General features: G+C 40.1%; 93 protein-coding genes, 1 tRNA gene and 1 pseudogene. 45 read left to right on the top strand and 50 right to left on the bottom strand.

Annotated features, from left to right (window positions below; genetic code table 11):
- Positions 1-397: 397 nt before the first annotated feature.
- The 3 genes from HMJ38_RS00465 to HMJ38_RS00455 all read left to right on the top strand — a co-directional run bounded on the left by HMJ38_RS00465 (position 398) and on the right by HMJ38_RS00455 (position 3890).
- Positions 398-1447, top strand: coding sequence for a ThuA domain-containing protein (locus HMJ38_RS00465; protein WP_194972409.1), 1050 nt, complete (start codon positions 398-400; stop codon positions 1445-1447).
- Positions 1448-1602: 155 nt separating this feature from the next.
- Complete coding sequence (locus HMJ38_RS00460; RefSeq protein WP_194972408.1) at positions 1603-2454, top strand: sugar phosphate isomerase/epimerase family protein; 852 nt, start codon at positions 1603-1605, stop codon at positions 2452-2454.
- Positions 2455-2513: 59 nt separating this feature from the next.
- A complete protein-coding gene (locus HMJ38_RS00455; protein ID WP_194972407.1) occupies positions 2514-3890 on the top strand; it encodes a sulfatase family protein in 1377 nt (458 codons plus the stop codon).
- A gap of 22 nt (positions 3891-3912) precedes the next feature.
- Here HMJ38_RS00455 and HMJ38_RS00450 read toward each other — a convergent pair whose 3' ends face one another.
- The 8 genes from HMJ38_RS00450 to HMJ38_RS00415 all read right to left on the bottom strand — a co-directional run bounded on the left by HMJ38_RS00450 (position 3913) and on the right by HMJ38_RS00415 (position 18160).
- Positions 3913-4719 carry an alpha/beta fold hydrolase gene (locus tag HMJ38_RS00450; RefSeq protein ID WP_194972406.1) on the bottom strand — a complete coding sequence of 269 codons (807 nt, stop codon included), beginning with the start codon at positions 4717-4719 and terminating at the stop codon, positions 3913-3915.
- 266 nt (positions 4720-4985) lie between these two features.
- Positions 4986-5810: a sugar phosphate isomerase/epimerase family protein gene (locus HMJ38_RS00445; protein WP_228779809.1), complete on the bottom strand. Its 825-nt coding sequence runs from the start codon at positions 5808-5810 to the stop codon at positions 4986-4988.
- Between the two features lie 11 nt (positions 5811-5821).
- Entirely contained in the window at positions 5822-7225 is a 1404-nt protein-coding gene (locus tag HMJ38_RS00440; RefSeq protein ID WP_194972405.1) for an aminopeptidase P family protein, read from the bottom strand.
- 169 nt (positions 7226-7394) lie between these two features.
- On the bottom strand, positions 7395-9620 hold the full coding sequence (locus tag HMJ38_RS00435) for a S9 family peptidase (protein ID WP_194972404.1): 2226 nt from the start codon (positions 9618-9620) through the stop codon (positions 7395-7397).
- A 207-nt stretch (positions 9621-9827) separates the two neighbouring features.
- On the bottom strand, positions 9828-11405 hold the full coding sequence (locus HMJ38_RS00430) for a sulfatase family protein (RefSeq protein ID WP_194972403.1): 1578 nt from the start codon (positions 11403-11405) through the stop codon (positions 9828-9830).
- Positions 11406-11557: 152 nt separating this feature from the next.
- Positions 11558-14284: a DUF6797 domain-containing protein gene (locus HMJ38_RS00425; protein WP_194972402.1), complete on the bottom strand. Its 2727-nt coding sequence runs from the start codon at positions 14282-14284 to the stop codon at positions 11558-11560.
- Between the two features lie 25 nt (positions 14285-14309).
- Positions 14310-14765 (bottom strand): nuclear transport factor 2 family protein, encoded by a 456-nt coding sequence (locus tag HMJ38_RS00420; protein WP_194972401.1) that lies wholly within the window; start codon positions 14763-14765, stop codon positions 14310-14312.
- 221 nt (positions 14766-14986) lie between these two features.
- Positions 14987-18160, bottom strand: coding sequence for a PVC-type heme-binding CxxCH protein (locus HMJ38_RS00415; RefSeq protein ID WP_194972400.1), 3174 nt, complete (start codon positions 18158-18160; stop codon positions 14987-14989).
- A 276-nt stretch (positions 18161-18436) separates the two neighbouring features.
- On the opposite strand from HMJ38_RS00415, the gene HMJ38_RS00410 reads away from it, so the two are divergent.
- The 4 genes from HMJ38_RS00410 (at position 18437) to HMJ38_RS00395 (ending at position 26191) form a co-directional block, all read left to right on the top strand.
- Positions 18437-20812 carry a DUF1549 domain-containing protein gene (locus HMJ38_RS00410; protein ID WP_194972399.1) on the top strand — a complete coding sequence of 792 codons (2376 nt, stop codon included), beginning with the start codon at positions 18437-18439 and terminating at the stop codon, positions 20810-20812.
- A gap of 3 nt (positions 20813-20815) precedes the next feature.
- A complete protein-coding gene (locus HMJ38_RS00405; RefSeq protein WP_194972398.1) occupies positions 20816-22243 on the top strand; it encodes a DUF1501 domain-containing protein in 1428 nt (475 codons plus the stop codon).
- A gap of 138 nt (positions 22244-22381) precedes the next feature.
- A complete protein-coding gene (locus tag HMJ38_RS00400) occupies positions 22382-25024 on the top strand; it encodes a c-type cytochrome (RefSeq protein ID WP_194972397.1) in 2643 nt (880 codons plus the stop codon).
- Positions 25025-25405: 381 nt separating this feature from the next.
- Positions 25406-26191, top strand: coding sequence for a 3-keto-disaccharide hydrolase (locus tag HMJ38_RS00395; protein WP_194972396.1), 786 nt, complete (start codon positions 25406-25408; stop codon positions 26189-26191).
- Between the two features lie 160 nt (positions 26192-26351).
- On the opposite strand, the gene HMJ38_RS00390 is transcribed toward HMJ38_RS00395, so the two are convergent.
- Positions 26352-27137 carry an NIPSNAP family protein gene (locus tag HMJ38_RS00390; protein WP_194972395.1) on the bottom strand — a complete coding sequence of 262 codons (786 nt, stop codon included), beginning with the start codon at positions 27135-27137 and terminating at the stop codon, positions 26352-26354.
- A gap of 383 nt (positions 27138-27520) precedes the next feature.
- Between HMJ38_RS00390 and HMJ38_RS00385 the strand changes: the two genes are divergently transcribed.
- The 4 genes from HMJ38_RS00385 to HMJ38_RS00370 all read left to right on the top strand — a co-directional run bounded on the left by HMJ38_RS00385 (position 27521) and on the right by HMJ38_RS00370 (position 32274).
- Positions 27521-28582, top strand: coding sequence for an aldose 1-epimerase family protein (locus tag HMJ38_RS00385; RefSeq protein ID WP_194972394.1), 1062 nt, complete (start codon positions 27521-27523; stop codon positions 28580-28582).
- 30 nt (positions 28583-28612) lie between these two features.
- Positions 28613-29818 carry a cupin domain-containing protein gene (locus tag HMJ38_RS00380; protein ID WP_194972393.1) on the top strand — a complete coding sequence of 402 codons (1206 nt, stop codon included), beginning with the start codon at positions 28613-28615 and terminating at the stop codon, positions 29816-29818.
- Between the two features lie 114 nt (positions 29819-29932).
- The gene (locus tag HMJ38_RS00375) at positions 29933-30964 is read left to right on the top strand and encodes a sugar phosphate isomerase/epimerase family protein (protein WP_194972392.1); all 1032 of its coding nucleotides are present in this window, start codon (positions 29933-29935) and stop codon (positions 30962-30964) included.
- Positions 30965-31113: 149 nt separating this feature from the next.
- The gene (locus tag HMJ38_RS00370) at positions 31114-32274 is read left to right on the top strand and encodes a Gfo/Idh/MocA family protein (RefSeq protein ID WP_194972391.1); all 1161 of its coding nucleotides are present in this window, start codon (positions 31114-31116) and stop codon (positions 32272-32274) included.
- A 295-nt stretch (positions 32275-32569) separates the two neighbouring features.
- Here the strand turns inward: HMJ38_RS00370 and HMJ38_RS00365 are convergent, their stop codons facing one another.
- Positions 32570-33172 (bottom strand): DUF2911 domain-containing protein, encoded by a 603-nt coding sequence (locus tag HMJ38_RS00365; protein ID WP_194972696.1) that lies wholly within the window; start codon positions 33170-33172, stop codon positions 32570-32572.
- A 208-nt stretch (positions 33173-33380) separates the two neighbouring features.
- Between HMJ38_RS00365 and HMJ38_RS00360 the strand changes: the two genes are divergently transcribed.
- The 9 genes from HMJ38_RS00360 (at position 33381) to HMJ38_RS00320 (ending at position 57599) form a co-directional block, all read left to right on the top strand.
- A complete protein-coding gene (locus tag HMJ38_RS00360; protein WP_194972390.1) occupies positions 33381-43070 on the top strand; it encodes a non-ribosomal peptide synthetase in 9690 nt (3229 codons plus the stop codon).
- A 168-nt stretch (positions 43071-43238) separates the two neighbouring features.
- Complete coding sequence (locus HMJ38_RS00355) at positions 43239-49766, top strand: non-ribosomal peptide synthetase (protein ID WP_194972389.1); 6528 nt, start codon at positions 43239-43241, stop codon at positions 49764-49766.
- Positions 49767-50480 carry a 4'-phosphopantetheinyl transferase family protein gene (locus tag HMJ38_RS00350; protein ID WP_194972388.1) on the top strand — a complete coding sequence of 238 codons (714 nt, stop codon included), beginning with the start codon at positions 49767-49769 and terminating at the stop codon, positions 50478-50480.
- Between the two features lie 304 nt (positions 50481-50784).
- Positions 50785-51681 carry an EboA domain-containing protein gene (locus HMJ38_RS00345; RefSeq protein ID WP_194972387.1) on the top strand — a complete coding sequence of 299 codons (897 nt, stop codon included), beginning with the start codon at positions 50785-50787 and terminating at the stop codon, positions 51679-51681.
- Between the two features lie 217 nt (positions 51682-51898).
- The gene (locus tag HMJ38_RS00340; protein ID WP_194972386.1) at positions 51899-52807 is read left to right on the top strand and encodes a TatD family hydrolase; all 909 of its coding nucleotides are present in this window, start codon (positions 51899-51901) and stop codon (positions 52805-52807) included.
- Positions 52808-52816: 9 nt separating this feature from the next.
- On the top strand, positions 52817-53728 hold the full coding sequence (gene eboC, locus HMJ38_RS00335; RefSeq protein WP_194972385.1) for a UbiA-like protein EboC: 912 nt from the start codon (positions 52817-52819) through the stop codon (positions 53726-53728).
- An 86-nt stretch (positions 53729-53814) separates the two neighbouring features.
- Entirely contained in the window at positions 53815-54969 is a 1155-nt protein-coding gene (locus HMJ38_RS00330) for a 3-dehydroquinate synthase (protein WP_194972384.1), read from the top strand.
- Between the two features lie 42 nt (positions 54970-55011).
- Complete coding sequence (eboE, locus tag HMJ38_RS00325; protein WP_194972383.1) at positions 55012-56226, top strand: metabolite traffic protein EboE; 1215 nt, start codon at positions 55012-55014, stop codon at positions 56224-56226.
- Positions 56223-57599, top strand: coding sequence for an alkaline phosphatase family protein (locus tag HMJ38_RS00320; RefSeq protein WP_194972382.1), 1377 nt, complete (start codon positions 56223-56225; stop codon positions 57597-57599). The genes eboE and HMJ38_RS00320 overlap by 4 nt, the downstream gene beginning before the upstream one ends.
- Before the next feature lie 54 nt (positions 57600-57653).
- On the opposite strand, the gene HMJ38_RS00315 is transcribed toward HMJ38_RS00320, so the two are convergent.
- The 6 genes and pseudogenes from HMJ38_RS00315 to HMJ38_RS00300 all read right to left on the bottom strand — a co-directional run bounded on the left by HMJ38_RS00315 (position 57654) and on the right by HMJ38_RS00300 (position 60849).
- Positions 57654-57890, bottom strand: coding sequence for a hypothetical protein (locus tag HMJ38_RS00315; RefSeq protein WP_194972381.1), 237 nt, complete (start codon positions 57888-57890; stop codon positions 57654-57656).
- A gap of 199 nt (positions 57891-58089) precedes the next feature.
- Positions 58090-58812: an IS21-like element helper ATPase IstB gene (gene istB, locus HMJ38_RS00310; RefSeq protein WP_194972380.1), complete on the bottom strand. Its 723-nt coding sequence runs from the start codon at positions 58810-58812 to the stop codon at positions 58090-58092.
- 2 nt (positions 58813-58814) lie between these two features.
- Positions 58815-59426 carry a Mu transposase domain-containing protein gene (locus HMJ38_RS25710; protein ID WP_394355046.1) on the bottom strand — a complete coding sequence of 204 codons (612 nt, stop codon included), beginning with the start codon at positions 59424-59426 and terminating at the stop codon, positions 58815-58817.
- Positions 59421-60152, bottom strand: a pseudogene (gene istA, locus HMJ38_RS25705) (IS21 family transposase); the annotation flags it as partial. The pseudogene istA and the gene HMJ38_RS25710, both read right to left, overlap by 6 nt.
- Positions 60153-60227: 75 nt before the next feature.
- Positions 60228-60386 (bottom strand): LuxR C-terminal-related transcriptional regulator, encoded by a 159-nt coding sequence (locus tag HMJ38_RS25235; RefSeq protein ID WP_228779807.1) that lies wholly within the window; start codon positions 60384-60386, stop codon positions 60228-60230.
- A gap of 208 nt (positions 60387-60594) precedes the next feature.
- On the bottom strand, positions 60595-60849 hold the full coding sequence (locus tag HMJ38_RS00300; protein WP_194972379.1) for a hypothetical protein: 255 nt from the start codon (positions 60847-60849) through the stop codon (positions 60595-60597).
- Between the two features lie 450 nt (positions 60850-61299).
- Here HMJ38_RS00300 and HMJ38_RS00295 point away from each other — a divergent pair, with 450 nt between their 5' ends.
- Positions 61300-61527 (top strand): hypothetical protein, encoded by a 228-nt coding sequence (locus tag HMJ38_RS00295; protein WP_194972378.1) that lies wholly within the window; start codon positions 61300-61302, stop codon positions 61525-61527.
- A gap of 54 nt (positions 61528-61581) precedes the next feature.
- Here HMJ38_RS00295 and HMJ38_RS00290 read toward each other — a convergent pair whose 3' ends face one another.
- From HMJ38_RS00290 to HMJ38_RS00275, 4 genes are all read right to left on the bottom strand, one after another.
- The gene (locus tag HMJ38_RS00290) at positions 61582-61797 is read right to left on the bottom strand and encodes a hypothetical protein (RefSeq protein ID WP_228779806.1); all 216 of its coding nucleotides are present in this window, start codon (positions 61795-61797) and stop codon (positions 61582-61584) included.
- Positions 61798-62027: 230 nt separating this feature from the next.
- Positions 62028-62693, bottom strand: coding sequence for a hypothetical protein (locus HMJ38_RS00285; protein ID WP_194972376.1), 666 nt, complete (start codon positions 62691-62693; stop codon positions 62028-62030).
- Positions 62694-63322: 629 nt separating this feature from the next.
- Entirely contained in the window at positions 63323-64723 is a 1401-nt protein-coding gene (locus tag HMJ38_RS00280) for a purine-cytosine permease family protein (protein WP_194972375.1), read from the bottom strand.
- A 69-nt stretch (positions 64724-64792) separates the two neighbouring features.
- Complete coding sequence (locus HMJ38_RS00275; RefSeq protein WP_194972374.1) at positions 64793-65827, bottom strand: GntR family transcriptional regulator; 1035 nt, start codon at positions 65825-65827, stop codon at positions 64793-64795.
- A 163-nt stretch (positions 65828-65990) separates the two neighbouring features.
- Here HMJ38_RS00275 and HMJ38_RS00270 point away from each other — a divergent pair, with 163 nt between their 5' ends.
- From HMJ38_RS00270 to HMJ38_RS00250, 5 genes are all read left to right on the top strand, one after another.
- Positions 65991-68099: a bifunctional aldolase/short-chain dehydrogenase gene (locus tag HMJ38_RS00270; RefSeq protein ID WP_194972373.1), complete on the top strand. Its 2109-nt coding sequence runs from the start codon at positions 65991-65993 to the stop codon at positions 68097-68099.
- 269 nt (positions 68100-68368) lie between these two features.
- Positions 68369-69646 carry a sugar isomerase gene (locus tag HMJ38_RS00265; RefSeq protein ID WP_194972372.1) on the top strand — a complete coding sequence of 426 codons (1278 nt, stop codon included), beginning with the start codon at positions 68369-68371 and terminating at the stop codon, positions 69644-69646.
- A 1-nt stretch (position 69647) separates the two neighbouring features.
- Complete coding sequence (locus tag HMJ38_RS00260; protein WP_194972371.1) at positions 69648-70967, top strand: FGGY-family carbohydrate kinase; 1320 nt, start codon at positions 69648-69650, stop codon at positions 70965-70967.
- 148 nt (positions 70968-71115) lie between these two features.
- On the top strand, positions 71116-71331 hold the full coding sequence (locus HMJ38_RS00255; protein ID WP_194972370.1) for a hypothetical protein: 216 nt from the start codon (positions 71116-71118) through the stop codon (positions 71329-71331).
- Positions 71332-72188: 857 nt separating this feature from the next.
- On the top strand, positions 72189-73196 hold the full coding sequence (locus HMJ38_RS00250; RefSeq protein ID WP_194972369.1) for an NHL repeat-containing protein: 1008 nt from the start codon (positions 72189-72191) through the stop codon (positions 73194-73196).
- Between the two features lie 348 nt (positions 73197-73544).
- On the opposite strand, the gene HMJ38_RS00245 is transcribed toward HMJ38_RS00250, so the two are convergent.
- On the bottom strand, positions 73545-73841 hold the full coding sequence (locus HMJ38_RS00245; protein ID WP_194972368.1) for a DUF3784 domain-containing protein: 297 nt from the start codon (positions 73839-73841) through the stop codon (positions 73545-73547).
- 78 nt (positions 73842-73919) lie between these two features.
- On the opposite strand from HMJ38_RS00245, the gene HMJ38_RS00240 reads away from it, so the two are divergent.
- The 3 genes from HMJ38_RS00240 (at position 73920) to HMJ38_RS00230 (ending at position 76405) form a co-directional block, all read left to right on the top strand.
- On the top strand, positions 73920-74483 hold the full coding sequence (locus tag HMJ38_RS00240; protein WP_194972367.1) for a hypothetical protein: 564 nt from the start codon (positions 73920-73922) through the stop codon (positions 74481-74483).
- Positions 74484-74501: 18 nt separating this feature from the next.
- Entirely contained in the window at positions 74502-74987 is a 486-nt protein-coding gene (locus HMJ38_RS00235) for a GNAT family N-acetyltransferase (protein ID WP_194972366.1), read from the top strand.
- 284 nt (positions 74988-75271) lie between these two features.
- Positions 75272-76405 carry an ATP-binding protein gene (locus tag HMJ38_RS00230; protein WP_194972365.1) on the top strand — a complete coding sequence of 378 codons (1134 nt, stop codon included), beginning with the start codon at positions 75272-75274 and terminating at the stop codon, positions 76403-76405.
- 8 nt (positions 76406-76413) lie between these two features.
- Here the strand turns inward: HMJ38_RS00230 and HMJ38_RS00225 are convergent, their stop codons facing one another.
- Together HMJ38_RS00225 and HMJ38_RS00220 are read right to left on the bottom strand one after the other, a co-directional pair.
- Positions 76414-77031 (bottom strand): 6-bladed beta-propeller, encoded by a 618-nt coding sequence (locus HMJ38_RS00225; RefSeq protein WP_194972364.1) that lies wholly within the window; start codon positions 77029-77031, stop codon positions 76414-76416.
- Between the two features lie 224 nt (positions 77032-77255).
- Positions 77256-78257 carry a DUF4221 family protein gene (locus tag HMJ38_RS00220; RefSeq protein WP_317174482.1) on the bottom strand — a complete coding sequence of 334 codons (1002 nt, stop codon included), beginning with the start codon at positions 78255-78257 and terminating at the stop codon, positions 77256-77258.
- 480 nt (positions 78258-78737) lie between these two features.
- Between HMJ38_RS00220 and HMJ38_RS00215 the strand changes: the two genes are divergently transcribed.
- The 4 genes from HMJ38_RS00215 to HMJ38_RS00200 all read left to right on the top strand — a co-directional run bounded on the left by HMJ38_RS00215 (position 78738) and on the right by HMJ38_RS00200 (position 82193).
- Positions 78738-79493, top strand: coding sequence for a (Fe-S)-binding protein (locus HMJ38_RS00215; RefSeq protein WP_194972362.1), 756 nt, complete (start codon positions 78738-78740; stop codon positions 79491-79493).
- Positions 79490-80848 (top strand): lactate utilization protein B, encoded by a 1359-nt coding sequence (locus HMJ38_RS00210; RefSeq protein WP_194972361.1) that lies wholly within the window; start codon positions 79490-79492, stop codon positions 80846-80848. The genes HMJ38_RS00215 and HMJ38_RS00210 overlap by 4 nt, the downstream gene beginning before the upstream one ends.
- Complete coding sequence (locus HMJ38_RS00205; RefSeq protein ID WP_194972360.1) at positions 80845-81411, top strand: LutC/YkgG family protein; 567 nt, start codon at positions 80845-80847, stop codon at positions 81409-81411. The genes HMJ38_RS00210 and HMJ38_RS00205 overlap by 4 nt, the downstream gene beginning before the upstream one ends.
- A gap of 500 nt (positions 81412-81911) precedes the next feature.
- Positions 81912-82193 carry a hypothetical protein gene (locus HMJ38_RS00200; protein WP_194972359.1) on the top strand — a complete coding sequence of 94 codons (282 nt, stop codon included), beginning with the start codon at positions 81912-81914 and terminating at the stop codon, positions 82191-82193.
- A gap of 157 nt (positions 82194-82350) precedes the next feature.
- Here the strand turns inward: HMJ38_RS00200 and HMJ38_RS00195 are convergent, their stop codons facing one another.
- Entirely contained in the window at positions 82351-83751 is a 1401-nt protein-coding gene (locus HMJ38_RS00195) for a sugar porter family MFS transporter (protein WP_194972358.1), read from the bottom strand.
- A gap of 387 nt (positions 83752-84138) precedes the next feature.
- Here HMJ38_RS00195 and HMJ38_RS00190 point away from each other — a divergent pair, with 387 nt between their 5' ends.
- Together HMJ38_RS00190 and HMJ38_RS00185 are read left to right on the top strand one after the other, a co-directional pair.
- Positions 84139-84510, top strand: a complete 372-nt coding sequence (locus tag HMJ38_RS00190) for a transmembrane 220 family protein (RefSeq protein ID WP_194972357.1) — start codon at positions 84139-84141, stop codon at positions 84508-84510.
- A gap of 32 nt (positions 84511-84542) precedes the next feature.
- On the top strand, positions 84543-85292 hold the full coding sequence (locus HMJ38_RS00185; RefSeq protein ID WP_194972356.1) for an NIPSNAP family protein: 750 nt from the start codon (positions 84543-84545) through the stop codon (positions 85290-85292).
- Between the two features lie 190 nt (positions 85293-85482).
- Here HMJ38_RS00185 and HMJ38_RS00180 read toward each other — a convergent pair whose 3' ends face one another.
- From HMJ38_RS00180 to HMJ38_RS00110, 15 genes are all read right to left on the bottom strand, one after another.
- Positions 85483-88938 carry a ThuA domain-containing protein gene (locus tag HMJ38_RS00180; protein WP_194972355.1) on the bottom strand — a complete coding sequence of 1152 codons (3456 nt, stop codon included), beginning with the start codon at positions 88936-88938 and terminating at the stop codon, positions 85483-85485.
- Positions 88939-89036: 98 nt separating this feature from the next.
- Positions 89037-89267, bottom strand: coding sequence for a hypothetical protein (locus tag HMJ38_RS00175; RefSeq protein ID WP_194972354.1), 231 nt, complete (start codon positions 89265-89267; stop codon positions 89037-89039).
- A 157-nt stretch (positions 89268-89424) separates the two neighbouring features.
- Positions 89425-90624 (bottom strand): phosphoglycerate kinase, encoded by a 1200-nt coding sequence (locus HMJ38_RS00170; protein WP_194972353.1) that lies wholly within the window; start codon positions 90622-90624, stop codon positions 89425-89427.
- 12 nt (positions 90625-90636) lie between these two features.
- Positions 90637-90813: a hypothetical protein gene (locus tag HMJ38_RS00165; RefSeq protein ID WP_194972352.1), complete on the bottom strand. Its 177-nt coding sequence runs from the start codon at positions 90811-90813 to the stop codon at positions 90637-90639.
- Positions 90814-90915: 102 nt separating this feature from the next.
- A complete protein-coding gene (locus HMJ38_RS00160; RefSeq protein WP_194972695.1) occupies positions 90916-91878 on the bottom strand; it encodes an L-threonylcarbamoyladenylate synthase in 963 nt (320 codons plus the stop codon).
- Positions 91878-92549, bottom strand: a complete 672-nt coding sequence (locus HMJ38_RS00155) for a tetratricopeptide repeat protein (RefSeq protein ID WP_194972694.1) — start codon at positions 92547-92549, stop codon at positions 91878-91880. The genes HMJ38_RS00160 and HMJ38_RS00155 overlap by 1 nt, the downstream gene beginning before the upstream one ends.
- 88 nt (positions 92550-92637) lie before the next feature.
- A complete protein-coding gene (locus HMJ38_RS00150) occupies positions 92638-93069 on the bottom strand; it encodes an acyl-CoA thioesterase (protein WP_194972351.1) in 432 nt (143 codons plus the stop codon).
- Between the two features lie 22 nt (positions 93070-93091).
- Entirely contained in the window at positions 93092-93643 is a 552-nt protein-coding gene (locus tag HMJ38_RS00145; RefSeq protein WP_194972350.1) for an NUDIX hydrolase, read from the bottom strand.
- 4 nt (positions 93644-93647) lie between these two features.
- Positions 93648-94238: a hypothetical protein gene (locus tag HMJ38_RS00140; RefSeq protein WP_194972349.1), complete on the bottom strand. Its 591-nt coding sequence runs from the start codon at positions 94236-94238 to the stop codon at positions 93648-93650.
- On the bottom strand, positions 94238-96148 hold the full coding sequence (locus HMJ38_RS00135) for a RecQ family ATP-dependent DNA helicase (RefSeq protein ID WP_194972348.1): 1911 nt from the start codon (positions 96146-96148) through the stop codon (positions 94238-94240). Before HMJ38_RS00135 ends, HMJ38_RS00140 begins: the two co-directional genes overlap by 1 nt.
- A gap of 1 nt (position 96149) precedes the next feature.
- Complete coding sequence (locus HMJ38_RS00130; protein WP_194972347.1) at positions 96150-96926, bottom strand: enoyl-CoA hydratase/isomerase family protein; 777 nt, start codon at positions 96924-96926, stop codon at positions 96150-96152.
- 80 nt (positions 96927-97006) lie between these two features.
- A complete protein-coding gene (locus HMJ38_RS00125; RefSeq protein ID WP_194972346.1) occupies positions 97007-98971 on the bottom strand; it encodes a ComEC/Rec2 family competence protein in 1965 nt (654 codons plus the stop codon).
- Positions 98972-99057: 86 nt separating this feature from the next.
- Positions 99058-99594: a DUF3575 domain-containing protein gene (locus HMJ38_RS00120; RefSeq protein ID WP_194972345.1), complete on the bottom strand. Its 537-nt coding sequence runs from the start codon at positions 99592-99594 to the stop codon at positions 99058-99060.
- Positions 99595-99633: 39 nt separating this feature from the next.
- Complete coding sequence (locus HMJ38_RS00115; protein ID WP_194972344.1) at positions 99634-100098, bottom strand: GNAT family N-acetyltransferase; 465 nt, start codon at positions 100096-100098, stop codon at positions 99634-99636.
- Complete coding sequence (locus HMJ38_RS00110; protein ID WP_194972343.1) at positions 100028-101029, bottom strand: PhoH family protein; 1002 nt, start codon at positions 101027-101029, stop codon at positions 100028-100030. Before HMJ38_RS00110 ends, HMJ38_RS00115 begins: the two co-directional genes overlap by 71 nt.
- 103 nt (positions 101030-101132) lie before the next feature.
- Here HMJ38_RS00110 and HMJ38_RS00105 point away from each other — a divergent pair, with 103 nt between their 5' ends.
- From HMJ38_RS00105 to HMJ38_RS00095, 3 genes are all read left to right on the top strand, one after another.
- Entirely contained in the window at positions 101133-101909 is a 777-nt protein-coding gene (locus HMJ38_RS00105; protein WP_194972342.1) for an SAM hydrolase/SAM-dependent halogenase family protein, read from the top strand.
- On the top strand, positions 101909-102205 hold the full coding sequence (locus HMJ38_RS00100; protein ID WP_194972341.1) for a putative quinol monooxygenase: 297 nt from the start codon (positions 101909-101911) through the stop codon (positions 102203-102205). Before HMJ38_RS00105 ends, HMJ38_RS00100 begins: the two co-directional genes overlap by 1 nt.
- 72 nt (positions 102206-102277) lie before the next feature.
- A tRNA-Leu gene (locus HMJ38_RS00095) sits at positions 102278-102361 on the top strand.
- Between the two features lie 318 nt (positions 102362-102679).
- Here HMJ38_RS00095 and HMJ38_RS00090 read toward each other — a convergent pair.
- Both HMJ38_RS00090 and HMJ38_RS00085 read right to left on the bottom strand, forming a co-directional pair.
- A complete protein-coding gene (locus HMJ38_RS00090) occupies positions 102680-103117 on the bottom strand; it encodes a type II toxin-antitoxin system HicB family antitoxin (RefSeq protein ID WP_194972340.1) in 438 nt (145 codons plus the stop codon).
- A 7-nt stretch (positions 103118-103124) separates the two neighbouring features.
- The gene (locus HMJ38_RS00085) at positions 103125-103613 is read right to left on the bottom strand and encodes a hypothetical protein (protein WP_194972339.1); all 489 of its coding nucleotides are present in this window, start codon (positions 103611-103613) and stop codon (positions 103125-103127) included.
- A 91-nt stretch (positions 103614-103704) separates the two neighbouring features.
- Here HMJ38_RS00085 and HMJ38_RS00080 point away from each other — a divergent pair, with 91 nt between their 5' ends.
- Positions 103705-103956: a type II toxin-antitoxin system Phd/YefM family antitoxin gene (locus HMJ38_RS00080; RefSeq protein ID WP_194972338.1), complete on the top strand. Its 252-nt coding sequence runs from the start codon at positions 103705-103707 to the stop codon at positions 103954-103956.
- A gap of 95 nt (positions 103957-104051) precedes the next feature.
- Here the strand turns inward: HMJ38_RS00080 and HMJ38_RS00075 are convergent, their stop codons facing one another.
- From HMJ38_RS00075 to lpdA, 8 genes are all read right to left on the bottom strand, one after another.
- Positions 104052-104345 (bottom strand): type II toxin-antitoxin system RelE/ParE family toxin, encoded by a 294-nt coding sequence (locus tag HMJ38_RS00075; protein WP_317174481.1) that lies wholly within the window; start codon positions 104343-104345, stop codon positions 104052-104054.
- A 5-nt stretch (positions 104346-104350) separates the two neighbouring features.
- On the bottom strand, positions 104351-104524 hold the full coding sequence (locus HMJ38_RS00070) for a hypothetical protein (protein WP_194972337.1): 174 nt from the start codon (positions 104522-104524) through the stop codon (positions 104351-104353).
- A 55-nt stretch (positions 104525-104579) separates the two neighbouring features.
- Positions 104580-105593: a threonine aldolase family protein gene (locus tag HMJ38_RS00065; RefSeq protein ID WP_194972336.1), complete on the bottom strand. Its 1014-nt coding sequence runs from the start codon at positions 105591-105593 to the stop codon at positions 104580-104582.
- A 72-nt stretch (positions 105594-105665) separates the two neighbouring features.
- Positions 105666-106667, bottom strand: a complete 1002-nt coding sequence (locus HMJ38_RS00060) for a glycerophosphodiester phosphodiesterase family protein (RefSeq protein ID WP_194972335.1) — start codon at positions 106665-106667, stop codon at positions 105666-105668.
- A gap of 219 nt (positions 106668-106886) precedes the next feature.
- Positions 106887-107333 (bottom strand): DUF2721 domain-containing protein, encoded by a 447-nt coding sequence (locus HMJ38_RS00055; protein WP_194972334.1) that lies wholly within the window; start codon positions 107331-107333, stop codon positions 106887-106889.
- 103 nt (positions 107334-107436) lie between these two features.
- A complete protein-coding gene (locus HMJ38_RS00050) occupies positions 107437-108264 on the bottom strand; it encodes an anti-sigma factor (protein ID WP_194972333.1) in 828 nt (275 codons plus the stop codon).
- Positions 108264-108797, bottom strand: coding sequence for an RNA polymerase sigma factor (locus HMJ38_RS00045; RefSeq protein ID WP_194972332.1), 534 nt, complete (start codon positions 108795-108797; stop codon positions 108264-108266). Before HMJ38_RS00045 ends, HMJ38_RS00050 begins: the two co-directional genes overlap by 1 nt.
- Before the next feature lie 93 nt (positions 108798-108890).
- Positions 108891-110291, bottom strand: coding sequence for a dihydrolipoyl dehydrogenase (gene lpdA / locus HMJ38_RS00040; RefSeq protein WP_194972331.1), 1401 nt, complete (start codon positions 110289-110291; stop codon positions 108891-108893).
- Between the two features lie 178 nt (positions 110292-110469).
- Between lpdA and HMJ38_RS00035 the strand changes: the two genes are divergently transcribed.
- Both HMJ38_RS00035 and fabG read left to right on the top strand, forming a co-directional pair.
- The gene (locus HMJ38_RS00035; protein WP_194972330.1) at positions 110470-110853 is read left to right on the top strand and encodes a GxxExxY protein; all 384 of its coding nucleotides are present in this window, start codon (positions 110470-110472) and stop codon (positions 110851-110853) included.
- 113 nt (positions 110854-110966) lie between these two features.
- Positions 110967-111713, top strand: a complete 747-nt coding sequence (fabG, locus tag HMJ38_RS00030; RefSeq protein WP_194972329.1) for a 3-oxoacyl-[acyl-carrier-protein] reductase — start codon at positions 110967-110969, stop codon at positions 111711-111713.
- Positions 111714-112188: 475 nt separating this feature from the next.
- On the opposite strand, the gene HMJ38_RS00025 is transcribed toward fabG, so the two are convergent.
- On the bottom strand, positions 112189-112551 hold the full coding sequence (locus HMJ38_RS00025) for a hypothetical protein (RefSeq protein WP_194972328.1): 363 nt from the start codon (positions 112549-112551) through the stop codon (positions 112189-112191).
- A gap of 423 nt (positions 112552-112974) precedes the next feature.
- Between HMJ38_RS00025 and HMJ38_RS00020 the strand changes: the two genes are divergently transcribed.
- Genes HMJ38_RS00020 through HMJ38_RS00005 form a run of 4 tightly spaced genes read left to right on the top strand, consistent with a single transcriptional unit; the run spans position 112975 to position 114964 of the window.
- Complete coding sequence (locus HMJ38_RS00020) at positions 112975-113823, top strand: SPFH domain-containing protein (protein ID WP_194972327.1); 849 nt, start codon at positions 112975-112977, stop codon at positions 113821-113823.
- Between the two features lie 6 nt (positions 113824-113829).
- The gene (locus HMJ38_RS00015) at positions 113830-114321 is read left to right on the top strand and encodes a hypothetical protein (RefSeq protein ID WP_194972326.1); all 492 of its coding nucleotides are present in this window, start codon (positions 113830-113832) and stop codon (positions 114319-114321) included.
- Between the two features lie 2 nt (positions 114322-114323).
- Positions 114324-114794, top strand: coding sequence for a hypothetical protein (locus HMJ38_RS00010; protein WP_194972325.1), 471 nt, complete (start codon positions 114324-114326; stop codon positions 114792-114794).
- 2 nt (positions 114795-114796) lie between these two features.
- A complete protein-coding gene (locus HMJ38_RS00005) occupies positions 114797-114964 on the top strand; it encodes an Arc family DNA-binding protein (RefSeq protein ID WP_194972324.1) in 168 nt (55 codons plus the stop codon).
- The last annotated feature ends 379 nt before the right edge of the window (positions 114965-115343 follow it).

Below are 115343 nucleotides of genomic sequence, written 5' to 3'. Positions count from 1 at the left end.
TTGAAGATTGATCGCGAGCCCTAAAACTACTTAGGATTGTTCCATCACTTTGAAAAATGGCTACATCATAAGTACAACATGCCTGAAATTAAAATACTACAATCCCAAAACCATTTTAGCACTAAAGATAAGTGTGCATACCATGAGTCGGAAATATAATTCCCTCAAAAAATTAATTCAAATCTCACTTATTTCATCAATTCAATTTAAAACTCAAAACTTTTAATCGCTTTTTAACCTAATATTTTTGATAGGTTTTACATAAAAAAATTTCATTTCAGTCCTCGAATTCCATTTTTTACAAATCTTATCAAAAATCCCTTTTTTCAAATCCACTTTCAAAGTATCTTTTGGATGAATGAAAAAATGAGTGAATTTTCTCTTAACAAATAAACCTATGCACAAACACTTTCGACAAGTCATCAAAACCACCATTCCGTTTTTCAAATTTTCTCTTACATGTTTATTTTTGGTTTTTTTCATTTCCCTAACAAACGCCCAGGAAGGAAAAACATGGTTGCGTTTTGAGGGGTCATCGGGCCCCGGCAAAGGCAAGCATATTGTCTTGGTCAGCGGCGATGACGAATACCGTTCCGAAGAAGGCATGCCCATGCTGGGGAAATTACTCGCTCAGCATTACGGTTTTACCTGCACAGTACTTTTTCCGATCGAACCTGAAACAGGAAATATTGTACCCTCATTCCAAAACAACATCCCCGGTTTGGAACATTTGACCAAAGCTGACCTGATGATCATGTTGACCCGCTTTCGGGAATTACCTGATGAGCAGACCAAGCATTTTCATGATTACATATTGGCCGGAAAACCAATCATTGGATTGAGAACTGCCACCCATGGATTTCATTATGAAAAAAACAAAAACAGTCCCTACGCCAAATATGATTGGAGAAACAAAACCCAAGGATGGGAAGGAGGATTCGGAAGGCAAATCTTGGGGGAAACCTGGGTTGCCCATCATGGCGACCATGGCAAAGAAGGGGCAAGGGGACTTATCAGCGGAATACCCCAACAAGAAGACCATCCTATCTTAAAAGGAGTGAAAGACATTTGGGTAGCCTCAGATGTATATACTGTAAAAAATCTTGTTCCAGAAGCGCATGTGCTGGTGTACGGGGTTCCTACCTCAGGAATGACCGCTGATGCCCCTGTAAATTGGGAAAAATCCGTGATGCCCATGGCCTGGACAAAAGACTATCAGGTTGAGGGAGGTAAAAAAGGCAAAGTATTCACGACTACGATGGGCGCTTCTGTGGATTTGCAAAGCGCAGATCTGAGAAGACTTATCGTAAATGCGGTATTCTGGGGCCTTGATATGCCTGATAAAATTACACCTGACATGGATGTCTCCATTGTAGGAAAATACGAACCATCTATGTTTGGGTTTGGGACATTTAGGAAAGGGATGAAGGTGGGGGATTTCAGGTAAAATAGATTTAAGACGTGAGACATGAGACGTGAGACGACTTGTCCGCCGAGGCGGATGAGACAAGTTATCCGAAGTTTGTAACTTCGGATTCCTGAGTATTGAGTTTTTAACTCAATTCTCCAATCAATTGTATGTGATTAAAAACAAAAACAACCATGAACAAAATCGGATTTAATGTATTAGCTTGGTCGGCAAATATGTCGGATGAACTCAAACCTATTCTGGACAGATTGAAGAAAATCGGCTATGATGGAGCTGAGTTTTTTGTCGGCTCGGATGATGTTCCGGCTTACAAGCGAATCGGAGAACATTGCAAGAATATAGGTCTTGAAGTCACCACTGTTTGTGTGCTAAGCCCGGAAGAAAATCTAGTCAGCTCAGACCAAGCCATCCGGCAAAAAGGTTTGGAAAAAATCAAATGGATCATAGACCGGTCCCATGACTTGGGTTCCCAAGTGCTTTGTGGGCCTTTTCATTCTGCCTTTGCTACTTTTTCGAAAGCTGCCCCACAGGAAATCGAATATGCCCGCAGTGCCGAAATCCTCCATCAGGCAGGAGATTATGCCGCAGAGGCAGGCATCCTGTTGACTCCAGAAGCCTTGAACCGATTTGAATGCTACCTCTGCAATACCATGGAGCAGCTTTCCCATTTATTGAAAATCGTCAATCACCCAAATGTCAAAGCCATGTTTGACACCCACCATGCCAATATGGAAGAGAAGAAATTGGGCGACGCGATCCGAAGCATTGGTCCACGCTTGGCACATTTTCATATCAGCGAAAATGATCGGGGAACTCCTGGTTCAGGCCATGTCCCATGGGATGAAACTTTTGCCGCTTTGGCTGCCATCAAGTACAAAGGTTGGCTGACCATTGAGGGCTTCACCCGAAATGATCCTGATTTTGCCAATGCGATCGGGGTTTGGAGACAGTTTTCTGAACCTTGGGAAATGGCAGAAAGTGGGTATAAGTTGATAAGGGAAATGGGAGAAAAGCATGGGCTTTAGGTGTTACTCGTTAGTCATGCCATGATCAACATTTACAAATTCAAAAATTTCTAAAAAATATGGGCAAAATCCTTGTGTTATCCATCGCTTTCATCGCAAGCTTAAGTTTCCCCGGTTTTTCTCAGGAAAACCGGCCCAATATCATTTTCATCCTGACAGATGATCAAAGGTGGGATGCTTTGGGATTTGCAGGGAACAATTTAATCCATACTCCTGAAATGGACCGACTTGCCTCAGAAGGGGTGTTTTTTGAAAACGCCTTTGTAACCACACCCATCTGTGCAGCGAGTAGGGCCAGTATTTTAACGGGAACTTATGAGAGGACACATGGCCATACTTTTGGACAAGGGGAAATCAAACAGCAATTTATTGATCAATCCTATCCTGCTTTGATGAGAAATAGTGGTTACAACACCGGCTTTTTCGGGAAATTCGGTATCAATTATTCCGGTTTTGAGGGGCTTTTTGATATTGGTGAGAATTACGACAGGTTGGACCGCTACAAAGATAGAAGGGGTTATTTCTATAAAACCCTCGGGATGGATACAGTTCATTTGACCCGCTATACGGGCCAAAAAGCCATTGAATTTATTCGCCAAGCTCCCAAAGAAAAGCCATTTATGCTTTCTTTGAGTTTCAGTGCCCCGCATGCCCATGATCCGGCAGAGGAGCAATATTTTTGGGAGAAGGAATTTGATTCATTGTATGCATCACAATATTTTCCCGAACCTCTTTTAAGTGATCAGAAATATTTTGATGCGCAACCCGCCTATGTTCGGGAAGGTGAAAACCGTAACCGTTGGCATTGGAGATTCGACACCGAGGAAAAATACCAAAGGAGTTTGAAGGGATACTTCAGGATGATTTCGGAAATTGATCATGAAATCGGATTGATAAGGGAAGAGTTAAGAAAACAGGGAAAGGATAAAAATACGGTTATCATTTTCATGAGTGACAACGGCTATTTTTTAGGAGAACGTCAACTGGCCGGAAAGTGGTTGATGTATGATAATTCCCTGCGGGTTCCTATGATTATTTATGATCCAAGATCGACACAAAGCCGAAAAGTAAATGACATGGTTTTGAATATTGATATAGCGCCGACACTTTTAGATCTTGCCGGTCTGGAAATTCCAAAATCCTGGCAAGGTTTAAGCCTGACTGGATTTTTAGAGGAAAACAGTCCTGATTTGGAACGGGAAGATTTTATATGCGAACATCTTTGGCAGGTGGATATTATAGCACCAAGCGAAGGCCTTAGAACCAAAGACTGGAAATATTTCCGTTACATCAATGATCCCCAGCATGAGGAATTATATGATTTGAAATCAGATCCTTTAGAAAAGAATAACCTTGCCTTGAATCCTGCATTTCAGGACCGATTAACAGAAATGAGAGGAAAGTTTGAGGATAAAGAAAAGCAATTGAGAAAATAATCCATTTCAATACTTACCAACTTCATTTAAGATTCTTCAACCACTGATCAACCCTCTCATTAAAATCCTCCAGATTCTCCCAATGAAAAGCATGGCCGCTTTTCGGATAAATATGCAATATGGAATTGGGGATGGCTGCGGCAACTTCCTTGGTCATCCACTGAGGTGTAAATACATCTTCCTCACCTCCTAAAACAAAAGTCGGACAAGTCACTTTTTCCAAATCATCCAAAACAGAATGCGAAACACACGCTGCAGCCTGCCCTTCCAGCCCGATCAATGGTTGGGGATTGGGATCCAAAGCTGCATTTTTCCGGTCTTCCAACAAGCCTTTATGAAAATCCTCATCATCCCAAGACTTCTTGGAAAAAATCAACAACTGAATATACACACTGAATTCCTCGGGTTTGAGTCTTGCCTTACAATCTATCATATGCTGAAAAATGGCCTTGGCCGTATTGTCACATCTGGCCCAAGGACACATCAGCACCAAAGCTTTGACCCTTGTTGGGAAGTGAATGGCCAATTGCTGGGCGATGATACTACCCATAGATACGCCGACCACCTTTACAACCCCCAAACCCAAATAATCCAAAACCCCAATGCAATCCTGGGTCATTTGAAAGGAAGTGTAGGGTCCTGCAGGTTTGTCGGATTTGCCGACTCCTCTGTTGTCCACTAGGATACAGCGAAAGGATTTTGCCCAATGAGCTACATGTTTTTCCCAGACCGATCCCGGTGCAGTGATTCCCATGATCAAAAGCAAAGGTTCTCCCGAACCTCTTTCTTCGAAGTAGATATTGATTCCGTTGGTGTTTATTGTAGGCATGTTTTTCAATTTTTTTTAGAATGGCTACAGATATTTTCAGCCTATTCTACCACTATACAAATCCGAGATAGGGAAAATAAGATCGTAATCATTCCAGTTAAGGTTACCTTCTAATTGTACATCAGGGGATTCCTCCTTGCGTCGGAATGACGTCCCCTTTTTATCTTGGCTCCCATAAATTCTTCGGGGCAGGCATTGTCTCTTGGTTCTTGTTTCTTGGATCTTGTTCAAACTCAAAGCAATCTAACGTCTCAAATCTCACGTCTCTATTTCAACCCCGGCACCAATACCTCATTCACCCACTTCCCATCATGCAGCGTAACAAAATCCGGATCTTCAAGTGCCTCTTGTCCTTCATCCTCACAGATAATCCATCCGGCATATCCGGTATCTTTTAACCATTGGGTAATGCCTAACAGATCCACTTTCCCATTTCCCATCAGGGCAAACTCAGGATTTCCGTCCCAGTCCTTGTAATGTACATGGTTGATGATGGATTGGTATTCTTTCATTTTGGCTAGGGGATCCATGCCGCCGTTGATGATATGCCCCACGTCAGGGCACCAACCTGTAGCCGAGAGATCCAAGCCTTCCAAAATCACTTTATAATCTTCCTCAGTTCTGGTAATGGAGGTATGCGGTGAATTGGGATGAAAACTGCTTTCCACTCCTTTTTCCTTTGCCCTTCGGGAAACTGTATTCACTATATCCGTCAGGCTTTTTCTTCTTTGAACAAGGTCATGACGACCCGTCGGGATCTGAACGGTACAAAGAAGTGAACCTGGAAATCTCTTCAACAGCTCTATGGCATTGTCAGCTACTTTCCGCTCTTCTTCTGTCTCTTCTTTCCCGTTCCAGTCCAATGCTAAAGCAACAGCAGCCAATTCGATCCCCTGTTCTTTGAGTTTTTCCTCCAGCAAAACCGGATCTGAAAGTTTACCCATCCAAGAAAAAATAGGCTGGATTCCTGTAAAACCCGCTTTGGAAATGATCTCGATCATGTGACCCAATTGATCCCTGTAAGTTTCTCCGTTGTTGTTCATATACCAGGTATAAACCTCAGCGCCGAATTTGAATGGTAGTTTTTTCATTTTATTGATTATTATAGGTTTGATTGTTTTTCTCTAAGCTGCTCCACGTCTTTAATTTCAATTTCCAAAGGCTCCCCCAGTAACTTTGAACCGGTCTCAATAATTAAATAAGCATCCTCTACCCGAATACCTCCAAAATACCTGTATTGGGCTAATTTTTTGTAGTCTATGAAATCACTGTGCCGATTTTCTGCCTGCCACTGTTCGATCAGTTTTGGGATAAAATAAATCCCGGGTTCGATGGTAATTACAAATCCTTTTTCAAGTTCTTTCCCCAATCGGAGTGATTTCAGGCCAAACTGACTGCTTTTTTTAAGCTCTTCTGTGTATCCTACATATTCCTCCCCCAAATCTTCCATATCGTGGACATCCAATCCCATCATATGACCCAAACCACACTGAAAAAACAAAGCATGGGCTCCCTGATCCACTGCTTCATCCAGATTGCCTTTCATGATTCCCAGATCATTCAATCCCTCTGCCAGTTTTCTGCATGCCAAGAGATGAACCTCTTTGAATCTAATCCCGGGCCTTAATGCCGCAACAGCAGCTTGGTAGGCATTGAGTACGATTTGATAGATTTCTTTTTGGCTATCGGAAAACCTGGATCCAACCGGAATTGTCCGCGTAATATCACCTGCATAATGCATATCCGACTCAGCACCAAAATCCCCCAAAAGCATTTTTCCCTCCTTAAGGGTATTTGAATAATTATGGTTATGTAGAATCTGTCCCTCAATGGTAATGATTGGAGGGAAGGAAACATTACCGCCATGGGAAAGTGCTTCTCCGGTCACAAGGCCAAGAAGTTCATATTCTTTCATTCCGGGTTTGGCTTGTTGCATCAATTTTTTGTGCATGCTTACGCTGATATTCACCGCCTTGGTTATTTCCAGGATTTCCTCATCCGATTTGATTGACCTTAAAGAGACTACTGACTTAATAAAATCCACAGAAACCAGGGAAGGGATTTCCTGTGGAGATTTATTGAGCCAACTAGCGAGCTTTTGTAAATTTTCCGGTCGATAGGGAGGTAGATAATGGATTGGCCGATCGGACAGGGAAGCCAAAAACTTAGTGATTTCACTTTTCGGTTTGGTTTTTTCTACTCCTACCTTTATTGCCAAATCAGAAAGCGGAGGATGAGGCCCTTGCCAAATCGTTTCTTCAGTGGTCAAATTGTCTCCAAATAAAATCTCCACATCCTGATCAATATCTATGACCGCTGTAAGCCCCGGCATATCCAACCCAAAAAAATAAAGAAAGGTACTGTCCTGCCTAAAGGGATACCAGTTGTCCTTGAAGTTGCTGCTGCTTTCTTCATTCCCCAAGAAAAGCAGGACCCCTGAGCCCATTTTTTTCTTTAATTGAGCCCTGCGTTCTTGATAGGTAGCTGTTGAAAAGATTTTATTCATGTTTTAATAATTGGTTGGATACTTAGGTTAAAATCGCAATTCATTTCTTTTAATTTATCTGTCAAATAAATAAAACGGTTGAATCCATTGCCTTTTCTTCCGTCTTCCGTCTTCCGTCCCATTTAAACAGCTTTTGGCCTAACCAGAAAGATAGCGTCTATTCATAAGTTTACCTCCCCCCCGCTGGTAAACTTCTTAACCAGAAAGTCTTCATCGTTTCCCTGAGATGTAGAGAGGTGTTTTCCCTTTCATTGATCCCGTGGGCCCGCATCGGATAGGACATCATGGAGAATTGTTTGTTGAATTTGATCAATTTGTTCACCAGCATTTCGAAACTCTGGTAATGCACATTATCGTCTGCCGTGCCATGGATGACCATCAGGTCTCCTTGTAGGTTTTCAGCATAAGTGATAGGGGAACCATCAATGTATCCTTTTTCATTGTCTTCCAGTAATCCCATGTACCGCTCCTGATAGGTAGCATCATAAAGCCTTTGGTCGGACACAAAGGCCAAGGCCAAACCTGCTTTATAAAATTCCGGAAAGCGGAACATTAAATTAAGCGTCATCTGTCCTCCTCCACTCCATCCCCAGGAACCTACCCTAGAAGGATCGATAAAATCATAGGTTTTGAGAATCTTTTCAACCGCAGCTTTTTGATCATAGGATGCCAAAATGCCGATCTGCCCATAAATGGATTTGCGCCAATCTCTTCCTCTTGGTGTTTTGGTACCGCGATTATCAATGCTGATGACTACATATCCTAATTTTGCCAAGTAGTGATGCCATAAGTCACCATCCATCCAAGCATCCTGAACGGTAGAACTTGCAGGTTCCCCATAGACAAAAGCGATCAGTGGATACTTTTTGCCAGGATCAAAGCCCTTCGGCTTGATCATCCATCCATCCAGAACCACATCTCCGATATCCACCTTGAAAAATTCCTTAGGATTCAGACCCAAATCGGAATACTTCTGCTTTAATTCCTGATTTTCTTCCAAGACCCTGATATTTTTATGGTTTGGTAAGCTGACCAAGGAATAAACCGGAGGAGTGGTGGTATTTTGGAAGGTATGAATGGCAAATCTGGAATCAGTCGAAATTTGATATGCATTTTGTCCTGAAAGATCTAAGGGGGTAATCCGCTCTGCTTTTCCTCTTTTCTTAAGCGAACTGCGATAAAGGTAACGTTGTGTGAAATTGTCTGGAGAAGCGATGTAATACACATAACCGCTGGCAGGATCTATATGACTGATGCGTTCTACATCAAATTCCCCCGCAGTTACTAATTCGGCTGATTTGCCATCTCTGGAAACTTTATACAAATGCAACCAACCATCTCTTTCGCTGGTCCATGTAAAATATTTCTCCCCATCCAACCAACGGATATTGTCATGAATATCCAGAAAAGCATCGTCCTCTTCGACCAAGATTTTTGACAAATCCATGGTCTGGATATTTGCAGTCCAAACTGTATTGGTATTTTGGCGGCGGTTAAGCTGTTGCACCATCACTTCCTGAGAATTAGGGATAAAATCCATTCTTGCCAGGTAGTTGTTTCTGGGATCTCCCGGAAAATCAAACCACCTGGTCTCTCCTCCTGAGGCGGAGACTACCCCGACTTTAACCGCTGACAAGGTGTGCCCAACCTTTGGATAAGGTAAAGGGATGGGCTTTGAATAAATGGAATCAATATTATTGATCAAATAAAAAGTACCTACCCCTTTGGTATCAGAACGCCAATAAGCAATGTTCTCCCCATCGGGGCTCCATCTGAATCCGTCTCTGCAATTTAATTCTTCCTCGTATACCCAATCAAAAGTCCCGTTGATGATGTCTTTATCTCCATCTGCGGTAATTTGGGTTATTTGCCCTGATCCGAGAGATTCCACAAAGATGTTGTTTTGACTAACGTACCCTACTCTGGTAGCATCGGGTGAAAATTTGGCGAACATCAGCGTGGTAGCTGGGATTCCTTTGCCCAATTGACTCAGTTTGCGGGTTTGCAAATCCAGAACCCAATAATCACCTCGGGTATGATACCGCCAAACTTTCCTGGTATTGGTAAAAATAAGCAGTTTGCTGTTGTCTTCTGACCAATGATAATCTGCCACAGTCAGCGGTTTACTAAGCCCGGAAGGAATTAACTCTTCAGCAGAAATCAAGATTGATCTATCGCCTGAGCGCGCATCGTACCGAACAATATCATCCCCTTCAATTCTATTGCTTTTTTCTATGCTGGAATATCCTGAGCCGTCTTTCATCCAGCGTATTGGACCAAATCGATTCTGCCTGTAAATACCGTTTTTGTAGATATCAGGTAAGGTGAGTTCTGATTGAGAAAATACTTCTCCCCCTAAAAAAAACATAAATAAAATTACTATATACCTCATCATAATATGGTTTAAATCATCAAAGCATTATTAAATATTACCAAAAGAGTTAAAGTCTGTAATATACCTTGTGTTGATCAAACCAACAACCTTGAATCGCATAAGCAGCAGTAAATTATTTCAAAGAATTTGAGCGTAAAACAGTACAAAAGCATTTTTAAAAGTTTATAAAGAGCTGATTTCAAGTTTTTGAATTTTGACTAGTTACTTCTAATCATTATTAGAAATACTTTTTTCAATAAACTGCCGGTTTAATTCATCCGAATCACCGAATTCAACCCTCAGTTCTTCCAATCTGGTATGCAGGCTTTTTTTGATATCAGCGTAGTTAGGGTCATTGTATACACTGTTCATTTCATCGGGATCATTTTTCAAATCATACATTTCCCATTCGTCTACATCATAATAAAAATGAATCAGTTTATACCTGTCGGTTCTCACCCCATAGTGCCTTTTGACCATATGGGGGCCCGGATATTCATAATAATGATAATAAATGGCATCCCTCCAGGGAAGAGTACCTCCGGAAGCCAAAGTTCGCCATGATTTTCCCTGCATATCTGATGGAATGGACAATCCGGCATAATCCAAAATTGTAGGAGCATGGTCTAAATTCAAAACCATTTCATTCACCACGGTGCCTGGTTTGATTTCCTTGGGATACCTGACCAACAGCGGTGTACTGAGTGATTGTTCGTACATGAAGCGCTTATCATACCAACCATGCTCACCCAAATAAAATCCTTGATCAGAAGTGTAAATAATAAGGGTTTTATCCAAAAGGCCCTTAGCCTCCAAATAATCTAGTACCTTTCCGATACCATCATCTACCGATTTCACTACTTTCAAATAATCCCTCAAATAACGGTGAAACATGAATTTTGCAAGTTCTTCTTTAGGGGGCATTTCTTTTAAGAATGCTTCATTGGTAGGGCTGTAAACGGCATTCCAAGCTTGCATTTGCTCTTTTGTCATCCTCCCGAAAGGTGCCACTAAACGGCTGGGTTCACCGGTAAAAGGATTTTTCTCAAACTTCATGTCCCAGCCCCAGAACATATCATTGACTATCTCCATTTCCTGTTCCTTTGCTGCACGCCCTCTCCCTGCATACGCATCAAAAAAGTTATGGGGAAATTCAAACGCTATATCCTCATAAAGATCCAGGTATTTTTCTTCAGGCATCCAATTCCGATGGGGGGCTTTGGTATGGTAATTAATGGCAAATGGTTTTTCCCTATCCCAATCATTTTCAAGCCAATCAACTACAAACTCTGGGATAAGGGCTTCACAATGGCCTTCAAACTTCAACTCTTCCACACCATTCCTTATAAATTCCGGGTTATAATAATTGCCTTGATCGGGCAGGGTCAGTGAATAATCATATCCCTGAGGCTTGCCGGAAAGGTGAATTTTCCCAATCAGGGCGGTTTCGTATCCTGCTTCCCTTAACAATTTCGGGTAAGTCATCTGACTCCAATCAAATGGCGCAACATTGTCCACTTTTCCGTTCAAATGACTGTACTTACCAGTAAGCAAAACAGCGCGGCTTGGAGCACAAATGGAATTGGTCACAAAACTATTTCTAAAAAGGGCTCCTTCTTTAGCCAATCGGTTCATATTTGGGAAATACACAGTGTCCAAAAGCCCCAGCCCATAAGTGTGCAAAGCTTTTTGGGTATGGTCATCCGTCATGATGAACAGAATATTCGGCCTATCCTGTGCCATGGCTGTTCCGAAATGAAGTATAAACAAGACGAATATTAAAAACAGTATCCCTTTGTTTTTCATTTTTGTTATTTTCTAGAATTGATCATTATTAGCCTCTATGCATTTTCCAAACAATTCAACAAACCATCCACGCCAAAAAACTTTGAAAAGACAAATCCCTGTATCTAACTTATTATCATCCCCATATTATAAGAATTGATTTCAAAGCAAGTCTATGGATTTCCCCCTAATTGATGGATGGTATTCTGAATCAATCCATCTACTTTTTCGCCTTTCTCACTCTTTAGATGGAAATCAATCTCCATTACCCAAGTAGGTTTTATATTCGGGATGGTTAGTATGATTGATTTTTTGTCCATGCTCAAGGTCACATTAGTAACTTCCAATGTTTGTTCATTATAATGTTTTGATCCGTACTTTCTGGACCTTAATAAATCCCAGGTTTTGACAGTATAGTTATTGATATCCTCCACACTGTTTGTTTCCAATTTATCTGTAAAGGCCAATTCAATACCGTCTTTTCTGATCTTCAATCCTTTTGGGATATGCATTGGTTTTTCGGTAACCCTGATCCTGTATAGACCTCCCAATTGTGGCTGTGTAGATCCCCAAGCAGATAAACCACACAAATACAATTGCTCATCACCTGGATTGAAACGTCCGCGCATGACTCCTGTTGAAAATCTCGGTATAGGAAGTTCAAATATCCCGCCCTGTACTTGTTCTCCAATTTTTTCAAATGGCACTACAAAAACTTTTCCGTAACCGTAAGAAAAATTCAACAGTTGCCCGTTCAATGCTCCCCATTTTTTACTGTCCACCCACAAGAGTTCGGAAGGAGATTGGTCTCTTTCCCTTTCCACCCATACCAAGGGCTGCTCCATGCCTGTGTCAGTACTGTCTGAAGGAGGGTTAAACCCGAACATATTTCCATAGAATCCGCCTTCCTTGACCCAATTGATGCGGTTCATTGGATTCCAATGTCCCTCTTGGTCTGTCACTATAAAAGTACCATCGGGATTGATACAAACTCCATTTGCAGCCCTGAATCCTTTGGCAATAATTTCAGACTTCGAACCATCCTTGCTGACCTTCATTAAGGTCCCATGTTGTGGCACCAATGCCTCTCTGGCATGCCTTGCGCTTTTGGCATAATAAAAATTACCCGCTTTATCCGTTTGAAGCCCCATGGCAAATTCATGAAAGTGATCCGTGACCTGATGGTCATTGTTGAAGCTTTCATAAAAATCAGTTTCCATGTCTCCATTGAAATCATGTAATCGGACAAGCTGATCTCTACAAGTGACAAAAATTTCCTCATTGACAACTTTGATTCCCAAAGGTTGAAACAAACCTGAGGCTATCCGCTGCCAAGTGAGCTTCCCAGAATTTTTCATGAAGCCCTCCACCAGCCAAACGTCTCCATCGGTAGAACAGATCACTCCCTTGTTGGGGTCTTTGAAAAAGTCAAGACCACTCAATCTGAACTGATTTTTCCATGGACTGTCAAAAGGCGGATTCATGATATCCACCTGAAAAGGACCTTCCTGCTCCCCAATTTGGATTTCGGTGGTTAATTTTTGAGGATATCTTGCAGGACCTCCTTTGATGAATGGGTTCAAATCTTCCGGCGGGCTGGATGATTTTGTATATTGCGCTAACCCTTCAAGCCCTTGTTTAGCGATCAATAATTTGATTTTTATGGATTGAGAGGAAACAAGTTCCATGACGGTAAACCCATTCTGATCTTTTAATATAGCTCCCTCCCCCAATAAAGCAACAGCTGTTCCGGAAGGGGCGATTCTCATTTTCAAAGGTTTATCAGAAGCTGAAATGTTGAAAGTCCGTGTGAATACCGGCTGATTTTGTACTGTCTCCAAACCGAATGTTTCCAAGATTTTTGCATTGCCCACCGTGTAGGAAATAATCACCTTATCGTCATATTGATAAAGCCCCTTGTAATGAGCCCATTCTCTAGGTAATGGCCCAAACTTCCTTTTATCCCTGGCTGTAAACCTCGGATCATCAAAACTGCCTGTATTGGGGTTAGCCCAAGCAGGTACCACAGGATTTTCAAAATGGAGATCACCTATTGTCCTTGGGGAAATATTGTGTTTTTCATTAAACAGAATTGCTTCCCAGTCTATAAAGCCTTCGCCTGTCCATGCTCCTGCCACTCGCATAAGGTCATGGTCAAACATCATCCAAGCATTGCCTGCTGCCACTCCTCCATTCCCCTGATCCAATCTTACTGCGATTCCTTTGTAGGCATAATTGGCCTTGGTCAAATTTTCATCGGGTAAAGGTGAAGGTCCGGAAGACCTTTCTCTAGGCGGAGCGTTCAAACCCACCAATTCATAGGTATTGATCAAAAAATTACCATAATCCATTTCTGCCCAAGGCTTGAATTCCTTAGGGGCAGGGCCAATACTCCCTCCACTCGGCAAGCTGACCAAATAAGCTGAATCTAGATTGAAATATTGATCAGGATTCTTTTCCAATAAAAAGGTCTCACGGATATAATGAATGAGATCGTATTTTTCCACAGGAGTCAGATTGACCTGCGGAGGCATGGAACCATAGCCTCTTGTCAAAGTTTGGTAGATAGAAAAAGGATCACTGCCTACTTTAAATGAATCTTTCCAGAATTTAAAAGCCGTGGGAAGAGAGCCCTCCTGTTCATGATTCCCGTGACAATTGAAGCAAATATTGTTGTAGATATGTTCTCCTGTCCTAATGGATTCTCCATGTCTATCTCCCCATGCCTCCAACAATCCTCTATGGTCCAGGTTTTTTTCAAAATCCGGAAGGTCTGATTCTGACAAAATAAATCCTGCAATAGCATGGGATTCAGTATTCTCACTTTTATCAGCTTGATTACAACCTATCATCAAAATGAAAACAAGTAGTAAATACATCCTGGATCTAATGCTGTTCATTTTTTTATTTTTTGAGAAGAAAATTTTATTTCCCCTTTAATTCCTCATCCGGTACCGCCATGGTATGATTAGCCAAGAGCACATACTTACCCTTCACTTTGGCGTAGGTTCTCATGAAATGATAGGTTGTTGGGCTTGGGCCCCTGTCCACTATGGTAAACCCGCTTACCACGCCTGTTTTTCCCAAAATCACCACAGTTTGGTCACGGGAAACCCTCCCCTTGGTATTGTCAGCCTGACCATTTTGAATCCGATTTGCCTTAGAAATTACTGCTTCCTTACCATCAATCAAGCTGGCATGATTGTGTACCCAAACAAAATCTTCAGCCAACAGACTATTCAAAAACTCCACATTTGACTCCAAAAGGGCTTTTTCCCAGCCTAGGTCCAGTTTCAATAGTTTCTGATGGTCTTGGGTTTGTGCTACAGATATGAATGCCAAACAGCAAAGGATAAAAGACGTTATTATTATTTTTTTCATGGTATTTTAAAGCTCGTTCAGAAATACGGAAATCATATTTTCTTTTTAATGTCTTTCTTGATTCTAGATTCTTATCCATCGTCAATGAGTCTTTACCTTAATTCCAGAGTAATAGACTTCTCCTAACGTCGAAGTGACAAGGAGAGGCCTTCTCTCAACTCATTCCTCTTCTTGTTTCTTGGCTCTTGATTCTTGGCTCTAATAAACCTCCTCCTTCAAACTCACTTCTCCATCGGATGTTCCTTCAGCAACTCAGCAGGTGAATAGAAACCCTTCCTATCTGCCACTGAGGCCCGGACCTCTTTTACTTTTTCGGGCCGGATGGGAGAAGCTTGGTTGCCGAAGGAATTTCTCACATAAGTCAGGACTGCGGCAATTTCATTGTCATTCAACATGCCTTCATAAGGAGTCATCGGAACTTGTCCCGGATATTCTCTTCCCAATACTTCTATCGGACCTAATAAACCTTTAAGAACCAGTTTGATCAACCGTTCCTCACTACCCAATACCCAAGGCGTACCTACTATCGGTGGAAACAACGAAGCAGAAAGCCCCCTTCCATCGGGCTGATGACAGGTGCTGCAATAACCATCCCTGCTATAGATCTCTTTCCCCATGTTGAACAGTTCCAGATCACCTCCAGAGAGATTGGATTTGATGTCTTCTTCTTTTTTCTCCCGGACGGTCAAGTCATTAATATGAGCAACTGCCGCTTCATGGGCATGTACCATCCAATCGTCCAATGGCATTTTCTCCGCTTCAGCCAAAATCGGCAATCCTTTTTCTCGAGGCAACCAAGATGCCGCTACTATGGCTTCCAATCTTACCCTGCCATGTTCATCTTTCACCGCTTCCATCAATAGTTTATCCTGGTCCTTGACCTGATGCCCTGTATACCTCAAGACCCTTACTGCTGCTGCCCTTGCCTGGTAATCTTTGGCTTTCAGCAATTGTCTAAGAATATCCTGGTCAACTTTATTCACTCCCCAAGTCACCCATAATGCCTCGGTTAAATAATGCTCATACTTGGAATTATTTTTATCCAAACTTGCTGCCCAGGTTTTGATAGCTGAAGTGACTTCATCCGCATTCCGTCCTCTCAATTCTCTCCTGGTTCTATATCGTGCCCTGAATTCAGGAAGTTTCAAGTTATCCAATAACTCAGGGATACTGGCCCCATCTATTTTGGGAGGGGTCACCAAAGGTCTGGAAGGATAGGTAATCCTATAAACCCGTCCATGAACATGGTCACGAAGCGGATCCCTTGCATTATGCTGCATGTGACCTATCAGGACATTGTGCCAATCTATAAAATACAGAGATCCATCTGGTGCAAATTCCATGTCCACAGGCCTGAAATTCCTGTCCGTTCCTTTTACAATGTCCTGTCTGAATTTGGTGGTAAAACCTGTTCCCTGATCGATCATCTGATGTTGTTTCATACCCAAAAATCCAATCGTATTGGCAATCAACATGTCGCCTTGTACCTCATCTGGAAAATGTCTGCTGGAAACAAATTCCAAACCGGAAGTTGGCCGGACTCTTTGGGATTCTTCTATCAGATTTTGGGATTTGTGGGTGGCTTCGCCATACCGTGGAAATACAGATCCCGGCATCATCCACCTCACGTCCGGGCCTGAAGTTTCGGCAAAGAAATTCTGTCCCCAATCATCAAAAGCTATACCCCATGGATTGGGAATGGCCAATTGTGCGGTTCTTTCCAAATGACTCCTGGAAGGATTGAATCTGTAAAAACCGCCGTTGGTGGCCCTGACCGGGCCATAGGATGTTTCCACATTGGTATGCAGGAATACACCCTCTCCCATATAAATCGCCCCGGAAGGATCTGCTGCAAAAGCAGAAATCACATGGTGTGTATCATGGTCATCAAAGCCGCTCAAAAGAATTTCAACTTTATCTGCTTTGTCATCTCCATTGGTGTCAATCAGGATTTTCAGGTTTGTACCTTGGGATACATACACCCCTTCCGGAGCAATTTCAAAGCCCATGGGCAAATGAAGCCCATCTGCAAAAATCGTCTGCTTGTCTGCCTTTCCATCTCCATTGGTATCTTCCAAAATAATGATTTTATCATTTGGTTTACTGTCACCCGGTTTGTAATGCGGGTAACTTGGACAGGTAGCAACCCAAAGCCTTCCTTTGTTGTCAAAACTCATCTGAACAGGATTTGCCAAATCGGGAAATTCTACTTCAGAAGCAAAAAGATCAATTTTGTAACCTTCAGGAACCGTCAATGTATTTAAGGCATCTTCTCCATAAAGGTATTCCAAACTACCATTTTGTTGGGGATTGAAATTGGTCTGAACGGGTGGAAGATCCCTGGTGTTTTGATCTGCCGCAACCAAATCCATTTTTTCACCATTGGATGCCTTCCAAATGGCCTCATCCCTTATGGCCGTCATTTGTCGGATTTTCTCCAATTCCGCCGGATAGTTGTCCGGCCCAAAAGGCTTGTAGCGTCTTCCATAAACATGGACTCCATTGGGGGATTTGTAATCACTGTGCCACATCCAGTTTTTTTCCATAACCATTTCTTGGATCAATTCCCGATGTTGTTCAGTTTTTGGTTTTACTTTCCCAAAAACTTTATCCGCCAACAACACCGCTAATTTTTTATAACCTTCCTCATTCAATTGGGAACCATCAATGGTCAAAGGCTCATCGGAGGAATCATACCATTTTTTGAAAGGTTCAAAAGCATCCACAAAAAGCACTTGGTTTTTTTCCGAAACCTCTTTCATCGCCTTGGTGTACAACAAAAGGTTTTCATTTTCCTTTTTACCATTCGGCAAATCCCTTAAAGTAGAAAGGTCCTCAAATGCTATAGGTGAAATAATCGCAAGCTTGGGTGAATATGTTCCATTATATTGTTGGCGAAGGGTATGTTTGATAAATGCATCCAACTCGGCCTTATAATTATCCAGCCCCTCTTTTCCCTGAAAAGACTCATTATAACCAAAAAATGCCAAAATAATATCTGCTTCATGTCTGCTTAACCATTCATCCGGAGTTTCATAATGACCTTGGGAGTCAGAATAATTAGCCAATTCGGTCTGAAAATCCTCAGCCCCGGGAAATGCCCATGGAGATACCCTTCCTGAATGCGGTCTGAAACCGGGAGTATTACCTGCATCAGCCATATTTCGGATATACAACAGACTATCTGGAAACCTGACATGCATTTCTGTTTCAAATGTCCCATATTCCATCATCCGCGAGCCCAGATTATTTCCGACGAGCATGATGTGTGCTCCTTTTTGGAATTCCAAGGACTCATCTTGGCTACATTGGAATGCAGTCATCGAAATCAAAAATAAAACAGCTATCCTGATGAGGCCATTGAGTCTGATTCCTGAGGGATTTATTTTTTTCATAAGGTATTTTTAGAAAGAACAGTGGGAATCTGTCCAATTTGGTTCAAAATTCTAATGTCGAAGATTCCTAATAAATAAGTATATGCTATCCTGCATTATCCTGTTTGGAAATCCATAAAAGGTATAAATAGAAAAATAAATAAGCAAATCAGAAAATGCCTATCGGTAAATAGATTATTTGTTAAACAAACCACCCTACAGTACAGGATACTTTTTTGATAGAAACAAAGGATAATTATTATTGGACAATTCAATTAAATTCACTTAAATTTTAAAATGGTTTCAGACACTTTATGGATTTGGCAGTTTTTGGGAAGACTTCATCCTATGATAGTCCATTTCCCTATTAGCCTGATACTTTTTGCGGCATTTCTTGAGTTATTGACCATAGGTAAGCCTAATTCAAAATTAAGACCCGGCATAAATCTTATGCTCAAAGCAGGGATTATCAGTGCTTTTCTTTCTGTATTGTTGGGATTGTTGCTGGCTGGCAATGAAGGGGTTTCGGGAGATTTGTTGGATCGGCACAGGTTGACAGGGATTTTAACAGGAATTGGAAGTGTGCTGATCCTTGTATTCCTGCAACTTTCTATCAAGCAGCAAGGGTTTATCAGATGGTTTAGGGTTTCCCTATTCCTGACTTCTTTATCAGTAATAATTACGGGCCATCTTGGTGCTGCTTTGACCCATGGAGAAAATTATCTGACTGAAACATTCCCTTGGGAATCATCCAATAATTATCAGACCCCTAGTTTTGAATTGACCAGATATGGAGATATCTCTGCAGGATTAAGCCTTGAAAAGGAAATCCAACTGATCGGTGAGGTCAGGACCATTTTGGCACATAACTGCTACAAATGCCATAGCGGTGCCAAAGTAGAGGCAGATTTAAGACTGGATTCCAAAGAAGCTGTTTTCAAAGGAGGTGAATCGGGAGCAATCCTTAAGGCAGGGAACGCATCTTCCAGTGAGATCATCAGGAGAATAAGTCTTGCTAAAAGCCATAAAGATGTAATGCCTTCTAAAGGAAACCTTTTGAACAAAGATGAAATTGCTCTTTTAGGTTTTTGGATTGATCAAGGCGCACCTTGGCCCGATGAAGCAGAAAATCCAAGCATATACCGAGTTGCCAAAATGGAGCCCCGTAAACCCGTTCCTCCGAAATCCAGTGAAGGTTTAGACAACCCTATTGACTTATGGGTGGACTTGTATTTCAAAGAAAACGGGATTTCGTGGCAGCAAACTGTGGATGACAGGACCTATCTTCGAAGGATATACCTCGATGTGATAGGTTTGGTGCCTTCCCCTTCAGAATTGGAGCGTTTCTATCTGGATGAAAGACCCGACAAAAGATCTGTTTGGCTTAGAAATCTCTTGGACCGCCAAGATGACTATGCCCAGCATTGGTTGACTTTTTGGAATGATAACCTGAGGAATGACTACACAGGCACAGGCTATATCACCAATGGCCGGTACAACATCACCGATTGGCTTTATAAGTCACTCCAAGAAAACAAACCTTACCACCAATTTGTCAAGGAACTATTGAATCCTACTGAGGAATCCAAAGGCTTTATTGAAGGTATCAAATGGAGGGGAACAGTCAATGCCAGTCAAAGGACAGAAATGCAGGCTGCCCAAAATGTCGGACAGGTGATTTTAGGACTGAACCTCAAATGTGCTTCCTGCCATGACAGTTTTATCTCAGATTGGAAATTGGAGGAAGCTTATGCTTTCGCCAATATTTTTGCGGACAGTACTTTGGAAGTCAGCCGTTGTGAAATTCCCACCGGAAAAATGGCAGGAACCAAGATCCTCTGGGAAGAATTGGGAGAAATTGACAGTACTGCCACACGTTCCGAAAAATTACAGCAATTATCCGAATACCTGGTGCAACCTGCCAACGGCCGTATGTACCGGACAATAGTCAACAGGGTTTGGAAACAAATGATGGGTAGGGGCATGGTGGAACCCGTGGATGAGATGGACAATGAACCATGGAGTCAGGATTTGTTGGATTGGCTGGCCTCAGAATTTGTGGACAGAAATTACGACCTCAAAGAGCTGATCTATTTGATAGCCTCATCCAGAATATACCAGTCCGGTTCCATTGGCGTAAAAAGTCCGGAGCTTCTTCTTTCAGAAGATTATAAATTCACCGGTATGGTCAGGCGGAGGTTGACAGCGGAACAGTTTTCAGATGCCATCAGCTGGATTTTCTATCCTGTGTTTGATGAAAAAGAATTTAAATATAAGCCTAACCAGCTGTTGACGGAACAAAAGCCAACAACCGAATTCCCCAGAGCATCTTTGGTAGCCAACAACAGTTTTCTGACCGCCATGGGCAGACCCAATAGGGAGATTGTCTCCACAAGCAGGGACTCCCAGGCCAATCTGCTGCAATCCCTTGAACTGACTAACGGAGAAAAACTCAATGATGTCCTTCATCAAGGGGCGGAGTTATGGAAAGAAAAATACCCATCTAGCGATGAGATTATCCAAGAGGTTTTTGTCCAAACCTTAAACAGAAAACCAAGCCAAAAAGAATTTCAGATAGCCAAAGCGGCATTGGGGGATCAACCGGAAACAGATAAAATACAGGATTTATTTTGGGCGGTTTTATTACTTCCTGAATTCCAGTTAATTTACTGAACCATGAAAAACAACCTGAACAGAAGGGATTTTCTTAAAAAAACAAGTGCAGCCACCATTGCAACGATGGGATTGGGATCACCGATCGCAGGTCTGTTTTCTTCCTGCAATACCAGAATATCCATCCCCGCTTCTACAGATACAGTTATATTATTGTTTATGGCCGGTGGAATGGCCCATACCGAAACCTTTGACCCCAAAAAATCTACCCCTTTCAGAAAAGGGATGGAATCAAAAGAGGTATTGAGTACTTTTCCTTCATTCCCTACAGCTTTGGATGGCATTCATTTTTCTGAAGGATTGGAATCCATAGGGAAAATCATGGACAAAGGCACCTTGATCAGATCTTATGTTGCCGCAGACTTGGGGCATATCCTGCATACCCGGCACCAATATCACTGGCACACCTGCTATGAACCTCCACAATCAGTGGTAGTTCCACATATCGGTTCTTGGATAGCCAAGGAATTGGGACCTCTTAATCCGGTCATTCCTCCATTCATTAATATTGGCCAAAGGTTTACAGTTGGTGAAGGTGAGGAACTGAAAGCCTTCCATAGTGCAGGATTTTTGGGAAGTGAATTTGGACCATTTTTAATTCCTGACCCCAGTACGGGGCTGGAAAGTGTCAGACCTCCTGTGGGAATGTCCACCAGCAGGTTTGAGGCAAGGAACCAACTCTATGAAAATCTGGTCAAAGAAAGCGCCATGGGAGAATTTGGCAGCGACTATCAAAAAGAGTCCCTTAAAAGATCCATGGAACAAGCCTACATGTTGCTGAATTCTCCGGAAGCCACGGCCTTCGACCTCAGTTTGGAACCCAAGGAAAGCTATGATATGTACAATACCGGGAAATTTGGCCTTGGCTGTCTTTTGGCCAAAAGGCTGGTGGATCAAGGAGCAAGATTTATCAGCGTGACTACCGAATACGAACCTTTCTTTGGCTGGGATACCCATGACAATGGCCATACCCGATTGAAGGACATGAAAAAAATGATCGATGCCCCGATAGCCCGCCTGATACAGGACCTGGATGAAAACGGAAGATTAGACCGTACCTTGGTCATTGTTGCCAGTGAATTCAGCAGAGACATGCTGACAGAGGGAAGGCCTGAACTCAAAGTACTGGATCAGGTAGAGGTTCCTGACATTATCGAGGATATGAAAAATTATGGCATGCACCGGCATTTTACCGATGGCTGTTCCATTTTAATGTTTGGTGGCGGGGTAAAAAGAGGCCATGTTTATGGCAGAACAGCAGATGAAAGACCCTGCAAAACAGTGGAAAAGCCCATTAAAATTGATAGTATTCACCAAACGATTTACCATGCCTTGGGCATCTCACCCGACACGAACTATGAAATCGAAAAAAGACCGTTTTATACAACTCCTGATGGACACGGCAAAGCAGAATTAGATTTGCTGACTTAAAGCTAAAATCCCATAATTGGGCAATATAGCCTATGAATGGTTTTCTAATCAATGCTATTTAACTTAACTTGAAAATCCTTTCGTCTAAGAATATTTCTCAAACCATTTCAATCAATTAACCCGATAAATCCAGAATATATGTTCACAAAACTTTCAATTGGCAAGCCTCTGATTTTGATACTTTCGGTTTGCTTGGTCCTTTCTTGCGGAAAAAGTGAGGAAACAAAAGAACCCCTTCATCCAAAATTGGAAAAATTAAAATTGATTTCCGGGTTTAAAGCCGAACATATCTATAGCCCCGGTGAAAACGAGCAGGGATCTTGGGTGGGAATAACCTTCGATGACAAAGGCAGAATGATTGCTACGGATCAGTATGGGGCACTTTACAGACTGGAAATACCTGCAATAGGTTTCGAAGACCTTACTCCTAAAGTTGAAAAACTCATGATAGGATCTGAAGGTGAAATCGGGATGGGCTATGCGCAAGGGGTATTGTACGCTTTCAACAGTCTTTATGTGATGGTGAACCATAACCCGAATGATGCTTTTGACAAAGGAACCGGATTATACAGAATTCAGGACACTACGGGAGACGACCAATATGATAAAATCACTTTAATCAAATCTTTGAAAGGAGATCCGGGGGAACATGGACCTCACAGCATGATTTTATCTCCTGACAAACAATCCATTTATATTGTGGTAGGTAATCATATAGATGTTCCAGAAATGGATGCATACAGGCTGCCCCGTGTTTGGGATGAGGATAATCTTTTTCCTGTCATAAAAGACCCAAGAGGTCATGCCAACAACAGGATGTCTCCGGGAGGATGGATTGCCAAAATTGATCCTGAAGGGAAAAACTGGGAATTGATCAGTGCCGGATTCAGGAATGCCTATGACATCGCTTTCAATGATGCCGGCGATCTATTCACTTATGATTCTGATATGGAATGGGATTTTGGTATGCCTTGGTACCGGCCAACCAGAATTTGTCATGTCACCAGTGGCAGTGAATTTGGCTGGAGAACAGGAAATCAAAAATGGTCACCTGTATATCCTGATAATTTACCGGCGACTTTGAATATAGGCCAAGGTTCTCCCACCAATGTCATGTTCGGTACAGGATCTAATTTTCCTGAAAAATACAGAAAAGCACTTTTTGCTTTTGACTGGAGTTTTGGGATTATTTATGCCGTGTTTTTGGAACCTTCAGGAGCAACTTATTCAGCCACCGCAGAGGAATTTATTTCAGGTTCTCCCCTCCCACTTACTGATGGGGCCATAGGTCCTGATGGTGCTATGTATTTTATGACAGGAGGAAGAAGACTTCAATCTGATGTCTATAGAATTTATTACGATGGAGATGTTGACCAAAAAAACACTCAAACAGAACTACCGGAAGAAAATCAGATCAGAAGAAAATTGGAAGAGTTTCATACTGGTGGACCAAAGGCAGGGGCTGTGGATTTCCTATGGCCTTATCTGAAACATGAAGATAGATTTGTCCAATATGCTGCTAGAATTGCATTGGAACATCAGCCCGTCAGTGAATGGCAGGAAAAAGCATTGAATGAATCAGACGCAAAAATCCTGACCCAGTCAATGATTGCTTTGTCCAGGCATGGAGATAAATATTTACAGCCAAAGATTCTTGGGGCAATGATGTCCATTGATTTCAAACAATTGAACACAACAGATAAAGTGAATTTGGTAAGAGCGATTGAACTGAGTCTTTTCAGACAGGGAATGCCTTCCAATAATCTGAGAACCGAACTCGTCAATTACCTAAATCCAAATTTCCCTGCTAATGAAAACAATACAGACAGGCTATTAAGTAAGGTTTTGGTTCATCTGGATGCACCCGAAGCGGTGGAAAAAACGCTTGCCTTATTGAAGACAGCCAAAGATGATGCTGATTTCCAAAAGACTTTCACCTCCTCCTCGGATTTGATTTTGAGAAATCCACAATATGGACTGGATATCGCGGACATGTTGGCCAATGTACCACCGGCCCAGCAATCCTATTATGCGACAGTCCTTGGAAATGCCAAAGTCGGTTGGACACCGGAATTCAGAGAAGAGTATTTTAAATGGATACATGGGGCATTCCAATATAAGGGCGGTAGAAGTTATGTAGGCTTTATAGACAGGGCTAGAAAAATGGCCTTGTCTCATGTAAGTGCAGATAAATTTGATCATTATAACGAACTCTCAGGTGCATCTCTCTTGACAGGAAGTGGGAATGATCTGATGGTTTCAACTATTCAACCGCAAGGGCCAGGTAAAAACTGGAAGGTGGATGAAGCATTGGCATTAATGGATGATTTGAAGGGAAGGGATTTGGTAAAAGGCAAAGGCATGTATGCAGCCACGCTATGCCTATCCTGTCATACCATGCAGGGAGAGGGCGGAATTGTCGGACCCGACTTGACCCAATTGGGGACCCGATTTTCTCCGAAAGATATCCTGGAATCCACTATCCACCCCAATGCAGTCATCAGCGATCAATATGCAGCGACTATATTCTATCTGGCTGACGGCAGTTCGGTCTTGGGCAAACTGACCAATGAAGACAAGGAAAAATATTACATTTCCCAAAATCCATTTGATCCGCAGACCATCAGGGAAATCCCGAAGAAGGATGTGACAAGCAAGAAATTATCCGATATATCTGTCATGATGCCCGGTTTGATCAATAGGCTGAACGAGGTAGAATTGAAAGATTTGATGGCTTATTTGATCTCAGGAGGTAATCCAAGTCATGAGGTTTATCAATGATTTGTGATTGGGGGTGATAAAAATTGGTGTTTACAGAAAGGGAATGGTATTTAAGGGTAGTGGGCATCAATAGGAATCAGCCCATTCATAAATAAATGCAAAATACCAATAGGCTTTAGCCAAAAAAGAAATGTAGGATAAAGTATCGGGTAATATGTTTGGCTAAAGCCGAGGGAGATTATTCTTCTTTTTTCCTCCAGCTAAAGCAGGAGGCAATTGATTGGTGAGCTAAGCATAAAATTTATGCCTTCAGCTGCATTACGGCCGCTCCGATTACGTATTTGGTAGACACAAGGCATTGCCTGTCCCGTTGACAAGCGAGAAGGAAGGTTTGTATCTGAAATTCAATTATTGTTTACATTTCACGGTTTAAAAAAAGACATGAAGATCATACAGCTAAATCTAATCATATCATCAATTATCCTAATTGCTTCCTTAGGTTGTTCTACAAACTCATCTAAAGAAGGAAACATTGAAATCATTGAAGTTGATGAAAATGAAGGGTTCATTTCAATATTTGATGGCCAAAGTCTTGATGGCTGGGAAGGCGATTCTGTTTATTGGCGGGTGGAAAACGGCATCCTCACCGGAGAAATTAGCCCTGAAACAGTGTTGAAAAACAATACCTTTTTGATCTGGAAAGGTGGTGAACCTGCTGACTTTGAACTGAAACTTGAATTCAAAATCAGTGAAAACGGAAATTCCGGTATCAACTACAGAAGTGAAAAATTGGAGGAATTGCCCTTTGCCCTTAGAGGCTATCAGGCGGATATAGATGGGAAAAATACCTATACCGGTCAAAATTATGAGGAAAGGAAGCGAACCACGTTGGCCTACCGTGGCCAAAAGACAAACATCCAACCACAAGACCCTCCGGGAGTGTTGAGGGATTATGTAGAAAAAAATGCCTGGAAAGGCTTGGAACTTGTAGAAAATCTCGGTGATCGGGATTCTTTGAAGACCTTGATCCATGCAGAGGACTGGAACAGCATGCACCTCATCATCAAAGAGAATGTACTGCAACATTTTGTAAATGGAGTATTGATGAGTGAAGTAGTGGACAATGACCCAATCAATCGAAGTTCAAAGGGTCTTTTGGGTGTTCAGGTTCACGTGGGACCTCCGATGAAGGTGGAATTCAGAGATATTTACCTGAAGGAAAATTAAGTCTACTTGTGAAATTTATAAAAGAAGGTAGACCTGACAGGTTTATTTACAGGAAAGCATTTAAAACACAACTTTTGCTGTAAATACCTGTCAGGTTTCGATCCTTAGGAATTAAATTGACAAGATGGATTTAGGCCAGATTCCTTAATTTCCAGGATTTTTATAAATCGGAATAGTCTGTTGGATAAAGCAACCTAGTATCATTCCTTGATACGGTATTCTGGTATTCTTCCATTACTTTCATTCTGTCCCAATCAGGGTCAGACCCGAATGCTTTCCAATGGGCATCCCTTGATTCCATATTGGGGAAAGAAGTCATATACATTAGATTTGGCATTTGTGCACCAGCCAAAGTCTCCGCAAAAAACACGGGATTGAAATCCAGTTTGAAGAAAATGTCAGTTTCACCTTCGTTGAACATTTTCACCTTTTGCCTATAAAGTCTTTCTGTCGCAGCTTCATAACTGCGCAATTCATACACCTGATCTTTTTTGGGGCCTGTTACACTGGATTCTTTAAATCTCGGCATCCCACTGAAAGCTTGAAGTAATGCTGTTTCAATTCTTTTATAAGGGGGATTTTTATGGGAAGCATAGATGTATGGATTTCCCGCCTCCAAATAGGTATTATCCTTTTCAAGTTTTGAGGGTAATGCCAAATATTGCTTCATGGATTTGTAGGGAATGAAAACATATATTTTTTTACCTGCGTCAGGCTGTGACGAGATAGGTTTGAAAACGCCAACTTTACCTACGCCATTTCTATGTAATGCGGGAAGTAGTGCATTCCTCAGGTAGTTGTCAACTTGGTTTTCCTGATCTTTATTTTCAATATGGTAAGTCCTTAGTTCATAAATGTCCCGTTTGGAACTTTGGGCATAAAGATCGAACACCAAAAAAAAGGTTATCAATAGCGTTAAAATCGAAAGTAATTTGCTTGATTTCATTATTTCATAGGTTTAGGGTTATTGTGATTCAAATTATACAAATAGAAAAGAATGGCTTGCCATTAAGTGATAACTTGAAAAGTTATTTTATGGGTGGGCAATTTTGAACTTGCTGACATCTGTTTCCACTTTTTATCCATCTTTGCTCTGATTCAACTTTCCATTTAAACCACATTTCTTGCATTGGCAAAAATCAGATTTAACTGAAAGATATTTGATCCATAAATTATGTATTTTACCTGATATTTAAAGTGCTGTATTATCTCCAAGTCCAGTTCATTTAAATTGTTTTACCAATAAACTGAAAAAGCAAGATAGAACAGGACAGAGGATCAATTTATTGATGATAACTTAATTTTTGTTTACTCATAGAATTTGCACTCATGAAAAAACCCTTGTGGAAGGACAAGATTTCGAACGCTCAACAACTTGGCGGAATAGAAACTTCCATTCTGGACAATGGTCCGGGAAAAGGTGTCAGGATTGCGTGGATCAGTACAGGGACAGGATTGAGGTATAAGGTTGTTTTGGACAGAGGTATGGATATCGCTGATGCTTTTTTCAATGCCGGCAGTTTGGCTTGGATCAGCCATGCAGGGGTAGTGGCACCTCAACCCTTTTCCAATAAAGGAATTGATTGGTTAAGAACTTTTGCAGGGGGATTGCTGACGACATGCGGTTTATCACATATAGGAGGTCCGGAATCCGATGAGTTCGGTTCAAGAGGACTACATGGGAATTTCAGCAATATTCCCGCAGAGATTATTTCCATACAACAACCTGATCCTAATAATGGCATCATGGAAATGAGTATCACCGGCCTCATCAGCGAGACAACTACTTTTGGGCCAAGCCTTGAATTGAGAAGGACAATTTCTGGAGTACTCGGGCAATCTTCGATTAGCATTCGGGATGAGGTTACCAATAAAGGAAACACATTAGCACCACATATGCTATTGTATCATATCAACTGTGGGTATCCTCTGATTGATGAAGGCACAGATATCATTTGGCAAGGCAGTTGGCATTCTATGGACAATAACCTGCAAAACAGGATATTCAATACCAACAATAATTTCAAAAAGTGTCCCGCACCAATGGATAAACATGCCGGATTTGGTGAGGATGTTGCATTTATCACCCCTCAATCAGATCAGGATGGAAATTGTACCTGTGGATTTGTCAATCAAAATCTAGGAATAGGCCTATCCATTAAGTTCAATAGCCATCAACTCCCATGGCTGATCAATTGGCAACATTGGGGGAAAGGAGAATATGTTACTGCACTGGAACCTGCCACCAATCCACCAATTGGACAGAACAAAGCCCGAAAAGAAGGCTCTTTGATTCAATTGGCTCCAGGTGAGAGAAAAGTTTATGACCTTGAAATCAGTGTCGTAAATCAACCCGATGAATTAAAAAATCTATTGAAAATAAATGACTAATAACAATTAACCCAATAAAAAAACAAGCACATGAGTTTGGCAAAAAAAGCATTAGAACAAGGTGAAGGAATTCTCAGATTGGCACCTACTTGGGTACCCAGGTCTTTTTGTGTACCTGGACGTAGAATCAAATTGCATCCCGATGACTATTATGTTCTTGGTGGAGCAAGAGGCGGTATAGATGAAAGGTGGCTTTCTTCCACTACCCCGGCCCAAAATGGCCCCTTGACCGGAAAAAATGAAGGTTTGAGTCCTGTGGTTTTTCAGGATGGTAAGGAAGAAAAGCAGTTTTTGCTCAAAGATGCCATAGAGGAACTTGGCAGTGAAATCATCGGTCCCCGTATTTGGGAAAAGTATAAAAGCTGGCCCATGTACTCCAAATTTTTTGACAATATGGGACCACTCCCCCACCACATCCATCATAATGATGAATATGCCGCCATGACAGGTCAGAAGGGGAAACCCGAAGCCTATTATTTCCCACCACAACTCAATAACCATGGAGGGGATTTTCCTTATACCTTTTTTGGCATCGCACCGGGCACCACCAAAGAGCAGATTAAAGAATGCCTGATAAATTTCAATAAGGGTGACAATAAGATCACCAACTATTCCCAAGCGTTCAAATTGGAGCCGGGAACAGGTTGGGATGTACCTCCGGGAATGTTGCATGCCCCGGGCAGTTTGTGCACCTATGAGCCGCAAAAGGCTTCGGACATATTTGCCATGTACCAATCCTTGGTCAATGAAGCGATCATACCGGAAGAATTACTTTGGAACGGAACTCCCAAAGACAGAATTGGCGATTTTGACCTATTAGTGGAGGTGATCGATTGGGAACTGAATACCAATCCAAATATTCTGGAAACCCGCTTTATGTTACCAAAACCAGTCTCTGAACTGGAAAATATGAAATCCAATGGCTATATTGAAAACTGGATCTGCTATTTATCCCATGATTACAGCGCTAAGGAACTGACAGTATTTCCCGGTCAGACTGTAACCATTAATGATAATGCCGCTTATGGGCTGATCATGATGCAAGGTCATGGAAAAATGGGTGTTTGGGATATTGAGACTCCTGCTTTGATAAGATACGGTCAATTGACCCACGACGAATATTTCGTCTCTGAAAAAGCTGCATCGGCAGGAGTGAAAATTACCAACCACTCTAAAACTGACCCTATTGTGATGCTGAAGCATTTCGGACCTAGGAACCCTGATTTGAAAGTGTGATCCAGTATTCAGTGATCAGTGGGCAGTGTCTCAGTGTCCAAATAAAGAACATTTGTCTCTAACAATTCGGTAATTCAAAAACGAATAATCAATAACCAATAAACAAAAATAACCATGTCCCAAAATAACTTTCCCAAACTTCACAATGCCACTTGGCCGGGTATTGTGGGAAAAGGGCCTGATTCTGAGCCTGTCATTTCTTTTGATGAAATGCTAAAGCATACTGCCGCCGCAGAAGTTGGCGGTGTAAAATTTGACGGTATCGATATAGGTCTTTTCGATCCGCATATCGACTTGGATATGTCAGATGATGGCATCAAGAAATTGGCTGAAAAAGTTCAAAACCTCAATCTCAATATCGGTAGCCTTGTCGCTCCGATTTGGGGAGGACCCGCAATGGGCAGTAAAGAAGACCGAACACTTTTCGTAGAAATGGTTAGAAAATCATGTGTTTTCGGTCAGAAACTGAAAGAACTTGGGGTAAGGCCTTATGGTGTGGTTCGGATTGACTCTGCCAGCAGCGTGGAAAACTGGGCCAAAGACCCGATTAACAACACCAAACTGATAGCCCAAACTTTTAGAGAGGCCTGCGATGTAGCCGCTGATTTTGGAGAGAAATTGGCTGCAGAAGGAGAGATTTGTTGGGGTGGAATGCATAGCTGGAGAGCTATGATAGACACCCTTGACCAGACAAACCGTCCCAATATCGGTTTTCAGGCAGATATGTCGCATACCTTTTTGTACATGTTGGGATACAATAGCCCTGATGACAGAATCCTTCCCAAGGATTTTGACTGGAACGATCGGGAAACTTTGGATGAAGCTTTCAAAAAACTCACCAAAGCTTTACGCCCTTGGACCATTGATTTCCATGTAGCCCAAAATGACGGGACAGTTTTTGGTTCCGGGTCTCATGACAAAACAGGAAGACACTGCTTGGCCACTGATCCAAATGGAAAATTGGATATTACCCATGATGCCGGGCATTGGTTAAGAAATGCGGACGGTCAACTTACCAAAGCCTTCAACCATATTTGTTGGGATGGCTGTATGTTCCCCAATGCTGTCATGGGCAAAGAGAATACCTGGAATGATATCCTCGCCGCCATGATCAAAGTCAGGGAAGCGCATGGATGGAAGGGTTAAGTAGGAAGCTGGAAGTTGGAAGTAAGGGAGACAAGAATCAAAGTCTGTCCCGATGAATATCGGGGAACCAGGACTTTTGAAACCACTAAATCCTTTACTCTCGTGTCTCAAATCTTATATCTTAAGTCTTAAGTCTAAAATCTTAAAAAATGAGTAACAAAAAACAAATCCGAATAGGCCTGATAGGGACAGGTCTAATGGGCCGAATCCATACCAATGCCTACAAAAGAATACCCGATTTCTTTCCTGAATATGAATATCAACCAGTCCTTCAGGCAGTATGTGCCAGAAGGGAAGATAAGGTAAAAGCATTTGCAGCTCAATGGGGTTTTGCCTACTATGAAACTGATTGGAAGAAATTAATTGCGCGGGAAGATATCGATGCAGTGGACATTTGCACCCCCAATTCTTCCCATGCAGAAATAGCCATTGCAGCTGCAGCCGCAGGAAAAATGATCCTTTGTGAAAAACCACTTTCCAAAACCGTGGAAGAAGGAGAAGCAATGGTCAAAGCTGTAGAAAAAGCAGGAGTTAAAAATACAGTTTGGTACAATTACAGGAAAGTTCCTGCCGTGACTTTGGCCAAAGAGATTGTGGCTTCCGGAAAGCTTGGGAAAATATTTCATTACCGCGCCAACTTCCTACAGGACTGGACGATCAATCCCGAACTCCCACAAGGAGGAGATGGACTCTGGAGATTGGATGTGGATGCAGCAGGTTCAGGCGTGACGGGAGACCTCTTGGCACATTGTATAGATACAGCCATGTGGCTCAATGGCGGCATCTCCGATGTGTCAGCCATGACTGAAACTTTCGTCAAAGAGCGGGTCCATCAGGAAAGTGGAAATGTCCAAAAAGTAGGAATTGACGATGCCTGTTTATTCCATTGCCATTTTGATAACGGTTCATTGGGTCTGTTCGAAGCTACACGCTATGCAAGAGGCCACAAAGCATTGTACACTTTTGAAATTAACGGAGAACATGCCTCTATTCGTTGGGATTTGCATGACATGAACTGGCTGGAATATTTTGACCATAAGGATGAAGCTCATGTCCGCGGATGGAGAAAAATCCATATCACAGAAGGCGAGCAACCTTATATGAAAAGGTGGTGGATTCCAGGAACTTCCATTGGATATGAACATTCCTTTATCCATCATGCCGCTGATTTCTTTCATGCACTCGAAACCGGAAAGCCTTGTCATCCTACATTTCAGGACGCATTGGAAACACAGAAAGTATGTCAGGCGGTTTTGGATTCAGCCAATGAGAAAAAATGGAAAGACACGGGAGTTGACTGGAAAGGGTGAGTGGTTCGGTAGGCAGTCGCAGTGTTCAGTGGGCAGTCGCTGTTTGCAGTTTGCAGTCGCAGTATTCAGTGGTACTTCTGCAATAAATACATCGTTCTCTTTACTCCATATTTCTGCATAAAAACCTGCTTTTCTGAAAACTGCATACTGCCAACTGAGACTGAAACTGAGGAAGGTCTCCCGATTCCAGAACCTAAAGGGAAATTGATCTATGCGTGATTTATGGCCCAATAAAAAAACTCCCACAGATTGCTAATTGATCTGTGGGAGTTTCCTTTAATGTCAAATATGGATTTTAGAATGCTCCTTTGAAGCCTTCCATTTTTTGATCCACTTGGGTATCCACCATAAATGATAACCTGACTTTGTCCCAAGCCATGGTCACTTTGGCCACTTTATTATCCTCAGCAGATACATGATAAGAAAGTCTTTCATGGGAATCCGCTGCCATTCTTGGCGTTACATTGATCGCTACCACATCATCTTTTGCCAATGCTTCCTCGTCAATTTTGCCATCCTTCATGTAATTAAAAACAGAATTTCCTTTTCCGTTCAAATGTACCGTCCAATCACCTGAAGCTTGGGGAGTGATGAACATCGTGTACTTTCCGGGACGGATGTTTTTCCCGCCAATATTTACCCCTGTACTGAATTCGATCGTAGTAGCCGCATTGGCACCTGCTCTCCAAGTGACACCATACTTCTCAATTCCACCGAATATTTGTCTCCCCTTCAATGCCGGTGAAGAATAATCAATACTGATTTTAGTGAAGCCAACATTTTGGGAAACAAAGGCCGCAGGACTTGCTGCTGGCGCCTGCATTTGTGCAAAGGTCAATTCGGTAGCCGCAAAGAAAAGAACCATTACGGCAATGGAATAAAATTTAAGATTTTTCATCATGTTTATTTTTTTGAGTTTTTGATGTGTGAAGATACAATAAGGAAAGAAAATTGTTTTCTTTTCTTTTGAATTATAGAATTATTATCTTTCACGTGAGGCATTCACTCGCCTTTAAATTTCCTCTAAATACTAAAAAACCATAAAATTAAAACAATACTAAACCACAACGATTAATACTTATGTGCCTTTTTTCAAGCTATTAATTATGTCAACTCTGAAAAGCCCAAATGACCTTTTATCCAAAAAAGATAGTGGAAAAAGTATAAAATATTGGAAATCAAAACTTCAAGGAATTGAAACCTTGCAATTACCCAAAGATCCTTTCGGACCATTGGATGGAAATGGTAATTTCCTGAAAGTCCATTTACCAAAAGATTCAATTTCAATTGAACATCTTAAGAATTCATTTGATGAGTCAACAATACTTTTTACCCTTATTGGAAGTCTCCAAGTACTTCTTTACCGCTATAGTAACCAAAATGATTTTTGTATAGGCTTATCTTTAGAAGATTTGAATTTAAAAGAATTATCTGAGAATAATGGGCTCAAAATAGATTTAAGCCCCTTGCCGATTAGATCACAACTTGATAGCAATATTTCATTTGACAGCATCATTCAAAACACAAGAAACACTATTTTTGAGGCATTAGAAAACAGTAATATTACTGTTGAGGAGTTGATAAATGTTTCGAAAAATGGCCAAATCAATGACTTATTTTTCAATGTCTTGTGTGTTTTTAAGAAGGAACAAGATATAGAAGTAAACAATCAGATATCTAATCAAGATAGTACTGATTTAAAAGACCTTAATGCTATTCTGGTTTTTGAATTTGAGGAATCCGATCAATACCTCAATGGATCAATTTCCTATCGAAGTGATATGTATGGTGAAGCGTTTATCAATCGGATGATTGAACATTTTTTACAACTCTTGGATTCCATCCGGCTTTCTCCCAATTCAAAAGTTGACGAATTGAACATTTTGAGTCAGAAAGAAAAATCATTCATCCTAGAAAAGCTCAATGATACCGCTACACCAATCGATGAAAGTTTTACTATCCTTGATCTTTTTGAAAATCAAGTCAATCAAACCCCTGATGCGATTGCGCTTGAATTTGAAGGTATTCAACTTACCTACAGCCAACTTGACAAAAAGTCGAATCAACTGGCACATTACCTGAAAAGTATCGGCCTCAATTCTGAAGATCCGGTGCCTATCTGTTTGGACCGCTCCCTGGAAATGGTCATTGCAATTTTTGGAATTTTCAAAGCGGGAGGTGCATATGTTCCTATTGACCCTTTTTTTCCTGCTGACAGAATCGATTATATGGTCGAAGACACAGGAGCAAACATCGTAATATGCTCCAATGAAACTTCAAAAAACTTCGGAGACAATACTAATCGTTTGATATTGGACCGAGGTCTTGAGGTCATCAGTAAAATGCCTACGGAGAAAGTCTTCCCTTCTCCCTCGCCTGAAAATCTGGTCTACATCATCTATACCTCGGGATCGACAGGTAAACCCAAAGGTGCCATGGTGGAGCACCGGAACCTTATCAACTTCGTAAACAGTTTATCCAAAATTGTGGAGTATGATTCCTCATCAATACAATTATCTGTCACCACATATATTTTTGACGCCTTTTGCCTTGAATTATTTGTACCACTGGCAGTTGGCGCCAAAGTAATTTTGGTCAGCAAAGAAGTCTCCATGGACGGATTCAAACTAGCCAAAGAGCTTACAAAACATAAACCGACTCATATGCAGGCAACTGCTTCTGGTTGGCAATTGCTGCTCAATGCTGGTTGGAATAATCCGGAAGGAATAATCATGACAACGGGTGGTGAAGCGATTGGGGAAGAGGCCAAAAACATGCTTGCCCGAACCGGTAAACTATGGAATCTTTATGGTCCAACCGAAACCACCATTACATCTGCTTTCAAAAAGCTGGAAGTTCATGAAAAGGTCACCATTGGAAAACCCATAGACAATACCCAAGTCTATATCCTCGGGCCAGGGGGTAGTCTGAACCCATTGGGAATCCCTGGAGAATTATGCATCAGTGGAAAGGGTGTAGGAAGAGGTTATCTCAATCGTCCTGAACTGACAGTACAAAAATTTGTCCCTGACCCTTTTTCAGATGAAAAAGATGCAGTGATGTATCATACAGGAGATTTGGCCAGATGGTTGCCCGACGGAAATATAGAATATTTGGGAAGGTTGGACGATCAGGTCAAAATCAGGGGTTATAGGATTGAACTGGGCGAGATCGAATCAATTTTACAACTACATCCATCGATAAAACAAGCAGTTGTACTAGCCAAAGAAAGTGCCTTTGGAGATAAAAGACTGATAGGCTATGTAGTTTGCAATGGGCATTTTGATCGGAATGCTGTCATCACTTTCCTTCAATCCAAACTTCCGGAATATATGATTCCATCCCTTTGGATGGAACTTGAAAATCTACCACTGGCATTCAGTGGGAAAGTCGATAAGAAAGCTCTAGCGGCAATTGAAATTGAACATGTTCCCAGTGAAACTTACGAGGCTCCCAAAACCGAACTTGAAAATCAAATCGCAAAGATCTGGCAAAAAACTCTCGGATTGGAGAGGATTGGTGTTCAGGATAATTTCTTTGTTTTGGGAGGACACTCTTTACTGGCGATGAAAGTTATTGCCACCATCAGAAGTGAGATGGGGATCGAACTTTCGATCCAGGAGATATTCAATTTCCCTACCATCCGGCAGTTGGCTGAAATCTTATCCTCCAAAAGTAGTGAAGAAAATGACCTCATGCTACTCGGTAATTCTGAAAGACCGGAAACCATCCCTCTTTCCTACAATCAGCAGAGCCTTTGGTTTATCCATCAGTTGGAAGGGAGTACACAATATCATATTCCGCTTGTTTTCAGAATTGACGGGAGTTTAAACAAAAAGGCTTTAAAAAATGCCTTGGTTGAAATCGTAAACAGACATGAAATCCTGCGAACTGTCATCTCGGAAAAAGATGGAATTGAATCCCAAAAAATATTAGATAAGAATCTTTTTGATCTTCAATTCAAAGAAATCACAGACTTTGAGCTTGAAAAAAAGATCGATAATTACATCAAGATTCCTTTTGACCTGAATAAGGATCTCATGATCCGGGCATGCCTGAATAATTTGAGTAATAAAGATCATGTCTTAATTATTGTATTTCATCATATTGCATTTGATGGATCATCTGCGCTAACCTTCAAAAAGGAATTATGGGAGTTTTATAGTACTCACTCAAAAGGGTTGACACCAAACCTTGCCAAACTCCCATTTCAATATACTGATTATGCTTTGTGGCAAAGACAATTTATTTCCCAAGATTTATCAGAGAGAAAATTAAAGTATTGGGAAAGAAGACTTCAGGGCACTGATCCGTTACAACTTCCAACTGATTTTTCAAGACCTGCCGTTCTTTCTTCCAAAGGAGATTTATTACGGTTTTCAATTGAACAGGAACTGATTGATAAAGTATACGCCATTGGTCTGAGCCAAAATGCCACACTTTTCATGACTCTTCTAACTACATTCAATGTCTTGCTACACAGATACTCCCAACAAGAGGATATTTGTGTTGGCACACCTGTGGTAGGAAGAGAATTGCAGGAATTTGAAGATATGATTGGTTTTTTTGTAAACAGCATTCCTATCAGGAATCAGTTTACCGGGAATATATCCTTCCACAAGCTTTTAGACCTAGTAAGATCGAATACGATCGATGCTTTTGACCATAGTCAAATTCCATTTGAACTGATTGTTGAATCACTTGAAATCAAAAGAGATCTGAGCAGAAACCCTGTTTTTCAGGTATTATTTGCACTCCATAGCGCATCTGATACAAGCTTTCAATCAGAAAATACCAAATGGTCCTCACTCAATTACAATCATTCATTTTCAAGATTTGACTTTGCTCTTGAATTAACAGAAACAGATAACGGCCTTGATGGAATGGTGGAATACAGCACAGACCTCTTTGCGAAAGAGACCATAGAAAGGATGATTGGCCACTATAAAACCTTATTGCATTCAATTTCTGATAATCCATCTAAAAGGGTTGATAAATTGAAAATGATAAGCCTTGAAGAAGATGACTTTGTTTTAAGAAAATTCAACAATACAAAATCCGATTATCCGAAAAGTGAAACAGTTGTCAGTCTATTCGAGGAAGCTGCGAAGCATTCACCAAATAAGCTTGCGGTAGTTGCTGGAGGTCAAAGCATTAATTACAAAGAACTTGACCAAAGATCCAATCAATTTGCCAACTACCTGATCTTTAAAGGTGTAAAATCAGAAAATCCGGTTCCACTTTGTATGGACAGATCCATTGAGATGGTCATTGGGATTCTGGGAATTCTGAAGGCAGGGGGTGCATTGGTTCCGATCGACCCTTCGCTACCTATTGAAAGGATTGATTACATGTTGGAAGATACCGGGGCGGATTTTGTCATCTGCATTTCAAGTACTTCCGATAAGGTCGCAAATCACAAAAAACTGTTTTTAGATCAACAATGGGGGGAAATTAACTCAATGTCCTCCAACAAGCCACTTCCCTCACCCAATCCTGAAAATCTCTTTGATATTATATATACCTCCGGATCTACAGGAAAGCCTAAAGGTGTGATGGTTGAACACCGAAATCTGGTCAACTTTCTTTTCAGCATGTCCAAGGATGTAGATTTCAATCCTTCTTCCAGTATTTTATCTGTCACGACTTACAGTTTCGATATTTTTTATTTAGAACTGTTTCTTCCACTTTTCCAAGGAGCTTGCGTTTTCTTGGCTGATAAAGAAACTACTCTCGATGGCTATAGGCTTGCACGGGAAATTGAAGAAAAAGCACCCACTCATATGCAGGCCACACCATCAGGGTGGCAGTTGCTTCTGGAAAGTGGATGGAAAAACCCAACCGGGATAAAAATGCTTGTGGGCGGGGAAGCGCTCAAGGAGGATACAAAAAATGCTTTGTCATCTTTAGGAACGCTTTGGAATCTATATGGCCCCACAGAAACCACTATTTGGTCTAGCCTAAAAAAAATGGACCCTACTCAAAAAGTGAATATTGGTAAGCCAATTGCCAATACTTCAATCTATATCTTTGGTTCTGGAGATCAGCCAAATCCTATAGGGATTCCAGGTGAGCTATGTATAGGTGGGGATGGTGTCGGAAGAGGATACCTCAACAGACCTGAACTTACTTCCGAAAAGTTTGTTTCTGATCCTTTCAGTGAAAATAAAGAGGCAAGATTTTATCGGACCGGAGACCTTGCCAAATGGTTACCGGATGGAAATATTGAATATTTGGGCAGGATAGATGATCAGGTCAAAATCAGAGGTCACCGAATCGAACTTGAGGAGATTGAAACTGTGCTTCAGCAGCACAGGGGGATTAAACAGGCAGTTGTCGCAGTGAAGCAAGATAACTTTGGGATTAATAGACTGATTGGCTATGTGATTTGCAAAAGTCCTTTTGACAAGGATGAGGTCATTTCTTTCCTAAGTGCGAAACTTCCCGACTATATGGTCCCCCACACTTGGATGGAATTGGATGCTTTCCCTTTGACTTTCAATGGGAAAATAAATAGAAAAGCCCTTCCTGAACCTGTATTGGAATCATCTGAATCCATAAAATATGAAGCGCCAAAAACAGAACTACAAAAAATAGTAACGGAAGTTTGGTGTAAAATATTAGGAGTGGAGAAAGTGGGGCTCAATGATGATTTTTTTGAACTTGGAGGACACTCTCTTATGGCCATGAGAGTTATAGTAGCTTTGAGACAGGCAACAGGACAGGTACTTTCTATCAGGGATCTATTTTCCAATCCCACTGTGAAACAGTTGACGGAAACCCTTTCTACCAAAGAAATTGATGAAAAGGAATTTGGTCTCAAAATTCTTAATGAAAGACAGGAAACTCTTCCCCTTTCGCATAATCAACTGAGCCTTTGGTTTATCCATCAATTAGAAGGGAGCATACAGTACCATATCCCAGTCATTTTCAATATAAAAGGAAAACTGAACAACCGGGCATTGGAACATGCTCTAAAAGAAATTGTCAACAGGCATGAAATCTTACGCACAGTTATCTCAGAAAAGGATGGTATTGAATTTCAAAAAATACTTGAAAAGAATCAATTCCAACTTGATAAAAAAGAGGTAAGCAACAAGGAAATTGATAATGAAATAACCAAGTTGGTCAGATTGCCCTTTGACCTGAATAATGATCACATGATCAGGGTATGTCTAATCGCGTTGGGAACAGATAAATATTGTTTGGTAATTACCATGCATCATATTGCCTCTGATGGATGGTCTGCTTCTCTACTAAAAAAGGAGCTTAAAGAACTCTATAGGGCTTTTTCAAATGAAAACTCCCCTGATTTACCCGAACTCCACCATCAATACGCAGATTATGCATTATGGCAAAGAAATCTTATCGCCCAGGATTCTTTCCAATCCAAAATAGACCTATGGAAAAAAAGACTTCAGGATACGACACCACTTCAACTTCCAACAGACTACACCAGACCTTCCATCCTTAGCACTAAAGGAGAAATTCATAGATTCAAACTTGACTCTACTGTAGTCAACCAATTAAAGGAATTAGGAAAAGGTCAGAAAGCTACACTTTTCATGACACTGCTAGCGGCCTATAAAATCCTGCTTTACAGATATAGTGGTCAGGAGGATATTTGTGTCGGAACACCAATTGCCGGAAGGGAAAACAAAGAAACAGAAGATTTGATTGGTTTTTTTGTAAATACACTGGCCCTAAGAACACAAATCCAAAATTCTTTGAGATTTGATGAATTTTTAGATCGTGTTAAAACAACTACGCTGGAAGCATTTGATATTCAGCAAGTACCATTTGAAACTATAGTCGGGAATTTAGGCCAGGAAAGAGACTTGAGTAGAAACCCCATTTTCCAAGTTCTTTTTGTTTTACAGAACGTTCCGGATGCCAAATTCGAAATTGAAGGAGCAGAAGTGTCCGAAAAACCATTTGAGAACTTTACTTCTAAGTTTGACATGACTTTCGAGCTAACGGAGACAAATGAGGGAATTGAAGGAGTGCTGGAATATTGTACAGATCTTTTCAAAAAAGAAACCATCACCAACTTTGTCTCTCATTACAGGCAGTTTTTACATGCAATTTGTAACAATCCCACTGAAAAAATCGGGAAACTGGAAATCATTCAAATTGAAGAAGTAAATAAAATTTTGGAATCCTTTAACAGGATCCAGAAACCTATTCCGGAAAACACTACCATTCTTGACCTTTTTAAAATTCAGGTTAAGAAAAAACCGGATGCTACTGCAGTTTTTTTTGAGGATAAAAAGTTAAGTTACTCGGATCTAGATAAAAAATCAGATCAGCTTGCCAATTTTTTAATAGCTAAAGGCATTAAAAATGAAGCCCTGATTCCAATTTGCCTGGATAGATCTTTTGAAATGATTATTGGGATTTTGGGTATTTTAAAAGCAGGAGGGGCATACGTTCCAATAGACCCTACATATCCTGAGAACAGGGTCAATTTTACCTTGGCTGATTCTGGTGCAAAAATTCTTTTGACAACTTCAGATCTGAGTGCAAAATTTCCGGATTCCATAGATACCATTTGTCTCGATACTGCTAAAGTTGAATTTGAGAACAATTCATTTGATTTTGAGAAAACAGAAATCAGTCCAAATGACCTTGCTTATGTTATTTATACCTCGGGTTCTACAGGCACACCAAAAGGAGTACTGATCGAGCATAAGGGTTTGTTGGCCTCAACCCTAGCAAGAAATTCCTATTATGATAACACCGGTTCGGTTTTAATGATACCTTCATTTGCATTTGATTCATCAATTGCTGTGATTTTTGGAGCCTTGACCTCAGGTGAACAATTGATTTTGTGCAAAAGTGAATTGATCAAAAGTCCTCATCATATCCAGGAATTGCTGAAAGATACTGAAACTATCCTTTGTGTACCATCCTACTACAGGTTCTTGCAGGAAGAAGATTTGCTTTCGGATTCACATTTGCTGAATGTAATCCTTGCCGGGGAAAATTTGGATCAATCGCTTGTTAAGCTGCATTTTGACAAAACCAAAAACGTTAGGTTATATAATGAATATGGCCCTACCGAAGGCACTGTTTGGGCTTCTGTGGCTGAAATTCATTCACCTCAAGAAAAGGTGACTATTGGAAAACCGATTGATCATACCAGAATATTTATTCTCAATAAAGAGAATCAACTCAATCCTATAAATGTGCCCGGGGAATTATGCATTTCGGGTCAAGGGGTAGCCAGAGGTTACCTGAACAATCCTGAACTAACTTCGGAGAAGTTTGTCAAAAATCCATTTGACAAAACCGAAAAAGAAAAAATGTACAGAACCGGGGACCTGGCCCGTTGGCTTCCTGATGGTAGCATTGAATATCTGGGAAGGATAGATGATCAGGTCAAGATCAGAGGGTATAGGATAGAGTTGGGAGAAGTTGAGTCAATAATCAATAAGCTAAATGGTGTCAAAGAATCTGCTGTGATTCTACGGGAAGATATTCCCGGTCAAAAAATGCTTGTTGGCTATGTGGTTTTGAAAAAATCTTCCGAGTCGGAATTCAATACCCAAAAACCCTCTCTTTTGAAAAAAGAGCTGCGTTCAATTTTACCGGAATATATGGTGCCGAGCAATATTATGATCCTGGAAAGCCTACCATTAACTTCCAACAATAAAATTGACAGAAAAAAGCTGCCAAAACCTAAGGAACTTAAAATATCGCAAATAGGACCTAGTACCGAAATAGAAAAACTAATATCCAAAATTTGGTGTGAATCCCTTAAAAAAGAAAAAATAGACATCAATGCAGACTTCTTTGAATTCGGTGGTCATTCTTTGCTTGCTGTAAAAGTTCTTTCGCTCCTTGAAAAAGAATTGGACCAAAAAATTCCCCTTAACGTCATTTTCAAATATCCAAGAATTGTGGATCTGGCTGAATATATTGAATACGAAAGCATCCATGATACTAGTGAAAATTACTTGGTTCCCATTAAACCCAATGGTGCTAAACCTCCATTATTTATCATCCATGGAGTTGGTTCAACTAATTCAATTTACTATACTTTGGCAAAATTCATTGAGAACGATCAACCCATCTATGGTTTTCAGCCAAAAGGATTAGATGGCGTTGAAGTGCCAAACCAATCAGTAGAGGAAATGGCAGCTTATTATATTTCGCTAATGATCAGACAATATCCTTCCGGCCCTTATTGCATTGCCGGTTATTCCTTTGGAGGGTATGTGGCTTTTGAAATGGCACGTCACCTGAAAGCAATGGGAAGAGAAGTTTCCAAGCTGATTCTCTTTGACACCTCTGCTTATGAAGATCCAGAAAAATTGACTGTTTTGAAAAAAATAAAACTTGAAGTAGGAAAAAGATTGGTGAATCTGGCTTTTGCTTTCAAAGAACCTTGGGGTTTTTATGAACAAAAAAGCAGGTCTTTTGGTAGAAAAAAAGACCTGCTTTTGATCAAACTAAATCTAAAGGCCAAACCTGAAACCCAAAAGGACCATGGAAGTATCATTAAAGTTGTGGCCAAGAATAATGTCAAAATTCTTAAACAATATAAACTGAACCCTTATAAAGGAGACCTCCATCTATTTAAGGTGAAAAACATGTCTTTTTATGTGGAAGACACCAAATATTATGGTTGGGCTCCTTTGGTCAACAAAGTTCATAATGTACATGTATCAGGCCACCACGACAATATTTTCAAAAAACCTGAAATCTTAAAAGAGATGGCCGAAAAAATTCAACTTGTTCTTGACGAAAAATCCTTTGAAGATTCAACCTTGGCTATGGATCAAAATCTGTGAAATTTGAGGTAAAAGAGTAGTTTAGACGGTACTTCCCAAAATCAACGGTTTTTAAAAATTTAAATATTTGGGTGAAATATTACATCGAAACCCTTATATTCCCAAAATACAATTACTAGTTTCGAATAAAGTTTTGACACATTTTTTAGTGAATAAGACAAAAAGATCATGCCAATAACAAAATCGCAAATCACCCAATCAGCGACGGAGTCTTCCTTTTTAATCAAAGATTATTGGATTAAAAAGCTTGAAGAGATCGAAGAATTACAATTGCCAAAGGATCATTCAAGGTCTTTGACCAATAGAACAGAAAATCACACCATCGATTTCCAGATAGACAAGTCTCTCCTTGATAATATTGTTTCCCACTTTTCCGAATCAAAGCCCTCTCCATCTTTAGTGCTGTTAGCTGCATTGAAAGTATTACTGTATAGATACAGTAGTCAAATTGACTTTTGCATTGGCACAACTTTTAGGGAAACAGCACTTGACAATCCAACTGATAAAGATGTAAATAACGTTTTTTTGGACGTCCTGCCCATTGGCACCAAAATAGTTGCCACGATCCCTTTTGGTGACTTTGTATACAAATTAGGTATTGATTTAATGGAAGCCAATTCCAATAATCAAATCTCTTTTGATCAGCTAATTTCCTTATTAGGAAAAAAGTATAAAAAAGATTTGAGGTTCCTTTTCCCTGTCATCTTCGACTATCAGAAGGATACTGAAAGAGCTGGTCTTAACCAATCTTCCAAATTAGCCCTTGAGAATTTCAATTCAACGTTGCTGTTCGAATTTAGAGAAATTGATGAAAAAATTGAAGGGCGCATCACCTTTGATGAAGAATTTTTTTGCTATGAAAGCGCAAATAGGATGGTTTCCCATTATATAACACTTCTTGAATCCATCCATTCCAATCCCCACCAAAGCCTTGGTCTTTTAAACATTATTCCCACAGAGGAAAAAACCCTGCTGTTAGAGACTTTAAATGCTACAGAAACGGAATACCCCCAAGATATGACAATCGTGGACTTGTTTGAGGAGCAGGTGAATAAAACCCCTGATGCGATTGCGCTTGAATTTGAAGGTATTCAACTTACCTACAGCCAACTTGACAAAAAGTCGAATCAACTGGCACATTACCTGAAAAGTATCGGCCTCAATTCTGAAGATCCGGTGCCTATCTGTTTGGACCGCTCCCTGGAAATGGTCATTGCAATTTTTGGAATTTTCAAAGCGGGAGGTGCATATGTTCCTATTGACCCTTTTTTTCCTGCTGACAGAATCGATTATATGGTCGAAGACACAGGAGCAAACATCGTAATATGCTCCAATGAAACTTCAAAAAACTTCGGAGACAATACTAATCGTTTGATATTGGACCGAGGTCTTGAGGTCATCAGTAAAATGCCTACGGAGAAAGTCTTCCCTTCTCCCTCGCCTGAAAATCTGGTCTACATCATCTATACCTCGGGATCGACAGGTAAACCCAAAGGTGCCATGGTGGAGCACCGGAACCTTATCAACTTCGTAAACAGTTTATCCAAAATTGTGGAGTATGATTCCTCATCAATACAATTATCTGTCACCACATATATTTTTGACGCCTTTTGCCTTGAATTATTTGTACCACTGGCAGTTGGCGCCAAAGTAATTTTGGTCAGCAAAGAAGTCTCCATGGACGGATTCAAACTAGCCAAAGAGCTTACAAAACATAAACCGACTCATATGCAGGCAACTGCTTCTGGTTGGCAATTGCTGCTCAATGCTGGTTGGAATAATCCGGAAGGAATAATCATGACAACGGGTGGTGAAGCGATTGGGGAAGAGGCCAAAAACATGCTTGCCCGAACCGGTAAACTATGGAATCTTTATGGTCCAACCGAAACCACCATTACATCTGCTTTCAAAAAGCTGGAAGTTCATGAAAAGGTCACCATTGGAAAACCCATAGACAATACCCAAGTCTATATCCTCGGGCCAGGGGGTAGTCTGAACCCATTGGGAATCCCTGGAGAATTATGCATCAGTGGAAAGGGTGTAGGAAGAGGTTATCTCAATCGTCCTGAACTGACAGTACAAAAATTTGTCCCTGACCCTTTTTCAGATGAAAAAGATGCAGTGATGTATCATACAGGAGATTTGGCCAGATGGTTGCCCGACGGAAATATAGAATATTTGGGAAGGTTGGACGATCAGGTCAAAATCAGGGGTTATAGGATTGAACTGGGCGAGATCGAATCAATTTTACAACTACATCCATCGATAAAACAAGCAGTTGTACTAGCCAAAGAAAGTGCCTTTGGAGATAAAAGACTGATAGGCTATGTAGTTTGCAATGGGCATTTTGATCGGAATGCTGTCATCACTTTCCTTCAATCCAAACTTCCGGAATATATGATTCCATCCCTTTGGATGGAACTTGAAAATCTACCACTGGCATTCAGTGGGAAAGTCGATAAGAAAGCTCTAGCGGCAATTGAAATTGAACATGTTCCCAGTGAAACTTACGAGGCTCCCAAAACCGAACTTGAAAATCAAATCGCAAAGATCTGGCAAAAAACTCTCGGATTGGAGAGGATTGGTGTTCAGGATAATTTCTTTGTTTTGGGAGGACACTCTTTACTGGCGATGAAAGTTATTGCCACCATCAGAAGTGAGACGGGGATCGAACTTTCGATCCAGGAGATATTCAATTTCCCTACCATTCGGCAGTTGGCTGAAATCTTATCCTCTAAAAGTAGTAAAGAAAATGACCTCATGCTAATCGGTAATTCTGAAAGGCCTGAAACCATCCCTCTTTCCTACAATCAGCAGAGCCTCTGGTTTATCCATCAGTTATCCGGAAGTATTCAATATCATATTCCTTTGATCTTCCCTATCCGTGGAAAAATCGCCATCAGCTCACTCGAAGATGCCTTCAAAATAATCCTCAACCGCCATGAAGCACTCCGTACCGTAATCAGGGAAAAGGACAGGATGGATTGCCAGATCGTACTGGGTATGGACCATTGGAAACTTAACAGGATGGAACTGCAGGATCCGGCACTCCTTAAAAATGAAATAACCACGCTGATCAGGATTCCTTTCGACCTCACCATAGACTACATGTTGAGGGCTTGGCTCATTACAATGGCACCGGAGCACCATTGCCTGATCATCAACATGCACCACATCGCCTCAGATGGATGGTCTTCCGACATCCTGAAAAAAGAGCTTATGGAATCCTATCATTCCATCGTCAACGGAATTCAGGTTTCACTTCCACCAGTCCCTATACAGTACATTGACTATGCCTTATGGCAGAGAAATTTCCTAAATAGCGATCTGATCCAGAATAAAATCGATTACTGGAAAGCCAAACTGCAAAACCTATCTACGCTTCAGCTTCCGACCGATTTTACAAGGCCGCCGGTTCAGAGTAATAATGGGAAGAGTTACCGTTTTTCAATTGATAATTTCATTGTTTCTCAATTGAGAGAATTGGATCAAAAACATCAATCAACTCTTTTCATGACTTTGCTTGCCGCATTCAAAACACTTCTATACCGGTACAGTGGTCAGGAAGATATTTGTGTAGGCACACCGGTAGCGGGTAGGGAAAGTTCCGAAACAGAAAATCTTATAGGGTTTTTTGTCAACACTTTGGCACTTAGGTCTAACCTAAGGGGGACCATGACCTTTACAGAACTTCTCAAAGAAATCCGTGCAACTGCTCTCGATGCTTTCGAATTCCAACAAATACCATTTGAAATGGTGGTAGAAAGCCTTGGACAAAAAAGAGACTTAAGCAGAAATCCTGTGTTCCAGATTTTGTTTGTCTTACAAAATATTTCTAAAAACGAAGTGCTACTTGATGACGTCTTGATATCTGAGGAACCTTATGAGCATTTCACTTCTAAGTTTGACATGACTTTTGAACTCATAGAAGTTGATTCGGGCATGGAAGGGATAGCAGAATACAATACAGATCTATATAGACCTGATACAATAGAACGTTTCGTAAGCCACTATATTCATCTTCTTAAATCAATCCTTGAAAATCCATCCTTAAACCTTGATCTCTTAAACATTATTCCCACTGAGGAAAAAACCCTTCTCTTAGAGACTTTAAATGCTACGGAAGCAGAATACCCGAACGACAAGACAATCGTGGACTTGTTTGAGGAGCAGGTGAATAAATCCCCTGATGCAACAGCATTAATGTTCAAGGAAAAGAAATTAAGCTACAAAGAGCTGAATAAACGGTCGAATCAGTTTGCACATTATCTGATTGAAAAATACAAAATACAACCTGATGATCTGGTAGGAATAGAGTTGGAGCGCAGTGAGTGGATGGTGATAGGCATATTGGCGATTATCAAATCGGGAGGTGCCTATGTACCGATAGATCCTGAGTACCCTGAGCAGCGAAAAGAGTTTATCATAGAAGATGCAAAGTTGAAAATAGTCATCAATCAGATAGAACTTGAAGAATTCAGGAAAGCTATAAAAGAAGGCAACTATCCAAAAACAAATCCCACAACCCGGATAAGTCCCGAGAATCTGATGTACGTGATTTACACATCAGGTTCAACGGGTAAACCGAAGGGCTGTATGCTCGAGCATAGGGGCTTGGTCAACCGATTGGCTTGGATGCAGAAGTCTTATGCCTTAACAGAAAAAGATTGTATCCTGCAAAAGACCACTTTTACTTTCGATGTATCTGTCTGGGAGCTTATCTGGTGGTCCTTGCAAGGGGCCTCTGTAAGTATGTTGGAACCGGGGGGAGAGAAGCAACCAGAAAAGATTGTTTCGACAATAGAAGCCTCACAGGTTACGGTGTTACATTTTGTGCCCAGTATGCTTGAGGTCTTTTTAGAATTTCTGGACAGCTCAACAGAAAACATTTTGAAGCTCAGCAGTCTAAAACAGGTATATACCAGTGGGGAAGCCTTAAAGGCGGAACAGGTAAAGCGTTTCAAAGAATTGCTGCCTAATGTAAGTCTAATGAATCTCTATGGACCTACAGAAGCGAGTATAGACGTGAGTTACTATGCCTGTGAGACAGCTGAGGAAATGAACATTCCAATAGGCAAACCGATAGATAACACAGCGCTTTACGTGTTAGATCCCACCCACCACCTCGTTCCTTACGGTACTGTCGGTGAGGTTTGCATAGGCGGAGTAGGTTTGGCAAGGGGATATTTAAACCGGGAAGAGCTCACTCGGGAAAAGTTTATAGAAAACCCGTTCCGGCCAAAAGAACGATTATACAGAACGGGAGACTTGGGCAGATGGCGCGGGGACGGTAATTTAGAGTATTTGGGCAGGATGGACGACCAGGTCAAAATCAGGGGGTACCGCATCGAGCTCGGTGAAATCGAATCCGTCCTGCTACTCCATCCCAGTGTGAAGCAAGCGGTAGTCATGGCAAGCGAAATTGGACAGGGTGACAAAAGACTTGTGGGATATATCGTCTGCGACGGGACTTTCGACAAAAAATCCATCAGTGAATTTCTCAGGTCAAAACTGCCTGAATACATGATCCCAGCTCTTTGGGTCACCCTCGAAAAACTCCCCTTAACCTCTAGCGGAAAAATCGACAGAAAGGCACTGCCTGATGTCAGTACCCAGGATATGGTTACAGCCGGATATACTGAACCAAGGAATGATCTGGAAAAACAGATTGCAGCTATCTGGCAGAGAATCCTCGGTTTGGAGCGGGTAGGTATCCATGATGATTTCTTTGAACTGGGGGGACATTCCCTGCTGGCTGTAAAAGTAATGTCAGCTTTGGAAAAAGAAATTGGGTCAAAACTTACCATTAATCTGATATTCAAATACCCGAGTATATCGGAACTCGCAAATGCAATTGAGAACATCAATCAAAATCAGGCAGGTTTGAATTCATTATTAGATGTAAAAACTTCGGGAAGAAAACTGCCATTATATATGGTTCATGGAGCGGGTTCCTCGGCATCTATTTATTATAATTTAGCAAAATTCATTGACACAGAACAGCCTATTTATGGCTTTCAACCAAAAGGCCTGGATGGAATCGAGGAACCTGACATATCTCTTGAAGAAATGGCTGCGTACTATATTTCACTTATGGTTGAAAAAAATCCGGATGGTCCTTACAATTTATCAGGCTATTGCTTTGGTGGAATTGTGGCTTATGAAATGGCCAAACAACTTCAATCGATGGGGAAAAAAGTCAATAAACTTATTCTATTTGATACAGCTGCTTTCGATTACCTGGAAAAACATTCACCATTTGAAAAAATAAAACTTCGGTTAAACATCATCCTAGCCAAAGTAAACTTTTTATTGAATGAACCTGAGGCTTATTTAAAAAGGAAAAAAGGATATCTTAAACGAAAAATGGATTTGATATTTTCCATAATGAAATCAAAACTCAATCCACAATTTGTAAAACCCACAAACTACCTTAATAAAGTTTCAAAAAATAATACCTATTTATTAAATAAATACAAGTTAGTTCCTCATTATCATGGCACCCTGTTTTTATTGCGGGCAAAAACCAAAGAAACTTATATAGAAGATCAAAAATTCTATGGATGGACCTCATTTGTTGAAAAAGTCAAGGTGATAGATATTGGCGGACACCATGACATTATTCTCAAAAAAACTGAAATCTTGAAAGAGATAGCCGAGAAGGTCCAGATAGTTCTTGACGAGAAAAACGAATAGATGACTTCAAACCTCTCAATAGACTGGAATGAGTTAACCCCAACCTGGAAAAATTTCCAAGTTGAGCCATTTTCCAATGGAATTCATGTGGTCCGTATAAACATTTCTAAAAACCTCCACCATATCTCAGATCAAAAACATCTCCTCAAAAATCCCGAACAGCAGAAATTATCAAGAATTGTCAAGCAAGGAGATAAAAATATTTTCCTCTGTAGTCAGGTGATGAAAAGAATTGTTTGTGGCCAATACTTGAATATACCTCCTGATGAAATCGAATTTGATTTTACAGAAAACAAAAAGCCATTCATCAGCGGCCAACCTGATTTTCACTTCAATATCAGCCATTCCGGAAATTGGATCATAATGATTTTATCCAATAATCCCTGCGGAATTGATGTGGAAAAAATACAACCTGACTTTGATTTTGATGGAGTAATGAAATTGACATACCACCCTGATGAAATTGGGTACGTGCAGCGGTCTCCTGATCAGCATAAAGCTTTTTTCAGAATATGGACCATCAAAGAATCATTTCTCAAGGCAACAGGAGTTGGGCTGATAGACAACCTTAGCGACCTGAATATGATAAAAAATTCAACCCTTTTGGAAAATCCTATTCCTTGGAAAATTCAGAGTTTTATGGTTGACGGAGGTTATTGGTGCAGCTTTTGTTTTAAATCCCAAAATCCTAAAATAAATTTTTATGAATACTGACTAATTATGTTTCAATTCGAGACAACATTGGGTCATCAACAAGCTGATTATAATCATGTTATTTGATAAGAATTAGAATTCTTTTATTGAAACTGAAACATTAAATTGCCCTTGATTTACCAATCAGCATATAAACTGACTATTATTCTGGGGATCTTTATTCTTGGTAAAAACTTAGGCTTGTAGATAACCGACTTCGCCGAAAAGAAAGGCAAAAGACCTCTTAACATTATCAAATCTGTACATTCTAAAAAAATCAATTAACTTTAAACACTGATTTTTGAGCCCAAATACCCCTTGAATTATGAATAATTCCATCGATATCGAAAAAACAAAAAATTTCCTTTTTGAGCTTTTGGAGCAGCAATCAGAAACCAAATCAATAGAATGGCTGCTTCAACAAAAAGACAAAATTGAAAAAGAAGGTTCTTACCTCAAATTTTATATGGCCTTTGGACAGGCATCAAGATTTTTTAAGAAAACCCTTTTAAAAATTTCCGAAAATCAAAAAGAATTTGCCTATACCCTCAAGGAGGGTTTTAGCCCACAAACTTGGGATCAGCTTCAGACGGCTAGAAGTTATTTGCTCTTGCATTTTGAGGAAAAAGAAGCCTCAAGCTGGGTAAATGCACTCAACAAACTTTTTGAAACAGCAGATATGCATGAGCAACAATCTCTTTACGCTGCACTTCCAATCATGCCCTATCAACTGGAAATGAAAGAAAGGGCCATTGAAGGTCTCAGGACCAATATCAGTTCTGTATTTGATGCTGTGGCACTCAACAATCCCTACCCCGCAGAATATTTCGACGAAAGGGCATGGAATCAGATGGTCCTGAAAGCCATATTTATGCAGCGCCCCTTATATCAAATTCAGAATGCCGATGAAAGGGCAAATCCTACATTGGCGAAAATACTGGTAGATTTTGCTCATGAAAGATGGGCAGCAGGAAGAACTGTCATGCCAGAACTGTGGCGCTTTGTAGGCCCTTTTATCAATGAAGAAAATATAAGTGATATCGAAAAAGTGCTTCAAACAGGTGATCCCATTCAGCAAAAAGCAGCCTTGCTTGCTTGTAGCAGCAGTGATTTTGCACCAGCGAAAAAACTGATCGATCAAAATCCCGAAATGGGAAATGCTGTACTAAACGAAGAGATAACCTGGGAGTTGATCGGAGAAGAATTCCAATATGGCAAATAAACCTTCCGTCAATATGATTATAGTTAATGATAAAAGTAATTATGAAAACCTAACGGATAATCTCCCAAACTTTAAATTTATGGTTACTTCGGTCTTCCATCTTCTAGCCACTAAGAAAAAAAACTGTCGAAACTATAATACAAACCAATAGATCAACATCGCATTTGATTTAAAATCAAAAACTACTAGTTTTCAACAATATTAAAAATACAACAAGATGGAAATGTTTATCGATCCCCATATACATGTCGTTTCAAGAACCACTGATGACTACGAAGCCATGCGCAAAGCAGGTATCGTGGCCATTATTGAGCCAGCCTTTTGGTTGGGTCAACCCAGGACTGAGGTAGGAAGCTTCAAGGATTATTTCAGCACTTTGGTTGGTTGGGAAAGATTCCGCGCCAAGCAATTTGGCATAGTCCACTATTGCACCATGGGTCTGAATTCCAAGGAAGCCAATAATATTCCTTTGGCAGAAGAGGTGATGGAATTATTGCCCCTGTATGTAGGCAAAGAGGGTGTGGTTGCCATTGGGGAAATCGGTTATGATGACCAAACTGAAGCTGAGGATAGATTTTATAGGTTACAATTGGAACTTGCCAAAGAGGTCAACCTCCCCGTTTTGATCCATACGCCCCATAGGGATAAGAAAAAAGGAACTACCCGCAGCATGGATGTCAGCGAGGAACATGGCGTTGATCCGGGAATGGTAATCGTGGACCACAACAATGAGGAAACAGTAAAGGAAGTTTTGGATAGAGGATATTGGGCAGCTTTTACCATCTACCCACATACCAAAATGGGAAGTGAGCGCATGGTGGAAATCGTCAAACAATACGGCCCGGAAAGAATCATCGTGGACAGTGCCGCGGATTGGGGAATCAGCGATCCATTGGCAGTTCCAAAAACTGCTGCTTTGATGCGCAAAATGGGAATTCCTGAAGAGCATATCAGAATGACCTGTTATCAGAATGCATTGACCGCCTATTCCCAAAGTGGTCAGATGGATGAATTGGATTGGCTGAGGCCGGAACCCATTGACCAAAGGCAAAGACAATTTGGTAATTCGGTCTTGAGAGGCGGACAGGAACCTAAAGTGGAAGGATCTGATTTTGTGGAGAATTAAGCATCTTTAATGTCAAAAATAAAAGCTTATTTACAGCTCACCCGACCCGCAAATATCGTTACTGCTATTGCAGATATTTGGGCAGGCTTCGCCGTCGCCGGTGGAGCATTGGTTATATTTGCCGATGAAACTGTCCTTATCCATTCACCCGTTTTTCAAAACTTGCTTTGGTTGACACTTTCGACCATAGGCTTGTATGGCGGGGGTGTTGCCTTCAATGATGTTTTTGATGCGGCATTGGATGCCAAGGAAAGACCAGAAAGACCCATACCAAGTGGAAGGGTATCAAAAGGCAATGCTGCTTGGATGGCTTTTTTGTTATTGGTTATGGGGGTTGTGGCAGCATCTTTGGTTGGGCCAATCAGCGGATTGATAGCTTTAATTGTGGCCGGCCTTGCTGTTCTATATGATTATTGGGGAAAGCATCAGTCCATTATTGGGCCTATCAATATGGGACTTTGCCGTGCAGGAAATCTCCTTTTGGGCGTCAGTGCTTTTCCAATCATGCTTAATAGTTATTGGTTTTTGGGCATTATTCCTTTGGTATTTGTGGCAGCCATTACCATGATCAGCAGAGGGGAAGTACATGGGAAAAACAGAAAAGCTTTGATCGGAGGGTTTGCGATGTACTGCCTGATCATTTTGGCCCTGATTGATTTGGCGTATTTCGAAGGGAAAAATCCACTTCATGTGATTCCTTTCCTCGTCCTATTCGCTTACATGATTTTTCCTCCCTTGATCAAAGCAATCAGGTCTCAAATCCCACAAATGATTGGAAAAGCCGTAAAAGCAGGAGTAATTTCCCTGATTATTCTCAATGCCACATTGGCTTCTGTTTTTGCAGGTTGGCAATTTGGGCTAATTGTATTGATCCTTTTGCCAGTTTCGCTATGGCTGGCCAAGAAATTTGCCGTTACTTGAAATCTTATTTCGATAACTAGAGTTTATTAAATTGCAAAACATTCCATATCCTTTAGGGATTAACAAGAAGATTTAAGTTTATAAAAATGGAAAAGATAATTGAACAGACTTTTGCGGTACCCTTCAGGTATCAGGTCTGTTTTTTGGAAGGGATTTTTGATTTAACAAATCCACTATTGGCCACTTTTCTGGATAACGGAAAAAAAGCCAAGGCATTTTTTGTGGTGGACAGTGGCGTAACAAATGCTTTTCCGAACCTCCTGAATGATATCCGAAAATATGCTGATGCCTATCAGAATAAGTTTATTTTGAGTGCGGAACCTCTGATAGTTGAAGGAGGTGAAATCTCCAAAAATGATGAAGCAACTTTCAAGAAGATTGTAGATGCCACGAGTATTTTCGGGATAGACCGTCATTCTTATATTGTTGGCATTGGAGGCGGGGCAGTGTTGGATATGGTTGGATTTGCCGCTGCTATTTCCCATAGGGGCATCAGACATATTCGCATACCGACTACTGTTTTATCCCAAAACGATTCCGGAGTCGGTGTCAAAAACGGCATCAATGCCTATGGCAAAAAGAATTACCTGGGAACATTTGCTCCGCCTTTTGCGGTAATCAATGATTTTAATTTCCTGACCACACTCGATGATAGAGATTGGCGTTCAGGAATCTCAGAAGCCATCAAAGTGGCTTTGATCAAGGATATTGAATTTTTTGAGTGGCTGGAAAAAAATGCAACAGCATTGGCCAACCGTGAAATGGCCCCCATGCAGAAATTGATCATCAAATGTGCCCAAATGCACATGGACCATATTGCCGGCAAAGACCCCTTTGAATCAGGTTCTGCCAGACCTTTGGACTTCGGACATTGGGCAGCCCACAAATTGGAACATTTGACACAATATCAGGTGCGGCATGGGGAAGCAGTGGCCATTGGGATTGCTTTGGATAGTACATATTCCTATTTGAAGGGAATGATTTCCAAAGTAGATTTGATGCGTATCATTAACCTCATGAAAGCACTTGGATTTGGAATTTATGCCCATGAGTTATCCGGTAAGGAATTGCTAAAGGGTCTTGAGGAATTCAGGGAACATCTTGGCGGTGAATTGACCATTACTTTATTGGAATCTATGGGCCAAGGAGTCGAAGTCCATCAAATGGACAATGACCTGATTCTTCAATCCATTGATCAATTAAAATTATTTCATCAGGAGAAAGTGGCTGCTGATTCCTAAATTGTGGGATTGTTGAAATTTTAATCCAATTCCAAAACTTCAATGTTTACAAAAGGACATCACCTGACGTATTGCACCAATATCCATCCCGGAGAAAGCTGGGCGGATACTTTTGAAAATCTAAAGCAATATATCCCTAGGATCAAAAAAGAACTTTCTCCAAATCAACCTTTTGGAATAGGACTCAGGTCTTCCCACGAAGCAAGTTTGGATCTGGCAAAACCAGAAAATCTGGCTGACTTTAAAACCTGGCTGAGAGAAAATAACTGTTATGTTTTTACCTTCAATGGCTTCCCCTACGGGGGTTTTCACAGACAGGTAGTCAAAGATGAAGTGCACCAACCGGATTGGACCACTCCTGAAAGATTCGCCTATACGGAAAGGCTTTTTGATATTCTTGCAGACCTTTTGCCTGATGAAATGGATGGTGGGATTTCGACTTCTCCCCTCTCCTACAGACATTGGTATAATACCAAATCAGATTTGGAAAATGCCACCCAAAAGTCAACAATCCATTTGGCCAAAATAGCTGCTAAACTTTATACCATACAGCAAAAAACAGGTACACTCCTGCACCTCGACATCGAACCCGAGCCGGACGGCATTCTTGAAAACACACAGGAAGTCATTGATTTCTATCAAAATTGGTTGGTTCCTATTGGATCTGAATATCTTGAAAAAGAATTGGGACTCTCCGGTCAGGAAGCCGAAAAATGTCTGAAAGAACATATCAGAATTTGCTATGATGTATGTCATTTTGCAGTGGTCTATGAAAATCCGGATGATGTTTTTAAAGCCTTTGAAGCTGAAGGGATCAAAATCGGTAAAATCCAGATCAGTGCTGCTTTAAAGGCTGACATTCCGCAGGATAAAAATGAGAGGAAGGAAATGGAAGCTTTGATAGCTCCATTTTCCGAATCCACATACCTGCATCAGGTGGTAGCGAGAGAACCAAATGATCAATTAACTTCCTTCAACGATCTGCCTGAAGCGATGAATACGCTTGAATCAACAGATGCATTGGAATGGCGCATTCATTACCATGTCCCGATTTTTCTGGCTGATTATGGAAAAATCTCCTCCACCCAATCAGATTTACTTGATGTGTTGAAATACATCAGTAGGAAAAAAGTCTGCAACCATTTGGAAGTGGAAACCTACACTTGGGAGGTTTTGCCGGAAGGCATCAATTTGGATCTAGGGAGTTCTATCACCAGAGAACTTCAATGGGTCATCAAAAACAGTGGAAACTCATGAAAAAAACCGTAGTCATAGATATTGTTGCCCTTTCAAGCAGGGTAATCGGTGAACATACCCCATTTTTGAAAGAATGGATCGCCAAAGGAAAAAAAGCAACCATCGATCCTGTGCTGCCGGCAGTGACCTGTTCGGCACAGTCAGTTTACCTTACCGGAAAATGGCCTTCTGAAAACGGAATTGTTGGCAATGGCTGGTATTTCAGGGATGAATGTGAAGTGAAGTTTTGGAGACAGTCTAATCATCTGGTCCAAAGTGAAAAAATCTGGGACCATGCCAAGAAGATAAACCCTGAGTTTACCGTTTCCAATATGTTCTGGTGGTACAACATGTACTCCAATGCTGACTATCAGGTAACCCCAAGACCGCTTTACCCCGCTGATGGTAGAAAATTACCGGATTGCCATAGCCATCCCATGGGTCTGAGAGACAGGTTACAAAAAGAACTGGGACAATTCCCCCTCTTTTCTTTTTGGGGACCAAACGCCAATATCTCCTCCACGAAGTGGATCGCGGAAGCCTCAAAAAAAGTCGATGAATGGCATAATCCAACCCTTACTTTGATCTATTTGCCACATTTGGATTACAACCTGCAGCGATGTGGCATCGACTTTTCCAAAATCGGCAAGGAGCTACAGGAAATTGATGACGTCTGCAAAGACCTGATTACCTACTATGAAAATCAGGGTACCAATGTCATTCTACTTTCAGAATATGGCATCACTTCAGTCAACAACCCTATCCATATCAACAGGATCTTGAGGGAGAAGGGATATATCGCTGTAAAGGATGAATTGGGATTGGAAACCTTGGATGCCGGAACCTGTAAGGCTTTTGCTGTAGCAGACCATCAATTGGCACACATTTACATCAAGGATAAAAAAAACATCCCGGCTGTAAAGGCACTTCTTGAAAACACTTCGGGAATTGAACTGGTATTGGATGAGGAAGGAAAAAAGAAATTCCATATCGATCACGGTAGGGCCGGAGAGTTGGTGGCCGTAGCAGACAAGGATTCTTGGTTTACCTATTATTATTGGCTGGATGATGCCAAGGCACCGGATTACGCAAGATGTGTGGATATCCACCGCAAGCCAGGATATGACCCGGTGGAGATGTTTGCCGATCCGAACATCAAATTGCTGAAAGCAAAAATTGGAATGAAGATCCTCAAAAAGAAGCTCGGTTTCCGCTACTTGATGGATGTGATTCCCTTGGATGCCACTTTGGTCAAAGGGTCACACGGGGCTATTCCAAAAGAAAGTTTGGACCATCCTATATTTGTTAGCAAAAACAAGAGTCTTTTTGAAGGAGAAAAGTTGGAAGCAGTCGATGTGATGGATTTGATATTGAAGGAGGTATTTGGGGGGTGATTTGTAAAAGTTTAGAGAGGAGGATTACAAATCCTCATTATCTGGGGTTCGACATTACAAATATCGAACAGCGAAAGAATCAAATTCTGCCAAAACTTTCATGGACTCTTCCCTTACAAGTTCCGATTCTTTAGCAAAAATTTTTTTTTCAAGCATCTTTCTTTTTTGGATCTTATTGTAAAAATCAATAGCCTGATTAATATATCTATTTCTTGAGGATTCCATTTTTCCTGATAACTCCTCAGTTTCCTGGAAAATACGCTGCTCAAGTTTTAAACAAAGTGTTTTCATATATCTCATAAGTTTTTGCTTAATTCAAAGATAAAAGGTGGGGCAAATGGAGTTGGTGTAACTTTTATTCATTTGTGTCAACGATTATTTTTTGCATTCCTTACTGCTTTGGATATTCCGGACAATACTGACCCCTGTTCCGGGCATATTGACCCCTCTAAAAATGGGTTTGGTTCTATAATCTGTTAGACTGACAATTTTACATTTTTTTTCTGAGACTTTCTCCTTTTAACTCTATTCTGTAGGAAGAATGGACCAATCTATCAAGAATAGCATCTGCAATTGTCTCTTCTCCTATGATATCATACCAACTTGACACAGGTAGCTGACTGGCAATGATTGTTGATTTTTTCCCGTGTCTGTCTTCAACCATTTCCATAAAGTCCATCTGTTGCTGTTTTTCCAAGTGTGTCAGACCAAAGTCATCAATGATCAGGAGATCTGCCTTGGCGAGTTTATCAAAGAATTTCATTACTGTACCTTCAAGTCTTGCCATTTTGGTTTTGAGCATCAACTTCTGTGTATTGAAGTAAGCGGCTTTATATCCCAGGATACAAGCCTGATGTCCCAGCGCAGATGCCAGATAGCTTTTACCACAGCCGGTGGCTCCTGTGATCAGTACAGGCTCTCCTTTGGTGGTGTATTCTCCTGTGGCAAGAGTGGTAAGCATCATATCATCAAGACCTCTTGTCCTGTCGAGCTTGAGTTCTTCAAGAGATGCTTTGTATCTGAATGCCGCATTCGTTTCAAGTCTTCTGAACCTTCTGTTATCCCTTTCAAGCTCTTCGGCCTGCAGCAACAGTTCAAGACCTTCTGATAGCGATAGACTTTGGTTTTTTCTTGTTTCTTTGATGGCTGTCCATGTTTTGGACATACCGTGCAGCTTGAGTCTGGCAAAATGCGATTCGATCTGGTTTGTCATAGTTATTCAAAATTTATTGATTGTTGATTACTGTAATATGATTTACCTCTTACATTCTGATGCTTGGGCAGTGCTGTGATGTTGCTTTGGATAGATTCGTCTTCCATGTGGTTCTCTATGATGTTCTGGATAAACTTGTAAGAGAATATTCCATTCTCCATTGCTGTTTTACATGCTTTTTCCAAAGCTTCAGTATCTGATTTTCTTGCCAGGGCAAGCAACCCATCGCAGGATCTGTAGAGCTGTTCGGGATATCTTTTCTGTTCAAAAAGCAGACATACATACTCATAAAGCACCTTGGATATCTTAGCGGAAAGATTCCTGTAATAATCAGGACTTCTATCCCTGTAGTGCCGGTGATGTGAGCAGAGATGTTCTTTGACTGTAGAGTAAGCCCCAAGTTTGAAGTTTCTGGAATGTACGGCTACTTTCTTGCCTTCATGATAGATGTAGACCATCGATCTTGTATATGCAACTTTTACGGTATACCCCATAAGGGTGTGGGGAACACTGTAATAGTGTTTGTCGGCAGACAGATAGATATGGTTGTTTTTGGCAACCTTTAGCATCGAGTAGCTGCGCAACTCAAAACGCTCATCAGGCAGCTTTGCCAACAGCGTTTTTTCATCTGCGATAAACTTCTCTTCCCTGCAGTAGGGCTTCTTCTGCATTCTTGTCTGATTATGTGACTTCACTTTCAGTCTGATGGCCTGATTGAGAGATGTCATGTCGAAGAACTGCATATTCCTGAGTTTGGCATATACCCTTGAATAAAGGATCTTGACCTGGTTTTCCACCAGAGCTTTATCCTGGGGCTTTCTCACCCTTGCAGGAAGTACCGCTGTTCCGTAGTGGTTGGCAAAATCTTCAAGAGCCTGGTTGATGTCAGGCTCATACCGGTCTGCTTTGATCACAGCAGCCTTCAGGTTGTCAGGAACCAAAAGCTGTGGTACGCCTCCTAAATCTTCCAGACACCTGCTGAGAGCACAAAGAAAATCAGATATGCTCTGGGATGGTACAGCAATGGCAAAAACATAATCAGAGTAAGGGAGACAGGCAACAAAAAGCTGACATGATATCACCTCTCCGGTCTCTCTGTCTATATGGGGAATCGTTTTTCCTGCAAAATCTATGAAGAGTTTCTCCGCTGGTTTGTGGTCCAGCACCATGGTCGGTTTTCCTTTTGCTGTTTGTTGCTGGTCAAGATGAAAACAGAACTGTGAATAGCTGTATCCATCTGGATTAGACTGCCTGTACTCTTCCCAAAGGAGCATTCTGGTTACCCCGGTCTTTTCCAACTCTTTTTGGTAATACCCAAGGTTGGCTTTAAAGTACTCATACCTTGAGTCTTTATAGGAAGGATTTCCGGGATGAAAAAGTGTGTATAATTCAGGCTCGTCAAGGTTTAGAAGTGCCTATATTGTCATCTTCTCAGCCCTTTTGCCTGTCAATAGCTTATCAAGCTTAAAAAGGTATGTCTTGACGGTATTCTTGCTGATATCCAGAATACGGGCAATGGTTTTGACTCCCTTGCCCTGTCTTTTAAGTATTATCAATTGCTTTATCTGACTCATTGGTTTTGGTTTTCCAGCCATCGGATTATAGTTAGCGGTTATCGAAAGTATCCGCTAAAAAAAACCAAAACCATTAATCAGAGGGGTCAATATACTCCGGAATCTTGACTCAGGGGGATCAATATGCTCCGGAATATTATCAAAATTCTTACTTTAGGGGGTCAACATCCGCCGGAATGTCAGTCGAATCTGGCCAATCAGACCACTTTCACTGTTCAAAAACATTCCGGTTAAGAGGGGTCAGCATGCTCCGGAATATCCATGCTTTGACTTCTTCGTTGATTTCATCTATTGCCATTGTGGATAGCTCATATTTCTCGGCTAATTCCACACACTTGTTGTGGTTCTGTTTCATCAACTCTCTACTGACAAGTTCTACAAATTCTGTAAAAGCCAGGCTATCTTTTTTAATGCCAAATTTATTAAATTCAAATTCTGAAATAGAAATATTGAGCGTTCTCATATCGTTTTTTTTACTTCAAATTTTAAATAAAAGTTTACTTTGTCCTTATGGATACCTTTTAGGAGGTTTACCCAATTGAAATATGAGCATCATCATGGGGTTATAGAATCCCACGAAACGAAATCCTAATTTATTTGGTATCTATTTTTGATATTTAAAGGGTAGAAAAATAGGGGATAAGAGTCTTTAATGTAAGGCTTTGAGTTCTTTTACCTCGTACCTCGGATTCAGTATGACGTGGAATTAAATGTCGTACCCTCTACTGTAAATCCCAATTTTCTCCACTACCAATGATAGGAATTTTTAAAGTAACACACTCATCAAGTTTTAATGTAAGTTTTACCGTGGTGTTTATTTAGTTTAATTATAAACTGTTATTTTTCAGGGTTTTATTGAAACATTACCCTGTTTTATGGGAGTTTAATAGAGTGAAACCAAACGACAACAACTATGGAAAGAGTATGTTCAAATTGTAATTACTGGGAGCCACAGGCGCCAGTAGTTGCGAAAAAAGAAAATTACGGGGAATGTAATAAATTGAGTCACATTGAATCCAAAATGGATCCGGAATATATCATTCCTGTTTTAAATGACGGCAAACCAATCAATCCTGACACCAAATCAATCGAATACATTACCGGTGCCAGTTTTGGTTGCAATCAGTTTGCCGAAGCTTAAATATCCTTTCAATACACAGAAAGTCAGCACCTTAATTTAGGTGCTGACTTTTTTTTATCCTTCACCGACTTTTCCTTCAAATTGGTTTATAAACCCCAATAACTTCAAAAATGCCCATTTTTCCTCGTCCCATTCAAAGAGGACTGAGTCATTTTCCACCACCCCCGTCTCCAATGCAATAATGCCTTTCGGGATCATAAAAGTGGAACTGGAAGCTGTCCTTTTTACTCCACCCAAATTCATTGGAATAATAGGTTTGGCTTTCACCATCTAAGATCAAGATCCCCCCAATAAAATTTGCGGAATCAATTAATGCCCGCTATTTGGATAGGCGGAATTTTTGAATAAATACAAAGAAATAATAACATTTGTTCAACGATCTACCTATATTTCAAAGATTTAGGAATTTACCTATCTAAGAACTTTAATTTCCCAAGGGTGCTTTTTACTAAAATAATTTAAACGATAAATCTTTATTAATGTCATCAAAAGTATAATTTTTACCAAACGTTTTTCAAAATATCATCATAAAGTGAGACAATGAAATTCACAAAAAACCCGGCTGTTGCACCATAACCTAATTCCTTTCTCAAATTATTGGTTAATTCATTTAAAATATAACTTCTTGAAGCATCTTCCAAACTAGAGTTTTTAAGAATTGAAGATGCAACATTTAATCCCCTAGATAAATCTCTATCATCAACTTCATTGCCAGTAGAAAAAATTCCTTCCAACATCGCTAATATTAGAGCTTCTCCGAATTTTTCACCAATATCTACATTATGTGCAAAAAAGTAATATTCACCATAATTTCCATAATTCTGAATTTTAACATATATCCATCTACCATAATTCAGAACAGGCATTACAATGAGTTCAGGTTCATTTTCAGGATTAGTGCTTTGCTCCATCACCGAACCAAGATTAGATGAATTATATGTATAAATGTCATAATCACTCCCATAACTCTTGGTCTTTAATGTAAAGACGGCCATTTGGTCAGCTGGAATATAAAACTTGAAAAAAGTTGAATTACCTCTATCTATTGACCCATAATAATATTTGATATTAGTTTCATATGTTTGAAAAGTTTGTCCATAACAATTCAAGCAGAAAACAGTTGAGATAAAAATTGCAATTAAGATATAAGGATTACAACTTTTCATGGTCAATTCGATTATTAAAATAAAAATAAATAAATGCTACAAGAAAAAAAATTTTTTTAACAAAGTTTTTTTTCTAACCAACTTATTTTAAGCGATATACATAGAAGAAACTCATTCAAGATCATAAAAAAATATTGTTCTTTTTAAACGAATGAAGTACGATTCAATTCAAAAAAAGATGGTCTTGATTCAAGAACTTTTGTACATAACCTTAGAAATAAATAAGGGGGATTTATAAATAAACATAAAACACCTCAGGTTTATTTTATTTTAGCTTCTCTAAATAAAACCCTGTATCTTCTTCCCCTAAGTCAACTCTTTCTAGCTTCAACAAATGCATCAATATTTGAGGGATGTTTGAGTTCCACGATAACTAATTGTTTCCAAGTTCGCATCAATCAAACCATTAAAATAAAAACCTCCCTTCTCGCTTCTAATCTCTCGATCTTTTCACTTCATCCTTCCCCCACCCCTCTTCAAAAAGTTCAAGACCGCAAATCCTCCAAACCATCCCACCGTACAAATCAACAAACCAAGGTTCAACTGGGATTGGTTCAAGAGATCTTGATAAAACAGTATTGCCAATGAAAACATAACAACAAGTACGAATAGGCCAAAGTAGGTGCTTTTCATTTTTTCTGTAAGATTTTACTGAACAACAAAAACAACAATCCACAGGCCACCCAGGCTGGCAAAGTGAAAAAAGACAGGAAAACATCCTGATATAAAGACCATGCATAAAACACCACCATACTGATCAACCAAGCAGCCAAGACGGCTACATTGAAAGAAGTACCTTTCACTTGCGCATAGTTTTTGGACAATCCCAACTTTGCCGAAAAGTAATACTCAAAGAAAATCACTGCACCGATCGGAGCCAGAATAAACCCATACACAGCCACAAAATCCAGTAGTTTCATGGCAAAGGCGGGAAATAGCCCGGCAATTGTCGCAATCCCACCCGTCACCAAAGTGACTTTGACTGTAGAACTTTTGGGAAAAATGGCCTGAAAAGCCAATCCAGCCCGGTAAATGGTTGGGTTGGCGGTAGTCCATCCTGCTACCACCACACATATCAGTCCGGCAATACCTACCACCTCATAAGCCAATGGCCCGGGTGCCACGGGTGGAACTCCCCCACCTGCGAATATGGCAGCCGCTTCGGGACTTCTCAAGTAAAGCGCAAACATAAGACAAGCCGAGATCCAGGCCATAAAATGCCCGACATACATCCCCGCAGCAGTCGTCCATCCAATGGTATTTTTATTGGCATAGCGTAAAACGGATAGGTCAGACATCCCTAAGTGCATCGCTGCATTGCAAAACCAAGCAAAGAACATCACGTGCCAAAAGGTAAATTTGATCTGTCCGGGAAAAGGCTCCGAACCTGTTCCCCAAACCGCCCAAAGGTCTGAAAAGGAAGTCACTCCCAATCTTTTGGCGGCCACTATTCCAGCAATCAAAAACACCATCACCATCCAAGGTGCTGCAATATTGGAAAACTTGGAAACAGCATCATATCCTTTGGCAGCTACTACAGAAATCACTGCCCCTACTCCCAACACTACCAAAACCCATGATATGCTTGTTGGCACTGTATCGGTCAATGCCGGCATGGGCATATCAAATGGAATCCCTACTGCCGTCGCTGAAACAGTAATCATTGCCCCCGCCAAAAAACAAAACAATAGTCCATTGGCCAAATTGTAACCGATAACCAATTTACGGCCAGCTATTTTTTCCAACTTGTAATAAAGTGTCAACCTATCGGCAGTCGCAATGGGCGTGGTAATGTACCGCCAGGTCAGCACCGCCAAAAAATTCCCCACTAACAATCCTACTATCAAGTCAAAAGCCGAAACACCCGCAGTCAAAAACAAAGGCCCGATGACAAATTCAGTACCTGCAGCATGTTCCCCGGCATACATACCCAAAAACTTCCTCCAATCCTTAAAATGATAGGGAGGAACAGGTTGGCGTTCAAATTCTCCTTTTCGGGAGGGTTCCTGCAGAATTGCATTGTTTTCCATAGGTTGATTTTGGGTCGAGGTTGAAAAGTACAAAAATCTTGGATATTATGATATCCTGTCATGTCCTGTCTAAAGCGACTCCCTTACAATTACCTTAAATTCATTTTTAATCTTTTTCCCCTCTTTACTCAAAATCATATCTGCGGTAAGCTTTCCCATGGCAGAAAAGTCCGTGGTGATTACCGTTATTCCTTTTTGTAGGACCTCTTTCAGAGGGGTTTCATTATAGGATAGGATTCCAAGATTTTTCCCAATATTCAACCCTTTAATTTGTCTTGTCTTTTTAATCAGGTTCACCAGATCATTTTCCTCAATAATCACGTATGCTTCTCCTTTGATTGGGTTTCTTTCAGTACTGATTTCAGGGATTATTTCAAAATCAAAATTTTCCTCTACCGCAAATTTCTTAAAACCTAAAAGTATTTGTTCAGGATAAGGATAATTGGAGTGAAATGGAAATACCAAAACAAGCTTTTGATATTTCTCCAACTTAGACTTCAATTGCTTCAAAGCCATATAAATATCCATTTTGAAATCCTGGAATACACTTCCAAAATATTCGTTTATCCCCTCTATCTGATGGTCCAAGATAATCAGCTTTTCTTTGGGAAGCTGTCTGATCAAATCAATGGCTTTTTGTTCGCAGTCCTTTTTAAAATGAGGCATAATGATGTAATAATCATAGGACTCTTTTTGTTGATCCAGGATTTTTTTGAAGAGGGAATATTCACAATGGTAAACCTGGAAAACCACCTCTGCCCTATCCTCTAATTGAATCAACAGCGCATTATAAATCTCCTTTTTATAAGCACTGAGTTTGTTGAATAACAACAGTATTTTAAATTTGGACAGGTCAGAATGATGACTGATGTAAAATCCCTTCCCTCTGACAGACTCTATGATTCCCTGGTTTTTGAGAATGGTATAGGCTTTTTCTACGGTATCCCTTGAAAGATAGTATTCTGCACTCAGGTTATTGATAGAGGGAATTTTATCTCCGTATTTCAATTTGCCCACAGTAATCATACTTTTGATGGACTTGACTATTTGAATGTATTTTGGGACACTCGAACGCTCATCCATGTACAGGTCAAATTTGTTCATAGGTTAATGGGCTAAATAGCGGTAAGGTTAGAAGAAATACTTTTTAAAAACAAATACATTTGGTTGAATTCTGGTTTTTCCAACAGTATAGTGCAGGACAGAAAGCAGCATTTAGGCCTTTATATTTAAAATCTATTTGAAGTAATAATCAGAATTTTACAATATGAAAACAGCTACCCCAACCTTCAACCACGTCTCCTTCCTCTGGGACGAAGAAAAAGCAAAATCCCTCGGCGACGACCAAGTTGCCTTGTTGATATACCGCTCCAATATCCTCGGAGCAGATTTAAGAATTACCAATTACGGCGGGGGTAACACCTCCTGCAAGACCATTGAAAAAGATCCTTTGACCGGAAAGGACGTGGAAGTGATGTGGGTAAAAGGTTCCGGCGGGGATATCGGCACTTTGACCAAATCCGGATTGGCTGCCCTCTATGTGGACAAACTACGGGCTTTGGAAGGGGTATACAAAGGTATTGAACAGGAAGATGAAATGGTCGGACTATTCAACCATTGTATATATGACCTGGACTCAAAAGCTCCTTCCATTGATACGCCGCTCCATTCTTTTTTGCCCTTCAAACACATCGATCACCTGCATCCAGATGCGGCTATAGCTATTGCAGCATCAAAAGAGGGTGAAAAAATCACCAAAGAACTTTTTGATGGGCAGATTGCCTGGGTTCCTTGGCAGAGACCGGGTTTTGATTTGGGGCTTCAATTGAAAAGAGCCTTGGAAGCTAATCCCGGTATCCGCGGCATCATGCTGGGCGGACATGGACTTTTTACTTGGGGAGACACGGCCTACGAATGCTATGTCAACAGTTTGGAAGTCATCGAAAAAGCATCCGCCTACTTAGAAGAAAACTACGGCAGGAAAAGACCTGTTTTTGGTGGTGAAAAAATCCAAGCCTTGGATCCAAGCAAAAGAAAAGACCAAGCTGCCAAAATCGCCCCCTTGTTGAGAGGATTAGCATCTAGCTATAACCGCATGGTTGGAACTTTCAACGACTCCGACACCGTCCTACAGTTTATCAACTCAAATGATCTGGACAAACTGGCACCATTGGGAACTTCCTGTCCGGACCATTTCCTCAGGACAAAAATTGCACCTTTGGTTCTTGATATTCCTGCAGATCAGGATTTGTCTGACATGAGTTCTTTGAAAGGACATATTGAAAAGCTTTTTGCTCAATACAGAGAAGGGTACAAAGGCTATTATGAAAAACATAAGCGCAGCAACAGCCCCGCCATTCGTGACACCAATCCGGTGATCATCCTTTGGCCTGGTGTAGGGATGTTTTCTTATGCCAAAGACAAACAGACTTCCCGAGTTGCCTCTGAATTTTATATAAACGCCATCAATGTGATGCGTGGGGCTGAGGCTGTTTCCGAATATGTCTCTCTGCCTTTGCAGGAAGCCTTTGACATTGAATATTGGTTGCTCGAAGAAGCCAAACTCCAAAGGATGCCAAAAGAAAAACCACTTTCCAGAAAAGTAGCTTTGATCACGGGAAGTGCAGGAGGGATTGGAAAAGCAATAGCGGATAAGTTTGCTGCTGAAGGCGCTTGTGTTGTCCTTTCTGATATCGATGAAGATAGATTGACCAATGCCAGAAAAGACTTTGGAAAAGATGCAGCCATCGCTGTCAAACTTGATGTGCTGGATAATGACACTATTGCTCAAGCCTATGCAGCAGCCTGTTTGGCCTTCGGTGGAGTTGACATCATCGTCAACTGCGCCGGATTGGCCATCAGCAAACCTTTGGGCGACACCACCGAAGCTGATTGGGATTTGCTGAATGATATATTGGTAAAAGGTCAGTTCAAGGTATCCCAAGCTGGAGTTTCTGTCCTGAGAGCCCAGGGATTAGGTGGGGATATTATCAATATCGTCTCTAAAAACGCTTTGGTTTCCGGACCAAACAATGTGGGTTATGGTACTGCCAAAGCAGCTCAGGCCCACATGTCAAGGTTACTGGCCGCTGAACTCGGCCCAGACAAAATCCGTGTCAACGTGGTCAATCCTGATGCAGTCATCGAAGGCTCCAAAATCTGGGAAGGCACCTGGGCACAAGGAAGGGCAAAGGCTTATGGGGTGGCAGTAGAGGAATTACCCGCTTTCTATGCTAAAAGAACCTTAATGAATGAAATCATTTCTACGGAGGATATTGCCAATGGGGTTTTTGCATTTGTGGGTGGCTTGCTGGCCAAGTCTACCGGAAATATCATTAATGTGGATGGCGGGATTGCGGCTGCATTTGTTAGGTAAGGGCGCAAAGATTTTGTTTCCCGCGAAGACGCTAAGGCGCAAAGATTTGATTGATAAATAAATCAAAGTGTTTCCTATGTTTTGAGGATTATTACTGACAATGGCTTGTCCTTGTCACCTCGACGACAGGAGAGGTCTATTTACCCTTTTCTTTGGAATTAGATTTCTCCCTACGGTCGAAATGAAGGAGAGGTTTTCTTCCAAATTATTCCTTAAATTCAAATTCAAACCAGACCTACTTTGCCCTCTTAGCGCATTTGCGAGACAATATGAAAATCACCACCGACCATATCCAATCCTCCAACAAACCATTGGAAATCAACCACGCCCGGGAATTCAACTTCCTTGCTGAAAAACTGGAGAAAAAAGGACTGGATGTAGAAGCTTTGATACAGAAACTGCAAGACTTGCAGATTGCGATTCCTTCTTGGGCATTGGGGACGGGGGGTACACGTTTTGGGAGATTTTCAGGTGGGGGTGAACCGTCCTCACTGATCCAAAAAATTCAAGATGTGGGCATTCTTCATGCGCTTAACCGTTCCAGTGATTCCATTTCCCTACATATTCCATGGGATATTCCTCAGAATTATGATGCTATCCTGCAAACAGCCGCAGAAGGGGAAATCAGGTTTGATGCAGTCAATTCCAATACCTTTCAGGATCAAGCAGATCAATCCCTTTCCTTTAAATTCGGCTCTTTGGCGAATAATGACAAATCCATCCGAGAACTGGCCATTGCCCATAACAAAGAGGTGATCCAAATCGGAGAAAAACTGGGTTCAAAAGCGCTGACGGTATGGTTGGCGGATGGAAGTTCTTTTCCCGGGCAACACAGCTTCCGAAAAACCCTGCAAAATACCCATGAATCCCTACATGAGATTTACCAAGAACTTCCAAATGACTGGAAGATGCTGATAGAGTACAAACCCTACGAGCCTTACTTTTACAGTACAGTGATTTCCGATTGGGGCACTTCTTTTTTGTTGGCCAACAAACTGGGAGAAAAGGCTTTTACTTTAGTGGACTTGGGGCATCATCTTCCCAACACGAACATCGAGCAGATTGTGGCTACCTTGATGACTGAGAGCAAATTGGGCGGATTCCACTTCAACGACTCCAAATACGGAGATGATGACCTGACCGTGGGCAGCATCAAACCTTATCAACTCTTTTTGATTTTCAACGAACTGGTAGCCGGTTTTGAAGAAACATCCAATCCGGCCTCAGCCTGGATGATCGATGCAAGCCATAATTTGAAAGATCCTATGGAGGACCTATTGCAGTCCGTGGAGGCTATCAAGCTGGCTTATGCACAGGCTTTGATAGTGGATAGAAAATCCTTAGCTGAAGCTCAAGGTAGCCAAGATGTTGGTCAAGGACAGGAGATTTTACAGGAAGCTTTCCGCACTGACTTGAGGCCCTTGGTTAGGGAAGCCATCCGCCAAAGCGGAGGAGCCATTTCCCCTATCCAATCCTACAGGGAACTGAAAGTGAGAGAGTCCCTGATCAAAGAAAGAGGGAAGGAAAGTAAAGCCAGCGTACTATAACATGGAGCCCATCAAGGTAACCGCCATATTCGACATCGGACGAACCAACAAAAAATTCTTTTTGTTTGACCAGGACTTCAAGGAGGTCTTCAGGGTTTATCATAGGCTTGGCTTTATAGAAGATGAAGATGGTGAAGAATGTGAGTCCATAACAGAACTGACCAAATGGGTGAAACAAACACTCAAAGAAGCCTTGGCACTGCCGGATTTTTTGATTACCAAACTCAATTTCACTACCTACGGCGCCTCTTTTGTACATATTGACCAAATGGGCAATCCCGTGGCACCATTGTACAATTACCTGAAAGAATATCCGGAGGAAATCTTGGAGCAGTTTTATGCCCTATATGGTCCACCTGAAAAATTCAGCCGTGAAACCTCCTCCCCTGCTTTGGCCATGTTGAACTCTGGCTTGCAACTCTATTGGCTAAAATATGCCAAGCCAGAAACCTTCAAGAAGGTACACAAGAGCTTACATTTGCCCCAATTCCTCTCCTATTTATTTACTGGAAAGGCAGTTTCAGAATATACAAGCATAGGTTGCCATACCGGACTTTGGGACTTTGGCAAAGGCACCTATCACAGTTGGGTCAACAAAGAAGGGATTGACCAAATCCTTCCCGAGGTGGTGGATACCACTACTACTTTCGCGAAAACCTTTGACAAACATAGCATGCGTATCGGGGTTGGCGTGCATGATTCCTCTGCTGCTCTTTTACCTTACCTTCAAAGCAATAACCAACCCTTTGCCCTGTTGTCCACAGGTACCTGGGCGATCAGCATCAATCCTTTCAACTCTTCTAACCTGACTACGGGGGAACTCCGTCAGGATTGTCTGCATTTTCTGAGCAAAGAAGGAAGGGCAATTAAAATAAGTAGGTTGTTTATAGGGGAAGAACACAAGATTCAGATTGAAAAGCTATATGCCCATTTCAATCTTGAAAAAGGCTATTACAAAGCTTTGGACTTTGAAAAAGAGCGTTATGAAAAAGCCAAATCCCAAACCAAAAAAAGGTTCAGGTTTGAATACCTCAAGCCGGAAGTTTATGGTTTGACCCAGACAAAAGAAACCGACTGGCAAGGTTTTACCGACTTCGAAGATGCCTACTACAGTTTTATACATGAACTTACAGAATTGCAAGTTGCTTCCTTGAACCTAGTCTTAAAGGATACCAATGTCCAAAAGCTCTATATCGACGGCGGCTTCAATGCCAATCCTATATTTGTGGAGATGTTAAGGGATAAATTACCTTGGCTTAGTATTGAAACCACGGATTTTGCTTTGGGGACTGCTTTGGGGGCAGGGATGATGGTGAATTGAAATCGGAGCGTAGCGGAGATCCCGAGAACGTAGCGAGTCGGGATAAAGTAGAAAAATGGTGGATATAAAATAGAAATATCTGGCTGGGATTCTGATTGATATTGAGATATTATTATCTTGAAAGATGGAATCATCTTATCTTTGGTAAATGGAAAATATATTGATAGAAAAGCTTGATGAAGAGAAATCCAAAACTGTTAAAACTATTTTAAAAGCGCTAAAAGTAAAATTTAAAACCTTGGAAGATATCTCAGATTCCAAAAAGATTGCTGAGAGTGTCGCTCGTGGCTATAAAGAAATGTTAGAAGTGAAATCGGGTAAATTGGAAGCAAAAAATGCAAGAGATTTACTTCATGATTTATGACTTTTCAAGTAAAAGCCATACCGGAATTTGAGAAAGAACTCAAAAAGCTATTGAAGGAATATCCCTCCTTAAAAGGACGAGTTCTTAACTTTAATTGAAAGTCTTGAAACTAATCCAAATCAAGGTGTCCAAATTTTTAAAAATTGTTTTAAAATCAGAATTGCTATTAAGAGCAAAGGAAAAGGTAAATCAGCCGGAGCAAGAGTAATTACCCATTTGACAATTTCCGATAATACTGTTTTCCTTTTGTCCATTTATGATAAATCCAAACAGGAATCAGTTACAGATGCCTACATAAAACTTTTGTTGGAACAACTTTAAGTAAAAAAAAGTAGTTTTTGAAAAAAATATGATCAAGGGATGGATTCCAATGAAGTTTCTTTTGAGGTTGCTGATTCCTTTGTAAACCTATTTCAGGGTTTCATTTACCTTTCTTTAATTTGAAATTTATTCGTTTTAGTAATGTTAAAAAAATGTTAAATTTTGTATTGGATATTGTGTGTGTGTGTGATAACTTATTTTAGAGTTGTTAATCCAATGTTCCATTATTAAACAAACGTTTTATGAAAAAAGTAATGCTATTTTTGGCAGGGTTCCTTTTCTTGACAGGTATTTAGGCCAATGCTTGTGCTGTTTCCTCCGAATGTGGAGACGGTGGCGCTGTTGCATGTTCCGGTCACATTTGCGTGGGCGGATCTGGTTGGGTAGAATGTTATGATACCAATGGAAATCTTACTAGGGGCCAATGTTCTCAACAGTAGATGGATGCTTTTGAATTAGCAAGAATAGGTAGCTTAGAGTAGAATTTTTAACTCTAAGCTATCTTAATATTAACTCTTTAACATACCGGAAAGTATATGAAACATTTATCTTTACTTATCGCTATCCTTCTTTTCGCTTGTTCAAACAGAGAATTTCCCCATCCAACCCCGGTACTATTGAAGCCAGCCAAAATTATAACTCAGCTTGATAGTATATTTTTTACCAATGTTTCCCTTTTTACTGACGATGAGAGGATTTATATACTCAGCCAAAACCCGGCTTTTATCGCAGCTACTGACAAAAACTTCAATCTTCTGTGGATAAGGAATGAAGAAGGGAACGGGCCGAGCGACCTCTATTATCCCGAACAAGTGAATGTCATAAAAGAAAAATTGTATATCCTAGATCACGGTAATCAAAGCCTCAAACAATTCGAGAAAAAAACCGGGAACTTTATTTCTTCTCTAAAAATCCCTGAACCTGTTCAACGATTCAGATTTGATTTGACCCAAGACGAGCATGCACTTTTTACAGTTTTTAATTCTGTTAATCATGAAAATGTGATAAAAGTTGATCGCAATGGAGAAGTAATAAAAAAGTTTGGGACGACTTTCCCGGAAAGACCCGGGCCAAACAGACAAATGAAGTACTTTCAACTGGACGGAAATGGAAATTTGATCTTAATTGGCGCAAGTTTACCTTATGTAGAATTATTGGATCAAGAAGGGGAAAGTATCAACCGATTTGATCTCAGTAAATATGAACCCATCAAAAGGTCATTAGATTCTTTAGAAGTGACTGTAGGAGAAGCCCCAAGAAATACAATCCCAACGATTATCACCGATGCCCAATATAAAGACGGAAAACTGTATGCATCCTTTACTGATCGAATAGGACTGGATCGGACGAAGGCGAGGAATCTTCTTGTATTCCGGTTAAATGAAAGGGATTGTGAGTTGGAGGCTATTTATAAATTTCAAACGGGAACTGATGATGACAATTTCAACCCTAAATATTTTCATGTTGATGCAATAGACAAAAAACTTTATGTTCAGGGACTTGTAACCCGGTATATTTACGTTTTCGATTTACTTGACTCATAACCCATTGACTTTTCAAGTAGTTTGTAAAGGCGATGGTCAACTATCTTTGGTTTTGTTTCTTGTTGTTTGTTTCAAGACTAAAGGGCCTTATCGAAGTGGATGGATTATTGACTTTTGAGTCTTTGACCCAAATTGCTAGAAGTTGGAATTTCCAAACAGAGCAGTACAAATGTAATACCTCCGGACAACGCCAATTTAGATTTTGACCTTGTTGGCAGGCAGGTATCTCCCCCATATTTTTATTTTATCCCGAATCGCTCGACTCTCGGGATCTACACCAAAACTTCGATTTCTATATATTTCTACCATATTTCCATCGTTTCTCGGGTCTACGCCTTGGGAGATTCTTTATCTTCTAAACCATTGCCCTGCAACTATAAAAACAACCGCTCCGATCAAGGTTACAAAAATGCCCAAACTGTCGTTTAATGATGGCTTATCCAGCCAAATGGCTATAAAATGTCCCGCTAGGATGACTGCCCCCATGATGAAAAATCCAACCATCATAAAAGTAGGAAATCCATTTCCATTCACATTTTCTTTTTCTCTTTGGGACAGTGTACTATAGCCTGCAATTAGATTCGGGAATAGTTTGACCAAAATGCCAATCGCAATAAAAATCAAGGCTACGTATATGTTCTTCATGATGGTAGTTTTTGGTAATGGAAAACTAAAAATATAAATATTTTTTTTAATTTAGTAACAACCATAAAAAACACGATAATGGCAATTAACTTTAATTCAGCGATAATCGGGACTTTTTTGTTCATATGTTCCTTATGTTTTGATGGATTTGCACAGAGCGAAGCAGAGACCATTACCGCGAAAAACACACTTTCGGTCGAATTGGGTGGAAATGCCGGTAGATATGCCTTAAGCTATGGACGCCTTTTTCACCAAAACGGTAGTTTCAAGCTGTCAGGCAGTGTGGGATTTTCTATGTGGCATGAAAATGTTTCAAGTTCAACATATTGGAACCCTGCCCTGCCGTTGGAAATAAATGCCTTATATGGAAGATCGAAACATCACTTAGAATTTGGATTAGGACTAACTCCTTATTTAGAGAACAGTTATGAATTTGACCCTTCGGGTGAGGATATGGTAAAAACATCCAATCATTTAAATACGATTTTGCCTTTTAGGTTAGGTTACAGATATCAAAAGCCTGAAGGAGGAATCTTTTTCCGGGCTGGATATACCCCTCTTATTTTTCTTCCTATTGGAGCACGCGATACTTTGCATTTTTTTCCGATTTTTGGAGGCCTGAGTTTTGGAAAAAGCTTTTAATACATAGATCGGTTACAAATGATAGAAATAAAAAAAGCAACACCAACCGACTACGACCAAATCTGGAACATCCTCAAACAGGTAATCGCCGGAGGTGACACTATTGCTTTCAGCCCTGACAGTTCCAAGGAGAAGATGTTGGAATTTTGGTGCGGGCCGGACAAGCATTCTTATGTTGCTATCATTGATGAAGAAGTTGTGGGAACTCTTTTTATCAAAGACAATCAACCTGACCTTGGTTCCCACATCGCCAATGCAGGTTATCTGACTTTGCCTTCTGCTAGGGGAAAGGGAGTAGGGTTGGCTATGGGAGAATTCTCATTGGTAGAAGCAAAACGTCTTGGCTATCAAGCCATGCAGTTTAACATTGTTGTGAAAAGTAACCAAGGGGCAGTACGATTGTGGCAAAAATTGGGATTTAAAATCATCGGGGAAATTCCGGAAGCATTTAATCACATGCATTTAGGAATGACTAATGCTTATATTATGTATCAGAAACTTTGATGGAAATCAATACTATTTTTCAAAAAATCTGATTTTAATGGGATCTGGTTTGGGGGATCGAAGGATATTGTTTGATACTTGTGGATATTCATTGATATTTTTTGGCGAGGTTAATTTTTTAGATTTCTAGGTAGAATAAAAGAATTAATTCTAAAAATCAGGCGTAATATTTAGAACGTAATCGAAAAATTAGGCGTAATATCTAGATTATAATCGAAAAATTAGGCGTATTTTTTAGATTACAATCTAAATATTCGGTATATTTGATCCGTAATTAAGCAACTATGATAACTAGAGCACTTGATGAAAAGATCATATCTTCCTGTTTCAAGGACAAAACCATTTTACTGCTTGGACCAAGACAGGTAGGGAAAACAACACTTTTAAAAGAAATTGTCAAGCACTTAAATGTCTCCTCTATTTGGTTCAATGCTGATGAGGCGGATATTTTGGAAGCTTTTTCTTATGCAGTCACCAGTACCCAATTGATCCAACTTATTGGGACCAACAACAAATTGGTCATCATAGATGAGGCGCAACAGATTCCCGAAATCGGCAAAAAACTTAAGCTCATTTTCGACAATAGACCTGACATACAAATCATCGCAACCGGATCTTCGGCTTTTGATCTTCAAAACCAAACTGCTGAACCATTGACCGGAAGAAAAAAAACCTTTCATCTTTTCCCGCTTACCTTCAAAGAAACAGTAAACCATACCTCCCTGATTGAAGCCAAAAGACTGTTGGACTCAAGGTTGGTTTATGGATTTTATCCTGAGGTAGTAAACAATCCCGGGAATGAAAAGGAGATCTTGATAGAAATTGCCCAAAGCTATCTTTACAAAGACGTACTGCAAATAGACAACATCCGAAAACCAAGCCATATCGAAAAACTATTAAAGGCATTGGCTTTTCAAGTTGGAAGTGAAGTCAGTTACCATGAAATGGCCCAAATCGTAGGAAATATAGATACGGCCACAGTTGAAAAATACCTTGACTTATTGGAAAAAGCCTTTGTTATTTTCAAACTTCCTGCTTTTAGCCGTAATCAAAGGAATGAAATCAAGAAGGGTAAGAAATATTACTTTTATGATAACGGAATTCGAAATGTACTCATCAGTAATTTTTCGCTTCCTGAAATCCGACAAGACAAAGGAGCTTTATGGGAAAATTTCCTGATTTCTGAAAGATTAAAGCAAAATGCATACAACCAAAAGTTTGTCAACTCCTACTTTTGGCGCACCCATGACCAAGCGGAAATTGACTACATCGAAGAGGCGGACGGTGTCCTGTATGCCTTTGAATTCAAATGGAAAGATCAGAAAGTCAGATTTCCGGCATCTTTTCTCCAATCCTATCCTGAACATCAGACGGCTGTGGTTAGTAGAAAGGAATTTGAGGAATTCGTTGGTCTGTAATAAAATTATCACTTCAACCTCACAATCCCTATCACAGGATTGGCCTCTTCAATAGTAGCATCCTGGTATTCCACGCTTTTGACAAAATAGAAAATGTCTTTGGTTAAATCCATTGGGTATAATATTAAAGGTTCACCATCTTCATCCAATACTCCTCCATTAAGGTTATAGCCTTTCGAAATTCGTTTGTCATACAGAAACATCATCTTTTCCCATTCAATGGTATACTCTGCTATCAAATAATTGACAAACATTCGAAATGACTTTTCCTCCAAGAACTTCCCCTCTTTAGTGTAAACCATTATTTTCTTTCCTGATGCCACATAAACCAAACCTGCTTCCGGATCCAAGGTCATAGAACTAATGCTCACATATTCTCCCGGACCATTACCTTGATTTCCGAAACGACCAATAAACTTGCCTTCCCTATCGAATACTGAAATTTTGCTGTCACCCAGATAAAACTTATCATCAAGTAGCATGACCTCTCTGACATAACCAAGCAAGGCACCCTCGGCCGTTTCCAACTGAATACGCTCAATGGATTTGGCAATGTCTGCCAAATAAATTTTCCCATCAAACTTCTCGGGAATAGTGATTTGAATCAGATCGGATTTGGGTTCCATTGTATGGAATTCATACTATCGGATAATTTGGACCAAAAAAGGCTTAAAGATTATAAGAATTTGCACAGATATATTTTTCTGTGGGCATCTATGGTATCTGTGAGAAACCAAAAGACTTTTTCACATTGAGGTGAACAGATAACTTGGATCTCTTGGATTCCTCCTGACAACACTTGTTTTAACTGCTGCATTGAAATGAACTTTATCCAGATTTTCCATATTTGCTACGGACCAGTTTTTAAAAAATCCAATCCAACGCGAATAAATCCAAGTTCATCCTCAAAATTATGATAGAGATAGATTTGATTGTCTACTATAAATATCCTGTAAGGTTTAATCCGGACTTCAGGAATCAGAAATTCCTCTACAATATTCAAATCCTTGTCCATGACAAAAAGGTAATTGTCATATTCAGGATTATCCATTTCGACATTTATTGAAGACAGCTTATAACCCCATCTAAAGATTTTCTGGTTTTCCTCATCCCATATTGGGATAAGGAATGACATTCCTTTTTCAAGATCCCTCTTGAAATCTTCGGATTCCTTTACACTATGCACTTCCTTGATTTTGTCTACTTTTGGGACATCTTCGTAGAAGTTTGATATTGAATTGGTAAGCTGAATTGAATTAGAATTTGTCCTATAAACAGCCATTTGTGGATAAGAGCGATTGTGTAAAATAAAATCATCTGAAAAATCCACTATAGAAAAACCTGTTACATAAGTAAAACTTGATTTCCCCAAATAGGTAATTACAGTACTGCTAATCAAATTCTCAGAACCGGGAATTTCTTTCAATTCATAGACATCTTCTTTAAAGTCATAAATCAACAAATTGAATTCAGGTTTTCCAAAAGTTGTAATGACGTTGTAAATTTTATTCTGATGTATTTTAAAACCTGTATGTCCAAATCTTTTTGCCAATTCATCCTGAACATAAAACAAATGGTCAAATCCTATTTTTTGTTTTAGATTACCTCCTAAGTCAACCTTGTAGAATCTATTATCCCCTAAAAGTACAAAAGTAGAATCATCCAATACTTTAAATCCAATAAACCAATCCCCAATCCCATTCGGTCCTTCCCTTTCCAAAAGCACTTCCTTCTCTAGCCTTGCATTTTCAAGATCGATAATTTGTAGTTTCAATTGCTCAACATCAATATTGAACACCTTTTTCTGATCTATTGACAATCCAGAATAACTAAGATTTTCCTTCAGATAAATGATGTCGGACCCTTAATCTATCATAATGGTATCAATCTTATACTTTTCAATCCTTGCATCAATTTGTTTATTGGATTGAGAACAGCTAAAGAAAAGAAAAAATAAAACTATTAGAATTCGCATAAGGGCTAAGTTAAGAACAGAAATCTACTAAAAATACAATACATTACAAGGGATGGATAATGATATCGAATGCCTTTAGAATAACATTTAACTCTCATGATTTTTATTGAGATAAAAATTATCATTTGATTTGCATACCTTACACCACAGGATAATCAATCCCCAATATTTTTTGAAATTGGAAATTCTATTCTTAAAGCAATTACCTTGATGCACAGTTAGATTCTCTTAATTGTCGGGGAAACTTGATGGTTTGGAATGTATGAATACTTATATTGTCTATACCATAATTTACTTTGATTATTTCGCCAGAATATCTACCAGTATCTTAATATCGATTAATATCGACATCAAAATATGTCAAAAATTGAAAATATAGGGTTATTCATCCCCTGCTACGTCGACCAATTCTACCCCAAGGTAGCCATAGCCACCATGGAACTCCTGGAAAAATTGGGCTGCAAGGTGACCTACCCAATCGCGCAGACCTGCTGCGGACAGCCTATGGCCAATGCGGGTTATGAAAGGGATACAGTGGGCACCACCAAACACTTTTTGGAAACCTTTAAGAATTTTGACTACATCGTGGCGCCTTCGGGTAGCTGTGTGCTCCATGTCAAGGAACATGTCCCTGCCGTATCGGAAATGGAAATGGCCCAAAAAGCCATTCAGGACAAAACTTTTGAATTGACGGAGTTTTTGACTGATGTACTGAAAGTGGAAAACCTCAAAGGTTCATTCCCGCATAAAGTGGGTTTCCACGCTTCCTGTCACGGACACCGGGGATTGCGCTTGGGTTCCTGTTCAGAACGCAACGAACCTTTTTTCAGCAAGGGCAAACAACTTTTGGAGCAGTTGGAAGGTTTGGAATGGGTGGAACTGACCCGGAAAGATGAATGCTGCGGATTTGGGGGGACCTTTGCAGTCACCGAAGAAGCACTTTCTGTGCAGATGGGAAAAGACCGGTTGGAGGACCACCTTGTCCACGGGGTGGAAGTCCTGACCGGTGGGGACATGTCATGTATCATGCATTTAGAAGGTATCGCTCGCAGAAACAAACAGCCACTACAATTCAAACACATCGCAGAAATCCTAAACGAAGCCATCACATGAGCCATCCTGCCAAAGCATCTGAATTTTTGGAAGACAGTGCCAAATCCAAATGGCATGACGAGACGCTCTGGTTTGTCCGGGACAAGCGTGACACTATCAGCAAAACCATTCCGGAATGGGAACAGCTAAGGGAGCTTGCTTCCAGGATCAAAGACAATGTGTTGGCCAACTTGGACAATTACCTTATAGAATTTGAAAAAAATGCCAAGGCCAACAACATCCATGTGCATTGGGCCAAGGATGCGGAAGAACACAATAATATTGTCTTAAGTATCCTGCAACAACACCGCTGCAAGGCCATTGTCAAAAGTAAATCAATCCTTACAGAAGAATGCCATCTGAATCCTTTTCTGGAAGAAAATGGCGTAGAGGTAGTGGACACAGACTTGGGTGAGCGCATTGTGCAGTTTCTCAACCAACCGCCCAGTCATATTGTCCTTCCTGCCATTCACCTGAAGAAAAGGGATATTTCAGAGATTTTCCATGAAAAGCTGCAAACCGAAAAAGGCAATGAAGACCCCACGTACCTTACTCATGCCGCAAGGGTGCACCTTCGGGAAAAATTCCTTGGGGCTAAAGTTGCCATCACAGGCGTAAATTTCGGCGTTGCCGAGACAGGGGAATTTGTCGTCTGCACCAATGAAGGCAATGCCGATATGGGCGTTCATTTGGCAGATGTGCATATTGCCTGTATGGGCATAGAAAAAATTATTCCTCGGAGAAAAGACCTTGGGGTATTCCTGCGCCTATTAGCACGCTCCGCCACAGGTCAACCCATCACCAATTACAATTCCCATTTCCGCTCGCCATCTCCGGGAAAGGAAATCCATATCGTTTTGGTGGACAATGGACGCACCGAACAGTTAGGCCGTGAAAAATTCAAAAACTCACTGAAATGCATTCGTTGTGGGGCCTGCATGAATACCTGTCCCATCTATCGCAGAAGCGGGGGGTACAGTTACGGTTCAGTAGTACCAGGACCTATTGGTTCCATTCTTTCTCCAGGATTGGATTTGAAAAAACACAGTTCACTTCCCTTTGCCTCTACTCTTTGCGGATCCTGTACGGATGTCTGTCCGGTCAAGATCAATATCCACGAGCAACTCTATGAATGGCGGCAGGAAATCACCAAGGATCAGGGCACCAATGCCAAAAGCATTTCCATGAAAATCGCCAATGGTATTTTTGCTGTTCCCTTTGCATATAAAGTCAGCGGTGCCATGATGCGTGGAGCCTTGAAAATCCTTCCGGACAGCATCACCTATTCGGGATTGAATACTTGGGGAAAACAGCGGGATCTGCCCGAAACTCCAAAAGAAACTTTTAAAGACTGGTACAAAAAGAACAGGTCATGAGCAGTAGAGATAGTATTTTATCCAAAATAAAAGCCATCCCTTCAGAGCAAAAGACTTTGCCTGAAATCCCTGATTTTGAGTTGATAGGAGATCTAAAGGAGCTTTTTATCCAGTCAATCAGTGGAAATAAAGGCGAGGTGGTGGATCAAGCTCAACTTAAGGATTTTCTGGAAATCAACCGATTTACCAAAATCATTGATCTATCAAACTCTTTTCAGGACTTAAGAACCTTGCAATTACCCGAAGATTCCCATGATTTGGCCGATATAGAAGTAGCCATTATTCAAGGGCAGTTTGGAGTAGCTGAAAATGGTGCGATTTGGCTAACGGATGAGAATATGGGTTTAAGGGCTTTACCCTTCATCACAGAGCATTTGGTAATAGTCTTGGACGAAAAATCTCTCGTGGACAATATGCATACCGCCTACAAAAAAATCGGTGATCAACATTCCGGCTTTGGACTTTTTATAGCCGGCCCTTCTAAAACTGCAGACATCGAGCAGTCCTTGGTGATAGGGGCGCATGGGGCAAAGAGTTTGAGAGTAGTTTTGGCCAACCTTTGAGGTATTTTTTCAAACCTCGAAGGTTTTAGATTTAGATTAGGCCGGAAAGGTTACAAGATATATGCCCTACAATATAAATTGATAAATGCCTTCGGCGATATAAAAATTCAGCTTCCCTGCGGGCAGTCTTCAGACTGCAACGCATTCTACTACACCATTGTACAGGTGGATAACCTGTCGGGAGAATTGACGTAAAAACAGCATACTGGTATATTTATTTTACACCTTTATTCTATCTTTTTACCCAGTCATAAATTTCAAAAAGATGAAGAAACTTTCCTGTCTAATCATGTTAATTTTCTTTGCAGGGTTCTCATGCCAGGAAAAAGCTGAGGAACCTGCTTTCGAAGCCTGGGGTGTACAAAATCCTTGATTACACCACCGGACACTCAAAAGTTTAATGCAATTTTCTAATTTTCTGTATGAAGTTTATTTGAAAGTGATCATCCAAATTTCAAATTCAATCCAATTTTCACTATATTCAAGGAAACCAACTATTTATGAAACCTAACAGACACATAAAAATTAATTTTACTTCCATTAATTTTCTTTTGGCATTTCTCTTTATCCCTTTTCTTTCTTATTCCCAAAAACAACAGGACATCCCCAGGCCACGTGGACCTGTTGACCTTTCGGAAACCAGTAATGTGGTCATTTATCTTGTTATCCCTGCAATCATCATCATTGTGTTTTTAATTTTTAGAAAAAGAATCGGAAGAAATAAAGAAGAGAAGACAGAAGGGGTGAAAAAAAATATTGACGGGAAAAATAGGGATTCGTAATGCTTAAACCTTTGGGTGCGCCTACTCGAAGATTAGATTAACCATTGAGGTCTTTTTTTTAACCTCGAGGTATTTTTCAACAAATGGAATAGAAGGAAATGAAAGGCTATACCATAAAAGACCTTTGGGGTTTTACCAAAGGTCAGCACCTGCAACCTCACCCCAACTCCCTTTCTATCTGCTCCAAGGATTTGCCTTTTGTCTCCGGAAGGACGATGTATAAAACCACAAATCCAATAGCACAGATTATTCCATACAACCAAAAGTTATTGGCCCAACCTAAATTCTCTTTGATAGTTGGGAATGAATAAGTCAGCGTAAAATTGCCTACCCAATGGGCCAAAGCAGCAATTGACATGGCTGCCCCCCTAATCCTTGTTGGAAAAATCTCGGACAAAACCACCCATAACAAAGGCGCAAGGGTAAAGGAGTAAAACATTACATTGGCCAAAACCAAAAATACTACTACCCATCCTCCCTGATCAACATAAAATGAATATCCTATGAGTAGGTATAAAAATGCCATGGATGAGGTTCCAATTAAAAGGAGATTTTTTCTACCGAATTTGTCAACTGTAAAAATGGTGATAAAAACAGACAATACCATTACTGAACCGATGACCACAATGTTGAGCATCATCTGTTTGAGCGTGTATCCAGCAGCCTGAAATATATCAGCCGCATAATAAATAATCACATTCACTCCACTCCATTGTTGCAGAAAAGCTAAAAATATGCCGATGGCCAAAAACTTTACCACCCGTTTGTTGAGCAGTTCTTTGAAGTTTACCTTGGCCAAGTCTTCTGTCCTTAAGGTGGTTTTTATCTCGGAGACGGCAAGATTCTCATAAAATTCACCCCCAATTCTCTGAAGAATCTTCCTTGCTTTTGACTCCTCATTGTTTTTGATCAGCCAACGGGCACTTTCCGGCACAAAAAACATGAGGATAAAAAACAACATGGCAGGAATCACTTCTACGCCAAACATCCACCGCCAGCCATAATTCCCATTCCAACTGACTGCAATCTGCTCAAAAGTGGCTTCATCGGGCATCATTGTATCCAATAATGAGATTTGCCAATTGATCAATTGGGCCAACAATACCCCGACCATGATTAACAATTGATTGATGGTGACAAACATACCCCGCTTCTCCGGAGGGGCAATCTCGGCAATATACAATGGGGAAAGATTGAGTGCTATTCCCATGGCCACTCCTCCGGCTATTCTGAAGAAGTTAAACCACCAAAAGGTATCGGACAAGGCAGTCCCAATGGCAGAAAGGGAAAAAAGGAAACCTGAAAATATCAATAAGCGCTTTCGACCCAATTGATCACAAAAGATGATGCATAGGATAGCGCCCAACATACATCCCACCAATGCGGAACTAGTTCCCCAGCCTTGGTCTGTTGGTGATGTGATATTAAAATAGGGTTCATAAAATGGTTTGGCACCACCGATTACCACCCAATCATAACCAAAAAGAAAGCCTCCTAAGGCGGCTGTCAAACTGACCAACCAAATGAATTTTTGGTTATACTCAACCTTTTGTTCCATCAATTATTTGTAAGAGGTGTATTCATGATATTCTAAAAAATCATAAGGAACAAAATAGAGAAAATTATACACTCTTCAAAAAATCCTCAGGTTTTAAAAACTCAATCCTTTTGCCGGATATAGCCTTCTAAAGGTTTCACATAATCTTCAAATGCTCTCCTTCCCTTGTCCGTGACTTTGTAGGTAGTCAAGGGGAAATTATATCAAAATGTTTTTTCGACATCAAGGATTTCATCAAATGAGCTAGTACAATGTAGCTTACAATCAAAGTAGTTTATATTATCAACTAAAATATTTTATAGATTCTATCTTTTCATAAAGATCAAAAAATTAACTTTATTGAAACTTAAATTCCCAATCTATAAAACCTTAAACCCATCCTGTGTTATGAAAGATTTCCCAAAATACTTCTTCCTTTTCTGGATCTTCGGATTTTCGTTATTCGCTTATTGGCAGATCAACGATCCTGACCCTGTGATCTGGGTTTCAATTTATGCAGTTGCCATTTTATTTTCGGCCATGGCTGCTAGAGGCAAGCATCCTCTGATTCCATTGGGGATAGCAATTGTCGCCTGTATCATTGGAGCTGTTTATTTTTTCCCGGATTCTGTTCTTGAATGGATAGGATTTGAACTTGAAAACAAAGACCTAAGTATGAAAACCCAGGAATCAGAAGAGGCAAGAGAAACGTTTGGGCTTTTGATCATAGCTTCAGTTTTATCCTATTCAGCTTACTTAGGCTGGAAAAAAAGAAATTAAAAATCATAAATACACTTAAACGGTTACCACTTATGAAAAAACTGACAATCATTACCTTAATACTTCTTACCATATACATGGCACCTCTAAAGGCCCAGGATTCCAAATATTTCGAAATGAGGACTTATACCGCTAATGTGGGCAAAAGGTCTGACTTGATCAAAAGATTTGAAGATCATACTTTAAGGTTGTTTGAGAAAAATGGTATAGAAAATATTGCTTATTTTATTCCAGCTGATGAGTCAAACAATACTTTGACCTTTATTTTGGCGTACCCCGATCAGGAATCTAGAGATGCTCTTTGGAATAAATTCGCCAATGACCCTCAATGGCAGGAAGTCTACAAAGCCTCAGAGGTAAATGGACCTCTAGTGGCAAAAGTTGATCAGGTATTTATGACCATTGCACCAGACTTGACGCCTGAAATAATCAGAGATACCAACGAAGGTAAAAGAGTGTTTGAATTAAGAACTTATTACATGTATCCAGGGAAAGTAGATGCCATCCATGCAAGGTTCAGAGATTACACCCGTGAATTATTTCAAAAACATGGCATGACCAATGTAATGTATTGGTATACAGTGGAAGAAAATGGCGAACAACAAAAACTGGTTTATCTCTTAGCACATAAGGACGAAAAAACCGGAAAAGCTTCCTTTGAGAAATTCGGAAAGGATCCTGCTTGGATTACAGTAAGAGATGCCTCGGAAAGGAATGGCAAGATTGTCCAAAAAGTTGAATCTGTTTACCTGAATCCACTGCCTTTTTCTCCTTTGAAATAATTCATGCCATGGCTATTAAAGATTATATCTGAAATTTCAACAAATCCAGTTGAATCATGGCATGAGTGTACAGGCAGAGTCATAACAAGAAGATTCAGAGTAAAATTAATTCATGCCATGACTTTCTGGGCTTAGGTAAGAAATTAATACTTACCGGATAAGTCATGGCATGAATACATGAAACCTAAATTTATTTCACCTTAAATTCAGCTGAAAATAAGATAGCAGTTGGTTCTCCTGCTTTAACAGGTTTTATTACAAAATAAACAGATCTCAATTTTCCGTCTGTCTGTTTTTCGATTGGAATCAGACTTTGTCCCATCATAAACCCAGGCTGCGGCCCGGCATTGTTCACACGGAATTCTCCTTCTCCAATCTTTGGTCCATCAGGTGAGTCCAATCTCACGTCAACCTTGTAACCTGATACGCTGGCCTCCTGCCCTCCACCTGAAAGCAGAATACCATGTATATCAGTCAAATCAATATCATGGAAAGCAAATGCCCCTTGGTTTTGCGAAATTGTCATAAATGTTCTCCCATTGAAAACCTCTGTTGCATATTCCTGAAGATCTTTTGCTGATTCCATTCCCAAAGTCGGGTTTCTTAAGGTAATTGAACTATTTCCAGTAAGAGGTTTGATATTTTCTCCCCCTCTATCTGTAAAACTACCTGACAATACAAAAATTCCATTTTCTGAAAGTGTTTTACCTACTGTCGGATCAACTGTTCCTGATACTGGCAAGGATGGCTTTTCTTCCATTCCCCTTCTTCCTAATGATAGAATATAGGCGACAACTTTTTTTGCATCCTCATTCTTAAGATCAGGATTTGCAGGCATGACTGTTTCACCCCAAACGCCACCTCCACCTTTTTGGATTTTATTGACCAAATAGTCGATGGCGGCATCTGGATTTCTTCTGTACTTTCTTGCTACTTCCGTATAAGAAGGACCTATCGACACTTCATCTTCTTTATGACAGGTCTTACAGGTCAATGAACTCATCAGACCTTTTCCGGTCATGGCTTCAGTCATGATCAAATGACCTTTGGAAGCCTCTGCTTGATCTAAGCCTGAAATATAATCAGCCGACACAAATAATGTTGATAGATCATTTCCCGCATCAGCATCATCAGGGTCTGTCACCGAAACTTGATAAGCAACAGGTTTACCTGGAAAATAAAATGACTTATTGCCCTTTATTTCAATATTGACTATAGGTGCAATATTACCTGCATAAACAGAAACAATTCCGCTCTTTGCACTCAACTTATCCGGATCAGATACCTGTACTTGAACATCATAATCACCAACTGAATTGAAAGTATATTCCAGTTTAGGTTCATTTGTAGTTAGTTGTTCACCATTTCCAAGGTCCCATACATAGGTCAAAGGATCGTTTTCAGGATCAGATGCATTTACATTAAACGTTGCCGTGAAAGGTAAAGAGCCTGAAGTTTTATCTACTGATATTCCTGAAACTACCGGCGTCCTGTTACCATCATTGAAGTCAACTCTGAAAAGTCCCGCATCAGGATTTTTGGTAAACCATCCATTCCCATATTCGAGTAAATATAATCTTCCATCTGGACCCACTTCCATATCTATCAAGGCATTGAATTTGGTGGTGGACATAAAGGGTTCCATTTTATCAAAGTCACCATTGGGCTTCATGGTGACTGCTTTGACCCATCCTCTTACCCATTCGTAGATAAACAATTTGCCATCATAATAAGAAGGATAACGGGTTTCCTTTGGAAACATGTCAACATAGTAAACCGGGCCGGCCATTGCATTCCTTCCCCCTGTCCCCAATTGTGGAAAATCAGGAGACGTTGCATATGGATACCAAATAAAGTTTTTCTCGACAGGGGGCAATTCTTTAAGTCCTGTATTATTCTTTGAGTTATTAATAGGTTTGTTTACATCAAAGCGGTTTCCTGAGATTCCTGTTGCGTAATCAAATTCTACATAAGCATAATTATCTCCGACAAAATACGGCCATCCGAAGTTACCCGCTTTTCTTGCTTGATTGACTTCATCATAACCCCTTGGCCCTCTGGTTTCCAGACTATCTGCACCAGCATCAGGCCCCACTTCGCCCCAATACAGGAAGTTGGTCTTTTGATCTACAGAAATTCTATATGGATTTCTGTTTCCCTGTACATAGATTTCAGGTCGGGTTTTTTCCATTCCCTTTGGATAAAGATTGCCTTCGGGAATATCATAGCTTCCATCTTCATTTACTTTTATTCTAATTATTTTACCTCTCAGATCATTGGAATTTCCAGAACTCCTTCTGGCATCAAACTGCTCAAATCCTGGTCTGTCATCCAATGGTGCAAAACCCCTGTTGACATATTTACTGTCTCTTTGGTCAAAAGGCGTCGAATTGTCTCCTGTAGAAAGGTACAACAAACCATCTTTGTCAAAGGCAATCGATCCACCTGTATGACAACAGATATTTCTTTGAGAATAAAGTTCCAAAATGATTTTTTCAGAAGCCATATCCCATTGGTCGTTGACAAATTTGAATCTTGAAAGTCTGTTGATTTCTTGATCACCTGATGGGCTGTAAAAAACAAAAACATATCCATTATTTGCGAAATCGGGATCTTTTTGAATACCCATCAAACCTTCCTCCGCATTGACACCTCTTGTTTCTGTTTTCCAATAAACGTCCAACTTGGCCACTTCTCTGACAACTGAATCTCCGCTTTTATATAACAGCAGCTCACCCCTTCTCTGTGCAATCAAAACGTCCAAATTGGGTAAAATGGTCATTTCGGTCGGTTCAGTAAACTCACCAAGAACCAGCGTTTTTTTCTCAAACCTATTTTCTTCGGGAACTCTTTGGGTTTTTGCTTTGGAATAATCCAGATTTTCATTTTCTCCAATGGCATATTTGATTCCCTCAAGTACGTGTTGCAAAAACAATTCCTCTTCATAGGATTCACTGGTATGTCCACCTGCCGTATAAAATGCTCTACCCCCATCATAATCATGATACCAAGCCATCGGATGAAATCCCATTGGTTTGGTGTGTTTATAACTATCCTCATCTATATCCATGAGGACATTTACGTCCGGGTTAAGTTTTTGGAAATGATACCACTCATCTCTTCTGTTCCAAATTTCAGGTAAAAAACGAGTAGTGGAATGCTCTCTGTCTGTTACGCGTAGGGTGCCGTCTTGAACATTGGGATATGGGTCTCCGATACCAGGATGGTAAGAAAAATTCCCACCTACAAGTCTATTATACCAGCCCCAGTGATATTCTGTATCAGCAGCGGCATGAATACCTACAAAGCCTCCACCTGACTGTATATAACGTTCAAAATCAGCTTCCTGATAGTGATCAAGTACTTCTCCTGTGGTACTGAGCCAGATGACAGCAGCATATTGCTCTAGATTTTCTTCATTAATAAGATCGGAGTTGGTTGTGGTATCTACTTTAAAACCATTCTCTGCTCCAAGTTTCACAATAGCTGCAATTCCGTCAGGGATGGATTCGTGATAGAAACCGGCTGTTTTACTAAATATAAGTACTTTGGGATCTCCACTTCTCTTGTTGTTACAAGAAGAAATGAGTAATACTACTGTGAAAAAAAACATAAAGCCTTTTTTCAGGTAATTGAAGGTTATCATAGGTTAATTTTTGGGGAAATATAACGAGAATTGAAGACGGATATAAATTGATTGGTACAAAAGGGTTATTATCAGTAGGATTGGTTCATATCAAGGTTTCAATTTCCGCAGGAATAACTCTCATAGTCTTCCTGAAAAATCGACCATAACTTATCATCTTCGTCTCTGTAAGTGATCGTACCGGTTTTTTTATTTCTCCTGATATCACGGCTGATTTCAAGAATAGTTCCATCATTCATGACCACTGTGCAGGTCTGATTGATAGTTTCTACTTCAAGACAAGCCCCTGTAATCAACATCAAACAGCAAAAAACTAAAATCCTTATCATAATCCAATTCATTTTAAAGAGTCTCAAAAATAGTGTTTTCATTGAAACCACAAATACAATCTATTTAATCTTTTGATTTATAAAGACTTGTTAAAGCAAAAAGACCGATATTTTCGGTCTCTTTGCTTTTAAATATTAATACAAGATAATTGAAATTTTACGGCATTAAAGCAGCTACTCCAGGCAACACTTTCCCTTCCATATGCTCCAATAAGGCACCTCCTCCGGTAGATACATAAGATACCTTATCTCCAAATCCGAACTTATTGACTGCAGCGGCAGAATCTCCTCCTCCTATCAATGAAAATGCACCGCCTTCGGTTGCCTCTGCTATTGCCTCCGCTACTGCAATGGTTCCATTGACAAAGCTGCTCATTTCAAACACCCCCATTGGACCGTTCCAAAGGATGGTTTTGGAAGATTTAATGACATCACTGAACAATTTTCTGGTTTCAGGTCCGATATCCAATCCCATCCATCCATCAGGGATTTCTCCTGCTTTGGAGAGGCCTTGTTCTGCATCATTGGCAAAAGCTTTGGAAGTGACCGTATCCAATGGTAAAATTATTTTAACCCCTTTTTCCTCAGCCTTATTCATCAATTCCATAACAAAATCAAGCTTATCTTCTTCACAAAGAGAATCTCCGATTTTTCCTCCTTTTGCTTTGGAAAAAGTATATGACATGCCCCCACCAATAATAAGGTTATCAACTTTCTCCAATAATCTTTCAATGATCAAAATCTTGTCAGATATTTTGGCCCCTCCCATAATGGCAGTATAAGGTTTTTCTGGATTTTCTAGCACTTTATCTGCATTTTCCAATTCCGACTTGAGTAGATAACCACTGGCTGTGGTATCGAAATACTGAGCAATCACAGCTGTGGACGCATGTGCCCTGTGGGCAGTTCCAAAAGCATCATTAACATACACATCTCCAAGTGCTGCAAGTTTCTTTGCAAACTCTTCATCTCCTTTTTCTTCTTCTTTGTAAAATCTAAGATTTTCCAAAAGCAATACCTCGCCCGGCTTAAGGCCCGCTGCTAAATTTTTTGCTTCTTGACCGATACAGTCAGGAGCGAATTTGACAGAACTACCCAATAGCTTCTGAAGGTTGTTGATCACATGCTTAAGAGAATATTTATCAGTGGGACCATCTTTTGGCCTTCCCAAATGAGACATTAATATGACCGAACCACCATCGTTAAGGATTTTTTGGATAGTAGGTATAGCCGCACTTATCCTGGTATCATCACTGACATTCTGGTGTTCATCCAAAGGCACATTGAAATCTACTCTTACCAAGGCTTTCTTTCCATTGAAGTCGAGATTGTCTACGCTTTTAATTCTGCTATTCATAATTATGGTTGTTTAAAAGGTTTTTTGAAATAAGAAATAATATTTATTCACTTCTTTGCCAGTAACCCAATATTCAATTACAAACAGGACGCCTGCCTGTTCGGTTGGCAGGGATGGACCGGACATATCAGTTTCCTTGTGCGAATTGTATTGAATTACCATTTTACTGGCATTGTTGCGTACATACATGAAAGAAATTGAACTTGTTTTTCATGCTGATATTCTCCTTAATCAATTTTATATAATAATTTAAATTAAAGACGACCTTCTTAAATCGGTTGGGAATATCTCCTAATTTGCAGATGCTCTCCTCAACCTGTCATTGACTGCCCTGCCTAAACCTTGTTCAGGCAAAAGCTCTGATAAAATTACGGAAACATCCATGGTATCCAAAGCCCTCATGGCCGCAAATAAATTTTTTGCTGCTTCATTGAGATTTGCACTTGGACTGAGTTGGATTTGTTGTCCAATTGGCACAGTCTTGAAAACATCTCTAAAAGATAAAACCGCAAAAGTAACTCCCTTCAATTGATATTCCTTTATTAAAGTTTTAAGATTCCCCAGAACAAATGGTTTGGTAGGAGCATAATGATTTTTTAGCATTCCGGGAGACTTAGGATTGCTACTAGAATGGGTCATCACCCTAACATCACCTACTACATCTTCTATCTCTTTTACATCTAGGCCACCGAGTCTGTATACTACTACTTTATCTCTTTCAACTCCAACGATGGTGCTTTCCAAACCTACTTCACAAGTCCCTCCATCTAAAATATAGGGTATTTTGTCTCCTAATTGGTCATTGACGTGTGAGGCCTTTGTCGGACTGATGTAACCAAAAGGATTGGCACTCGGTGCTGCCAAAGGAAAGTCCAATCCACTCAACAATTCCCTTGATAGTGCATGGCCAGGAATCCGGACGGCCACTGTATCCAAACCACTTGTAACCAAATCAGGCAAAATATTTTTTTTGGGGAGCAGCAAGGTCAAAGGTCCGGGCCAAAATTTCTCCCCCAAAAGCCTCAGTACTTCTGGTATTTCAACCGCAAATTCCAAGACTCTTTCAATAGAAGAAGTGTGAATAATCAAAGGATCAAATTCAGGTCTGTTTTTGGTAGCGAAAATTTTAGCAACAGCATCTGGATTGAGGGCATTTCCTCCCAGTCCATAGACAGTTTCCGTGGGAATCCCTACCAATTCTCCTTTCTCCAAAAAAGCTTTGGCTTTTGCAATATCTTGTCCAATTTCAGCCATTATTCCTGACAAAAATCTTCGATCCAAGATTTGGCTTCTGCAAAACCAAGGTTAAGCGCTAATTTAAGATTTGCACAGCCATCTTCTTTCTGTCCAAATGCACTCATCTGAGTGACGCCCAAAAGGTAATAAGCTGCTCCATTTCTATTGTCCAAGTTTACAGTTTTGACTAAGGATTCAATTGCTCCAACAGGATCATTATTCCCCAATTGTGCTTTTGCCCTGTTGAAATGAGCCAAAGTTTGGTTAGGATTTGCCCGAATGACTATGTCAAAGTCAAAAATCGCATCTTCGTATTCTTCAAGCCCCAGTAAAGCCAATCCCCTGTTGTAATGAACATCAATTTGTTGGGGATCTAGCCCATTGGCCATATTATAATCCAAAAGAGATTCTTTATACATTTTCTTTTCAAGGTAGGCATTGCCCCTGTTAAAGAATGGCTTATAGGATGTATTGTCCTTTTCGATACTTTCTGAAAAAGATGCTATGGCTTCATCATATTTTCCCTGCTGAAACAATGCTACGCCTTTGGCATTGAATGCGGAGGTATTTTCAGGGTTCTTTTGGATCACTCTATCAAAATAGGAGACAGATTGCTGATATTGAGAAGATTCCATTAATTTTACTCCTTCATCGAAAAGTTCCTGCTCTGATGGACTACAAGAAAGCATCAAAACTGTAAAAGCAAACCAGATAAAATGTTTTTTCACGGATTTTTAAATTTTGGGCAAAGATAGGGATTTATGCCTTGATGAAAGACTATCCCAGCATTTTTGCTGCATATTCCGCAGGTACAGGAACCGGCCTCATGGTATCCATATTCACTGCCACCATGGTAGTCTCGGATTCAGCGAATACTTTCACCTCTCCCGACTCTATTGGCCCCATTACTACTTGTTCGAGTATAAATGAGGATTTACCAATATTAATACACCTGACATAAACAGATGGCTTGTCCATAACATGAATGGGCAGTCTATAATCAATTTTGACATTGGCCACAACTGTACCGGTTTTCAGAATATCCCAACCGCAATAATGAAAAAGATAAGAGGCTCTAGCATGCTCAAAATAATTAAAAAATATGCCATTATTGACATGCATATAGCTGTCAATGTCCGAGAACCTTACTTGAATAGGTACTGAAAAAGAAAAAGAGGACAATACATCCTCTGGATTATATTTTTTCATGGTACGCCAATTGACTAATCTTCTATAACAGTATCTCAGACTTACTGGTTTTTTCCAACATTCTGAGAATTGAAGGGTTTGAACCAACCAAATCCTCTACCGCATCAAACGGAATCCAAGCCAAGTCTTTGCTTTCTTCTGAAATCACCAAAGGCTCATTCATTTCTGCTTCAATCAAAAACCGCACATCATAATGAAAATGCTCTTGAACATCACCTCGTTCGGGTATGGTATGTCTATCAATATCGAAAATTCCAGAATCTACCAAGCGCAGTGAAGTAAGACCACTTTCTTCCTGTGCTTCTGTCAAAGCAACTTCTAGAAGATTTTCATGGCCATCAGCATGGCCACCCAATTGAAGCCAATTATTTAGTTTCCTATGTAAGGTCATCAAGGTATGGGTTCTCATTTTATTCACAATCCATGCAGAAGCAGTAAAATGACCTTGCAATCTCTCTCTGACAAAAGCCAAATCATCATGTGTAAGTGCTATAAAATCCTGCACAAAGGATGCCTCTTCTTCAAATGGCGTACGGTACTTTTGAAGATTTTCTCTTAATTTTTTTCTATCCATAATTTTATTCTCTTTGGAATAATTCTTCTATAAAAAGATCAAACGGTCTTGCCTTTAAGTACAAATGATCTGAATAAACAGTGACAAGAATCTTGAGGAAGCTGGGCTTATCGTTAATACTTACCTTTTCAATACTGACGTTACCGAACAATTGATCGATTTTTTCTGTAAAATCAACTTTACTGAGAGGAGGTTTAAAATACTGCTTTTCGATAGTCCTGACATTATCTTGGATTTCTTCTATTTTTCTGTCAAGACTTACACGTTGATATCCCAAATCTAACATTCGCCTGCCAAAAGCAAAGAAAAGTTGGGAAAAAGTTTTTTCCGAAAAAGGACTTTCATAGGAAATCGCAAATCCATTCGCATAAGGACTATTGAGTATATGAACTTCGGGATGGCTGTTTATTCCCGATGTTTTGAAATGATAGTTTTTGAAAGCCAGTTTCATCAATGCCTGACCCTCATCAGACAACATCCAAGAGTCGGTATTTTCGATCTCTTCCACAGTCTGCACAAAATTCTGTTTGATATGGACAGAGTTGGATTTTTTTGGAAATAATTTCCCTAATACATCATCTATAAAGGAAGTCATTAATTTTTTATCTTATACATTCCATTGGGTTCTGACAAAATCAGCCCTTCTTCTTCCATTTCACGCAAGATTTCTAGAGTGATTGAATCATTTTTCAATCCAGGAACTTCCTGGATGTTATGTAAAGAAAACTCTTTTCCTTCACTTAAAGTTTGAATTATCTTTTCCTTCTTCTTCAGGTATTGTTTTTCAAACGATTTCTTTTTTTCAATACATACGTCGCAAATCCCACAATCCTTTTCTGCCAACTCCCCAAAATAAAATGAAATCTGATTGGCCCGACAGGAGGTCAAATCCCTGACATAAGCTATCATTGATTTTGCTTTTGAAATGGCATTTTGCCTCCTTTCTTCAATGCGTTTGCTATCTAAGGGCAATCTGCCGGCATCATACCTCTCGGTCAAAAAGGTGATCTGGGGAATATCTTTCCGTTTATCATAGGCAATAATCCCAACTTGGTCCAGATGCTCTAACTGTAGTGTCAAATCCTTATCCGATATCCCGAGGTTTTTTGCCAATTTAGATTCTTGAATTCGGATAAAATCCACAAAAAGCTCTCCGCCGTACATCCTCAATAGCACTTTTATCAAAACATCCAACTTGGCATTGGCAATCTGAAATTCATACAATTTGCTCTGATCTACCAAAAAATGAATGGATGAAGGGGCAAAAAAACTTTCGTTGAGCTCCAATAAACCTTCTTCCTGCAATACCTTCAGTGAATTATAGGTAAGCATTAAATCCAGGTTATATATTCCTGTGAAAACAGAAATTTCAAACCCATAACTCTCCATAAATCCACTTCCGACAGCCATTCTAAAGTAATTGGCCAAGCTTTGGTAGACTTTTTTAAGGAAATCCAATGGAGGATAGGCAATTGAAGCCCTTTCTTCCAGCACTTTCAAATCCTGTTCGTTGGTCAGTAATACACCATAAGCTTTTTTCTCATCCCGGCCTCCGCGGCCAGCTTCCTGATAATAGTTCTCTAGGTTTTCAGGAAGATCAAGGTGGATCACTATTCTTACATCGGGCTTGTCAATCCCCATCCCAAAGGCATTGGTTGCCACCATCACTCTGACTTTACCCTGCTTCCAATCCTGTTGTCTGCCTTCCCTTAAACTATTATCCAATCCTGCATGATAAAAGGTAGCAGAAATACCCATTTGATGGAGAACAGCTGCAATGTCTTTCGTTCCCTTACGGCTGCGGACATACAGGATGGCCGAACCAGGAACTTTTCTTAGGATTTCTATAGCTTTTTCCAGCTTGTTTTCAGCCATGCGGACGGAATAACTGAGATTTTTGCGGGAAAAGGATTTTACAAAAATCTCCGGGGATTTCATTTCCAATTTCCCAACAATATCTGCTTTGACCTTTATTGTCGCAGAAGCGGTCAAAGCCATACAGGGTACTTGGGGATGAAACTCTCGGATTTTGGCGATTTCTAAGTAAGGTGGACGGAAATCATAGCCCCATTGGGAAATACAATGCGCCTCATCCACAGCAATCAGGTTGACTTTCATTTTCTTGAAGCGCTCAATGAAAATCTCAGTCTTGAGCCGTTCAGGAGAAACATATAAAAATTTATAATTCCCATAAATACAATTGTCCAAAACCGTATCTATCTGCCTTTTACTCATTCCCGAATAAATTGCAGCTGCCAGTACTCCCTTTTTTTTAAGGTTATCAACTTGGTCTTTCATCAGCGCTATCAAGGGGCTGATCACCAGACAAATTCCATCCACTGCTAAAGCAGGGACCTGAAAACAAATGGACTTCCCTCCTCCTGTAGGCAGTAAGGCCAAACAGTCTTTGCCTTGAAGCACAGAGATAACAATATCCAACTGCACAGGCCTAAAGTCACTGAAGCCAAAAACTGTTCGGAGAATATCGTGGGCCCTGTCCTTCAAATTACCATTGAATTGATTCCTTGTTCAAAAATGCCGTAATTCCTTTTTGGCAATCTGCGGTACCTCTTGCCTTGGCATTCATAGCAGCAGCATATTCCAATCCTTCTTCCAGACTTTTTTCCTGCACCTTTGCAAACATTTCCTTGGTCAACGCCATGGATTGACCGGAATTTTGTTTGATTAGTTTTTGTGCATAACCAAAAACTGTATCTTCCAGCTCACTTTCTTCAACAACCCAATTTACCAATCCCATATTTTTGGCTTCTGATGCGGAAATCAGGTCGCCACCCAACAATAATTGTTTGGCTTTTCCCTCCCCGATTTTCCTGATTAAAAACACCTTAACAATGGCTGGAACAAAACCGATTCTCACCTCGGTGTATCCAAATTTTGCCTCTTTTACTGAAAATGAAAAATCGCATACTGTCGCCAAGCCACATCCTCCTGCGATTGCATGACCTTGAATCTGTGCAATAATTACTTTGGGCGATGTATAAATCAAATAGAACAAATCTTTCAAACTCCGGCTGTCAGTCAGATTTTCTTCATAGGTATTACTTTGCAATGATTGTAGGTAAGCGAGGTCGGCACCGGAACAGAAGACCTTCCCGGCAGCTTTGATAACAATGACTTTTACTTCTTTGTCTTCATTGAAAGCCCGGATAGCATCTTTCAAGGCCTCTACCATTTCTGCATTGAGTGCATTTCTTTTTTCAGGCCTGTTCAATTCGAGGTAGCCTATTCTCTCTTTTACAAAGGCATTGAGGGGTTGATTCATCTTGTGGTTATAAATGTCAAATAAAAGAATGCTTATTTATTGAAAGATAGAGTACAGCTTTTGCTCTTCCAAAATTCGGCTTATTTAAATCGGACCTTAAAGGCTTTTTCATTTAGGTCTAAGGTATCTGAAAGCTTTGTTTTTTCCCAAGTACCATCTTTCCATCGGAAAATATCTCTATCAGGAACCTTTTCTGATAAGATCAATTGATGGTCATGTATCAATAAATTTGCTTGAATATCGGGTAAGGTCAATTCCAACCCTTCCTCATTCAAGAAAGCCATAAGGGAATGGGAATTGATAAACTTCAAATCACTTCTATTTGGCAAGATACTGTAAGTGTAATCCTTGGATACATTCTCTTCAAAAGAATATAAACTAGATCTGTCCAAAAAATCCACTGCCATTCCTTGATTTAAAGCGTAAATATATAGTTCTCTGCTTTTCTGTTGAAAAACAATACCTGTGACCCTAAAGATGCCAGCGATAAAGATTAAGACCACAACAGTGATTCCCAATTTTCTGCCCGGATATACCCACAGCAGCAAAAATAATATGAGTAGCAACCAATAAAATACCACCTCCCAAACAGAAATACTGATTTCAGTGATTTTGGATGCCGGCAAATCCTGAATCCAAAAAATCAACAGGTTGACCAACGCAATCAGCTTTTCGGTCACCCAAGCCAAAATTTTTGAAAGCATCGGAACTTCTGCAAAAACCATAAAGGGTACACCAAAAGACATGATTAAAAAAGCACCTGGAATCGCCACCAAATTGGACAACATGAAATAAGTCGGGAAAATATGGAAATAATAGGCAGAGATCGGAAAAGTAGCCAACTGCGCAGCAATACCAACAGTGCTGATCTGCCAGACATATTCCAGAAACCGATTTTTTGGCAACCATAATCTTACCAACATAGGTTGAATCACCAAAATACCCAAAAGAGCAATATAAGACAATTGAAACCCAACTGCATAAATCAGAAATGGATCTAAAATCAATAAAATCAGGGCAGACAATGCGATGGCATTGAAAATAGAAGGACTTCTGGACTTCATTTGAGCCAAAGCCATTAAAGAAAACATGGTAGCGGCCCGCATCACAGAGGGTGACATTCCTGTCAGCATTGCATATCCCCAAATTAGAAGGATTATCAAAGATAAATACAACACTCTTTTGGATACAGGGAGTCTAAAGGGCTTGACAAATAGAAAGAAAAAACCATATATAATCCCCACATGCAAACCGGAAACTGCCAATATATGCATGGCACCTGCCGTTGCATAAGCATCACTCACCTCCTTATCCAGGTTTTTTTTCTGCCCCAACAGTAAAGCTTTGGCTACCTGTAGGCTTGATTTATCTTGGAAATAAAAATCCATTCTAGCCATAATTATAGATCGGATATCAATAAAAAATTCCTCAACAGGCCTTTCCTTTACACTTCCGATCACTTCAAACCGATCTGAGATAAAATGCTGGTGCGAAATCTTTTGTCTCAGCATAAATCTCTGGTAATTGAATTCATTGGGATTCTTTGGACCTTGGATTGCATTCGGGTTACCAGAAATCAAAATGACATCTCCTGGGTTCAATGGCTCCTCAGATCGATGATATATCAAAACTTCTCCTTTGACAGGATGTGCCAAACCTTCGCTAAAGACCTTTTTGACCAAAACCTGGTTCGCAATAGAATTTGGCTTGGCCTCATCATTAGATAAGACTGTTCCCAAGTAACTTTGGATTGGAAAATTAGTATTGAGTAGTTGATCAGGTTGATTTTTGATATCTGTATCATTGGCAAAATACAGTCCGAAGAAAACAAATAGAACGTACGCCAAGATTGGCAAAATGATTTTGAACCGGTATTCATGTTGATAAATATTGATTCCAACCAAAATAAGGTAGAAAAAGTAGATAGAGATAATGGTTGCAAGAATGACATCTCTGGGAATATTCTCTCCAAAAAAGGAATAGATCACAACCCCTAGGATGAAATACACAACGTACCTCAAAAAAGGAAATTCAGAGAACCTCATACCTGAAAAGTTTCTATGAATTTACTTATAAAAAAAGAAAAAGGAGCCTTTTGGGGCTCCTTCGACTTGATATTAATCGGATAATTTCAAAATCGGTAACCTACATTAAAGCCAGCTTTGAATTCTACATAAGAAAATTTATCTGCAACTTCCTGAGAAAAACCTCTGGCAATAGAAGCGAAAGGTCCAAATGCAAAATTATTGAAGTTCCACCTGTACCCCCCTATCAGGCCGATATATCCCGAATTCATATTGGTAATGGAAATAGTATTGTCCAAAGCTTCTCTGTATTCTCCAAAACGATATTTGAAAAATGGAGAGATGTACATCTTCCCATTCTCGTCACCAGCAAAATAAAAATTATAAGAAACCAACACTGAAGTTACAGAAAAATCCCTGCCATCCCTTGCAGAACTATACCCAAATCTGTCATTAAGGTGTAATTCAACACCTATTGATTGGTCATGATTGAGGAACTGTTCATAACCCAATTCAACAGAACCTAAAAATATGGTGTTCAGAAAATTTAGTCTCACTTCTCCTTTAGGATCTTCTAATGACTGGGAGAAAACAGGAGCAGACAAGAGTGCTAACCCTATAAATGCAAATAGTAGTTTTTTCATGATTAAAATTTTAATTCAAATATTATTGTTTTTTTCGGATTACAAATATAATTCCATTTTAAAATGTTGAATGTTGCATTCCTCAAACATCTCACCAACTTTTTTGAAACCGAACTTTGCATAAAGTGGCATTGCATCCAACTGCGCATGCATGTATAGCTTCTTCCCTTTGGACTCAGGGCTTGCAGCGATATCGTTCAAAACTGCTTGGACCAACTCTTGACCAACTCCTATTCCCCTCATGGATTTCAAAACTGCAAATCTTTCCAGCTTCACACCCTTATCCGTAAATCTCCAACGGGCAGTTCCAGCAGGTTGACCGTCGATTTTGGCTAGAAAATGAGTAGAAGTAGATTCAAATTCATCATACTCTTCCGATGGGTCAACTTCCTGTTCTATAACAAAAACATCCTCTCTGATTTTGAAGATGGTATTAAGCTGCTCCTCCGTCAGTACTTTTTCTATGAGGATCTGTTGTTCTTCTTTCTTCTCTTTGGGATTCATCTTTTTCGTATGCTTCTATGATTGATTTGACCAATTTATGTCGGATAACATCTTTACCGCTAAGGCTTACTATGCCAATATTCTTCACATCCCTCAATACATGAAGGGCTTCTTTTAATCCTGATTTCTGGCGATTAGGCAAATCCACTTGAGTCTGATCTCCTGTAATGATTACTTTGGAATTGGGACCCATTCGGGTCAAAAACATCTTGATCTGCTCATTTGTGGTATTTTGGGCCTCATCTAACAACACAAATGCATCATGCAAAGTCCTACCTCTCATGTAAGCTAAAGGTGCAATTTCAATCACCCTGGTTTCTTGATAATACTTCAATTTTTCAGGTGGGACCATATCAGAAAGCGCATCATAAATGGGTCTCAAATAAGGATCAAGTTTTTCCTGCAAATCTCCTGGTAAAAACCCCAGATTTTCCCCCGCTTCTACTGCAGGTCTTGTGATGATGATTCTTTTTACTTCCCTGTTTTTCAATGCCCGGACTGCCAAAGCAACCGCTATATATGTCTTGCCTGTACCTGCGGGCCCAAGGGCAAAAACCAGGTCATTTTTGTAAGCAGCTTCAACCAATTTTCTTTGATTGGGAGATTTTGGTTTGACGACCAATCCCTTGTTGCCGTATAATATGACATCATCTTTTTGGTTTTCCTCAAAAGGTGCACCTTCTAGCGCAATGTATTCTTTGACATTGTCAGGAGTGACATGTCCAAACCTGTGAAAATGCTGCAACAGCATATTGAGAAGGTCGTTGATTCTTAGGATTTCAGGTGCACGGCCCTGTATCCGAATTTCATTACCTCTTGATACAATTTTGCTTTGGGGAAAAGCGGAAGCTATTTGACGGATATTCTCGTTTTCTGATCCTAAAAAGTCCAGCAGCGGAATGTTTTCTAAAGTAATTACCTTTTCTACCAAGCTATTCTATTTGATTTATGAATTGTCTTATGGTGTAAGGATAAAATTCCTAATTTTGTTCACACCTGATACAAAAATACTAAATTTTAACAGACTTGCTTCTATGGCATTGATAACATTCACCTCAGATTTTGGAGACGGAGACTTTTACGTCCCGGCAGTTAAGGCAAAAATGTTATCTATCAACCCGCAACTTAACATTGTCGACATCACGCACAAAATTGATGTTTATGATATTGCCCATGCTGCATTTGTCCTGAAATCCATCTACAAGGATTTTCCAAAAGGAACCGTCCATTTGGTAGCCATGAACAGTACAAGCAGTATTTCGGAAGGGTATATCGGCATCAAACTCGAGGAACATATTTTTCTGGGCCCAAATAACGGTGTGCTCAGTCTCTTATCTGATTATGACCCTGGAATCGTGGTGCAATTTGCAGACATTCATGTGAAGGTTAGTACTTTTCCTGTGAAAGATATCCTTGCTCCCATTGCCGCTAAAGTGGCTTCAGGAGCTGCCATACATGATTTTGGAGGGCCATTGATGCAGATTAAAAAAATGATCCCCCGACAGTTCAAAGCATCAAAAAAGCAGATTTTGGGCCACGTAATCCGGGTAGACAATTATGGCAACCTGATCACCAATATTCCTAAAAGTGTTTTCGAAACGCTTAACCCGGGAAAATACAGCCTTGAATTTGGAAGAGAAAAACTCCCCAAACTCAACCAAACCTATGATGATGTAGATGCCGGGGATTGTTTTGCCTTCTTCAACAGTATTGACTTGCTGGAAATCGGTATCAACCTTGGGCATGGAGCGGACTTGTTGGGATTGAGACATGACAGTCCTGTATTTATCAATTTTGAAGTGAATCAATAATGTTGATACGTGTAGTCAGAATGACATTTAGAGCAGAAAAGGTAGGCGAGTTTTTGGAGAACTTTGCGGCCAACAAGGAAAAAATCAGAAATTTTACTGGTTGTCATCACCTAGAACTCTGGCAGGATGAAAACCAACAAAATATTTTCACGACGTATAGCCATTGGGAAAGTGAAGAGGCATTAAATCAATACCGTGATTCCGAGCTGTTTAAATCTGTTTGGGCAGTTACTAAGCCACTTTTTGCTGGAAAGCCATTTGCTTTCAGTTCGAAAAAAATTATAGCACTGCCTTGAATTGGCTTGCAAGGAAAAAAATCTTTACTCATATTTGCATCCCGTTCAGCAAGAGACGGGAATAATTGAAATGCCCAGATGGCGGAATTGGTAGACGCGTTGGTCTCAAACACCAATGAGGTTACACTCGTGCCGGTTCGACTCCGGCTCTGGGTACAGAAGCTCACAGAAATGTGGGCTTTTTTTTATGCAAAACCCCCAAGAAATTTTGGCTAAAGCCAATTTGTGCTAAACATACATTTGTGAATGGGCTAAAGCCACATTCCTATTCATAATGATCTCAATCTCATAATTCACATATTATCATCAATTGCCTCCTGCTTTAGCTGGAGGAAAATAAAGCAATTCCGATTACCCAGGCTTTATCCAAATCAATTCATCTATCCTTTGATCTCACCATTCAATTTTGGCTATATCCCATTTTGAACCATAAATTCATTAAATGGGCTAAAGCCACATTCCTTTTGATAAAAATTATGCAAAATTCACTTTACCAAACTCATCTGCCAAACGGTGAAGTCCCTCTTCAATTTGACGGGCTTTGGCATCTGACAAAGAGACTAATCCTTTGCTGATTTTGCGCATCATGCTGGGGTTCATCCCGATGAAATTGGCAAATTCACTTTTGTTGAGCATAGAGTATTGCTCAAAGAATTGTTGTATATCCAGAAAATATTCGATGTCTGCATTCCTCAACCTTTCTGCTTCCGCAGAATTACCCATCTCCTCCAAATATTCTGTCTTAAATTCAATTACCTCAGCAATATTTTCCTTTACTTCTTCATAAGTTTCCCCTACGGTATATATACCTTCTTCTTCTGGTGCATATGCGCTAAAGCCTGTTGAGGATTTTTCCAATACAATCTTTAGTTTTCTCTTAAAGAGATCGGTTTTAGTTTCACTTGATTTCATATAATATTCAATAAGGAAGTTCTTCATCTCCAAAATCCAAGTCAAAATCTTGTGGGAGGTCTTTAAGCCGGTCGATACGGGGACAGTATTCTTTAAAAGCACAACCTTCCGGTGACCCGGAACAATAATCAAATGTCATAAAGCCATGATTTACTATTGCCGTTTTTTCATTGAGTGTCTCCACTGTCATCGAATAGGCAAAAGAAATCGGCAAATTATCCGGTAAATCAATATCCAAATTCCAACTTTGCATCATTTTTTTGAAAGCCTTGCAGATGGTAGTCATATCATCCTCAGAAAGTTGATCTGCAGGCGGGAAATCTTCCACTTTCAAACCACAATAATCACCAAAGGTATTTGGCGGATCATGGGCAATCCAATTTTCGATTTCCTCAAAATGCTCTTCCATGGTCTGGGGATGGGAGAAATCCTCTTGGGGTTTTCTGCTATATGCCTTTGAAATATCTTCAAGCAGGTGTGAAATGTAGGGATGCATATTTTAGGATTGGTTGATAGAACATAAAAACATCTGTACAGCTTATTGTATAAGGTCTAATTTATTTCTATTCTCACTTTAAAACAAACCTATGGGAATTACTACATACGCCAAATTCAGACAAAACCTTAAAGCCTTTTTGGACAAGATAATCACAGACCATAGTCCTCTTTATGTCACTCGGACAAGCAGAGAAGATGTGGAGGTGCTTTCCAAAACTGATTATGAAAGCATGCAGGAAACTATTTACCTTTTAAATAGTCCAAAAAATGGTGAAAGGTTACTTAAGGGTATCAGGGAATTTGAAAAAGGGGTGGGTGAAGAAAACAATTTAATTGAATAAGCTATTTGCCACAAAAATCATTTCTTTTAAGTAGGTGTTTGTAAAATTACCTGTATGGCAGTAAACAGATAGAAAGGGATTATTTATTTGGGATTTCATTCAAAAATTGATATTCCTGAAAGGGGTTGGGATGAACTATGAACAGCTATAATATTTATACTTTTTTCATCAAATAGCACATAGATAATCCTATAGCTTTTATAAATAATCTCCCTAATACTTTCATTATTTAGTTCCGGAACAACTCTCCCCATCTTTGGGAAAGCAATTATTAAATTTTCCTTATCAAATATTCGGTCAGTAATTTCTTCGGCGTATCGTGGGGAAACTTGCATATAATATTCCCGAATCTCAAAAATATTCTCAATGGCTTCCTTGGACCATTTTATTTTGACTATTCTTTAATCATTTTTTTTGCTTCAGAACTCGTATAGGTTTCTCCTTTCCCAACCTGCTCGATCCCAATTTCTATTTTATTGATCAGGATAAGTTTTTCCATTAAATCATCAATGGAGAACTGTTCAGGCATTTCTTTTAATGTTTGTAGGACTTTTTCTTTTGTTATCATTCTTATATTTTTTTCAATAAAGATACAAATTCAAATAGATTAGAAAAACTGTGAATCACAATCCTTTCACCCTCTTCCCAAACTCCTCCAACCCCTCATCCCCAAAATCCAAGTGCGTCACAAACCTAATCTGATCTTTACCAAATCGGACAGCTTTGATTTCTTTTGCAGCAAGTTTGGTGAGCATTTCTTCAGGGGAGATTCCATTTAGTCTGGCAATAACAATATTAGTAGCAACTGGAAAAACCTCTGAAACCAAGGGGTGATTTTCAAGCATTTTCCCCAATTCCCTAGCCCGGGCATGGTCTTCTTTCAATCGGTCGACATGATGGTCTAAGGCATAAATCCCGGCCGCAGCCAAAAAACCTGCCTGTCGCATTCCTCCACCAAAAGCTTTACGGACTTTTCTAGCCCGCTTGATATCTGCTTTGGTTCCCAAGAGGACAGAACCTACCGGGCAGCCTAATCCTTTGCTCAAGCAGACAGAAATGGTATCAAACATTTGTCCCCATTTTTTTGGACTTTCTCCGGACTCTACCAATGCATTGAAAATCCTTGCCCCATCCAAATGAAGTTTTAATGCGTTCTTTTCACAGACTTCCTTGATAGGCTTTACTTCTTCTAAAGTGTAAATACTGCCACCTCCTTTGTTCATCGTATTTTCCAAAGAAACCAAAGTGGTCTCACAGGCATGCACATCGTCCGGACTGATATTTTCCGCAATATCCTGTGCAGTGATTTTCCCATAAGCCCCATCCAAAAGTTTGACAGAAGCATGGGAATTGGACATGATGCCTCCGCCCTCGTAGAGGTAGATATGGGAATATTTATGACAGATGACCTCTGTCTGCGGTCGGGTATGTAAGCGGATGGCAATTTGATTGGTCATGGTACCGGAGGGACAAAAAAGCCCTGCCTCCATTCCAAATATACCAGCTAGTTTCTCTTCAAGCTTGTTTACCGTTGGGTCTTCTTCAAACACATCATCCCCAACTTCTGCGGCCCACATGGCTTCAAGCATTTCTTTTGTGGGCTTGGTAAGGGTATCCGAACGTAAATCAATTATCATTTTCTCGTTTTTTTAAAGTAAAAGTTAGACCAAGAAATAATACACAATCTTATATCTTGTGTCTCAAATCTATTATCTTTTTTCAAAATACTTTTTCTTCGTACTTTCCTCAGGCATCAATTCTTGAATCGCCTTCGCCGCTTCTATGGGTCTATCTGTAGCCAAAATATCCGCACCTCTCCTGACCAAGCCTATATAAACTTCCTCACCTTGAGCGATTGCGCTGTTGTCAAGATTTCCCATGACACCTAAAATAGTGAAAATACCTCTCTGATGTAAAATATCATTGAATGCAGGTGTTCTTGAGGATGTTCCTGTAAATGCAATTAACTTTTCTGTCGGTATAATCTCCTTATCATACCTTTCAAGTTCTTCTTCATTCCTAATCGTAACAGATAGCATTAAGTCAGGATGAAGCGAGTGAATTTTCTTGGCAGCCTCAAAGGAATAGGTGATGACAGCGGCATAAGGTGCTGCGTTGTGTGTCCGAATGGCATCCACTACCATTTCAAAAGGAACCCCTCTCTTGATATCAATTGTGAGAAGAACCTTTCCTTTGGACCATGCTAAGGCTTCATCCAAAGTAGGAACTCGAAAACCTGTCTTATTCCCTTCCAAATCCACCAAATACAATTGGCCGATCTCTTCCAAATCCAGATCAATCACTCTCCCTTTGCCCGTTGTGGTCCTATCAACTGTATTGTCATGCATCAATACCAAGACGGAATCTTTGGTCATCGCTACATCAAATTCAATAATTGCATGGGTGTATTGGATAACATTTTCAAAAGCCTCGATGGAATTTTCAGGAAATCCAGGATAAGGACCGCCTCTATGTGCAGATACCATGGGGATACGGTCAGGATTCCAAGTATAAAAGTCTTCAGTTTCCTCCAAATTATCCACTTGGATGAAACTTCGTTTCTCTGTTTCCTCTAATTTTCCTTCGTTATTTCCTTTGATGCCACATGAGAAAACCACCAAAAGGAGAATTAAAATAGCTCTGCTATTTAGAAAACCAAATATTGCTTTGGTAGTATTGGTCAAAATATTATTAGTTAGATTTATTTTCATTTGTTCTTTTTTATGGAAATGTGTGTCTATAAATATCTCTCCATCGAAACCGCAAGCAATTAACAATTCAGAAAAATTTAGCGCTTAAAAAGATTTTCTCAGAATCAACCCGAATTTCTATTTAAGTCTACCCTAGTTCTATTGTATTTCAACAATATTTCTACCTTATTTCAATTTATTTCCACCTTATCCAGAAACGTTTTGCTTTAATTTTCACAATCATTCCCTATCCTTTTTAAACCAAGAGTCCAATCTACTTTTTCGTTTCTCAAAATGGTCCTCCATATCTTTCAACTCAAGGTTAATAGCTTGATTGGAAATCAATATCTCAAACAAAGAAATGGCCAGTGAAATCAATAAAGCCAACATACTGAATATAAAAACATAGTCAGCTGCAGGTTGTGCGTCTACAAATATCAGATACATACAGATAATACAGAGTAAGAAACTCAATACCCCGCACAATTGCATGTACTTGATCATGCTCACCCTTTTTTTGAGATTCCTAATTTGGTCAATGATAATTTCCTGATCGGGATTTTCCAGAAATTTTTTGTGAAGGCCCCTTATCAGATTGGCAACGGCCAAAAATCTGTTGGTGAAAGCCAGCATCATCAAAGTGATAGCCGAAAAAAGCAGTGCAGGGGTGGATAGTTGGAGTTCCATAGGTTTTGAAAATTGAACAGGCAAATTGGGCATTAATCCTTAAAAAATAAAACCCGGCCAAATAGCCGGGTCATTTAATATCCAAATAAATAATTGCTAATTTCTAAACAACATTCCCCAACACTACCAATTTCTCCAAAGTAGGGCTCTCACTTCCTCCCTTTGGTTCTACGGTAATGGCAAAGGCACCTGCTGAGGCTACTGCCTGCATTTGCTGGAGACTGAATTTCTGACCTGCATCTACAAGACCGATACCAATTGGACCCTGTTCACCAATGGCCCAAAGCTGATAGTCATACTGTTCTTCCAAACCGGAGAGGTTATTGACCGAGACAAAAACACTTGCGCTGCCCTTATCCCACCAAACATCCACAGCAGCATCTTTTTGCATTTCAAAGCCTTCCCCTTTCATCGGGATCCTTTCATAGTTTCCGGCCAAAAGTATTTCCAACTGGGCATCTGCCTCCTCAAAATTCACTTTGTACTGATTCATTTCCTCAGCCAAAACCGATTGCTCTTGAAGCAAAGCCGCAAACCTTTTGTCTACATCATTGTATTGCATTGCAAAATAAATTGCCACAGCCGATGCCAACAGTGCGACAATACTTGCTGCGGCAAAATATGCTTTCCAAGGTTGAATGCTTATAGTTTTTGTGGTCACTTCTTCTTTTGAAGCGGTCAAAACTACTTCTGGACTTTCGGCCATTCCTTGATCCAAGGATTCGAATATTTTCTTTTTGACAGAGGATGATGGATTAATCCCAGCCTGATTGTCAAATTGAAAAAATGCCTCCTCTATCTGATCCAATTCTAATTGGATCTCAGGGTATTGTTTGGCCAACTGAATGACCTCATCCCTTTCCCGCTCACTTAACTCTCCCAATACGAAGAGTTCGAGTTTGCCTGACGATATGTATGCTTGAATATCCACTAGATTCTATCTAAGTTCTTTTTTAACACATTGATTGCTGCTCGGATGCGCGATTTGACTGTCCCTAAAGGAAGGTTAAACTCCTCTGAAATTTCTGAATGGGTGTAGCCTTTGAAATAAATGCACTCAATCACAAACCTTTGTTCCTCATTGAGGTCCACTAGAAGCTCCTTGACTCCAATTCCGTCGACCAACTCTGATGTTCCTGACTCGCTCTCCAAACCATATACGTAGTCATCAATCGTATTGGTCTTATTGCTCTTAGAATACTCTTTGGACCTGGTTTTGTCAATGGCTGAATTCCTACAAATATTGGCCATCCAAGTATAAAGCCTTCCTTTTGACTCATCGTAACTGTCAATTTTCCGGGTAATCTTGATAAAGGCATCATGAAACACTTCTTCTGCGATGTCCTTATCGGTGATAATCCTGGAAATGACAGTAAAGAGTGCTCGTGAATAGTTATCGTATAAATATTCTATCGTTTTTCGATCCTGCGCTCTCAATCCTGCAATTAGTTGTTCTTCTTCCAAAAGTTGTGGCTTTAATGGTTTTCTCTTTAATAAAAAGAAAAACACAAGATCAAATATCTGACCTTGTGTTTCGAATATAAGAAAATTATAGGATTAAAGGTGAATCACTTCTCCATATGCTTGTGCAGCTGCTTCCATAATTGCCTCTGACATAGTAGGGTGTGGATGGATAGTTTTGATCAATTCCATTCCTGTTGTCTCCAACTTACGGATGGCCACTATCTCAGCAATCATCTCGGTCACATTAGTACCGATCATATGAGCTCCTAGCAATTCCCCATATTTGGCATCAAAAATCAATTTGACAAAACCATCTTTAGCTCCAGCAGCTGATGCTTTTCCAGAAGCAGAGAATGGGAATTTACCCACTTTCACATCATAACCTGCTTCTTTGGCCTTGGCCTCTGTGTAGCCCACAGAAGAAATTTCAGGGATACAATAAGTACAGCCGGGAATATTGTTGTAGTCTATAGGCTCAGGATGATGACCGGCGATTTTCTCTACACAGGTGATCCCTTCAGCAGAAGCGACGTGGGCCAAGGCAGGACCGGTGGTCACATCTCCAATGGCATAGTATCCCGGCATATTGGTTTTGTAAAACTCATCAACTTTGATTTTTCCTCTATCTACCAAAATCCCAACATCTTCCAAACCTATATTTTCCACATTGGAAACCACACCCACAGCAGACAATACAATATCACATTCTATAGTGGACTCAGCTCCTTTTTTATCTTTGACAGTCACCTTACATCCCTTGCCTTTTGTATCTACGGCAGTGACTTCGGAACTTGTCATGATCTTAATGCCTGCTTTCTTGTAAATTTTTTCAAGTGTTTTTGAAACCTCTTCATCTTCAACAGGGACTATTCTGTCCATGAATTCAACAATGGTCACCTCCACCCCAATAGCACTATAAACATATGCAAACTCAACGCCAATGGCACCTGATCCAACTACAACCATTTTCTCTGGCTTTTTTTCAAGCGTCATTGCCTTACGATAACCAACAATTTTTTCATTATCGATCTTCAAAGCAGGAAGTTCCCTTGCCCGACCACCTGTGGCGATGATAATATGGTCAGCAGCATAAACTGTTTTTTTACCGTCCTTATCTTCAACTTCTACCTTTTTACCAGGCTGAATTTTTCCCCATCCTAAAAGTTGATCGATTTTGTTCTTTTTCATCAAAAACTGAACTCCTTTGGACATGCCCGCGGCCACATCACGGCTTCTTTTGATCATATTGGGAAAATCCACAGAAGCTTCTTTCACAGTGATTCCATAATCCTCTGAATGATTGATATATTCAAAAACTTGTGCACTTTTGATCAATGCTTTGGTTGGGATACAACCCCAGTTCAAACAGATACCACCTAGCTCGGCGGCTTCGACAATTGCCGTTTTCAAACCTAACTGTGAAGCCCTGATTGCAGCAACATACCCTCCCGGACCAGAACCCAAAACAATCAAATCATATTTCGTAGAAGACATATTCTTATTATTTAATTTTCAAATTAGCTATGCAAAAATAGGGCTTTTGGGCAGAGAAAAAAATTTGTCTAGTAAGGATTGGGTTCACGCAAAGACGCCATGATGCAAAGAAAAAAAATTGAATTAAATTAGCTTGAATCTAAAAGTTATCGCCATTCCAATATAGATGCTGAAATAAATGACAGAAAATGATATAGCTAGAGAAATTTTTGATTCTGCATACCACATCCATTACACGCTCGGTCCTGGTCTGTATGAAATTGTTTATGAAAACATTTTAGCACATGAACTGACAAAAAAAGGATTGCATGTAGTAAGGCAAAAGGAAATCAAGGTTAAATGGGACAATCTTGTCTTTGAGCAAGGTTTTAAAGCAGATTTAATTGTAGAAAGAAAAGTTTTAATAGAAATCAAGGCTGTAGAAACCCTTCATCCCAAACATTTTAAGCAGGTAAATACATACTTAAAACTCACGGATATCAAACTGGGTTTGTTGATAAATTTCAATGAGAAATTGATAAAATATGGTTTTAAGAGGATTGTAAATGGGTTGGAGGATTAATAAAATTTACTTGGATACTACCCATCTTAAATTTATTAATCTTTGCTTCTTGGCGTCTTTGCGTGATTTTTTTTTATTTTTGGACCTTACGACACCAACCAAAATAATACAACATGGGATTATTAAGCGGAAAAACAGCTCTGATCACAGGAGCATCTAAAGGAATAGGAAGAGCCATCGCCATCCGATATGCACAGGAAGGTGCCAATGTGGCATTTACATATCTATCAAGTGTCGAAAAAGGTCAGGCATTGGAAAATGAACTTGCAGCTTTCGGCATCAAAGCAAAAGGCTACCGCTCCGATGCTTCCAACTTCAAAGCGGCTGAAGAATTGGTCAATGCGGTAGTAGCTGAATTTGGTTCCTTGGAAATCCTTGTAAACAATGCCGGAATCACCCGAGACAACCTCCTGATGAGAATGACTGAAGAAGCTTGGGATGAAGTAATAGGTGTCAACCTCAAATCCTGTTTCAATACCGTCAAAGCTGCAACCCGTCCCATGATGAAAGCCAAAGCCGGATCGATTATCAATATCACTTCGGTAGTAGGAATCAAAGGAAATGCTGGCCAAGCAAACTATGCGGCTTCCAAATCCGGGATCATCGGCTTCACCAAATCTGTGGCGCTTGAATTGGGATCAAGAAACATCCGTTCCAATGCCGTTGCCCCGGGCTTTATCGAAACTGAGATGACCGGTGTTTTGGATGAAAAAACAGTTCAGGGCTGGAGAGATGGAATCCCGATGAAGCGAGGTGGCCAACCTGAAGAAGTGGCCAATGCCTGTGTGTTCTTGGGTTCTGACATGAGTTCATATATTTCCGGTCAGGTGCTTCAGGTGGATGGGGCAATGTTGACTTGATTTTAGATTTTAGATTGTAGATTTACGGTACTTCATTATTCGAAATTAGGTGTTCTGTATTCGAAATTAAGAATGTTTAATAATGAATGTCGAAATAGACAAGAAGTTGACCCTGCAGGAAAAAGAATTTTTTTCTTGCAGGGTTATTTTTTTACCACATACACATAGGTCGACTCAGAATTTTAATTGACTATAAAATTGAAAATGACTAAAAAATTTGTGGTGATCGGTGAGTTTCAGGATTCAAGATTACTCAGAACTGAATCGGGAAGGTTTTATTGGGCTTATTAACCTTTGAGGTCTTTTTCAGACCTCGAAAGTTTTAAATTTTCACCGAAATTCGATCAAAGAAAAAGAAAGACCTTTAATCTAACACTAAGACCTTCGAGGTTTTGAAAAAACCTCAAAGGTCAAACCCAAAACCTTTGAGGTCTTTTTTTGACCTCGAAGGTTTTAAACGTAAAGTAAAAAAGAATTATTGAGTGGCTAAATCAAAATTTTGTTTTAGTAAATCATCTATAAGTTTCCTTTTCTTTTCTGACCAGTGTTTTGGATAATCGTTCATTGCATTCCGTGCGTGAAGTTGTGCCTTTTCATTATCCCCGGATTTATCATATATAACTGCTGCCAAAAATTGATTAAAAAAATGGTCTCCTTTTGCCAAAGAGTTTTCGAGGTGTTTCACAGCAAGCTGCTTTCTTTCCTCAGGAAGGTTGATTTCTTCCCAACTGATAGATTGAGCTTGGGAAAAATCCAACTTATCAGGGAATTCCAATTGATGGTAAGCTAACATACCCTCTGAAAGCATTTCAAATGAACGCTTATTTTTTGGATACATTTTATTGTTAAAATAAGTCCTGAAAAATAAAGGTGTTTACTATTTTACGCTTATTCATACTTGTGTATTTTGATTTTACATCATTCTTGTTTTAATATGTTTTCCAAGAGAATTTACATGCCTCTTTTTATTTTTAAAAGTAATCCCAAAATTTGAAAACTAAATCTATTGACGAATCTTACTTTACAAAGGTTTTGGTAAAATCAAAGTGGTTGAAACTTTTTAGACAGAGATCATTATAAGCCTATGATTTAATCCCAAAAAGTAGTTTTAATCAAATAAAAAAAATCTCATCTAAAAAACCTTTGAGTTCCTTTTTATTATGCTATTCAAAACTATTCCAAAAAATAATTCCCCCAAAAAGCAACTTTTTTAAAGTCAACAATGTATATTGTATTGATATCAAATTAATATCATAATAATATGGAAAAAATCGTAAAACCTTTCTCTGGCTATTTGATGGTTTTGGTGGCGATAGCCCTGATTCCGGCCACTGCATTTTCGTTTATCAATGAGATACATATTCTCGGAATTGTTTTGGGTGTGGGATTTATCCTGATTCTCCCAGGATTTTTTACCCTTCAACCTAACAAGGCCATGGTGCTGATCCTCTTCGGTGCCTACAAGGGAACAGTCAAAGCCAATGGCTTCTTTTGGGTCAATCCCTTTATGACCAAAAACAAAATTTCGCTTCGGGTAAGGAATTTTGAAAACAAACCCCTCAAAGTCAATGACAAAATCGGTAATCCGGTCATGGTGGGAACCATTGTCGTTTGGCAGGTAGAGGATACGTTCAAGGCTACTTTTGAAGTAGAAGATTATGAAAACTTCATTCACTTACAATCGGATGCTGCGGTTCGAAAAATGGCGGGTAAATACCCTTATGATGATTTTGAGGCTGAAGATGCTGAAATTACGTTACGTTCCGGTGTGGAAGATGTCAACCATTCACTGGAAGCTGAGATTTCTGAACGCTTACATCATGCCGGTATTAAAGTCATCGAAGCGAGGATTTCCCATTTGGCTTATTCCCAGGAAATCGCCTCCGCCATGCTCCAAAGACAACAGGCCACAGCAATTGTCGCAGCTAGGAGGAAAATAGTGGACGGCGCAGTAGGCATGGTGGAAATGGCATTGGAAGATCTTAAAATCAAAGGAATCATTGAATTTGAGGAAGAGAAAAAAGCGGCTATGGTCAGCAACCTGATGGTGGTGCTTTGTTCTGACCGATCTGCCAGTCCGGTGTTGAATGTAGGGACACTCAATCAATAAAGAAGAATGGTAGTCAATGAAACACATACTTTCAGAGGAACTTGGTTGATGTATGCCATTTTGTTGTTGGAATTGCCTACCCTGATCCTGATGGTGGTCCTTTGGCAGACCGGCCACCTTGGGGATGATGGGCCGATTGCAGTTGCCGTAGTCGGTTCCATAATGATCTTGCTTTTTCTAATGATCTTGAACATCAAACTGCAAGTGAGGTTGGACAGGTATGGATTGGCATTTCGAAATCCGCCTTTCATCAATGGCTGGAAAAAATTCAGCGTTGAAGAAATCCTTGAAGCAAAAGTCAAAAAGACCGATGGGATGTTGGAATATGGTGGAATAGGCTTGCGCATGGGGAGAAAGTACCGGGCATATATTTTCATAGCCGACTACCTCCTAGAAATCAAAACTCACAAAAGAAAATATGCCTTTAGTCTCAAAAATCCAGTTCTGGCAGAGGAACTGCTAGCAGAATGGAAAGATCAACCTTCAAAAGAAAGTTAATTATGGGAAGCTTCGTATTCAAAGAAACACAGCGATTTAATCAACCTTGGATCTGGGCCGTTCTGGTTTTGGTCACTGGAATTACATTTTATGGAATCTTCACCCAACCTATTGAAGGCTGGGAAGTTATTATTCCAATTATGATTTTGGGATTGGTGGTCATGCTTTTTGTAAGCCTTCAATTGAAGACCCGTATTGATGAAAATGGGTTGTCTTTTAGCTATTTCCCATTAATAGGCCAAAGGAAATACAACATCAATCAAATTGAAAAATTAGAATTGATCGAATACAACTCACTGACAAAGTTTGGTGGCTGGGGAATTAGGTACAACTTTACCATGTGGGCATACAATGTAGGTGGCAAACATGGTCTGATTGTCAGCTTGAAGGACAAGAAATTTCTGATTGGAACTCAAAAACCGGAAGAAATGCAAAAAGCCATCAAACAGTTTAATCAAATAAAATCAGCGTAAAAATGTCGGTTAAAAAACCATTCGCGCTCCGGTTGGACGAAAAGATGATGAAAGCCGTCGAAAAGTGGGCCTCCGATGAGTTCCGCAGTACCAACGGGCAGATCGAATGGATTGTCTATGAGGCTTTGAAAAAGGCCGGGAGGCTGTCTAAGGGGAAGTCTGAAGAGTGAATTTAGATTTTAGACCTGCCTGCCGGCAGGCAGGTTTTAGATTTGAAAATTGCACATTATCCTAAATGTCATATTTACAAGAGGCTAACACTGTTTCCTACTTCCAGCCAATTCCTACCAAGTCCAATTTTGACTCTTGGTTACCCGTTATCCAACGGTACAGAATTTGACTCTCGGTTCTTGTTTCTCGCATCTTGCTTCTTTTGTCTTGGTTTTTGAATCTTGGTTCTTATCCTAAACCTTCGAGGTCAAAAAAGACCTCAAAGGTTAAGCTATCTTGGCTCTTGGTTCTTAAATCTAAACTCTCGCTTCCCGTCTCTCGCTCCTGCCTGCCGGCCATAGCCGTCAGTTTAAGGACGTAAAACCCTGTTGGTGAGGT

This window comes from Aquiflexum lacus (assembly GCF_015476655.1).
Lineage (GTDB): Bacteria > Bacteroidota > Bacteroidia > Cytophagales > Cyclobacteriaceae > Aquiflexum > Aquiflexum lacus.
This window is presented reverse-complemented; position numbering and strand designations above follow the sequence as displayed.

What these genes read in the sequence shown, in the direction of transcription:
- HMJ38_RS00465 (WP_194972409.1), top strand. Translation starts at nt 398, where the DNA reads ATGCACAAACACTTTCGACAAGTCATCAAAACCACCATTCCGTTTTTC.
- HMJ38_RS00460 (WP_194972408.1), top strand. Translation starts at nt 1,603, where the DNA reads ATGAACAAAATCGGATTTAATGTATTAGCTTGGTCGGCAAATATGTCG.
- HMJ38_RS00455 (WP_194972407.1), top strand. Translation starts at nt 2,514, where the DNA reads ATGGGCAAAATCCTTGTGTTATCCATCGCTTTCATCGCAAGCTTAAGT.
- HMJ38_RS00450 (WP_194972406.1), bottom strand. Translation starts at nt 4,719, where the DNA reads ATGCCTACAATAAACACCAACGGAATCAATATCTACTTCGAAGAAAGA.
- HMJ38_RS00445 (WP_228779809.1), bottom strand. Translation starts at nt 5,810, where the DNA reads ATGAAAAAACTACCATTCAAATTCGGCGCTGAGGTTTATACCTGGTAT.
- HMJ38_RS00440 (WP_194972405.1), bottom strand. Translation starts at nt 7,225, where the DNA reads ATGAATAAAATCTTTTCAACAGCTACCTATCAAGAACGCAGGGCTCAA.
- HMJ38_RS00435 (WP_194972404.1), bottom strand. Translation starts at nt 9,620, where the DNA reads ATGATGAGGTATATAGTAATTTTATTTATGTTTTTTTTAGGGGGAGAA.
- HMJ38_RS00430 (WP_194972403.1), bottom strand. Translation starts at nt 11,405, where the DNA reads ATGAAAAACAAAGGGATACTGTTTTTAATATTCGTCTTGTTTATACTT.
- HMJ38_RS00425 (WP_194972402.1), bottom strand. Translation starts at nt 14,284, where the DNA reads ATGAACAGCATTAGATCCAGGATGTATTTACTACTTGTTTTCATTTTG.
- HMJ38_RS00420 (WP_194972401.1), bottom strand. Translation starts at nt 14,765, where the DNA reads ATGAAAAAAATAATAATAACGTCTTTTATCCTTTGCTGTTTGGCATTC.
- HMJ38_RS00415 (WP_194972400.1), bottom strand. Translation starts at nt 18,160, where the DNA reads ATGAAAAAAATAAATCCCTCAGGAATCAGACTCAATGGCCTCATCAGG.
- HMJ38_RS00410 (WP_194972399.1), top strand. Translation starts at nt 18,437, where the DNA reads ATGGTTTCAGACACTTTATGGATTTGGCAGTTTTTGGGAAGACTTCAT.
- HMJ38_RS00405 (WP_194972398.1), top strand. Translation starts at nt 20,816, where the DNA reads ATGAAAAACAACCTGAACAGAAGGGATTTTCTTAAAAAAACAAGTGCA.
- HMJ38_RS00400 (WP_194972397.1), top strand. Translation starts at nt 22,382, where the DNA reads ATGTTCACAAAACTTTCAATTGGCAAGCCTCTGATTTTGATACTTTCG.
- HMJ38_RS00395 (WP_194972396.1), top strand. Translation starts at nt 25,406, where the DNA reads ATGAAGATCATACAGCTAAATCTAATCATATCATCAATTATCCTAATT.
- HMJ38_RS00390 (WP_194972395.1), bottom strand. Translation starts at nt 27,137, where the DNA reads ATGAAATCAAGCAAATTACTTTCGATTTTAACGCTATTGATAACCTTT.
- HMJ38_RS00385 (WP_194972394.1), top strand. Translation starts at nt 27,521, where the DNA reads ATGAAAAAACCCTTGTGGAAGGACAAGATTTCGAACGCTCAACAACTT.
- HMJ38_RS00380 (WP_194972393.1), top strand. Translation starts at nt 28,613, where the DNA reads ATGAGTTTGGCAAAAAAAGCATTAGAACAAGGTGAAGGAATTCTCAGA.
- HMJ38_RS00375 (WP_194972392.1), top strand. Translation starts at nt 29,933, where the DNA reads ATGTCCCAAAATAACTTTCCCAAACTTCACAATGCCACTTGGCCGGGT.
- HMJ38_RS00370 (WP_194972391.1), top strand. Translation starts at nt 31,114, where the DNA reads ATGAGTAACAAAAAACAAATCCGAATAGGCCTGATAGGGACAGGTCTA.
- HMJ38_RS00365 (WP_194972696.1), bottom strand. Translation starts at nt 33,172, where the DNA reads ATGAAAAATCTTAAATTTTATTCCATTGCCGTAATGGTTCTTTTCTTT.
- HMJ38_RS00360 (WP_194972390.1), top strand. Translation starts at nt 33,381, where the DNA reads ATGTCAACTCTGAAAAGCCCAAATGACCTTTTATCCAAAAAAGATAGT.
- HMJ38_RS00355 (WP_194972389.1), top strand. Translation starts at nt 43,239, where the DNA reads ATGCCAATAACAAAATCGCAAATCACCCAATCAGCGACGGAGTCTTCC.
- HMJ38_RS00350 (WP_194972388.1), top strand. Translation starts at nt 49,767, where the DNA reads ATGACTTCAAACCTCTCAATAGACTGGAATGAGTTAACCCCAACCTGG.
- HMJ38_RS00345 (WP_194972387.1), top strand. Translation starts at nt 50,785, where the DNA reads ATGAATAATTCCATCGATATCGAAAAAACAAAAAATTTCCTTTTTGAG.
- HMJ38_RS00340 (WP_194972386.1), top strand. Translation starts at nt 51,899, where the DNA reads ATGGAAATGTTTATCGATCCCCATATACATGTCGTTTCAAGAACCACT.
- eboC (WP_194972385.1), top strand. Translation starts at nt 52,817, where the DNA reads ATGTCAAAAATAAAAGCTTATTTACAGCTCACCCGACCCGCAAATATC.
- HMJ38_RS00330 (WP_194972384.1), top strand. Translation starts at nt 53,815, where the DNA reads ATGGAAAAGATAATTGAACAGACTTTTGCGGTACCCTTCAGGTATCAG.
- eboE (WP_194972383.1), top strand. Translation starts at nt 55,012, where the DNA reads ATGTTTACAAAAGGACATCACCTGACGTATTGCACCAATATCCATCCC.
- HMJ38_RS00320 (WP_194972382.1), top strand. Translation starts at nt 56,223, where the DNA reads ATGAAAAAAACCGTAGTCATAGATATTGTTGCCCTTTCAAGCAGGGTA.
- HMJ38_RS00315 (WP_194972381.1), bottom strand. Translation starts at nt 57,890, where the DNA reads ATGAAAACACTTTGTTTAAAACTTGAGCAGCGTATTTTCCAGGAAACT.
- istB (WP_194972380.1), bottom strand. Translation starts at nt 58,812, where the DNA reads ATGACAAACCAGATCGAATCGCATTTTGCCAGACTCAAGCTGCACGGT.
- HMJ38_RS25235 (WP_228779807.1), bottom strand. Translation starts at nt 60,386, where the DNA reads ATGAGTCAGATAAAGCAATTGATAATACTTAAAAGACAGGGCAAGGGA.
- HMJ38_RS00300 (WP_194972379.1), bottom strand. Translation starts at nt 60,849, where the DNA reads ATGAGAACGCTCAATATTTCTATTTCAGAATTTGAATTTAATAAATTT.
- HMJ38_RS00295 (WP_194972378.1), top strand. Translation starts at nt 61,300, where the DNA reads ATGGAAAGAGTATGTTCAAATTGTAATTACTGGGAGCCACAGGCGCCA.
- HMJ38_RS00290 (WP_228779806.1), bottom strand. Translation starts at nt 61,797, where the DNA reads ATGGTGAAAGCCAAACCTATTATTCCAATGAATTTGGGTGGAGTAAAA.
- HMJ38_RS00285 (WP_194972376.1), bottom strand. Translation starts at nt 62,693, where the DNA reads ATGAAAAGTTGTAATCCTTATATCTTAATTGCAATTTTTATCTCAACT.
- HMJ38_RS00280 (WP_194972375.1), bottom strand. Translation starts at nt 64,723, where the DNA reads ATGGAAAACAATGCAATTCTGCAGGAACCCTCCCGAAAAGGAGAATTT.
- HMJ38_RS00275 (WP_194972374.1), bottom strand. Translation starts at nt 65,827, where the DNA reads ATGAACAAATTTGACCTGTACATGGATGAGCGTTCGAGTGTCCCAAAA.
- HMJ38_RS00270 (WP_194972373.1), top strand. Translation starts at nt 65,991, where the DNA reads ATGAAAACAGCTACCCCAACCTTCAACCACGTCTCCTTCCTCTGGGAC.
- HMJ38_RS00265 (WP_194972372.1), top strand. Translation starts at nt 68,369, where the DNA reads ATGAAAATCACCACCGACCATATCCAATCCTCCAACAAACCATTGGAA.
- HMJ38_RS00260 (WP_194972371.1), top strand. Translation starts at nt 69,648, where the DNA reads ATGGAGCCCATCAAGGTAACCGCCATATTCGACATCGGACGAACCAAC.
- HMJ38_RS00255 (WP_194972370.1), top strand. Translation starts at nt 71,116, where the DNA reads ATGGAAAATATATTGATAGAAAAGCTTGATGAAGAGAAATCCAAAACT.
- HMJ38_RS00250 (WP_194972369.1), top strand. Translation starts at nt 72,189, where the DNA reads ATGAAACATTTATCTTTACTTATCGCTATCCTTCTTTTCGCTTGTTCA.
- HMJ38_RS00245 (WP_194972368.1), bottom strand. Translation starts at nt 73,841, where the DNA reads ATGAAGAACATATACGTAGCCTTGATTTTTATTGCGATTGGCATTTTG.
- HMJ38_RS00240 (WP_194972367.1), top strand. Translation starts at nt 73,920, where the DNA reads ATGGCAATTAACTTTAATTCAGCGATAATCGGGACTTTTTTGTTCATA.
- HMJ38_RS00235 (WP_194972366.1), top strand. Translation starts at nt 74,502, where the DNA reads ATGATAGAAATAAAAAAAGCAACACCAACCGACTACGACCAAATCTGG.
- HMJ38_RS00230 (WP_194972365.1), top strand. Translation starts at nt 75,272, where the DNA reads ATGATAACTAGAGCACTTGATGAAAAGATCATATCTTCCTGTTTCAAG.
- HMJ38_RS00225 (WP_194972364.1), bottom strand. Translation starts at nt 77,031, where the DNA reads ATGGAACCCAAATCCGATCTGATTCAAATCACTATTCCCGAGAAGTTT.
- HMJ38_RS00215 (WP_194972362.1), top strand. Translation starts at nt 78,738, where the DNA reads ATGTCAAAAATTGAAAATATAGGGTTATTCATCCCCTGCTACGTCGAC.
- HMJ38_RS00210 (WP_194972361.1), top strand. Translation starts at nt 79,490, where the DNA reads ATGAGCCATCCTGCCAAAGCATCTGAATTTTTGGAAGACAGTGCCAAA.
- HMJ38_RS00205 (WP_194972360.1), top strand. Translation starts at nt 80,845, where the DNA reads ATGAGCAGTAGAGATAGTATTTTATCCAAAATAAAAGCCATCCCTTCA.
- HMJ38_RS00200 (WP_194972359.1), top strand. Translation starts at nt 81,912, where the DNA reads ATGAAACCTAACAGACACATAAAAATTAATTTTACTTCCATTAATTTT.
- HMJ38_RS00195 (WP_194972358.1), bottom strand. Translation starts at nt 83,751, where the DNA reads ATGGAACAAAAGGTTGAGTATAACCAAAAATTCATTTGGTTGGTCAGT.
- HMJ38_RS00190 (WP_194972357.1), top strand. Translation starts at nt 84,139, where the DNA reads ATGAAAGATTTCCCAAAATACTTCTTCCTTTTCTGGATCTTCGGATTT.
- HMJ38_RS00185 (WP_194972356.1), top strand. Translation starts at nt 84,543, where the DNA reads ATGAAAAAACTGACAATCATTACCTTAATACTTCTTACCATATACATG.
- HMJ38_RS00180 (WP_194972355.1), bottom strand. Translation starts at nt 88,938, where the DNA reads ATGATAACCTTCAATTACCTGAAAAAAGGCTTTATGTTTTTTTTCACA.
- HMJ38_RS00175 (WP_194972354.1), bottom strand. Translation starts at nt 89,267, where the DNA reads ATGATAAGGATTTTAGTTTTTTGCTGTTTGATGTTGATTACAGGGGCT.
- HMJ38_RS00170 (WP_194972353.1), bottom strand. Translation starts at nt 90,624, where the DNA reads ATGAATAGCAGAATTAAAAGCGTAGACAATCTCGACTTCAATGGAAAG.
- HMJ38_RS00165 (WP_194972352.1), bottom strand. Translation starts at nt 90,813, where the DNA reads ATGTATGTACGCAACAATGCCAGTAAAATGGTAATTCAATACAATTCG.
- HMJ38_RS00160 (WP_194972695.1), bottom strand. Translation starts at nt 91,878, where the DNA reads ATGGCTGAAATTGGACAAGATATTGCAAAAGCCAAAGCTTTTTTGGAG.
- HMJ38_RS00155 (WP_194972694.1), bottom strand. Translation starts at nt 92,549, where the DNA reads ATGCTTTCTTGTAGTCCATCAGAGCAGGAACTTTTCGATGAAGGAGTA.
- HMJ38_RS00150 (WP_194972351.1), bottom strand. Translation starts at nt 93,069, where the DNA reads ATGAAAAAATATAATCCAGAGGATGTATTGTCCTCTTTTTCTTTTTCA.
- HMJ38_RS00145 (WP_194972350.1), bottom strand. Translation starts at nt 93,643, where the DNA reads ATGGATAGAAAAAAATTAAGAGAAAATCTTCAAAAGTACCGTACGCCA.
- HMJ38_RS00140 (WP_194972349.1), bottom strand. Translation starts at nt 94,238, where the DNA reads ATGACTTCCTTTATAGATGATGTATTAGGGAAATTATTTCCAAAAAAA.
- HMJ38_RS00130 (WP_194972347.1), bottom strand. Translation starts at nt 96,926, where the DNA reads ATGAATCAACCCCTCAATGCCTTTGTAAAAGAGAGAATAGGCTACCTC.
- HMJ38_RS00125 (WP_194972346.1), bottom strand. Translation starts at nt 98,971, where the DNA reads ATGAGGTTCTCTGAATTTCCTTTTTTGAGGTACGTTGTGTATTTCATC.
- HMJ38_RS00120 (WP_194972345.1), bottom strand. Translation starts at nt 99,594, where the DNA reads ATGAAAAAACTACTATTTGCATTTATAGGGTTAGCACTCTTGTCTGCT.
- HMJ38_RS00115 (WP_194972344.1), bottom strand. Translation starts at nt 100,098, where the DNA reads ATGAATCCCAAAGAGAAGAAAGAAGAACAACAGATCCTCATAGAAAAA.
- HMJ38_RS00105 (WP_194972342.1), top strand. Translation starts at nt 101,133, where the DNA reads ATGGCATTGATAACATTCACCTCAGATTTTGGAGACGGAGACTTTTAC.
- HMJ38_RS00100 (WP_194972341.1), top strand. Translation starts at nt 101,909, where the DNA reads ATGTTGATACGTGTAGTCAGAATGACATTTAGAGCAGAAAAGGTAGGC.
- HMJ38_RS00090 (WP_194972340.1), bottom strand. Translation starts at nt 103,117, where the DNA reads ATGAAATCAAGTGAAACTAAAACCGATCTCTTTAAGAGAAAACTAAAG.
- HMJ38_RS00085 (WP_194972339.1), bottom strand. Translation starts at nt 103,613, where the DNA reads ATGCATCCCTACATTTCACACCTGCTTGAAGATATTTCAAAGGCATAT.
- HMJ38_RS00080 (WP_194972338.1), top strand. Translation starts at nt 103,705, where the DNA reads ATGGGAATTACTACATACGCCAAATTCAGACAAAACCTTAAAGCCTTT.
- HMJ38_RS00070 (WP_194972337.1), bottom strand. Translation starts at nt 104,524, where the DNA reads ATGATAACAAAAGAAAAAGTCCTACAAACATTAAAAGAAATGCCTGAA.
- HMJ38_RS00065 (WP_194972336.1), bottom strand. Translation starts at nt 105,593, where the DNA reads ATGATAATTGATTTACGTTCGGATACCCTTACCAAGCCCACAAAAGAA.
- HMJ38_RS00060 (WP_194972335.1), bottom strand. Translation starts at nt 106,667, where the DNA reads ATGAAAATAAATCTAACTAATAATATTTTGACCAATACTACCAAAGCA.
- HMJ38_RS00055 (WP_194972334.1), bottom strand. Translation starts at nt 107,333, where the DNA reads ATGGAACTCCAACTATCCACCCCTGCACTGCTTTTTTCGGCTATCACT.
- lpdA (WP_194972331.1), bottom strand. Translation starts at nt 110,291, where the DNA reads ATGTCTTCTACGAAATATGATTTGATTGTTTTGGGTTCTGGTCCGGGA.
- HMJ38_RS00035 (WP_194972330.1), top strand. Translation starts at nt 110,470, where the DNA reads ATGACAGAAAATGATATAGCTAGAGAAATTTTTGATTCTGCATACCAC.
- fabG (WP_194972329.1), top strand. Translation starts at nt 110,967, where the DNA reads ATGGGATTATTAAGCGGAAAAACAGCTCTGATCACAGGAGCATCTAAA.
- HMJ38_RS00025 (WP_194972328.1), bottom strand. Translation starts at nt 112,551, where the DNA reads ATGTATCCAAAAAATAAGCGTTCATTTGAAATGCTTTCAGAGGGTATG.
- HMJ38_RS00020 (WP_194972327.1), top strand. Translation starts at nt 112,975, where the DNA reads ATGGAAAAAATCGTAAAACCTTTCTCTGGCTATTTGATGGTTTTGGTG.
- HMJ38_RS00015 (WP_194972326.1), top strand. Translation starts at nt 113,830, where the DNA reads ATGGTAGTCAATGAAACACATACTTTCAGAGGAACTTGGTTGATGTAT.
- HMJ38_RS00010 (WP_194972325.1), top strand. Translation starts at nt 114,324, where the DNA reads ATGGGAAGCTTCGTATTCAAAGAAACACAGCGATTTAATCAACCTTGG.
- HMJ38_RS00005 (WP_194972324.1), top strand. Translation starts at nt 114,797, where the DNA reads ATGTCGGTTAAAAAACCATTCGCGCTCCGGTTGGACGAAAAGATGATG.